Annotated in this window: 100 protein-coding genes; 59 read left to right on the forward strand and 41 right to left on the reverse strand. The window is 65.3% G+C overall.

The genetic code is table 11. From position 1 onward, the window contains the following. Positions 1–85 precede the first annotated feature (85 nt). The 6 genes from purN to DQ353_RS13780 all read right to left on the reverse strand — a co-directional run bounded on the left by purN (position 86) and on the right by DQ353_RS13780 (position 6,359). A complete protein-coding gene (gene purN, locus DQ353_RS13755; protein ID WP_113763314.1) occupies positions 86–691 on the reverse strand; it encodes a phosphoribosylglycinamide formyltransferase in 606 nt (201 codons plus the stop codon). 60 nt (positions 692–751) lie between these two features. Then, entirely contained in the window at positions 752–1,051 is a 300-nt protein-coding gene (locus DQ353_RS22335; protein ID WP_286166829.1) for a YbaK/EbsC family protein, read from the reverse strand. 251 nt (positions 1,052–1,302) lie between these two features. Continuing rightward, positions 1,303–3,042 (reverse strand): dipeptide ABC transporter ATP-binding protein, encoded by a 1,740-nt coding sequence (locus DQ353_RS13765; RefSeq protein WP_113763315.1) that lies wholly within the window; start codon positions 3,040–3,042, stop codon positions 1,303–1,305. Beyond that, positions 3,039–3,866: an ABC transporter permease gene (locus tag DQ353_RS13770; protein ID WP_113763316.1), complete on the reverse strand. Its 828-nt coding sequence runs from the start codon at positions 3,864–3,866 to the stop codon at positions 3,039–3,041. Before DQ353_RS13770 ends, DQ353_RS13765 begins: the two co-directional genes overlap by 4 nt. After that, positions 3,863–4,822, reverse strand: coding sequence for an ABC transporter permease (locus DQ353_RS13775; RefSeq protein ID WP_113763317.1), 960 nt, complete (start codon positions 4,820–4,822; stop codon positions 3,863–3,865). The genes DQ353_RS13770 and DQ353_RS13775 overlap by 4 nt, the downstream gene beginning before the upstream one ends. 10 nt (positions 4,823–4,832) lie before the next feature. Continuing rightward, entirely contained in the window at positions 4,833–6,359 is a 1,527-nt protein-coding gene (locus tag DQ353_RS13780; RefSeq protein WP_113763318.1) for an ABC transporter substrate-binding protein, read from the reverse strand. 156 nt (positions 6,360–6,515) lie between these two features. Here DQ353_RS13780 and DQ353_RS13785 point away from each other — a divergent pair, with 156 nt between their 5' ends. Next, positions 6,516–6,923 carry a hypothetical protein gene (locus DQ353_RS13785; RefSeq protein WP_113763319.1) on the forward strand — a complete coding sequence of 136 codons (408 nt, stop codon included), beginning with the start codon at positions 6,516–6,518 and terminating at the stop codon, positions 6,921–6,923. After that, a complete protein-coding gene (locus tag DQ353_RS13790) occupies positions 6,920–7,456 on the forward strand; it encodes a DinB family protein (RefSeq protein WP_113763320.1) in 537 nt (178 codons plus the stop codon). Before DQ353_RS13785 ends, DQ353_RS13790 begins: the two co-directional genes overlap by 4 nt. A 7-nt stretch (positions 7,457–7,463) precedes the next feature. Here the strand turns inward: DQ353_RS13790 and DQ353_RS13795 are convergent, their stop codons facing one another. The 6 genes from DQ353_RS13795 to DQ353_RS13820 all read right to left on the reverse strand — a co-directional run bounded on the left by DQ353_RS13795 (position 7,464) and on the right by DQ353_RS13820 (position 13,142). Further along, on the reverse strand, positions 7,464–8,792 hold the full coding sequence (locus DQ353_RS13795) for a cell division protein PerM (RefSeq protein WP_113763321.1): 1,329 nt from the start codon (positions 8,790–8,792) through the stop codon (positions 7,464–7,466). Positions 8,793–8,858: 66 nt separating this feature from the next. Next, on the reverse strand, positions 8,859–9,605 hold the full coding sequence (locus tag DQ353_RS13800) for a sulfite exporter TauE/SafE family protein (RefSeq protein WP_113763322.1): 747 nt from the start codon (positions 9,603–9,605) through the stop codon (positions 8,859–8,861). 326 nt (positions 9,606–9,931) lie between these two features. After that, the gene (locus tag DQ353_RS13805) at positions 9,932–10,747 is read right to left on the reverse strand and encodes an aldolase/citrate lyase family protein (protein ID WP_181578400.1); all 816 of its coding nucleotides are present in this window, start codon (positions 10,745–10,747) and stop codon (positions 9,932–9,934) included. Continuing rightward, complete coding sequence (gene hpaH, locus DQ353_RS13810) at positions 10,732–11,517, reverse strand: 2-oxo-hept-4-ene-1,7-dioate hydratase (protein ID WP_113763393.1); 786 nt, start codon at positions 11,515–11,517, stop codon at positions 10,732–10,734. The genes DQ353_RS13805 and hpaH overlap by 16 nt, the downstream gene beginning before the upstream one ends. A 190-nt stretch (positions 11,518–11,707) precedes the next feature. After that, positions 11,708–12,517 (reverse strand): copper homeostasis protein CutC, encoded by an 810-nt coding sequence (locus DQ353_RS13815; protein WP_286166820.1) that lies wholly within the window; start codon positions 12,515–12,517, stop codon positions 11,708–11,710. Between the two features lie 133 nt (positions 12,518–12,650). Next, positions 12,651–13,142, reverse strand: a complete 492-nt coding sequence (locus DQ353_RS13820; protein ID WP_113763323.1) for a DUF6328 family protein — start codon at positions 13,140–13,142, stop codon at positions 12,651–12,653. Positions 13,143–13,319: 177 nt separating this feature from the next. Here DQ353_RS13820 and DQ353_RS13825 point away from each other — a divergent pair, with 177 nt between their 5' ends. After that, positions 13,320–14,525, forward strand: a complete 1,206-nt coding sequence (locus DQ353_RS13825) for a MalY/PatB family protein (protein ID WP_113763324.1) — start codon at positions 13,320–13,322, stop codon at positions 14,523–14,525. Positions 14,526–14,541: 16 nt separating this feature from the next. Here the strand turns inward: DQ353_RS13825 and DQ353_RS13830 are convergent, their stop codons facing one another. The 7 genes from DQ353_RS13830 to DQ353_RS13855 form a co-directional block, all read right to left on the reverse strand. Next, complete coding sequence (locus DQ353_RS13830; protein WP_113763325.1) at positions 14,542–15,222, reverse strand: CE1759 family FMN reductase; 681 nt, start codon at positions 15,220–15,222, stop codon at positions 14,542–14,544. Positions 15,223–15,284: 62 nt separating this feature from the next. Then, positions 15,285–15,503 (reverse strand): hypothetical protein, encoded by a 219-nt coding sequence (locus DQ353_RS13835; protein ID WP_146755253.1) that lies wholly within the window; start codon positions 15,501–15,503, stop codon positions 15,285–15,287. 89 nt (positions 15,504–15,592) lie between these two features. Further along, positions 15,593–16,258, reverse strand: a complete 666-nt coding sequence (locus tag DQ353_RS13840) for a Pr6Pr family membrane protein (RefSeq protein WP_113763327.1) — start codon at positions 16,256–16,258, stop codon at positions 15,593–15,595. A 178-nt stretch (positions 16,259–16,436) separates the two neighbouring features. Continuing rightward, positions 16,437–16,724 carry a hypothetical protein gene (locus DQ353_RS13845; protein WP_146755254.1) on the reverse strand — a complete coding sequence of 96 codons (288 nt, stop codon included), beginning with the start codon at positions 16,722–16,724 and terminating at the stop codon, positions 16,437–16,439. Between the two features lie 86 nt (positions 16,725–16,810). Beyond that, positions 16,811–16,975 (reverse strand): hypothetical protein, encoded by a 165-nt coding sequence (locus DQ353_RS21715; protein ID WP_181578402.1) that lies wholly within the window; start codon positions 16,973–16,975, stop codon positions 16,811–16,813. Positions 16,976–17,348: 373 nt separating this feature from the next. Next, on the reverse strand, positions 17,349–18,086 hold the full coding sequence (locus DQ353_RS13850) for a cache domain-containing protein (protein WP_113763329.1): 738 nt from the start codon (positions 18,084–18,086) through the stop codon (positions 17,349–17,351). Further along, complete coding sequence (locus tag DQ353_RS13855) at positions 18,083–18,880, reverse strand: FadR/GntR family transcriptional regulator (protein ID WP_113763330.1); 798 nt, start codon at positions 18,878–18,880, stop codon at positions 18,083–18,085. The genes DQ353_RS13850 and DQ353_RS13855 overlap by 4 nt, the downstream gene beginning before the upstream one ends. A gap of 170 nt (positions 18,881–19,050) precedes the next feature. Between DQ353_RS13855 and DQ353_RS13860 the strand changes: the two genes are divergently transcribed. The 4 genes from DQ353_RS13860 to DQ353_RS13875 all read left to right on the forward strand — a co-directional run bounded on the left by DQ353_RS13860 (position 19,051) and on the right by DQ353_RS13875 (position 23,291). Further along, positions 19,051–20,115 carry an ABC transporter ATP-binding protein gene (locus tag DQ353_RS13860; RefSeq protein ID WP_113763331.1) on the forward strand — a complete coding sequence of 355 codons (1,065 nt, stop codon included), beginning with the start codon at positions 19,051–19,053 and terminating at the stop codon, positions 20,113–20,115. An 82-nt stretch (positions 20,116–20,197) separates the two neighbouring features. Continuing rightward, complete coding sequence (locus DQ353_RS13865) at positions 20,198–21,397, forward strand: extracellular solute-binding protein (RefSeq protein ID WP_113763332.1); 1,200 nt, start codon at positions 20,198–20,200, stop codon at positions 21,395–21,397. Positions 21,398–21,547: 150 nt separating this feature from the next. After that, complete coding sequence (locus tag DQ353_RS13870; protein ID WP_113763333.1) at positions 21,548–22,477, forward strand: ABC transporter permease; 930 nt, start codon at positions 21,548–21,550, stop codon at positions 22,475–22,477. A gap of 10 nt (positions 22,478–22,487) precedes the next feature. Beyond that, positions 22,488–23,291: an ABC transporter permease gene (locus DQ353_RS13875; protein WP_113763334.1), complete on the forward strand. Its 804-nt coding sequence runs from the start codon at positions 22,488–22,490 to the stop codon at positions 23,289–23,291. 412 nt (positions 23,292–23,703) lie between these two features. Here the strand turns inward: DQ353_RS13875 and DQ353_RS13880 are convergent, their stop codons facing one another. From DQ353_RS13880 to DQ353_RS21720, 5 genes are all read right to left on the reverse strand, one after another. Then, positions 23,704–25,263: a molybdopterin-dependent oxidoreductase gene (locus DQ353_RS13880; protein ID WP_113763335.1), complete on the reverse strand. Its 1,560-nt coding sequence runs from the start codon at positions 25,261–25,263 to the stop codon at positions 23,704–23,706. Positions 25,264–25,386: 123 nt separating this feature from the next. After that, positions 25,387–26,250: an anti-sigma factor gene (locus DQ353_RS13885; RefSeq protein ID WP_113763336.1), complete on the reverse strand. Its 864-nt coding sequence runs from the start codon at positions 26,248–26,250 to the stop codon at positions 25,387–25,389. Beyond that, positions 26,250–26,831 carry an ECF RNA polymerase sigma factor SigK gene (gene sigK, locus DQ353_RS13890; protein WP_113763337.1) on the reverse strand — a complete coding sequence of 194 codons (582 nt, stop codon included), beginning with the start codon at positions 26,829–26,831 and terminating at the stop codon, positions 26,250–26,252. Before sigK ends, DQ353_RS13885 begins: the two co-directional genes overlap by 1 nt. Positions 26,832–27,024: 193 nt before the next feature. Beyond that, a complete protein-coding gene (locus DQ353_RS13895; protein ID WP_113763338.1) occupies positions 27,025–27,702 on the reverse strand; it encodes a fasciclin domain-containing protein in 678 nt (225 codons plus the stop codon). A 233-nt stretch (positions 27,703–27,935) separates the two neighbouring features. Beyond that, the gene (locus DQ353_RS21720; RefSeq protein WP_181578403.1) at positions 27,936–28,073 is read right to left on the reverse strand and encodes a hypothetical protein; all 138 of its coding nucleotides are present in this window, start codon (positions 28,071–28,073) and stop codon (positions 27,936–27,938) included. Positions 28,074–28,269: 196 nt separating this feature from the next. Here DQ353_RS21720 and DQ353_RS13900 point away from each other — a divergent pair, with 196 nt between their 5' ends. The 5 genes from DQ353_RS13900 (at position 28,270) to DQ353_RS22745 (ending at position 32,785) form a co-directional block, all read left to right on the forward strand. After that, on the forward strand, positions 28,270–29,409 hold the full coding sequence (locus DQ353_RS13900; protein ID WP_113763339.1) for a type III polyketide synthase: 1,140 nt from the start codon (positions 28,270–28,272) through the stop codon (positions 29,407–29,409). 9 nt (positions 29,410–29,418) lie between these two features. After that, positions 29,419–30,129, forward strand: coding sequence for a class I SAM-dependent methyltransferase (locus DQ353_RS13905; protein WP_113763340.1), 711 nt, complete (start codon positions 29,419–29,421; stop codon positions 30,127–30,129). Continuing rightward, a complete protein-coding gene (locus DQ353_RS13910) occupies positions 30,126–31,280 on the forward strand; it encodes an FAD-dependent oxidoreductase (protein ID WP_113763341.1) in 1,155 nt (384 codons plus the stop codon). The genes DQ353_RS13905 and DQ353_RS13910 overlap by 4 nt, the downstream gene beginning before the upstream one ends. 208 nt (positions 31,281–31,488) lie before the next feature. Next, complete coding sequence (locus tag DQ353_RS13915) at positions 31,489–32,448, forward strand: RNase H family protein (RefSeq protein ID WP_181578404.1); 960 nt, start codon at positions 31,489–31,491, stop codon at positions 32,446–32,448. A 163-nt stretch (positions 32,449–32,611) separates the two neighbouring features. After that, positions 32,612–32,785 carry a DUF8730 family Cys-rich protein gene (locus DQ353_RS22745; protein WP_502696402.1) on the forward strand — a complete coding sequence of 58 codons (174 nt, stop codon included), beginning with the start codon at positions 32,612–32,614 and terminating at the stop codon, positions 32,783–32,785. A gap of 103 nt (positions 32,786–32,888) precedes the next feature. On the opposite strand, the gene DQ353_RS13920 is transcribed toward DQ353_RS22745, so the two are convergent. Together DQ353_RS13920 and DQ353_RS13925 are read right to left on the reverse strand one after the other, a co-directional pair. Then, complete coding sequence (locus DQ353_RS13920; RefSeq protein WP_113763343.1) at positions 32,889–33,869, reverse strand: HNH endonuclease family protein; 981 nt, start codon at positions 33,867–33,869, stop codon at positions 32,889–32,891. A gap of 111 nt (positions 33,870–33,980) precedes the next feature. Further along, a complete protein-coding gene (locus tag DQ353_RS13925) occupies positions 33,981–34,583 on the reverse strand; it encodes a sunset domain-containing protein (protein ID WP_113763344.1) in 603 nt (200 codons plus the stop codon). Between the two features lie 244 nt (positions 34,584–34,827). Here DQ353_RS13925 and kynA point away from each other — a divergent pair, with 244 nt between their 5' ends. From kynA to DQ353_RS13960, 7 genes are all read left to right on the forward strand, one after another. Then, the gene (gene kynA / locus DQ353_RS13930) at positions 34,828–35,697 is read left to right on the forward strand and encodes a tryptophan 2,3-dioxygenase (RefSeq protein WP_113763345.1); all 870 of its coding nucleotides are present in this window, start codon (positions 34,828–34,830) and stop codon (positions 35,695–35,697) included. A gap of 9 nt (positions 35,698–35,706) precedes the next feature. Beyond that, positions 35,707–36,531 (forward strand): PaaX family transcriptional regulator, encoded by an 825-nt coding sequence (locus tag DQ353_RS13935; RefSeq protein ID WP_286166821.1) that lies wholly within the window; start codon positions 35,707–35,709, stop codon positions 36,529–36,531. A 191-nt stretch (positions 36,532–36,722) separates the two neighbouring features. Beyond that, a complete protein-coding gene (locus tag DQ353_RS13940; RefSeq protein WP_113763346.1) occupies positions 36,723–37,058 on the forward strand; it encodes an ArsR/SmtB family transcription factor in 336 nt (111 codons plus the stop codon). Between the two features lie 18 nt (positions 37,059–37,076). Next, on the forward strand, positions 37,077–37,550 hold the full coding sequence (locus DQ353_RS13945; protein WP_113763347.1) for an SRPBCC family protein: 474 nt from the start codon (positions 37,077–37,079) through the stop codon (positions 37,548–37,550). Between the two features lie 736 nt (positions 37,551–38,286). Next, on the forward strand, positions 38,287–39,696 hold the full coding sequence (locus DQ353_RS13950; RefSeq protein ID WP_113763348.1) for a trimethylamine monooxygenase: 1,410 nt from the start codon (positions 38,287–38,289) through the stop codon (positions 39,694–39,696). Between the two features lie 156 nt (positions 39,697–39,852). Then, a complete protein-coding gene (locus DQ353_RS13955) occupies positions 39,853–40,218 on the forward strand; it encodes a PadR family transcriptional regulator (RefSeq protein ID WP_113763349.1) in 366 nt (121 codons plus the stop codon). Then, entirely contained in the window at positions 40,218–41,567 is a 1,350-nt protein-coding gene (locus tag DQ353_RS13960; protein ID WP_113763397.1) for a permease prefix domain 1-containing protein, read from the forward strand. Before DQ353_RS13955 ends, DQ353_RS13960 begins: the two co-directional genes overlap by 1 nt. Before the next feature lie 121 nt (positions 41,568–41,688). On the opposite strand, the gene DQ353_RS13965 is transcribed toward DQ353_RS13960, so the two are convergent. The 3 genes from DQ353_RS13965 to DQ353_RS13975 form a co-directional block, all read right to left on the reverse strand. Beyond that, on the reverse strand, positions 41,689–42,408 hold the full coding sequence (locus DQ353_RS13965) for a transglycosylase family protein (protein WP_181578405.1): 720 nt from the start codon (positions 42,406–42,408) through the stop codon (positions 41,689–41,691). A gap of 320 nt (positions 42,409–42,728) precedes the next feature. After that, positions 42,729–43,418 (reverse strand): phosphonatase-like hydrolase, encoded by a 690-nt coding sequence (locus tag DQ353_RS13970; RefSeq protein ID WP_113763351.1) that lies wholly within the window; start codon positions 43,416–43,418, stop codon positions 42,729–42,731. 31 nt (positions 43,419–43,449) lie between these two features. Continuing rightward, complete coding sequence (locus tag DQ353_RS13975) at positions 43,450–44,208, reverse strand: GntR family transcriptional regulator (protein ID WP_220094017.1); 759 nt, start codon at positions 44,206–44,208, stop codon at positions 43,450–43,452. Between the two features lie 172 nt (positions 44,209–44,380). Here DQ353_RS13975 and DQ353_RS13980 point away from each other — a divergent pair, with 172 nt between their 5' ends. The 5 genes from DQ353_RS13980 to DQ353_RS14000 all read left to right on the forward strand — a co-directional run bounded on the left by DQ353_RS13980 (position 44,381) and on the right by DQ353_RS14000 (position 50,285). Further along, positions 44,381–45,580: a TIGR03364 family FAD-dependent oxidoreductase gene (locus tag DQ353_RS13980; protein ID WP_113763398.1), complete on the forward strand. Its 1,200-nt coding sequence runs from the start codon at positions 44,381–44,383 to the stop codon at positions 45,578–45,580. Positions 45,581–45,594: 14 nt separating this feature from the next. Continuing rightward, on the forward strand, positions 45,595–46,509 hold the full coding sequence (locus tag DQ353_RS13985) for a phosphate/phosphite/phosphonate ABC transporter substrate-binding protein (RefSeq protein WP_113763353.1): 915 nt from the start codon (positions 45,595–45,597) through the stop codon (positions 46,507–46,509). Further along, the gene (locus tag DQ353_RS13990; RefSeq protein ID WP_113763354.1) at positions 46,509–47,318 is read left to right on the forward strand and encodes a phosphonate ABC transporter ATP-binding protein; all 810 of its coding nucleotides are present in this window, start codon (positions 46,509–46,511) and stop codon (positions 47,316–47,318) included. Before DQ353_RS13985 ends, DQ353_RS13990 begins: the two co-directional genes overlap by 1 nt. Further along, on the forward strand, positions 47,315–48,133 hold the full coding sequence (phnE, locus tag DQ353_RS13995) for a phosphonate ABC transporter, permease protein PhnE (protein WP_113763355.1): 819 nt from the start codon (positions 47,315–47,317) through the stop codon (positions 48,131–48,133). Before DQ353_RS13990 ends, phnE begins: the two co-directional genes overlap by 4 nt. Positions 48,134–49,136: 1,003 nt before the next feature. Continuing rightward, positions 49,137–50,285, forward strand: coding sequence for an acetate/propionate family kinase (locus DQ353_RS14000; protein WP_113763356.1), 1,149 nt, complete (start codon positions 49,137–49,139; stop codon positions 50,283–50,285). Here DQ353_RS14000 and mgtA read toward each other — a convergent pair. Both mgtA and DQ353_RS14010 read right to left on the reverse strand, forming a co-directional pair. Beyond that, on the reverse strand, positions 50,282–52,960 hold the full coding sequence (mgtA, locus tag DQ353_RS14005) for a magnesium-translocating P-type ATPase (RefSeq protein ID WP_113763399.1): 2,679 nt from the start codon (positions 52,958–52,960) through the stop codon (positions 50,282–50,284). The genes DQ353_RS14000 and mgtA overlap by 4 nt on opposite strands. A 32-nt stretch (positions 52,961–52,992) precedes the next feature. After that, positions 52,993–53,454, reverse strand: a complete 462-nt coding sequence (locus DQ353_RS14010) for a universal stress protein (RefSeq protein ID WP_286166822.1) — start codon at positions 53,452–53,454, stop codon at positions 52,993–52,995. 311 nt (positions 53,455–53,765) lie between these two features. Between DQ353_RS14010 and DQ353_RS14015 the strand changes: the two genes are divergently transcribed. Further along, the gene (locus tag DQ353_RS14015) at positions 53,766–56,201 is read left to right on the forward strand and encodes a phosphoketolase family protein (protein ID WP_113763400.1); all 2,436 of its coding nucleotides are present in this window, start codon (positions 53,766–53,768) and stop codon (positions 56,199–56,201) included. 109 nt (positions 56,202–56,310) lie between these two features. Here the strand turns inward: DQ353_RS14015 and ligD are convergent, their stop codons facing one another. Then, a complete protein-coding gene (gene ligD, locus DQ353_RS14020; RefSeq protein ID WP_113763358.1) occupies positions 56,311–57,180 on the reverse strand; it encodes a non-homologous end-joining DNA ligase in 870 nt (289 codons plus the stop codon). A 337-nt stretch (positions 57,181–57,517) separates the two neighbouring features. Between ligD and DQ353_RS14025 the strand changes: the two genes are divergently transcribed. After that, the gene (locus DQ353_RS14025; protein WP_113763359.1) at positions 57,518–59,164 is read left to right on the forward strand and encodes an ABC1 kinase family protein; all 1,647 of its coding nucleotides are present in this window, start codon (positions 57,518–57,520) and stop codon (positions 59,162–59,164) included. A 46-nt stretch (positions 59,165–59,210) separates the two neighbouring features. On the opposite strand, the gene DQ353_RS14030 is transcribed toward DQ353_RS14025, so the two are convergent. Beyond that, a complete protein-coding gene (locus DQ353_RS14030) occupies positions 59,211–60,893 on the reverse strand; it encodes a GAF domain-containing sensor histidine kinase (protein WP_113763360.1) in 1,683 nt (560 codons plus the stop codon). A gap of 596 nt (positions 60,894–61,489) precedes the next feature. Here DQ353_RS14030 and DQ353_RS14035 point away from each other — a divergent pair. From DQ353_RS14035 to DQ353_RS22345, 5 genes are all read left to right on the forward strand, one after another. Beyond that, on the forward strand, positions 61,490–62,560 hold the full coding sequence (locus tag DQ353_RS14035; protein WP_113763361.1) for a zinc-dependent alcohol dehydrogenase family protein: 1,071 nt from the start codon (positions 61,490–61,492) through the stop codon (positions 62,558–62,560). Positions 62,561–62,571: 11 nt separating this feature from the next. Continuing rightward, a complete protein-coding gene (locus tag DQ353_RS14040) occupies positions 62,572–63,213 on the forward strand; it encodes an NADPH-dependent F420 reductase (RefSeq protein WP_113763362.1) in 642 nt (213 codons plus the stop codon). A gap of 78 nt (positions 63,214–63,291) precedes the next feature. Then, on the forward strand, positions 63,292–63,696 hold the full coding sequence (locus DQ353_RS14045) for a universal stress protein (protein WP_502696403.1): 405 nt from the start codon (positions 63,292–63,294) through the stop codon (positions 63,694–63,696). Between the two features lie 435 nt (positions 63,697–64,131). Beyond that, entirely contained in the window at positions 64,132–64,635 is a 504-nt protein-coding gene (locus DQ353_RS22340; protein WP_286166823.1) for a P-type ATPase actuator domain-containing protein, read from the forward strand. Beyond that, on the forward strand, positions 64,532–65,611 hold the full coding sequence (locus DQ353_RS22345; protein WP_286166824.1) for an HAD-IC family P-type ATPase: 1,080 nt from the start codon (positions 64,532–64,534) through the stop codon (positions 65,609–65,611). The genes DQ353_RS22340 and DQ353_RS22345 overlap by 104 nt, the downstream gene beginning before the upstream one ends. Positions 65,612–65,804: 193 nt before the next feature. Here the strand turns inward: DQ353_RS22345 and DQ353_RS14055 are convergent, their stop codons facing one another. Together DQ353_RS14055 and DQ353_RS14060 are read right to left on the reverse strand one after the other, a co-directional pair. Further along, positions 65,805–66,320, reverse strand: coding sequence for a universal stress protein (locus tag DQ353_RS14055; protein WP_113763401.1), 516 nt, complete (start codon positions 66,318–66,320; stop codon positions 65,805–65,807). Positions 66,321–66,690: 370 nt separating this feature from the next. Then, complete coding sequence (locus DQ353_RS14060) at positions 66,691–69,447, reverse strand: cation-translocating P-type ATPase (RefSeq protein ID WP_113763364.1); 2,757 nt, start codon at positions 69,445–69,447, stop codon at positions 66,691–66,693. A gap of 225 nt (positions 69,448–69,672) precedes the next feature. Here DQ353_RS14060 and DQ353_RS14065 point away from each other — a divergent pair, with 225 nt between their 5' ends. The 3 genes from DQ353_RS14065 (at position 69,673) to DQ353_RS14075 (ending at position 73,809) form a co-directional block, all read left to right on the forward strand. Then, positions 69,673–70,140, forward strand: coding sequence for an Hsp20/alpha crystallin family protein (locus DQ353_RS14065; RefSeq protein ID WP_113763365.1), 468 nt, complete (start codon positions 69,673–69,675; stop codon positions 70,138–70,140). A 219-nt stretch (positions 70,141–70,359) separates the two neighbouring features. Then, positions 70,360–70,830, forward strand: coding sequence for a pyridoxamine 5'-phosphate oxidase family protein (locus tag DQ353_RS14070; RefSeq protein WP_113763366.1), 471 nt, complete (start codon positions 70,360–70,362; stop codon positions 70,828–70,830). 54 nt (positions 70,831–70,884) lie between these two features. Beyond that, the gene (locus DQ353_RS14075; RefSeq protein ID WP_220094018.1) at positions 70,885–73,809 is read left to right on the forward strand and encodes a glycosyl hydrolase family 65 domain-containing protein; all 2,925 of its coding nucleotides are present in this window, start codon (positions 70,885–70,887) and stop codon (positions 73,807–73,809) included. Between the two features lie 3 nt (positions 73,810–73,812). On the opposite strand, the gene ppsA is transcribed toward DQ353_RS14075, so the two are convergent. Further along, on the reverse strand, positions 73,813–76,224 hold the full coding sequence (gene ppsA / locus DQ353_RS14080; protein ID WP_286166825.1) for a phosphoenolpyruvate synthase: 2,412 nt from the start codon (positions 76,222–76,224) through the stop codon (positions 73,813–73,815). Positions 76,225–76,441: 217 nt separating this feature from the next. Between ppsA and DQ353_RS14085 the strand changes: the two genes are divergently transcribed. Continuing rightward, positions 76,442–77,467: a zinc-dependent alcohol dehydrogenase family protein gene (locus tag DQ353_RS14085; RefSeq protein ID WP_113763367.1), complete on the forward strand. Its 1,026-nt coding sequence runs from the start codon at positions 76,442–76,444 to the stop codon at positions 77,465–77,467. Between the two features lie 114 nt (positions 77,468–77,581). Beyond that, complete coding sequence (locus tag DQ353_RS14090) at positions 77,582–78,421, forward strand: hypothetical protein (protein WP_113763368.1); 840 nt, start codon at positions 77,582–77,584, stop codon at positions 78,419–78,421. A 309-nt stretch (positions 78,422–78,730) separates the two neighbouring features. Here DQ353_RS14090 and DQ353_RS14095 read toward each other — a convergent pair whose 3' ends face one another. Beyond that, positions 78,731–79,453, reverse strand: coding sequence for a VIT1/CCC1 transporter family protein (locus DQ353_RS14095; RefSeq protein WP_113763369.1), 723 nt, complete (start codon positions 79,451–79,453; stop codon positions 78,731–78,733). A 457-nt stretch (positions 79,454–79,910) separates the two neighbouring features. Here DQ353_RS14095 and DQ353_RS14100 point away from each other — a divergent pair, with 457 nt between their 5' ends. The 8 genes from DQ353_RS14100 to DQ353_RS14135 all read left to right on the forward strand — a co-directional run bounded on the left by DQ353_RS14100 (position 79,911) and on the right by DQ353_RS14135 (position 85,953). Further along, positions 79,911–80,579: a response regulator transcription factor gene (locus DQ353_RS14100; protein ID WP_113763370.1), complete on the forward strand. Its 669-nt coding sequence runs from the start codon at positions 79,911–79,913 to the stop codon at positions 80,577–80,579. Then, positions 80,576–81,799, forward strand: a complete 1,224-nt coding sequence (locus tag DQ353_RS14105; protein WP_146755255.1) for a sensor histidine kinase — start codon at positions 80,576–80,578, stop codon at positions 81,797–81,799. The genes DQ353_RS14100 and DQ353_RS14105 overlap by 4 nt, the downstream gene beginning before the upstream one ends. 94 nt (positions 81,800–81,893) lie before the next feature. Beyond that, positions 81,894–82,241: a hypothetical protein gene (locus DQ353_RS14110; RefSeq protein ID WP_113763372.1), complete on the forward strand. Its 348-nt coding sequence runs from the start codon at positions 81,894–81,896 to the stop codon at positions 82,239–82,241. Position 82,242: 1 nt separating this feature from the next. Further along, positions 82,243–83,184 carry an FAD:protein FMN transferase gene (locus DQ353_RS14115; protein WP_113763373.1) on the forward strand — a complete coding sequence of 314 codons (942 nt, stop codon included), beginning with the start codon at positions 82,243–82,245 and terminating at the stop codon, positions 83,182–83,184. Continuing rightward, positions 83,177–83,734: a ferric reductase-like transmembrane domain-containing protein gene (locus tag DQ353_RS14120; protein WP_113763374.1), complete on the forward strand. Its 558-nt coding sequence runs from the start codon at positions 83,177–83,179 to the stop codon at positions 83,732–83,734. The genes DQ353_RS14115 and DQ353_RS14120 overlap by 8 nt, the downstream gene beginning before the upstream one ends. Then, complete coding sequence (locus tag DQ353_RS14125) at positions 83,731–84,984, forward strand: NADH-ubiquinone oxidoreductase-F iron-sulfur binding region domain-containing protein (protein WP_286166826.1); 1,254 nt, start codon at positions 83,731–83,733, stop codon at positions 84,982–84,984. Before DQ353_RS14120 ends, DQ353_RS14125 begins: the two co-directional genes overlap by 4 nt. After that, the gene (locus DQ353_RS14130) at positions 84,981–85,217 is read left to right on the forward strand and encodes a ferredoxin (protein ID WP_113763375.1); all 237 of its coding nucleotides are present in this window, start codon (positions 84,981–84,983) and stop codon (positions 85,215–85,217) included. Before DQ353_RS14125 ends, DQ353_RS14130 begins: the two co-directional genes overlap by 4 nt. A 304-nt stretch (positions 85,218–85,521) precedes the next feature. Next, positions 85,522–85,953 carry a universal stress protein gene (locus DQ353_RS14135; RefSeq protein ID WP_286166827.1) on the forward strand — a complete coding sequence of 144 codons (432 nt, stop codon included), beginning with the start codon at positions 85,522–85,524 and terminating at the stop codon, positions 85,951–85,953. Between the two features lie 163 nt (positions 85,954–86,116). Here the strand turns inward: DQ353_RS14135 and pta are convergent, their stop codons facing one another. Next, positions 86,117–88,261 (reverse strand): phosphate acetyltransferase, encoded by a 2,145-nt coding sequence (pta, locus tag DQ353_RS14140; RefSeq protein ID WP_113763377.1) that lies wholly within the window; start codon positions 88,259–88,261, stop codon positions 86,117–86,119. Positions 88,262–88,635: 374 nt separating this feature from the next. On the opposite strand from pta, the gene DQ353_RS14145 reads away from it, so the two are divergent. The 7 genes from DQ353_RS14145 to DQ353_RS14175 all read left to right on the forward strand — a co-directional run bounded on the left by DQ353_RS14145 (position 88,636) and on the right by DQ353_RS14175 (position 95,302). Beyond that, a complete protein-coding gene (locus tag DQ353_RS14145) occupies positions 88,636–89,385 on the forward strand; it encodes a CPBP family intramembrane glutamic endopeptidase (protein WP_113763378.1) in 750 nt (249 codons plus the stop codon). A 619-nt stretch (positions 89,386–90,004) separates the two neighbouring features. Next, positions 90,005–91,429 (forward strand): DUF4389 domain-containing protein, encoded by a 1,425-nt coding sequence (locus DQ353_RS14150; RefSeq protein WP_286166828.1) that lies wholly within the window; start codon positions 90,005–90,007, stop codon positions 91,427–91,429. A 215-nt stretch (positions 91,430–91,644) separates the two neighbouring features. Beyond that, positions 91,645–92,040: a hypothetical protein gene (locus DQ353_RS14155; protein WP_181578406.1), complete on the forward strand. Its 396-nt coding sequence runs from the start codon at positions 91,645–91,647 to the stop codon at positions 92,038–92,040. A 37-nt stretch (positions 92,041–92,077) separates the two neighbouring features. Further along, on the forward strand, positions 92,078–92,620 hold the full coding sequence (locus tag DQ353_RS14160; protein ID WP_113763380.1) for a flavodoxin family protein: 543 nt from the start codon (positions 92,078–92,080) through the stop codon (positions 92,618–92,620). Positions 92,621–92,700: 80 nt separating this feature from the next. Continuing rightward, positions 92,701–93,081 (forward strand): hypothetical protein, encoded by a 381-nt coding sequence (locus DQ353_RS14165; RefSeq protein ID WP_113763381.1) that lies wholly within the window; start codon positions 92,701–92,703, stop codon positions 93,079–93,081. 181 nt (positions 93,082–93,262) lie between these two features. Further along, complete coding sequence (gene rarD / locus DQ353_RS14170; RefSeq protein ID WP_113763382.1) at positions 93,263–94,123, forward strand: EamA family transporter RarD; 861 nt, start codon at positions 93,263–93,265, stop codon at positions 94,121–94,123. 66 nt (positions 94,124–94,189) lie between these two features. Beyond that, a complete protein-coding gene (locus tag DQ353_RS14175; RefSeq protein WP_113763383.1) occupies positions 94,190–95,302 on the forward strand; it encodes a YihY/virulence factor BrkB family protein in 1,113 nt (370 codons plus the stop codon). A gap of 10 nt (positions 95,303–95,312) precedes the next feature. On the opposite strand, the gene DQ353_RS14180 is transcribed toward DQ353_RS14175, so the two are convergent. Continuing rightward, the gene (locus tag DQ353_RS14180; protein WP_113763405.1) at positions 95,313–96,803 is read right to left on the reverse strand and encodes a TIGR01777 family oxidoreductase; all 1,491 of its coding nucleotides are present in this window, start codon (positions 96,801–96,803) and stop codon (positions 95,313–95,315) included. 153 nt (positions 96,804–96,956) lie between these two features. On the opposite strand from DQ353_RS14180, the gene DQ353_RS21725 reads away from it, so the two are divergent. After that, positions 96,957–97,145, forward strand: a complete 189-nt coding sequence (locus tag DQ353_RS21725) for a hypothetical protein (protein WP_220094019.1) — start codon at positions 96,957–96,959, stop codon at positions 97,143–97,145. Positions 97,146–97,166: 21 nt separating this feature from the next. Here DQ353_RS21725 and DQ353_RS14185 read toward each other — a convergent pair whose 3' ends face one another. Then, positions 97,167–98,915, reverse strand: coding sequence for a hypothetical protein (locus tag DQ353_RS14185; protein WP_113763384.1), 1,749 nt, complete (start codon positions 98,913–98,915; stop codon positions 97,167–97,169). Positions 98,916–99,006: 91 nt separating this feature from the next. After that, complete coding sequence (locus tag DQ353_RS14190) at positions 99,007–99,738, reverse strand: M50 family metallopeptidase (protein WP_113763385.1); 732 nt, start codon at positions 99,736–99,738, stop codon at positions 99,007–99,009. A gap of 151 nt (positions 99,739–99,889) precedes the next feature. Here DQ353_RS14190 and DQ353_RS14195 point away from each other — a divergent pair, with 151 nt between their 5' ends. From DQ353_RS14195 to glsA, 7 genes are all read left to right on the forward strand, one after another. Beyond that, the gene (locus DQ353_RS14195; protein ID WP_113763386.1) at positions 99,890–100,231 is read left to right on the forward strand and encodes a hypothetical protein; all 342 of its coding nucleotides are present in this window, start codon (positions 99,890–99,892) and stop codon (positions 100,229–100,231) included. Positions 100,232–100,304: 73 nt separating this feature from the next. Beyond that, the gene (locus DQ353_RS14200; RefSeq protein WP_113763387.1) at positions 100,305–100,949 is read left to right on the forward strand and encodes a DUF305 domain-containing protein; all 645 of its coding nucleotides are present in this window, start codon (positions 100,305–100,307) and stop codon (positions 100,947–100,949) included. A gap of 14 nt (positions 100,950–100,963) precedes the next feature. After that, positions 100,964–101,566 carry a thioredoxin-like domain-containing protein gene (locus tag DQ353_RS14205; RefSeq protein ID WP_113763388.1) on the forward strand — a complete coding sequence of 201 codons (603 nt, stop codon included), beginning with the start codon at positions 100,964–100,966 and terminating at the stop codon, positions 101,564–101,566. 34 nt (positions 101,567–101,600) lie between these two features. Further along, positions 101,601–101,897: a hypothetical protein gene (locus DQ353_RS14210; protein WP_113763389.1), complete on the forward strand. Its 297-nt coding sequence runs from the start codon at positions 101,601–101,603 to the stop codon at positions 101,895–101,897. A 93-nt stretch (positions 101,898–101,990) separates the two neighbouring features. Then, complete coding sequence (locus DQ353_RS14215; RefSeq protein ID WP_113763390.1) at positions 101,991–103,562, forward strand: AMP-binding protein; 1,572 nt, start codon at positions 101,991–101,993, stop codon at positions 103,560–103,562. Positions 103,563–103,646: 84 nt separating this feature from the next. Next, on the forward strand, positions 103,647–104,348 hold the full coding sequence (locus tag DQ353_RS14220; protein WP_146755257.1) for an SGNH/GDSL hydrolase family protein: 702 nt from the start codon (positions 103,647–103,649) through the stop codon (positions 104,346–104,348). Between the two features lie 5 nt (positions 104,349–104,353). Next, positions 104,354–106,141 carry a glutaminase A gene (glsA, locus tag DQ353_RS14225; protein WP_113763392.1) on the forward strand — a complete coding sequence of 596 codons (1,788 nt, stop codon included), beginning with the start codon at positions 104,354–104,356 and terminating at the stop codon, positions 106,139–106,141. Positions 106,142–106,382: the final 241 nt, after the last annotated feature.

Consider the following 106,382-nt stretch of genomic DNA (forward strand, 5'->3'; position numbering starts at 1 on the left):
GCGCTCTTCATCGCTGAGTTGTGGGGTTCGCATAGCCCAAAATTAACACTGTCGCAGGATACAGGACAGGATTAACGCGCCGGGATCAATCTTTTTTCGGAACCGCTTTTGAACTATGACCGCCATACTTCGCGGCCAAATCGGCCAGCGTGGCGATGAGCAGGCGGCGTTCGACGACCTTGATGCGCTCGTGCAGCGACTCCTCGGTGTCGTCGTCCTCGATCGCCACGGCTTCCTGGCGCAGGATCGGGCCGGTGTCCACGCCGGCGTCGGCGATGTGCACGGTGCAGCCGGTGACCTTGACCCCGTACGCCATGGCGTCGCGGACGCCGTGGGCGCCGGGGAAGGACGGCAGCAGGGCCGGGTGCGTGTTGATGTAGGTGCCGTCGAAGGCGTTGATGAATTCCTCCCCGACAATGCGCATGAAGCCGGAGGAGACGACGTAGTCGGGCTCGTAGGACAGGCACTTTTCGGTCAGCGCATGGTTCCAGTCCGCGCGCTCGGCATAGTCCTTGAAGTTCACCACGAAGGTCTCGATGCCGGCGGCCGCGGAGCGTTCCACGCCACGGGTGCCGTGCTTGTCGGCACCGACGGCGGCGATTTCCACGTTTTTCAGCGACCCGTCGGCGACGGCGTCGATGACGGACTGGAGGTTGGACCCGGTGCCGGAGACAAGAACTACGATGCGCATGGGTACCAGTTTAGTGCGTCCAGACCTCCGTGGTTGTGTATACACAAGGCATGCAACGCATCACTGATCTTGTTCCTTGGCCGGAGGCAGGACCTCGGCGCCTGGCAGGGACGCCGGCGCGGCGCCGGAGGTGAGGATTTTCGAACCGCGGATACCGCTGCCGATGACCAGGTGCCCGGCCGCGGCCACCACGGAATCGATGAGCAGCGGCCGGGAGTCGGGCAGGCCGATCGGGGTGATGCCGCCGTATTCCATGCCGGTGAGTTCCACGGCAATGTCCATCGGCGCGAAGGAGACCTTCTTGGCCCCCAGCGCCTTGCGCACCGCGGAGTTCACATCCAGCCTGTCGCTGCCCAGCACCAAGGGCCGCGGCGAGCCAGGTCCGCTCCCCGCGCTGGGCCTGGACGATCACGCAGTTCGCCCCCTGTTCCGGGGCAATCTTGTAGTGCTCGCAGAACGCGGCGGTGTCGGCCAGTCCCGGATCGATGGCACTGGCCAGCACGGCACCAGGTTCCAGGTCGCCCAGCGCCCGCTGCACGGGTGCGGCAACCAGCCCGGACGCGGCAAGGGCGGGGGCGAATTCCAGGTCTCCAAGTTCCATGCCCGCCACCCTACGGGTTCGGCGCCAATTCCCGGGCCAAATCCAGCGAGCTGGCCACCAGCTGTGCCGTGTAGGGATGGACGGGGTCGTTGTAGATCTGCTCGGTGTCCCCGGACTCCACAATCCGCCCGTCCTTCATCACGATGACCCGCTCGCACAGGTGGCGCACCACCGAGAGGTCGTGGGAGACCATAAGCAGCGTCAGCGCGTACTCGTCCACCAGGTCCGCGATCAGGTTCAGCACCTGGGCGCGCACCGAGACATCCAGCGCGGAAACCGGCTCGTCGGCCACCAGGATGCTCGGGCGGTTCACCAGGGCCCTGGCGATGGAGATGCGCTGGCGCTGCCCGCCGGAGAACTGGTGCGGGTAGCGGGACGCGGACTCCGGTTCCAGGCCCACGAGCCCGAGCATCTGGTGCACCGCAGCCTCGCGCCCGCGGGCATCGAGCTTTTGGCCTGGCACCAGCAGCGGCTCGGCAATGATGTCGGAGACCTTCATCCGCGGGTCCAGCGAACCCATCGGGTCCTGGAAGACGATCTGCAGTTGGCGGCGCAACGGCGCCAGATCCGCCTCCCTGGCGCCGGCGACCTCGGTCCCGGCCACCACCGCGCTGCCGGTGCTCGGGGCATCCAGCCCGGCCAGGATGCGCAGCAGCGTGGACTTGCCCGAGCCGGACTCCCCCACGATGCCCACCCGTTCCCCGGCAGCAATGCTGAAGCTGACATCGTCCAAGGCCTTGACCACGGGGCGCGGGCCAAAGGCCCTGGTGCGGGCGCGGTGGTAGGTCCGGTCCAGGTTCGTGGCGGTGATCAGCGCTTCCCCGGCCGGCCGCACGGACCGCTCCGGCGCACCGGCGGCGGGGCCCTTGGCAACCTCGGTGCGCAGCGCCGGGGGCACGTAGCCGGCGGCGGTGTCCACGGTGAACAGCCGGCCGCGTGCATCGGTGGCCGAGATGTCGCTGGCGGCCAGCAGCGCCCGGGTGTACGGGTGGGCCGGGGCCGTGAAGATCTTCTCGATGTCCCCGGATTCCACCAGCCTGCCCTTGTTCAGCACCAGCACCCTGGTGCACATGTTGGCGACCACGGCCAGGTCGTGGGTGATGAACAGCAGCCCGGTGCCGCGCTCGCGCACCTGGGCGGAAATCAGCTCCAAGACCTGGGACTGCACCGTGACATCCAGCGCCGTGGTCGGCTCGTCGGCCAGCAGCAGCTGCGGGTCGTTGGCCAGGGCCATCGCGATCATGACGCGCTGGCGCTGCCCGCCCGAGAGCTGGTGCGGGTAGGCCCCGGCGGCCTGGGCCGGATCGGGGATCTTCACCGAGGCCAGCAGCTCGATCGCGCGCCGTTGGGCCGCGGCCCGGGTGGGCACGGTGCGGTGCACCAGCATCACCTCGGCGACCTGCGCGCCGATTTTCATCAGCGGGTTCAGTGCCGAGAGCGGCTCCTGGAAGACCATCGAGATCTCATCCCCGCGCAGCCCCCTCATGGCCTTGTCCCCGGCCGTGAACAGGTCCGGAGCGAAACCGCGCAGGTGCGCGCTGCCGCTGGGCGTCAGCTCGTCAGGGAGCAGGCCCAGCAGGGCCGTGGCGGTCAGGGACTTGCCGGACCCGGATTCGCCGATCAACCCGATACGCTCGCCGGAGGCCATGGAGAAGGACAGCTCGGTCACCAGCGGGGTGTCCCCGGCGGTGATGCCCAGGTTTTCGACGCGCAGCAGCGGCTCTTCTTGGATTTCGTTGCCTTGGCTCATGCCTTGCCCCTGCCCAGCTTCGGGTCCAGCCAGTCGCGCAATCCGTCCCCGAGCAGGTTGAAGCCCATCACGGCCGACGCGATCGCCAGGCCGGGCCACAGCGCCATGGCAGGGAAGGTGCCCCAGTATTGCTGGGATTCCTGCAGCATCCGCCCCCAGGAAGGCACCGGCGGGGGCGTGCCCAGGCCCAGGAAGGACAGTGCGGCCTCGGCCAGCACCGCCAGGGCGAAGGTCACCGAGCACTGGATCAGCAGCATCCCGGTGATGTTGGGCAGCACGTGGCGGGCGGCAATGCGCACCGGGCGCTGGGCCGCGGCCCGGGCCGCCAACACGTATTCGGCGTTCATGACCTGCAGCGTCCCGGCGCGGGCCACCCGGGCGAAGCCGGGCACCGAGGCAAGCCCGATCGCCGCCATCGCCGAGACGGTGGAGGCGCCGTAGATCGCGGCGAACATGATGGCCAGCAGCAGCGCGGGGAAGGCCAGCAGGATGTCGGCGCCGCGCATGGTGATCTCCTCCACCGCGCCGCGGCGCATCCCGGCCCAGATGCCCACCGGGGTGCCGATGAGCACCGCGATGCCGACCGAGACCACCCCGACCAGCAGCGTGATCCGTGCCCCGACCAGGATGCGTGAGAGCAGGTCGCGGCCCAGGTTGTCGGTGCCCAGCCAATGCTGCAGGCTCGGGCCCTGCAGCCGCGCCGGCGCATTGACCTGCAACGGGTCAAAGGGCGTAAAGAAGAAGGAGAGCAGGGCAGTGGCAGCAATCAGGGCCACGATCGCCGCGCCGACGAGAAACGCGGGGGTGGGTCGGGTGTTTCTCATCTCTCTCCCTGTGCGGCGGCGCGGATGCGCGGGTCAACGATGGTGTACAGCACGTCCACCAACAGGTTCACCACCAGGGTGATGGCCACCAGCACCATCACCACCGACTGGACGGTGAGCAGGTCCCGGTTTCCCACCGCGGAAAGCAGCATCGAGCCCAGACCCGGGATCACGAAGACCCGTTCGATGACCACGGCCCCGATGATCAGCGCGGAAAACTGCACGGAAGTCACCGTCAATACCGGGATCGCGGCATTGCGCAGCCCGTGCCGCACCAGCGCCCCCAGCGGGGACAGGCCCTTGGCCCGGGCGGTGCGCAGGTAGTCCTCGTGCATGACCTCCAGCACCGCGGAGCGCACGTAGCGCACCAGGATCGCGGACTGCACCCCGGCCAGCGCAATGACCGGCAACACCAGCCGGGCCAGGAACCCGGCGAAGTCGACCCCCGGGGCCACCCAGCCGTTGGCCGGCAGCCAGCCCAGGCGCAGCGCGAAGAAGGAGACCAGCACGATGCCCAGCAGGAAGCCGGGAACCGCGATGCCCAGCTGGCTGGCCGCGGCGATCACCGCACCGGAGGGCTTGTTGTGCCGCACCGCGGCAATGGTCCCGGCCGGGATCGCGATCGCCAGCGCGAGGGCCATGGCCAGGGTCACCAGGATCAGCGAGACCTGCACCTTGTCCGCCACCAGCGGCGAGATGTCGGTCCGGGTCACGTAGGAGACCCCGAAGTCCCCGCGCCAGAGCCCGGAAAACCAGTCCCAGTACTGCACCGGAAGCGGCCTGTCGGTGCCGAATTGCTTCGCCAGACCGGCAACCACCTCGGGGGTGGCGTTTTCCCCGGCGGCGATGGCCGCCGGGTCCCCGGGCAGCACGCGCATCAGCGCGAAGACCGCCAGGGTGGCCGCCAGCAGGGACAGCACGAAGCGTGCGAGGTTCCCCGCAATGCGCACCAGCATGTGCGCCGCCCTAGGACCAGGCGATGGGCGCGAGGTTCAGCGCCTCGGTGACCGAGTTGGCCCCCAGCCCGCTGATCCCCGCCTTGGCCACCGAGATGTTCGGGAAGATGAACAGCGTGTCCACCGGGGCATCGTCCACGATGGTGCGCACCACGTTCTTCATGCCCTCCACGTAGTTCGCCTCGTCGCTCGCGTCGGCGGCGGCGGCCTCGTCCTTGATCTTGGAGTTGTCGTAGCCGATGTAGTAGTTGGGGTCGTCGAACATGGTCAACAGGTCCCGGGCCTCCACGGCCAGGATCACCGACATCTGGTAGTCGTGGCTCGTGAAGACCTGGTCCAGCCACACGGCCGGGAACTCGGCGGAGGCGATCTTCGCGTCGATGCCCACGTCGCGCAGCTGCGACTGGACGATCTCCGAGACCGCGGTGGCATACGGGCGGGTGGGCACCGTGAAGGTGATCTTCAGGTCCTGGGCCCCGGCTTCCTGCAGCAGGGCTCGGGCCTTGGCCGGATCGAAGGGGTAGCGGTCGTTGAGGTCCTCGTAATACGGGTCGGTGGGCGGGACCGGCCCGCCGACCAAGGTTCCCAGCCCGTTCCAGGCGGTGTCGCGCACGGCCTTTCGGTCGATGGCGTAGAGCACCGCCTGGCGCACCCGCTTGTCGTTGAAGGGCTTGGCCTTGTTGTTCATCGAGAGGATGACCTCGCCGTTGGAGGTGCCCTCAAGCACCTGGTAGGCGGGGTTGGACTCGAAGGAGGAGAGCAGTTCGGGGGCCTGCATGTTGTAGATGACATCCACGTCCCCGGAGGACAGCGCGTTGGTGGTCGCGATGGCGTCGGCGAAGTAGCGCAGGGACACGTCCTTGATGCCCGGGGCGGTGCCCCAGTAGTCGGGGCGGGCGACCAGGTTGATCGATTCACCGCGCGCCCAGGAGGCAAGCTTGTAGGGTCCGGTGCCCACCGGGTTGTTGGCCAGATCGTCCACGCCCGAGGGGTCGAACATGGCCCCGACCAGCGTGGTCATCGAGTACAGCCAGGCCTGCGAGGGACGGGCAAGGTTCACCGTGACCGAGGTCGCCGAATTGACCACCACGTCTTGGACATCGTCCATCTTGGACTTCAGCCCGTTGAGCCACGCCGCGGACTTGACCCGTTCAATGGAGAACTTCACGTCTTCGGCCTCGAAGGCCGCCCCGTTGGAGAATGTCGCGCCCTCGACCAGGGTGAAGGTGTAGGACTTGTTCATGTTGCTGGTTTCCCACTTCGTGGCCAGCAGCGGGCGGATCGCGCCGGTCTGGTCCAGGGTCACCAGGCCCTCGTACACGTTGGCCATCATGGCCTGCGGGATCGCTGCCCCGGCCGTGGTGGTGAAGTCCAGGTTCACCGGCTCGCCGGTCAGCGCAACCACGAGCTTGTCCTTGTTCACCGGTGCCCCGCCGGTGGATCCGGCGCTGCAGGCCGCCAGCATCAGCAGGGCAGCAAGCACGGCGGCAAGCCGTGCACCCCGCCTGCCACGTCGGGCCGTCAAGATTGCCTGCATCGAACCATCATTCCTTCGAGGTGCCTGGGGGTGGGCCGGCGCCGGGCGCCGCCCGTGGTGCGAAAGCACCGCTGACAAACCATTATCGTACGCACAGGGGCCCGGTGCTAACCCATTCCCTGAAAGATCGGACCCATCGGGTCTAGTGTGGAAGATATGGGCAGCAACACGACCAATGGGGCATCCGATCCCGCGCGCCCGCTCCTTGGCTGGGTCGCGGCCACCATCGCGGCCATGGCCTGCGCCCTGTGCTTCTGGTACCTGCCGCTGCCGTGGCGGCTGGGCGGGCTGCCTTTCGCGGTGGCCGGAACCGTCGTCGGGGCCATCACCTGCGTGCTGGCGTGGCGGAACCCCGCCGCCGGCATGCTGCGGATCGCCGCTCCCGTCGCGACGCTGGCCTGCGGGCTCTTCGCGTTGCCGCTGGCCGGGCAGCTGGCCTTCTACGGGCCGTCCCTGCAATACCAGCAATGCCAGCGCGACGCCTTGACGCTGCGCTCGCAGGCGGCATGCAGCCAGGAATTCAAGAAACAACTGGACCCAAGTGAATTGAGGATCTTGAAATGAGCGAACAAATCATGCCCGACACCAAGGACTGGACCCTGGTGCTGAACGAAACCTGCGACGAGTGCGGGATCGATGTGCGGGCGCTGAGCACGGCGCAGGTCGCCGCCTTGGTGCGCGAGGCCTCCGGGCGCTTTGCCGAGGTGCTGGGCTCCCCCGGCGCGGGCACCCGGCCCTCGCCGATGGTGTGGAGCGCGCACGAATACGCGGCCCACGTGGCCCAGATGTATCAGGTGATGACCGAGCGCCTGGCGCTGATCGTCGAGAAGGACGCCCCGTTGTTCGCGAACTGGGACCAGGACGCGGCGGCCGTCGCGAACGACTACGCCTCGATCCCGGTCCTCGAGGTCGCCCGGATGCTCGAGGAAGCCTCGCTGGCCTTCGCCGGGGCGTTGGAGGCGCTGACCGATGCGCAGCTCCCGCGGATGGGCACCCGGTCCAACGGCGCGGTGTTCACCACCGCCACGCTGGCCCAGTACGCCTGGCACGACGCGGCCCACCACCTGCACCACGACCTGGGCGTGGCCCGCAGCTAGGACGGATCTAGCCGTCGAGCACCGGGTCGTGCTCCAGCAACGGGGAGATGAGGTATCCGATGGCTGTGCCCAGGGCGACCTCGGCAGCCAGCAGCAGCGCGGTCATCAGGACATCCGGCCCCACCTCGGTGAACCGCCCGATGCCCAGCGAGCCGCCGGACAGCCAGGAACCCACCAGCGACAGCGCCCCGGCGAAGGCACCGACGAACACGCCCAGGGCCACGGTTGACAGGCCCAGGGAGGCCCAGCGGGAACGGATGCGCTTGGAGACCCAGTCGTCCAGGTGGTTCTCCCCCACCCGCAGGAAGTACCAGCCGGCCAGCATCCCGGCCAGCACCGGCAGGCCCATGAACGCCCAGGCGTAGGCCAGGTCCCCGGAGGGCAGCGCCGCGAGCACCGGGACCGCCGGCAGCGGGCCCACGGTGGTTTCCAGCGTGGACAGCGTGCTGCCCACCCCCAGGGTGAAGCCGCCGCCGGTGATCCAGGCCAGTGTCCACAGGGCCAGGTTGGGCATGATGCCCAGCTGGCCCATGGTCAGCACGGCCGAGCCGATGGGCCCGGGGCGCAGCTGCTGGTAGACGTTGGAAACATCGACCCAGTGCACACCCAGGTTGATGGCCAGCAGGAGCGAGGACAGCGCAAAGGTGAGCATGTAGGCCAGGGTGCCGCCGCACAGCACCGCCCACACATAGGACCCGGCCCAGCGAGAATGCTGGGAGGTCTTGGCGATCCAGGCCGCGGCGTCGAAGCCGATCAGCCGGCCCCAGGATCCGGCCTCGCGGCGGGCACCGATGACCACCCCGGCACCTGCAGGGATGGCGGGGATGAGGGTGGCGGCCAGCAGCGAAACCGAGGCTTCCTCGTTGTTCACCAGGAATCCGGTGAACAGCCCGCAGAGCAGGTAGACGCCCAGCGCCCCGAGGATGCCCTGCCACAACGAGTCGGTGTAGGAGGCCCGCGCAATGCGCCGCCCGGCGCGCCAGCACAGGAAGAACGGGATCAGGGTGAGTCCCAGCGGGGTGAAATCCAGCAGCCCGGAGCCCTCGGAGGGGTCTGTGCCGGTGCCCACCTGCAGCAGGTGCAGCGGGACCGCATGGATCAGCAGCCAGATCTGTCCGCCCATCTTCAGCACCGATTCGATGCTGCGGTCCGCAAAGCCTCCGCTGAACCACACGGCGAACCACGGGATGACCACGAGGAAGGCCGAGAACAGGGCGGCCTGCAGGAATTCGAAGGCTCCCTGTAGGAACAACGGCATGGGCCAGCCGGTGCTCAGCCGTTGGCGTGCCGCGTTCAATGCCGCCGCGGCGGGCGGCTGCTTTTTCTTCTCACTCATTGCTTCCAATCGTGCCATCGATGCGTGCCTGCGGCCCTGATTGACGCGTTTACGCGCACCCTGGCGTTAGAGCGCGCGCAATCCGCTGACCAACGCCGTGACGGCACCGAAGAAGGCAAAGCAAAGCACGAAGAATCGTGCGTGCCGGTCGGTGACCACGCGTTGGACCTGCTCGCCGATGAGCACCCCGCCACCGATGAATACGGCAACCGCGATCCAGGCCCATCCGGGCAGCGGCGGCAACTGGTCCGGAGCGGTGATGAATTTCATGGCCACGGTGACCGCTCCGGTCACCACGAAGAAGGGCTGCAGGGTCGCGGCGAAGGGGCGCTGGGGCCAGCGGGCGAGCACCGCGTAGGCGCTCACCGCAGGTCCCCCGACCCCGGCCAGGGCATTGGTGAGCCCGGAGAGGAACCCGGCGCCGGCCTTGGGTACCTGCCCGGTGACGGTCACGTTCGCGCGCACCAGGATCAGGGAAAGCAGCAGCGCGGCGAGCACCGTGGAACCGACCACGATCGAAAGCGGGGCCTGGGGCAGGCCCCCGGCCAGCAGTGCCCCGGCCACCGAGCCGACAACGCTGAAGGAGCACAGCCAGCGGAACATCGACCAGTCGATGTCCTTCCAGACTCGCGGGACGATGATCGCCGAGGAGACCACGCCGCAGATGTTCACCAGGAACACCCCCTGGTGCGCGCCCAGGGCGAGGACCAGAAACGGGGAGACGAGCATCGCGAAACCGAGCCCCGCCACGCGCTGCGCGATGGCACCGAGCACAACCATGCCAAGCACGAGCAAGATGAGGGGAAGTTCCATTCGATCGAGCCTATCTCTTGTGGCCGCGCGTTTGTGACGGTCGGTCGGCTTCCAGCGGACCGGTCGGCGGCGCCGGATCTGAAATCCTGGGCAGGCCGATCTAATTCTTTCGATTTCAGGAACTGGCAGAAACCGCAAGGTTCCGGGAATGGATCGACCTCGATCTAAAATGTTGGTTTTGTGGATCTAGATTGTTGCCTACTTTCCACCTGCCCCGGGGAGCCTTCCAAGCGCCCTGGAGCGGACATGGAACAAGCGGCCCCGCACGAGGACCGAACCTCCCGCAGAACCGTTTGCCTGGTGCTCCGGGGCGCTGCCCGGTTTGGTCAGTAGCTGGCCGGGGCCCCGGCCTGGCTTCCGGCGCCGGGCAGGAACTTGGCCGCAAGTGACTCGGTGCCGCGGGCCAACAGCGCCACGTCGGCCCCGACACCCACATAGTGGGCCCCGAGTTCGATGTAGCGGTGGGCCGAGGCTTCCGCAAAGGCATTGACGCCAACGTACTTCCCGGCGGCCCGGCCCACGGCAATGGCCCGCTCCACCGCGGCGACGACGTCAGGGTGGTCCTGCTGCCCGATCACGCCCATCGAGGCGGCCAGGTCGGAGGGGCCGATGAAGATCCCGTCCACGCCTTCGGTTTCCACGATCTCCTTGACGTTGGCCACCGCCTCGGCCGATTCGATCTGCAGCATCAGGGTCAGCGTTTCCCCGGCGCGGGTCAGGTAGTCCGGGACGCGGTTCCAGCGGGCCGAGCGGGCCAGCGCCGAACCGACGCCGCGCACACCCATCGGCGGGTAGTGGCAGGCCGCCACCGCGGCGCGGGCCTCGGCGGCGTTGTTGACCATGGGGATGATCAGCGACTGCACGCCCAGATCGAGGTATTGCTTGATCATCACGGTGTCGTTGACCGGCGGACGAACCACCGGGATGACCGGGTATCCGCGCACCGACTGCAGCTGGCCCAGAATCGACTCGAGCCCGTTGGGCGAGTGCTCGGCATCGATGAAGATCCAGTCGAAGCCTGCACCGGCGCAGATCTCGGCGACCAGAGGGGAACCGGAGCATACCCAGATGCCGGCCAGCGCGCGATCGGCGTGGTGCAGCGCGTCCTTGAAGGACGGGTCGGGTTCTATGAGAAATGGCATGTCACGGTCCCCATTCGTCCGTAGTCGGCAAAGACCGTATCTCCCTTGTCCACCCACATCGGGCGGGTGAAGGAGCCGGCCAGGATGATTTCCCCGGCGTTGAGCTTGTCGCCGTGGACGGCGATCTTGTTGGCCAGCCAGTAGACACCGGCCGCCGGGTGGTTCAGCACGCCGGCGGCGACGCCGGTTTCCTCGACGACCTGGTTCTTGAACAGGATCCCGGCGACCCAGCGCAGGTCGATGTCGGCCGGCTTCATCGGGTTCCCGCCGATGACCATGGCGCCCATGGCCGCGTTGTCGGAGATGGTGTCCACGATGGTGCGGCCCTCCATCTCGATGCGCGAGTCAAGGATCTCGAGGGCCGGGATGACGTACTCGGTGGCGTTGAGCACGTCGAAGATATTGGCGTTTGGCCCCTCGATGTCCTTGTTGAGCTTGAACGCCAGCTCCATTTCCACGCGCGGGTGGGTGTACTTGTCCCATTCGATGCTGCAGCCCGAGTCCAGCACCATGTCATCGAAGATGATGCCGTAGTCGGGTTCGGTGATGCCCGTGGCCATCTGCATGGCACGGGAGGTCAAGCCGATCTTGCGTCCGGCCAGGGTGCGGCCGTTGGCCTCCGAGCGGCGGCGCCAGAGGTTTTGGACCTTGTAGGAATCATCGACGGTCATCTCGGGGAAGCGGGCGGTCAGTCGCTTGACCGGCACGCGGTCGTGGCCCGCCTGCACGAGTTCGTCGGCTATCTGGGTGATGGTCTCATCATTGAGCATGCTGGACTGGGCCCTTCCGGAGATCTTGTTTTGGTGCTGTGGCCGCTTCAAGATTCCCGGGCCACACGTGAACATGCTAGCCAATGCGTAGCCCAAGTCACATTCCGCGCGTCCTCGTGTCAAGGCCGGATGCAGCACCGCGGACGCCCCCGACAACTCGGGAACGTCCGCGGTCCGGTCGATCCAGGTGCTACCGGGCCTGGGATAGGGCGGCGGCGGCCGCGGCGACCAGCCCGGGGCTGGTCACGTCGAATGCCGATTCCCCGCCTCCGGGGCCCGAGGCGCCCCGGGTGTTCTGGGTGCGCGCCGAGAGGTGGACGCCATCCAGCGAAGCCAGGGCGGGGATGTCCTCGATCCGCACGCCGCCGCCTGCCTGGATCTGTGGGCTGCCCGCAGCCTCGGTGCGCAACCGGTGCAGCACTTCCGCGCCGGCGCCCGAGGCCGGGGCCCCGCCGGAGGTCAGGATCCGGTGTGCGCCCACGGTGCGCAGCTGCGCAACGAGCTCGGCAATCGGCATGCCGTTTTCCAACAGCACGTCCACGCAGCGGTGGACGGTGATTTCGATGTCCCGGTTCACCAGGTGGGCGGCGGCAACCAGGGTGGAGAGCACCGGCAGGTCCAGCGCGGTGTCGCCCTCGGCCAGTGCGCCGATCACGATCCCGGCGGCCCCGGCGTGTGCGGCGTGGGTGATGTCGGCGGCCATCAGCTCGATTTCGTCAGGGGTGTAGGTGTAGCCGCCGCCGCGCGGGCGGATCAGCACATGCACGCCGATTCCGACCGCAACCACCGCCTCGATGGTGCCCAGGGTGGGTGTCAGCCCGCCCATGCCCAATGCGGTGCACAGCTCGACTCGGTCCGCGCCGTTCTCCAGGGCGATCCTGGCTCCGGCCGCATCCTGGACCGCGATCTCAAGTTTCGCCCGAACAGCCAAATGGCCCGATTCGGGTTCCATGCCGTCAGCCGGACGGGGCAAGCCCCCGGCAGGGTCTTCGATGCTCATGGGCGCTGTCGCTCGATTCTCGTATCTGTGCTTGGCTCCGAGTGGTGGCATGGGCCAGGGGCATCAAACCGGTTACCCAGAACCTGGATGCTTCTGCCCCAAGCTCCATTTGCCATGCTATCGGGTCGCTGCGCTACCCGTCGCCGTCGGTCGGCAGGACCGGGACCGAGGACTTGGGCTTGATGATCCGCGGCAGGACGACCAGCAGGAAGACCGCCGCCAGCATCACCAGACCTCCCACCAGTGTCCCGGCCACCCAGCCGTAGAGGACCTGCACCACGAACCACACGCACCCGGCCACCAGGACGCCGACCCCGATGATCACGATCTTGGAAATCAGGTGGCCCATGCGCACCGTGGTGACCTTCACGCGCTGGCCGAAGAAATGCCGGTGCACCGCCACCGGGGTGACCAGCAGGACGATGAGCAGTGCGGAGAACACCAAGAGGACCAGGTAGAAGGCCCGTTCCGGGTGTCCCAGCGAGGCGAAGCCGGTCTGGAACGGCAGCACCACCAGGAACGCGGCAAGGATCTGGGCGCCGGTCTGCATGACCCGCAGCTCCTGCATGAGTTCGTTCCAGTTCCGGTCCAGACGCTCCTCGACACTTTCATTGCGCCCGTTCATTGTGCTCCCTCCCGGGCAACCAACCCATGGACCGGGGCCCGAAACGGGTCCGGGGGTTCTTGCCGGATTCGTCTTTTGCCCTCTTGACTTCCCAACCTACCGAAGAAGCCGCCCCGGGGGCAGAAGAAAAGAAAAACGGCAGGAGCATTCGCCGGCGAACGCGTCTAAGCTGGCTGAATGAGCGCCCACCCTTTCGACCTGCTGACCGTTGACCAACTGCGCCAGACCGGATCACTGAAGTGGTCCGAGTACCGCGGATCGCTGGGCGCCTGGGTGGCGGAAATGGATTTCGGGACCGCTCCGGGCGTCATCGCCGCGGCCCAGGAAACCCTGGCCAACGGCCTGATCGGCTATGCGCCGACCCGCTTGGTGCACGACATGCAGCAGGCCACGGCGGCCTGGTTGGACAACCGGTATGCCTGGGAGGTCGACCCCGAGCAGGTGCGCCCGCTGAACTCCGTGGCCTCGGCCCTGGATGCGGCGATCATGCACTTTTCCCCCAGGTACCGCCCGGATGCCCCGCTGGTGCTGCTCACCCCGGCCTACATGCCATTCATTTCCACTGCCTCGCGCTTCGGGCGCGACTCCATCCAGGTAGCCATGGTTCCCACGCCAACCGGCTGGGAGATCAACTGGAGCGCCCTGGAGCGTGCCTTGGCCGGCGGCGCACTGCTGGTGTTGGTCAATCCGCACAATCCCCTCGGCAAGGTCTACACGCGGGAGGAACTGTTGGCGATTTCCGAGCTGGTCGAGGCCACCGGTTCGCGGGTGTTTGCCGACGAGGTCCATGCGCCGCTGGTGTTCGACGGTGCCACGCACATTCCCTATGCCACGGTTTCGGATGCGGCCGCGGCGCATTCGATCACGGCGGTCGCCGCCACCAAGGCGTTCAATCTGCCGGGCCTCAAGTGCGCGCAGCTGGTGCTGACCAACGACGTGGACCGCACGGTGTGGGCACGTGTGGGAGATGTCCCCGAGCACGGTGCGGCAAACGTGGGCCTGGCGGCAACCACCGCCGCCTACCGCACGGGCACCGGTTGGCTCGATTCGGTGATCAGCTACCTGGACGAATCAAGGATGCTGCTGGCCGGGATCATCACCGAGCACCTGCCGCAGGTTCGCTACATTCCCCCGCAGGGCACCTACCTGGCCTGGCTGGATGTCTCCCGGCTGGTGCTCGAGCCCGGGCCGGCCCAGTTCTTCCTCAAGGAGGCGCAGGTCGCGTTGATCAACGGAAGCGCCTGCGGCAGCGGCGGGCGCGGATTCGTCCGGTTGAACTTCGCCACACCGCATCCGGTCCTGGGCGGGATGATCCACCGCATGGGGGCCGCGGTCGACGGCTGCGACAACAAGGACGCAACCGACCCGGAGTTCGCCCAGTAACCCGGGTATCTACCGTCTAACCCGCCGTGATGTTGGCCAGCAGCTGCTCGAACGGCAGCGAGGTCATGTTGTCCCGCGGGTTCGCGGTCTCGCTCACGCGCGGAGCGATCGAACGGGTGTCGCCCAGGTCCTGGGTCCGGGCGGCCGATCCGCCGGGCCCGGCAATGGCCTGGGCCAGCTCGGCCCCGGCCCGGCGCTCGCGTTCGGCAAGTGCCCCGTGTCCCTGGTCCGCTCCCCAGTCCTCGGGCGAGGCGAAGATGGAGGTGGGCATGATCCGGGCGCGCAGGTAGGCGAAGATCGGGCGCATTGCGTAGTCGACGACCAGGTTGTGCCGTGAACTTCCGCCGGTGGCGGCAAGGATCATCGGCTTGTCATCGAGCGAGGCCGGATCCAGGACGTCGATGAAGGACTTGAAGAGCCCGGAGACCGAAGCGGTGAATACCGGGGAGACCACGACCAACCCCGCTGCGCCGGAGACCGCCTCGATGGCCTCGGCCAGGCGCGGCGGTGCGTACCCGGTGAGCAGGTTGTTGGTGATGTCGTTGGCGTAGTCACGCAGCTCCAGGACCGTCAAATCGGCCTGGATGCCTTTGGCAGCCAGTTCCCGCACGGCGGATTCGCCGAGCTGTTTGCCCAGCAGGCCAGAGGTCGACGGCGTGCCCAGGCCGCCGGAGATGACTACGATGTTTTGGCTCACGGTGTGTGGCTCCCTTTCATGGAGTACATGTGTTTGCATGTAAAACCACGAGGGTGGCCATTTCATTCCCGGGCGGCTTCCTGGTCCTTGCCCGCCGGCTCCGGCTCCGCGGCCGGAAGTGCACACACGTCGCCGAAGCAGCGCCCGCGGATGGCTGCCAGCAGGGAATATGCGGCCGCGGCCCCGGCCCCCAGGGCCGCGACCCACGCATCGGACCACAGTGACGCCGCCATGGCCGCAAGGATCACGCCAACCACCAGCCAGATCAACCGATCCCGCATTCCACCACTTCCCTTGCCGTTGCCTTCCACGCTCTTCGGCGAGCCCAAAACCTATACCCCCAAGGGTATCCCAGGGCGCGGCGGCACGGCTACGCGGTGCGGCGCCTGACCCGGCTGATCCACAGCACCCCCGAGCCGACGACCCCGATGACCATCGCAATCAGCACCACATAGAAGCCGACCGAGTAGTACCCGTTCGGGCTCGTGTTCGGATCCAGGAATGGATAGGGGTACCAGGGGTTGTCGGTGCGCGGGTCGAGAACCATCACGCCGCGCGCCAGGGTGTACCCCGCCCACAGGACCGGGAAGGCGACGATCCCCCAGAGCGCCTTGGCGTGCAGCCGCCGGCGCCCGGGGGCAATGAGCCAATCGAGCACCACGATGGAGGGCCCCACGACGTGGAGAATTTCATTGGACCAGGGAACGGTGGCACCCTGGGGAAGCTCGATGTCGCGCAAGAGCAGGCTGTAGACCACCCCGGTGGTGGCCATGTACGCGGTCACTGCCGCCCGGAACATGCTCCAACCGCGGGGCTCGGGGCGCCCGGACAAGGTGAAGATGCCCACGAACAGGACGATCGCCGCCAAGACGTTGGATTCGATGGTGAAGAACGAGAAGAAGTTCTGGATGACAAAGCCGACTTCCCCCTGGCCCGACCCTTCATTGGTGATGCTTTGTTGCAATTGCACAACCACGGCGGCGCTGATGGCGATGCTTCCGCCAATTCGCAGCAGGTAGGCCAAGACGCGTCTCATATCAGGTGCAGGTCCCTTTCTAGGTACTGCTCCATAGCCTAAACCGCCACGGTGTTACACCATGGCCAAGACACTTTGGCTACCGCATGAACTTTCCCCTCGCCGGGCAGGGAAAGGCCGCCGTTCGGACCGGTGAGTGCCGAACGGCGGCCTTTCGCAATGGTGTGCCCGCACGGCGTTATGCCGTCGGGTGTTTGTGCTCCGTGTCGCCCAGGCCAAAGGCCTCGGTGCCGCCCACGAGGCGGAAGACTCCGAGGAGCGCGACCAGGACGCCGATGATGAACCCGATCCACAGCGGGCTGACCACATCGCCCATAGTGGCGCCGCCGGTGATGATGAACAGCAGGAAGAGCAGTGCGGTGAGTGACCCTCCCACGATGAATCCGCGGGCGGGGTGCCTCTTCGGAATCCTCGGCGTTGCTTCGGGTTCCTCACGTGGTGCCGGAATGTGTGCATCTTGAGTCATGACTTTTCACTCCCTTCATGTTTTCTAGGCCGGATGTTGCTGTCATTCGCACCCTTCGGGCGCGAGGCCTCCGCCATGATGCGGGGCTATCCCGCGTCAAAGCGGTCTTCGCCATCAGGTCCCGGGCGCTTGGGCGCGTCATTGCCCGAGCCGTCCGGCAGTTGGTCAGGCGACAGCCTTCTGGGCCGCGCCGCCGCCAAGTCGCCGGGCACGATGTCGGTGGCTGGCTGGACCTTGGTTTCTTTGCTCATCACGCGCTCCTTAGTCGCCAAAGCAAGGGCAATGATTTTCGGTGGTGGCTTCCGGGCCGTTCGGGGCCGGTGCCGGCATCGGGTCCCATCCATGGAACCACAGCAATCGGCCGGGGATTCGTTCGGGGCCAAGGCGCTTCGCCAAGGAAGGAAACCGCAAAAGCCCAAGCTCGAATGGGGATCCACAATGCGCACACCCCGAGCCTGGCTACGGCCGAATCGCCGTCGGCACCGAGCTCTTTGCGTCATCCATATGCATTCCCCACGTTCCCTTGGGCGGCCATTTGAGCGCATTTCCAACCCAACGACCTGCCTCCGAGACTACGCCGAAAACACCCGGGTATCTAGGCTTTCGGGTGCCGTACAACCGAGCTCAGGCGGGTACCGCGATGGCCAGCGGCAACGTCCCGCAGCGGCCGACGGCGACCTTGTCGAAACCAAGGTCCTTGTCGGCAACCGGCAGGCTGGCAGCGTCGGATCCCTGCCAGCCACGCACCAGCAGTGCCCCGGCGGCCAATTGCGGATCGGCCGAGACGATGACGCGGCCGCTGCCGTTGAGCAGCGTGGCCCTCGGGTCGATGTCCTTCAGCCGGTCCATGAGCAGCAGCTCGATGGTCTCGACGAGCACGTCCGCGCCGGCAACACCCACGATGGTCCCGTTGGCCGTCACCGGGACGGTGAGCGTCAAGGTGTACTCATCGGTGCACAGGAAGTCCACGTACGGCCCGGTGATGTGGCCTTCACCCGTTTCCAGGGGGACGGTGAACCATTCGCGTCGCGAATATGTCTCGCCGGCCGATTCCACGGTGAGCATGAGCAGGCGCTCCTTGGTCGACCCCTGCCACCAGGCCATGTGCCAGGGAGTGCCGGCCAACGCGTCTTTGGCGGCAACGAATCCCGCACCAACCAGCGGAAGCGCCTTCCGGTCCAGGAACTCGTCGACCAGCGGATGGATCTGCGCGTCGAGCTCCTGCGGGCCGGGGGCCCCCTCCCGGGATTCAAAGACCCGGCTCATCCTTCCGGCCCATTCGTGAAGGTCTTGAAGCAGGGATTCGAAGAAGTAGGAAACATCGGCACCGGCGCCGTTGCCGGTGGTCTTGCCTTGGTTCATGAGGTCCTCCGCACAGGGCGTTCGAGTTTGGTTTTCTCTGGCTTCACGGCCGGGATCCCGGCCCGGGCTTGGTCAGCGATGAGCCAGACGACGCCCTCCCTGACGTAGTCGCCGACCAGTTTTCGCGCCCTGGCCGGGTCCATGGCGGAAATCGCGTCAAGAATCGCACCGCAGAGCTCGATCATCCTGGAGTCGAATTCAGGGTCGGCGTGCGCCAGGGCCAGCAACGAACCAAAGTCCGTATGCAGCCTGACATGCTCGCGTGTGAGCCGCGCCGACTGGCTCAGCGCGGCCAGCTCAAGCAGGAAGTCACCCACCACCGACCCGCGTGCGCCATTGCCCTCGGGGCTGTTGTCCAGGATCTGGCGCAGGATCACCACGTCATGTTCGTCGGCGGCACCTGCCGCAAGCTCGGCCGCAGTGGAGGCGATTGCTGCGTAGTGGATCGCCAGGTCGCGCAACTCAACCCGGCTCATGGCCGACAGCCGGTCTCGCAGGATGCTGGTCCTGTCGCCCTGGGGCAGCGTGATGAAGGTGCCGCCGTCACGGCCCCGGGTGGTCTTCACCAGTCCCCGGGCGCGCAGGGAGACCAGCGCTTCACGTGCGGTCATGGTGGCAACCCCGAGGGAGGAAGCCAACTCGGACTCGCTGGGCAGCCTGTCGCCATCAAGCAGGATTCCTGCGGCAATGCCCGAAACAATGCGGTCCTCAACGCGCTTGGCACGACCTTCGTCACCCAATGACGCGAAGACGGAGGAGAGCTGGCGCTGGTACGGGGAAGAATCTCGAGGCATGCTCACCATCCTTTCGAATGTTGGGGGTTTGGGCATCGCCGACTCGCTCCCAAAGATCTTCTCACAGAATTTTTTGCGAAAGTGATGGCTATTACATCTAACATCTGGTTCTATAGGTAACAGACAGAAAGTAATCCACACCACAACCCCACCGAGAAAGGACGGACACCGTGCCCGCCACAGCTACCTCCCTCAAACTCCCGGTCCAGGCCGAGAGCTCCCGGACCACTCCCGCGATCTCCCTGCAGCAAGTCGGCAAGTCCTTCGGTGACTTCCACGCGGTCAAGGGCCTCGACCTGGACATCCGCACCGGCGAGTTCTTCTCGCTGCTCGGCCCCTCGGGCTCGGGCAAGACCACCGTCCTGCGCATGATCGCAGGATTCGAGTTGCCCACCAGCGGCCGCATCGAGCTTGGCGGCCTCGATGTCACGAACGCTGCGCCCTTTGAGCGCGACGTCAACACCGTCTTCCAGGACTACGCACTCTTCCCGCACCTCACCGTGGCGCAAAACGTCGAATACGGGCTCAAGTTGCGCAAGCTGCCCAAGGCCGAACGTGCCAGGCGCGTGGCCGAGGCCCTGGAAATGATCCAGCTTCCCCAGGTCGCCCGCCGGCTCCCCTCGCAGCTCTCCGGCGGCCAGCGCCAGCGCATCGCGCTGGCCCGGGCACTGGTACTGCGGCCGCAGGTCCTGCTGCTCGATGAGCCGCTCGGCGCGCTGGACAAGCAATTGCGCGAGCAGATGCAGATCGAGCTCAAGGCCATCCAACGCGATGTCGGCATCACCTTCGTCTTCGTCACCCACGACCAGGAGGAAGCGCTCACGCTCTCGGACCGGGTAGCGGTCTTCAACGAAGGCAAGATCGACCAGGTCGGCTCGCCCTCGGATCTGTATGAACGTCCCGCCACCCGATTTGTCGCCTCGTTCCTGGGCAACACCAACCTCATCGAAGGTGCCCTGGCCCAGGAACTCACCGGATCCCCCGCCCTGGTTTCCCTGCGTCCCGAACACATCGTGGTTCGTCCGCTGGAATCCGTCCAGGACTCCGGAACCTCAGCCGTCACCGCGGTCATCGAGGAAATCGTCTACACCGGGCCAACCACCCGGTACATGGCACGCACCGATCACGGAACCCAGTTGATCGTGCAGGAACAAAACGGCGCGTCCTCCGCCGCCGCCGCCCGCGGCACCAGGGTCCGCCTCGAATGGCCTTCCCGCTACAACTACACCGTCTGACCCCCTTTCCCAACCCAACGGCCGGGACCTTTTCCCTCTTGCAACCCGGCCGCAGCATCATTCGCCCAGAAAGGCCACGATCATGAAGATCTCCAAGGCACTTCCCCTCGCAGCACTCGCTTCACTCTCCCTCGTCCTGGCAGCCTGTGGTGGCGCCAGCTCCGGGGCCACCGCCGGCGGCGGCATCCAGGTCCCCGATCTCCCCGCCGCCACCGAAATCGGCGAGTCCGAAGGCCAAGTCAACATCATCGCGTGGGCCGGCTTCGTCGAGGACGGCTCCACCAACCCCGACGCCGACTGGGTCTCCGCGTTCGAGAAGGAAACCAGTTGCACGGTCAACCGCAAGGTCGGCGCCACGAGCGATGAAATGGTCCAGCTCATGCGCGGCGGCGAGTACGACCTCGTCTCTGCCTCGGGCGATGCCTCGCTGCGCCTGATCGCCGGCGGCGACGTGGCCCCGGTGAACACCGAGTTGATCCCCAACTTCGGGCACATCGTCGACGGGCTCAAGGGCCAGATCTACGACACCCTCAACGGCAAGAGCTACGGCGTCCCGATCGGCCGCGGCGCCAACGTGCTGATGTACAACACCGACAAGGTCGCCCAGGCCCCCACCTCCTGGGCAGATACCTGGGCAGCGGACTCCCCCTACAAGGGATCGGTCATGGCCTACGACTCACCCATCTTCATCGCCGACGCGGCCGTCTACCTGATGTCCACACAACCCGAGCTGGGCATCACCAACCCCTATGCACTGGACAAGGACCAGCTGGCCGCCGCCGTCGAACTGCTCAAGACCCAAAACGGCGTCGTGGGCGAATACTGGAACGACGCACTGAAGGCCGTCTCATCGATCTCCTCGGGCACCTCCTCGCTGGGCACCGGCTGGCAGGTCGTGGTGAACCTGGCACAGGGCGACGGAGGCAAGGTCGAATCCGTGCTCCCGAAGGAAGGGGCCACCGGATGGTCCGACACCTGGATGATTTCCGCGAAGTCCAAGAACCCGAACTGCGCCTACAAGTGGATGGACTGGGCCTCCAGCGCCGAGGTCAATGCCAAGATCGCCCAGAACTTCGGCATGGCCCCGGCCAACAAGCTCGCCTGCGAAGGCTCCAAGGAAAACGAAGCCCACTGCGAGACCTTCCACGCCACCGACGAGGACTACTACAAGCAGGTCTGGATGTGGACCACCCCTGTCGAGCAGTGCATCGACGGACGCACGGACGCCACCTGCACCAACTACCAGGAATGGACCAAGGCCTGGACCGAGGTCAAGGGATAGCACCGCCGCACCCCGCACCGACCAGGTCCCACTAGCTGCCGGTGCGGGAAGGCGACCCCCAAGCGCCATCCCGCATCGGCTTTCCCCCCTATCCCCGCATTCTTCACTCCCAGCAACGAGGAGGATCGACGAGATTCGTCGGCAACCGCCATGACCGCACTCCAAACCCCGCCGGACACGGCGGCAGCACCCACCCGTTCCACCGCCCCGGCACGCAACTCCCTGGGAGACAAGATCTCCCGCTACCTCTACATCCGCCCCAAGATGCGCGTCACCGGGTTGCTGCTGCTCCCGATGCTTTGGCTCGGGGTGCTCTACATCGGTTCACTCGCACTGCTGTTCATCACCGCGTTCTGGACCACCGATTCCTTCACCTCCAAGGTCATCCCGGCCTTCACGCTGGAGAACTTCACCGAGATCCTCACCCAGCCCGCCTACCAGGCCACCGCACTGCGGACCATCGGTATCGCCCTGTCGGTCACCATGCTCTGTGCGGCGCTCGCGCTGCCGCTGGGCCTGTACATGGCCAAGGTCGCCTCCCCGAAGATGCGCGCGGTGCTGGCCATCGGCATCACCCTGCCGCTCTGGGCCGGCTACCTGGTCAAGGTGTTCTCCTGGCGCATCACCTTCTCCACCGGTGGCCCGCTGGATTGGCTGCTCGCCCCCTTCGGCGCCACCGGCCCGGGGTACGGCACCGCCGCACTCGTGGCCACCCTCGCCTACCTCTGGTTCCCCTACATGGCGGTCCCGGTGTACTCGGCATTCCGGCAGATCCCGGACAACCTCTTTGACGCCTCCGCCGACCTGGGCGCCAAGTCCTGGGCGACGGTGCGCACCGTGGCCATTCCGCTGCTGAAGCCAGCCTTCATCGCCGGATCAATCTTCACCTTCTCGCTGTCCCTGGGCGACTACATCGCCGCACAGTTCGTCGGCGGCAAGACCCAGGTGATCGGCACCGTGATCGCTTCCAACATCAACCTCAACCCGCCCCTGGCCGCAGCGTTCGGCATCGTGCCGATCATCGTTGTGGTCATCTACCTCTTCCTGGCGCGCAAGACCGGCGCCCTGAAGGCCCTGTAAGGAGACCGGCATGAGACTCTCTGCCCCCGCCAAGATCACCCTGCGTGTATTTGCCGGCATTGTCATGGCGGCCATCTACCTGCCGCTGGCACTGGTCGTCACCAACTCGTTCAACGCCACCACCTCCGGGGCCTTCCCCATCAAGGACTTCACCACCAAGTGGTGGGTTGCCGCCTGGCACAACGAAGGCGTCCGCGAGGCGCTGTGGACCTCCATCAAGGTCGCTTCGGTGGCCACCGCCATTTCCCTGGTGCTCGGCTCGATGGTTGCCTTCGCCCTGGCCCGCTACGATTTCTTCGGCAAGAACACCGTCAACCTGCTGGTCGTCCTGCCGATCGCCCTGCCGGGCATCGTCACCGGTGTCGCCCTGAACAACACCTTCAAGACCGTGCTGGAACCGCTGGGCATCGGGCTCGGGCTGTTCTCGGTGATCGTCGGACACGCCACGTTCTCGATCGTGATGGTGTTCAACAACGTCCAGGCACGCATGGGACGGATGAACCGCGGCCTCGAGGAAGCGGCCATGGACATGGGGGCGAACATGTTCAAGACCTTCTTCCAGGTCACCTTCCCCGGATTCCGCTCGGCCTTCATCGCCGGCGGCCTGCTGGCCTTCGCGCTGAGCTTCGACGAGATCGTGGTCACCACGTTCACCGCGGCCCCCGGCACCGAAACCCTGCCGATCTGGATCTTCAACAACATGTCCCGTCCCAACCAGGCGCCGGTGGTCAACGTGATTGCCGCGGTGCTGGTGCTGGCCTCGATGATCCCGGTGTACCTGAGCCAGCGCCTGACGGGAGACGACAAGAAATAGTCGATTCCGCCCAACCCCGTCACCCGGCAATTCCCCGTGGAACACCAATGGTCCACGGGGAATTGCGGTTCCCGGCGCCGCCCTCCGAACCCCGCGGGGCCAACCCGTGCACTCGGAAAAGATCTGGGAATACCGTCTCAAGGCCACCCCGGAAAAACTCCGGGCGGCACCGACCGATCCGAAGCAACGCGCGGTGTGCTATTTCGGGAACGGGTTCGTCACCCATTGGGCGCCGGGTTCGGGTTTCACGGCCGAGAACACCAATGCAGACGGGCGGCGGAGCGAGGGAGCCAGCGACCAGCCCCACGGAGGCTGGTTGAAGATCCTTTTGGGCATGCAGACCTGGTGGCAGGCCGGCGGGTGCCTCGCCGCCCCGGTCCGGCCAAGGTACCCGCGCACGCAAGCGGGCCACCTACTCTACGGAGAATTGGACCCGCTGCCAGCCGCTGGCTCCATCGGGCACGGGGTCGGCCTTCTCGCTGGTTTGCATTGTCCCGTCTCCGTCAAAGGCACGGACGCTGACCACATGGTTTCCCGTGGAACCGCCGTCCCATTCGTAGCGCCACTGGCGCCAGGTGTCCACGGAGGCCTCGGCGCCCAGTTCCGTGTCCTGCCAATCGCCCTCGTCGATTTGCACCTGGACCTTGGAGATGCCCCGGGTCTGTGCCCAGGCGGTTCCGCCCATGACAACCTTTCCGGACGGAACGCTGGCGAAGGACCGGGGCACGTCGACCCGCGAGGAGAGCTTGATGGGCCCGCGATCGGACCAGCCACGCGTGGTCCAGTAGGCGGCCTTCTCCGCGAAGCGGGTGACCTCCAGGTCAACGACCCACTTGGTGGCCGAGACATAACCGTAGAGACCGGGAACCACCATGCGGACCGGGAATCCGTGCTCAAGCGGCAGCGGTTCCCCGTTCATGCCGACCGCCAGCAGCGCCATGCGGTCGTCGGTAAGGACCTCCAGCGGCGTGGAGGCGCTGAAGCCGTCAATCGAGGTCGAGAGCACCATGTCTGCGCCGTCCCGGGGCACCGCCCGCTCAAGCAGGAGGCGCAACGGGTAGCCGAGCCACTTGGCGTTGCCGACCAGCTGGCCGCCGACGGGGTTCGAAACGCAGGTCAGGGTCAGGTAGCTTTCCACCAGGTCCTCGGCCAGCAGCTCCTCAAAGCCCATGGTGAATTCCTTCTCCACCATGCCGTGGACCCGCAATGACCACTCGGACGGATTGATGCGCGGCACCGAGAGTGCCGTGTCGATCCGGTAGAAATCCTTGTTCGGCGTGATGAACTTCGGCATGCCGGCGAGTTCGATCTGGGCGTTGGCCGGCGGGGGCGGTGCCGTGACCGCGGCCGGCGGAAGTCCCAGGGCCGAACGGGCGGCGTCCGCGACATTGCGGGCGGTCGCCAGGGATTTTCCGACGCCGGTGGCCACCGCGGCACCCATCAGCGATACGGCCGTGCCGATCAGGAAGTTCCTGCGTGAGGCGCCGGGAACGGGGGTGCCGCCGGGCACCGGCGGACGGGCCTTGGAAGCAAGGGCGGTGAGCCAGCGCAACGCGGCCAACCCGGCAACGGACCCCAGGATGGTCGGCGTGAGGTCAACGACGCCGGTGGCCGGCCGGGACAGCACCGCCGTACCGATCGCCACGGAGAGGACGACGATGCAGGTCGCCGCCAGGGCATAGCTGCGCCTGGCCAGAATCCCGACCAGCACCGCGGCGATCGCTGCGATCACGCCGATGGAGATGAACAACGCGAGTTTGTCGTTCGTGCCGAAGGTGGCGATGGCGAAGTCCTTGAGCCATGGCGGTGTCAGGTCGATGAACACCGAGCCCATCGCCACCAAGGGCGCCGATGCCGTGGCGAAGAAGGCCGATACAAATTGAGCCACGGAAAAGAGCACGGCAGCCGCCGCGAAGCCCGCGAGCCCGAAGGCCCCCAGGTCCCGCATCCTCGATGCTGTTGACTTGTTCATGATTCCACCCACCCGTACGTTGTGATGCTTCCTCCCCGCGGTTGCGGGGAGGAACCTGTCCACTACGTATTCGGAACGCTACCATCGGCGGATTGGACGCAAAGCGCCTTTTCCCAAGAAATCCTAGAGCGCCTGGACCAGGATCGGTTCGGTGGTCGGTGCCGGGGAACCGGACGCCGGTTCCACCGTGATGCCAAAGTGCGTCACGCCCTCCATGGCACCGGAAACCATGACCATGCCATCGGACTGGGTCCCGGGGACCATGCCCGCCGGCACGGCACCCGTGCCGGAGATCAGCCAGAGTTCGTAGGCCTTGTCGCTGGGCAGGGCGGGCAGGCCGGCGGTGGTCACCGCCATCATGCCCTCCGAGGCCGAATAGGCCAGGGTGACGGTTGCCCCGTCCTCCAGCTTCTGGCTCTTGGACTGGGCATCGGCAGCGGTCAGGATGCGGGTCAGCTCGGACTGCTGGGTGCTCAGCGCGGCCAGCTGTTCCTCAAGTTTTTGCTGCTCGGCATTCTGGTTGACCACGACGCCGCTGAGCACTCCGGCGGCCACCAGCAGCACGCCTGCCGCCAGGGCAAACATCCTTTGGCTGGACTTCCCCTGGACCGGGTGCGATGCGGATCCACCGATCTGCGCCGTCCCGGACACGGGTTCCGCGGCGGCGTCGGTTGCCGCCTCGGGGGCAACCGGGGCGGGTTGTTCCGCGGACCCGGACGTGGCACCGGACGGAACGTCCTGCGGGGAGACCAGCGGCGGCAGCTGCGGGGTGTTTCGGATGGAGGCCATGATGTTGGCCTTGACCCGGGTCGGAGGGGCCACGGGTGCGGCGGAGAGCCCCAGGAGCGCAGCGGTTTCCTGCAGTGCCTCGATTTCCTGGCGGACATCGTCTGAGGTTTCGGCCTGACGGAGGAGTTCCTCGCGTTCCGCGTCACCCAGTGCGTTCAGGGCGAAGCTGCCGGTCAGCTCGTTCTGGTGCTTGTCCATCACGCCACTCCCATCAGGTCTCGAAGTTTGTTCATTCCGTCGCGTATTCGTGTCTTTGCCGTTCCCACCGGGATTTTGAGCAGCTCGGCGACTTCAAGGTGTGTATAGCCGCCGAAATAAGCCAGTTGGATCGCATCGCGTTGGTTTGCGCTGAGTTTTTCCAGCGCCCGGGTGACGCGCTGTCCCTCGTCGTGGGCGATGGCCGTTTCCTCAACGTCATCGTAGCTCGCCTGGAAGTCCTTGATGCCTTCGCGCAGGTCACGGTCCTTGCTGGCCTGGCTGGCGCGGACCCTGTCAACCGCCCGGCGGTGCGCCAAGGTCAGCAGCCAGGTGATTGCCGTGCCGCGGGCCGCGTCATAGCGCGCCGCCTGCTGCCAGGCTTCGACGAACACCTCCTGGGTGACTTCCTCGCTTTGCGCCTGGTCCTTCAGGATGCGCCGGATCAGGCCGAAGACCTGGGGCGAGAGCCGGTCGTAGAGTTCCTCAAAGGCGTTCTCGTCACCTGTGGCGATCCCGAGCATCAGTTCTTCGGTGGTGGGGGCGGAGGTTTGGTCCGTGCCACCGGGTAGGTGTGAGCTCATGCGATATAGCGTCTCATGCATTCCGGGCCCCGCCATTCATCCGTTCTGGTGCGGCGGGCAGGAATCCAGGTTTCCTGCCCGCCGAAATTGCCGACCGGGGCAAGTAGACCGCAGGGGGCCGGCAACCGATGGAGGGTTCCACCGGTTGCCAACCCCCTGGTCGGTTGACCTGCCGCAGTGCGAGGCGCTGCTGCTACTTCTTGGCCGGGGGCATCAGCACGGTGTCCACCAGGTAGACGGTTGCGTTGGCGGTCTGCACGCCTCCGCAGATCACCGAGGCGCCGTTGACCATGAGCTTGTCGCCGCTGCCGGTGACCTTCACGTCCTGTCCTTCGACGGTCTTGTGAGATCCGGCGATGTCGCTCGGGGCGATCTGGCCGGGGATCACGTGGTAGGTCAGGATGGTGCTCAGCGTATCGGCGTCGGCGACCACCGCGTTGAGATCTTTTTCCGGGATGGCGGCGAAGGCCTCGTCAACCGGTGCGAAGACGGTGAACTCGCCGCCGTTGAGGGTGTCAACCAGGTCGACCTTCGGGTTGAGCTTGCCGGACACCGCCGCGGTGAGGGTCTTGAGCAGCGGGTTGTTCGAGGCCGCAACGGCCACGGGATCCTTCGCCATTCCGGCAACCGAGCCATCGCCGCTCGGGACGGCCTCGGCGTAGGCGGCGCAACCGGAGCCCACGAGGTTGGCTGCCGGGTCCATGGCCGCGGCCGAGCTGCTCGGGGCCGCCGCGCTGCTGGACGGGGCGGCCGAGGAGGACGGTGCCATCGATTCGTTGGCCCCGGTGCCCGCCGAGCAAGCGGTCAGGCCCACGGTGGCAACTGCAATCAGTCCGAGTGCTGCGGCAAACTTGCTGTTCATGCGCTTCATGTCATGCTCCTTGCTTGGCGTCGGCCCCTGGGCCTCCGCGCCTTCCCGACCACTGTTGGTTCGGGCTGTCATGGAGCATTCGGTGCCGCGCGGCAAACGGATTGGAAACATGTCAAAAAACTTTTTCGCCGGCGCAGGGGGCGCGATCCCGCATGCCGGCGGACATGGAAGAAGCGGAGAAGATGTCTGTTCTTCTCCGCTTCCCTTGAAGATATCTCCAATCATCAAGTTGCTCAGTGTTTCTTGATGTGGGTTACCTGCTCGGTGTCCGACTCCGGTGCGTTCTTCGAGCGCTTCTCCGCGCGTCGCGCCTTGATCGACTTGCCTGCAGGCTTCTTGTGTTCGTGTCTATGTGGTGATTTGTCTGGCATCAATTACCTCTCACCCTGGGGCGGGGATCGCTTATGACCGATGCTGGTCTCCCAAAAATCACGATACTCCTGGGCCCGCGCGGAAGCCAGCATTTTTTGGAAATGCCCGGGTTCAGGGGCATCGGCCTTCCAATCCACAGGCCGCTGCCGGGCCGCGCCCTTTACCGCACCGGCATCCGGCCATAGGCTCAGCACTATGCCGGTGATGATGAGAACCATCCAAACAGCCGTTCCGCCCACCATCCTGTACCAAGACAAGGCCAGGGACGTTTTTGGCGCCCAACCCGGGCTGACCCGGTTGGGCCAACGCCTGATCAACACGTCGTTTGATTCCGCCCAGATATCCACCCGGCACACCGCAGTCACCGAGTTCACCACCGAGACGGTGGCCGAGAACCCGCTGTTCTTCAATGCGGATTCCGGGCTCCTGCTCAGCCCCAGCACCAAGGAACGCAACGAGGTCTTTGTGGCCACCGTCCCGGGGCTTTACATCGAGTCGGCGCAAAAGGCCCTCGAGGCCTGCCCCGACCTCGGCCCGGAGGATGTCACCCACGTGATCACGGTGTCCTGCACCGGCTTCTACAACCCCGGACCCGACTACCAACTGGTCAGGGCGCTGGGACTGAGTCCCTCCACGCAGCGCTACCACCTGGGATTCATGGGCTGCTACGCCGCGTTCCCGGCACTGCGTGCGGCCAAGAGCTTCTGCGAGGCGGACCCGGACTCCGTGGTGCTGGTGGTCTGCGCCGAGTTGTGCTCGATCCACGTGCGCAGTTCCAACGACCCGGACACCATCATGGGCTCGGCACTCTTCGCCGACGGGGCCGCCGCGGCCATCGTCACGGCCCGCCCACATGCCGGGCCGGGCCTGCGGCTGGATCACTTCGAGACCGTGTTGACCCCGGTGGGCGAGGAGGCCATGGCCTGGAACATCGGCGACGAGGGCTTTGAAATGGTCCTGGGGACCTACGTCCCGCACATCATCGACGACCACATAATTGGCGCCCTTCAGCCGTTGCTGGCCCTCGACGATTCGGTGGGCCCCGACTATGCGGACATCGAGCACTGGGGCATCCATCCCGGGGGCCGGGCAATCCTTGACCGCGTGCAAAAGCGCCTCGAGCTGGGCGACGAGCAGTTGATGCCGGCCCGACGGGTGCTGAACGACTACGGGAACATGTCCAGCGCCACGGTGATGTTCGTGCTCAAGGACATCATGGACGAGAACCTCTCCAAGGACTCGGCATCCGGCCAGCGCGTCTGCTCCATGGCCTTCGGCCCGGGGCTCACTGTCGAGACCGCGTTGATGACCCTTGACACCGGGCAGCGGGGCTAGGCCGCGCACATGCAACGGGACATCGCGGCCACCGAGGAAATGGAGCGCCCCGACGCCGATCCCGTCCTGCTCGAGCGCACCTATGCCCAGTTCCGGCTGGTGAACCGCGCCGTTTCCGGGTGGCGCGGCGTCTACGTGCGCCTGGTCCGCCCGCAGCTGCCACGCGGCAAGACAGGCACGATCCTGGACATCGGGTGCGGTGGCGGAGACGTTGCCCTGGCGCTGCTGCGCTGGGCCAGGGCCGACGGCTACGACGTCAAGGTGCTGGGCATCGACCCCGATGCCCGCGCCCACGATTTTTCCAGCCGAGCCGCGGCCTCCGCCGGGCTCGGGGAACCGGGGATCGAATTCAGGCGCGCCATGAGCGCGGAGTTGGTGGCCGAAGGCGCACGCTTCGACGTGGTTGTGTCCAACCATGTGCTGCACCATCTCGATCCCCCGCAGCTGGCCGGTGTCCTGGCCGACAGCCAGGGCCTCGCCCGGGGCCTGGCGATCCACAGCGACATCCGGCGCCGGCGCAGCGCTCTGTTCCTGTTCGGGCTGGCCACCGTGCCGCTGGCGGGTTCCTCCTACATCAGGCGCGACGGGCTGACCTCCATCCGGCGAAGCTACACCCCGAACGAGCTTTCGCGCGTGCTGCCGCCCGGTTGGCAGGCGCACTCCCAGGGCCCGTACCGGAATCTGGCAATCTGGCACGCCGAGGCACGGATGGCACCATGATCGATGTGGCCATCGTCGGCGGCGGGCCCAGCGGTCTGGCCCTGGCCATCCTGCTGCTGGAATCCGGACACCGGGTGAAGGTGCTCGAATCCCGGACGGCCATCGGCGAGCACTCCCGGGCCATCGGCATCCATCCCCCGGGCCTGGCGGTGCTTGACCGACTGGGGGTCGGTGCCGGTGCGGCGGCACGCGGGGTGGCGATCGGGCACGGGGTGGGCATCTCGCGCGGCCGGATCGTGGCCGAGCTGTCCTTCGGGTCCATCGGCGCGGAGCACCGCTTTGTGCTCTCGCTGCCGCAAAACGACACCGTTGCGCTGCTGCGGGCGCGGCTGCGCTCGCTGGATCCCGAGGCGCTGGCAACCGGAACAGAGTTCACTTCCCATGAGGCACACGACGGGCAGCTGCTCACGCACACGCGGGACACCGGCGGGAACCGGGGCACCGTGCGGTGCCGCTTCCTTGTCGGGGCAGACGGCACGCGCTCGGATGTGCGCAGGGTTTCCGGGGTGCCGTTTTCCGGCCGTCGGCTGCCGGACACCTACCTGATGGGCGATTTCCCCGAAAGCACGGGTTTCGGGTCGATTGCGGCGTTGTTCCTGCACGAGCACGGGATCACCGAGTCCTTTCCACTGCCCGGGAACAAGCGGCGCTGGGTGTGCTGGATCCGGGATTCCGAGACCGCATCGCTGCCCGAGCTCATCATTCGGCGGACCGGGCACACGGTGGATGGGGATCGGAACTCGATGCTCAGCCGGTTCAAGACCGCAAACCTGGCGGTTCACTCCATGAATCCCGGGAACGTTCTGCTCATCGGGGACGCCGCCCACGAGGTCAGCCCCATTGGGGGGCAGGGCATGACCCTTGGCCTGCTTGATGCCGCCGGGCTCGCAGGGATCCTGGATGCCGCGTTGGGCGGGCGGATATCCGGGACCGGCCTGCTGGAGGAATTGGATGCCTTCTCCCGGCTCCGGTTGGCCGCGGCCCGCCGCGCAGCGCTGCAGGCACACGTGAACATGGCGTTGGGCAGGCCGTTGTGGCGTCCGGCAACGGGTGTGCGCGATGCCCTGGCCCGGGCTTCGTTTGCCTCGGACAGGTTTTCCGCCGCGGTCGCGTCCACCTTCACGATGACCCGCGGCCGGGGCGGTCGGTAACCAGTGCTCCGGTACGCCGGCTGAAAAGATGGCAGGGAAGACGACGGTTTCCGCGGTCGGCCATGGCCAGGGGAAAGTCGGACGTTGTGGACAAGTCCCGTGGTCCGGGAGGCGTTTTCTATCCACACAGCGGAATATTTTGGGTAGCTTGGAGGGATGGGGGTTTCCGGATACGGAAAAGCCCGAGCGCCGAACCGAGGAGGGGTCCATGCAGGCACCACGCCCCAGGCCTCCTGCCACGCGGTTCATCCCTGCCGTCCAAGCGGTCACCGAACGTTCCGGGGTCACCGTCGAGGTGGTGCCCCACAACCAGAACCTCTTCTGGGCCGTCGTGCGGACCCAGGCCATCGAGGTGGTTGGCCAGCGGTGCGGGGTGCTTCCCGTCCACGAATCCGGGCACAAGCTCGGTGTGCTCATGGCGCACATCGACAAGGCCATTCGTGCGGTGCGTTGCAACGCGGCGGAGTCCGTCTTTTGCGACAATGTCCTGCTCGAGGGACACCTGAGGTTGCCCGAGGCGCTGGCCCGGATGGGCTTCGAGGTCTCCGAGCGATTCCGTCCACTGGTTGGAGCCCGCGCCGCCACCGCCCTGCTGCGCGAACGCATCGACGACTTCCATTCCGAACTGACGATCACCACCGACGCCTCGCGCAGTTGGCACAGCCCGTTGATGGGCCACGGCTGGATCCTTGACTACGGGAGGGGCTCGTCGCCAACGATCAATGCCTATGCGGCCACCGGCAAGGAAATACTGCAAGGCGAATTGAACTCGATCCACTATGCCCTGCTGGATGCCAGCAGGTACCGCGAGGATCTGTTCGCCGGACGGGTTCGTTTCCACATCCGCTCCGATTCCCTCATGGCCATCGACCTGCTCAACAATCCGGCCAGCCACGCCCGCAGCAGGTCGCAGGCGGCACGGTCCATCGTGCACAAGATCCATGAGCGGCTATCCCGGTCCGAGGTACGGTACAGCTGGGTCAAGGCGCACTCGGGCGATCCCATGAACGAGCTGGCCGACAGGTTGGCGCTGGTGGCCAGGCGTTGCTACGCGGCTGACATCACCTCCGGCGAACGCCAGCGCTTGATGCTGCAAATCGCTGCAGAGGGCGTGGACCTGGGCAAGGTGCTGCCCTTGCGCACCGGCCGCTACTTCCAGGTCCAATAGCCTTCATTCCATCCATGGTCCCCGGCGGCTTCACAGTGGCGGGGGCGGCGCGTTTGCGGGGGCCGCCACCCCATCCATTTTGATACCCCTAGGGGTATGTGGAATCCTTGGTTCGGGCGTCATCCAGTCGGCCTTCGCCTTGGACTTCCCCTGGAGAACGAATATGTGTCGAGCAGTCACCTGCCGCAAATGCTCAAAGACCACCTGGGCCGGCTGTGGACAACACGTCCAGCAGGTCATGAAACACGTGCCGCGCACCGAACGGTGCAGCTGCGACCCGAACGCACCCAAGGAGAAGACGGGCGGCTGGCTCCGCCGGCTTTTCTCGGCCAGGTAGTCCCGGCCCTACGGCGAGATGAAACGAATTTGCCGCCCCTGCAAGTGCACGGCGGCAAATTCACGTTCGTCCCGGATGCCCGAACGGCGATTGGGTAAGGGTGCTACCGCCAACGCAATCGGGTGTCGGAGCTGCTGGTCTTGCAGGTGTAGCTCTTGCCGTTCTTCTTGCCAATGCCCTTGGCGCCCTTGTCGGCCTTCGCGCAGTAGGCGCCGGGCGACACCTGCTTGGACTTGGCCACGCTGGTTGGCTGCTTTCTGGTCGGTGCCGCTGCGTGCTTCGGGGCGGCGGCCGGAGCCTTGGCCGCAACCACCTTGATCGGTGCCACCGTTGCGGCTTTTTGCTTCGGGCAGGAGTTGAGAACGCGCTTCATGGCGTCCTTCTCCGCAGCGGTCACCGAAAGCGCATACTTTTTCTTTACGCTGACCTGGGTGGCCACGTACTGGCAGCGGAAAGGCTTGTGGGTCGGCAACCATTCGGCGGCATTGGCATCGCCCTTGGACCGGTTCGCAGAAGCCTGCGAAGCCATCAGGTTCAACGGGTCGTTGGCGACAGCCAGCCGCTGGTCCTGGGACAGTTTCTGGCCCCCGGAAATCCAGACGTTCTTCAACGCAACCACGTGGTCGATGTCAACGGATCCGCTGTTCACCTTCCACTTGATCGTGGTTCCGGTGTAGGAGTCGGCCAGGACGCCCGAGGCCAGCTGACACTTCCTCGCGTCCTTGTATTTCACCTTCGACAGGTCTCGCTTGAGGGTGTCCTGGCGCTCGTCGCACTTGTTTTTGTTGAAGTCTTTCCAGCCGTTCCCGAACCTCTTGTTCCGGTCATACCCGGTGGCCGGCGCCTTGCCCTTGACCGGCAAGGCATTCAGGACGGTCATCGCGGCAGGGCCATCGAGCCTGGCCCCCGGGAGGACCTTCGCCACCCCGGCCGGTGCCTTGGGCGTGGCCTTCGCGGCGGGGACACGGACGGATGCCGAGGCACCGGCCTCCGGCGGTGCAGAACCGTCCATGGCGGCGGGGTCCACGACCAAGGATCCGGTCAGGATCAACACGGTGAGAATGAAGGAAATCAGGTGTTTCAAATCGCTCTTTCAAGATGACTCAACGAGGCACAACGCCAAAGGTACAGGTAAACACCCGTGGCCCACAGTTTGACTGCGGGCCACGGCCGTCATTCGATTGCTGGGACGGCTTTAGCGCTTGGAGGCGCGGTATCCGGCCTTGCTCGCATCGGAGGTGTTCTTGAAGCACTGCTCCGGAACCGTTCGGTCATAGTACTGGCCACCGCGAACGTGGTATTTCCATTCCTTGTTGCTGCCGGTCTTGTTGCCCTTGACCGGGAACGCGGCGGGGCAGCTCTTGCCCTTGGGCGCGGCCCACGACTTCTTCGCCGCGGCCTTCTTGACGACCAGGGTTTGCGTCTTGGAGATGGATTTCTTCTTCTTGCCGAGCTTGTAGTTCACCTTTGTCGTCACCTTGTAGGTGCCGGCCTTCAACTTGACCGAGGTCTTGTTCTTGGCAACGGTCTTCTTCCCCTGCTTGACGGTCAGCACCTTGGAGGTGATCTTCACGCCCTTGGCCGCCTTGGCCAGCGGCTTGATGGTGGCCTTCGCCGATCCCTTGACGGTCTTGGTGGGAATCTTCCCGATAGCAACGGCCGGCGCCTTCTTGGCGGCCACGACGCTGATGACACCCTGCGCGGGCGCCACCGGTGCGGCCGCTGCAACGGCGGCCCCGGAAAACGCGATCGACACCGCCGCGGCAAGGGCAGTGAGCGTGCGAGTGAAAGTCTTCATGAATCCCCCATGTTTTCGGGCGCATCTTCTCCGCGGCCCGCGATCGTAGTACGAGCTTCAATCAAACCATGATGACGCCTAAGAAAGGCGATCGACATGAGGCTGGCTGGTGGCGACCGCGAACAGGGACCGCATCTTCAGCGTCCCGCCAAAAGCAGGCATCCGTCCAGCAGTCGGCGCAGGGATCCAAAATGCGTAGATTTCACTATCTTGACGCACGTCGAGATACTGATACTCTGTTCCCATGGCCTGCCCACACGCACAGACACCCGAGGGTGCACGCGAAATCGAAGACACCGTCCGCACCGACTTCCACAACGCCATGTCCTATGGAAGCTACTTGGACCTCGAGCGCCTGCTCTCGGCCCAGCACCCGGTCAGCGTTCCCGAGCACCACGACGAAATGCTGTTCATCATCCAGCACCAGACCAGCGAACTCTGGCTCAAGCTGATGCTGCACGAACTCATGGAGTCGCGCCGGCTGATGGACAACGACGAAATCGGCAAGTCCCTTAAATGCCTGGCCCGCGTCAAGCACATCCAAAAGACCCTCACCGAGCAGTGGGCGGTGCTGGCCACACTGACCCCGCGCGAATACGCACAGTTCCGCGGCTTCCTCGGATCGTCCTCCGGCTTCCAGTCCTTCCAGTACCGGGCCGTCGAGTTCATCCTGGGCAACAAGCACGAGGGCATGCTCAAGGTCTTCGAATCCGATCCGGAGGCGCACCAGCTGCTCACCCAGGTCCTGCACGAACCGACCGTCTACGACGCGTTCCTGCATGCACTGGCACGCTCCGGATATGCGATTCCCGAGGAAATCCTGGATCGCGACGTCACCAAGCCATGGGTGTTCCACGAGGCCCTGGTGCCCATCTACAAGGACATCTACGAATCCGACGACACCACGTGGAGCCTCTACCAGGCCTGCGAGGACCTCGTCGACCTGGAGGACAACTTCCAGGCCTGGCGCTTCCGCCACATGCGCGTCGTGCAGCGCACCATCGGCTTCAAGAAGGGCACGGGCGGATCCTCCGGCGTCGATTTCCTCAAGCGCGCCCTGGATCTCACGTTCTTCCCGGAGCTGTACGCCGTGCGCACCGAGATCGGCAAGTAGCCCAGACACGTGCTTTCCGAACTCGATGACCTCGATGCCCGCCCGGGCAGCACCACTTCCCTGGTGCGCACCATCGTGGGTCTGTACCTGCGCGAATTGGGCGGCTGGATCTCCTCGGCGCACCTGATCGCGCTGATGGACGCCCTGGGCACCAAGGCGCAGGTGACCCGGACAGCGATCTCACGCCTGAAGAAGAAGGGGATACTGGAGCAACGGGAACGCGACGGGGTTTCGGGGCTCGAGCTCACGGCCACCGGCGAACGCATCCTGGCCCGCGGGGATCGGCGCATCTTCGAGCCGCGTTCCATGGGCGCGGACGACTCGTGGTGCCTGGCCTCCTACTCCATTCCGGAGTCCGAACGCGAACGCCGCCACCAACTGCGCAAGTACCTGCAGGGTATCGGTGGCGGGTTGATGGCCCCGGGGCTGTGGATCTTCCCCGACTACCTGCGCGCCGAGGTGTGGGAGATCCTGCGCGTGCTCGACCTGGAGGACCACGCGACCATCATTGTCTCCAACACCCTGGAGTTCACCGGCACGCCGCGGGCCCTGGCCGCAGCATGGTGGGACCTGGATGCGTTGGCCGCTCTGCACCAGATGTTCCTCGAACAGAACGGGGCGATGGCCGAGACCGGTTTCCCGAGCGCCGGCGACAGCTTCGCGGCCTACGTTCGCGCCATCGACTCCTGGCGTACCATCCCCTATCTCGACCCCGGCTTGCCCGAGGACTACCTGCCCGGCAATTGGCCCGGACACCGAAGCGCAGAGCTGTTCCTTGGAATCCAGGGGCGCCATGCCGCCGCTGCACGCGAATTCATGCGCTCTGTCGCATAAATGGAGCCGCGCCTGGTCGCGGGTGCTGCCCGGGAGATTCCCCATGGCAACACCCGCACAGGCTGCGTCTTGAATTGTGCCGGATCGGGAAATTTCCCAGATTTCCCTGGCCCACCCCTTGACTACGGAAGGGCATCGGAGCAATCTTGTAATCAACCGAAAGGTTGATAAAGAAATGAGTTGAATACGCGATGTTTGACGAGCAGGACCTCAACAGGGCGTTCCTCGCCCTCGCTGACCCGACACGGAGGCAAATCATCGTCCGGCTCTCGGCCGGACCGGCCACCGTCAACGAACTCGCCGAACCGTTCAAGATGTCCATCCAAGGCATCTCGAAGCACATTCAGGTCCTGGAACAGGCGCACTTGGTGACCCGCACACGCGAGGCTCAACGCCGCCCGGTCCACTTGAATCCTGCACTTCTCACGGAACTGACCGGCTGGATCGACAAGTACAGGATACTTGCCGAGGCAAAATACGACCGCTTGGATGCCGTGCTCCAAAAGCATTCCGCACGCCGCGGATAATTCCAGGAAAGTCTCATCATGAGCAACCCATTGAACCTCACCGTCCCCGAAGGCGCGCCCTTCATTGATTTCACCCGGGAGTTCGATTTCCCCGTTGACGCCGTGTTCGAGGCGCATCGCGATCCGGCCCTCGTCGCCCAATGGCTTGGGCCGAACAACATGAAGATGGAAGTCGACCACTACGACTTCCGCACCGGAGGCTCCTATAAGTACGCCCATTCCGATGAATCAGGAACCTACGGCTTCAGCGGAGTGTTCCACACCGTGCGCGAGAACGAGTTCGCCATCCAGACCTTCGAGTTCGACGGATACCCCGACGTCGTTGCCATGGATTACATGCGCTTCGAAGCATTGGAGGGCAACCGCTGCCGGCTGGTGGGCCACTCCGTCTACCCGACCCAAGAGGCTCGGGACGGCATGGCCGCCTCGGGAATGGAAGAGGGCATGTCGCAGGGCTACCAACGGCTGGAGGCCCTGCTCTCCGCCCGCTGACCACCACGTGTCCCGGGGTGGCCGCCCTGCCGCGGCATCCCCGGGACGCCACCAAACAAGACCCTGCCAAACCCAAAGTGGACAGTGAGGGGGAATCCGTCGGCCGGAGCGATACCGGCGGCAACATCCGGTGCAGAAGGAAGCTGCCCCAAGCTGCGCTCCGGGTCAGCATACGCGCTTGGGCCTGGTCCGAAATCCGCCACAACGCCTGCGGCAACCTATTCCGGCAGAACGATTTAACATTTCAGTATCTGTCAATTTACCCATGTCAATGTCTAAATTGTTACCTTTGCATGCGGACGCCCGGGAATGCCTTTCCAGCTGCTGCCCCGGCCCCGGATACCGGGCAATATGCCAACATATAAGTATTTGAAACTCTTGTTTTTGGCTGGGTTCCCGGCCTTGAATTAGGGCACAAGATTTGACTAATTGGCCCGCTACTGCTGTTATGGAGAGAGAACCAGTCCACCCACATCGGGCCGAACGCTGGTTCATTCGGAACCGCAATGACCGCTATCTGCCGGTCCTTTTCTGTTATTGCGGTGCCTCTCCCCCCTGCGGGGATCGAGGCCCGGGAGCATTTGACCTTGCGGCGCACGAAGCGCCGGGCCTCGTATTCGGAGGAGAGCTTTGCCTCTATCAAGGGTCGAACTTCCATTGTCGCCTTTCATTGGCGCGGTCCCGAATTGCCCTTTGCCACGGGTAATTGAATCGGCCCTGGAATGAGGAGAAAAGCATGAGCTTGCGAGTCGGAATCATTGGTGCAGGACCCAGCGGAATGGCACAGCTGCGGGCATTTGAGGCCGCGCGCGCCAAGGGTGCGGACATGCCCGAAATCGTTTGCTTCGAAAAGCAGTCCGACTGGGGCGGCCAGTGGAACTACAGCTGGCACACCGGCATCGACGGCTCGGGGGAATCGGCCCACTCGTCGATGTACCGGCACCTGTGGTCCAACGGCCCCAAGGAATGCCTGGAGTTCTCCGACTACACCTTCGATGAGCACTTCGGCCGGCCGATTTCCTCGTTCCCGCCGCGCGAGGTCCTCTTCGACTACATTGCAGGCCGCGTCGAAAAGTCCGACGTGCGCAAGTACATCCAGTTCAACACCGCCGTTCGCTGGGTCAACTACGACGAGGCAACCGAGGAGTTCACGCTCTTCAGCCAAGACGTGAAGACCGGGGAATCCAAGACCCATGTCTTCGACAAGCTGGTCGTCTCCACCGGGCACTTCTCCACCCCCAACATCCCGGAGTTCGACGGGATCAACACCTTCCCCGGCGAGGTGCTGCACGCCCACGACTTCCGCGGGGCCGAGCGCTTCGGCGGCAAGCGACTGCTGATGATCGGGTCCTCTTACTCCGCGGAGGACATCGGCATGCAGGCGCACAAGATGGGCGCCGCCTCGATCACCCTGAGCTACCGCAGCGGACCCATGGGATTCGACTGGCCTTCAACCACCGTCGAGCGTCCGCTGGTCACCCGCTTCGAGGGCACCACTGCGCACTTCGCCGACGGTACCAGCGGCGAGTTCGATGCTGTCATCATGTGCACCGGCTACCTGCACAAGTACCCGTTCCTGCCCTCGGACCTGGCGGTGAACTCCCCCAACGTCCTGTACCCGGGAAACCTCTACAAGGGCGTGGTGTGGCAGCAGAACACCAACCTGTTCTACCTGGGCGCACAGGACCAGTACTACACCTTCAACATGTTCGATGCGCAGGCATGGTTTGCCCGCGACGTCATGACCGGCAAGATCGCCATGCCCTCGGCCGAGGAACGCGCCGCTGACATCGAGTCCTGGCTCGATATGCAGGCCGCCCTGGCCGACCACGACGCCGAGGCCGATTTCCAGACCGACTACGTCCGCGAATTGATCAACGCGACCGATTACCCGGAATTCGACCTTGATGCCGTCAGCACCCTGTTCAAGGACTGGATGCGCCACAAGTCCGAGGACATCCTGGGCTACCGCGACAAGGCCCACCGTTCGGTGATCACCGGAACCATGGCCGAGATCCACCACACGCGCTGGATCAACGCCATGGACGACTCGCTGGAGCGTTTCCTCAACGGCCCGTCGCAGAACATGGACACCAATGCCATGGCGACCGTGGATGCCAACGCCATCCTGGCCAGGGGCAAGTAGGCAACCGGCGCCATCTCCGGGCAGCCTCGCGAAGGTCCCGTTGCCCCCCGCAAGGTGGGGCAACGGGACCTTTGTCGTTGAGCCGAAACCGCCTTCGCTTGCTTTCAGGGACACCCGGGCGTTCAATACATAGAAGATCTATGTATAGGAGGAAGTGTGCGCATCGACAAGGACCTGGTCGCCGCATCGGCGACCCCGCTCGTGCTGGGGATCCTCTCAGAGGGCGAGCTGCACGGCTATGCCATCATCAAGAAGGTCGGCGAGCTTTCCGGCGGAGACATGCAATGGACCGACGGGATGCTCTACCCCTTGCTGCACCGCCTCGAGCGGCTCGGCCACCTCGAGGCGAGGTGGGGCCACTCCCCCGAGACCGGGCGCCGGCGCAAGCACTACGCCATCACCCCGTCCGGACGCGAGGCCCTGGCCGAGCGGCGGGAACAGTGGAGCGTGGTGGCCAAGGCGCTGCGGCAGGTGTGGCACAACGCGCAGCTCCCGCCGGCGATGGAAACGGGGTGGGCGTGATGGAACCCCAAGAGGGGCTCGAAGCCCAGATCGATTACTGGCGCGGCTACGTCGCCCGGCGCCGGGCCATCTCGCCCGCTGACCTCGACGAGCTCGAGGACCATCTGCGTGAGCAAATCGCCGAACGGCGGGCCGGCGGGCTGGACGAGGACGAGTCCTTCCTGGTGGCCATCAAGCGCATGGGCAACCTGGACGCGGTTTCACGCGAGTTCGCCCGGGAACACTCCGAAAGGCTGTGGAAGCAGCTTGTGCTGCTCCCCGAGCACCCCGCGGCCGCAGGCGTTCCGCCATGGCGCGAGCTTGCCGTCGTGCTGTCACTGGCAGTGGGTGCGGGTCTGGCCCTGAAGGCCGGGCTTTCCTGGCTGGGTGGGGATGAGGTGCTGTTGCGCAACGCGGGCCTGCTGGTCTTCCCGTTCCTGGCCGCCTACTTCGCGTGGAAGCGGCAGCTCTCCGGGCGGCTTCTGCTCGCGCTGGTTGTTCCCTTCGCCGCGCTGGCCGTGGTGCTGAACGCCTACCCGTTCGCCCCGGAGGGTTCCACCGGGATGTTGGCGGCATTGCATGCCCCGGTGCTCCTGTGGCTGTTGGCCGGGGTGGCGTACGTCGGCGGGCGCTGGCGAAGCGACGGGCGGCGCATGGACTTCGTGAGGTTCACCGGCGAGTTGGCCATCTACTTCACGCTGCTGGGCCTGGGCGGAGGTGTGCTCATCGGGCTCACCGCCGCGGTGCTGCAACTGGTGGGCCTGGACCTGGAACCGGCCATGGAGGCCTGGATCCTGCCCTTCGCCGTGCCCGGCGCGCTGGTGGTCGCCGCTTGGCTGGTGGAGGCCAAACAGGATGTCATCGAGAACATCGCCCCGGTGCTCACGCGCATCTTCACGCCGCTGACCATCGCCATGCTGCTGGCCATGCTGGTCGTGCTCACCACCGCGGGCGGGCTCCTCGATGTGGACCGAGGCCTGCTGATCCTCATGAATGCGGTGCTGGTGCTGGTACTGTGCCTGCTGCTCTACGCATTGTCGGCGCGCGAGCCGCTGGCTCCGGCGGGCATCTTCGATGTCATGCAGCTGGTCCTGCTGGTGGCGGCGCTGGCCGTGGACGCGGTGATGCTCACCGCCATGCTGGCGAGGATCGCCGAGTTCGGATCCAGCCCCAACAAGATCGCCGCGCTGGGGCTGAACCTGCTGCTGCTTGTCCACCTGCTGTGGGCGGCCCGGCTTTCGGCCGGGTTCCTGCGCGGCCGGTGCCGGTTCGCGGTGCTTGAACGCTGGCAGACCAGGTACCTGCCCGTCTATGGCCTGTGGGCGGCCCTGGTGGTGTTCGTTTTCCCGCCGGTCTTCGCGTTCGCCTGAGCCGCTCCCGCGGCCCCGGCGTCGGGGAGCGGACACGCAAAAGGGCTGCTCCCTAGCCACTTGGGGGTTTGGCTAGGGAACAGCCCTCCTGGCCGTTCGTCCGCTCGTACGAGGGACCGGTTTACTTGGTTGGCAAGTCCAGCGACTGGCCAACAAGAATGAGGTCGGCGCTGGGAACGACGTCCTGGTTCAGCGAGTACAGGCCCTGCCAGCTGCTCAGGCCCTGGGCCTGGGCGATCTTGAACAGGGTGTCCCCGGTCTTGACGGTGTAGTTCTTGCCCGAGTCCTTGACGTTGACGCTGATGACCGGGGCCTTGGCCACCGGGGCTGCGGCGCGCTTGCCGGAAGAGGCGTAGCTCTTGGCCGGAACCGACTTGGTCTTGTAGGTCTTGGCCGAGGTCGACTTGTAGGTCGAAGCCTTGGCGGACTTCTTCACGGTGTCCTGCTTCGGGGTGGCCTTGTAGGTCTTGGCGACAGACCCCTTGCCCCCGGAGAGCCCCAGCTTGGCGGAGCATGCGGGCCATGCACCCCAGCCCTGGCCTGCCTTGACGTTCTCGGCAACACGGATCTGCTCGGCCTTGGAGGCGTTGGCGGCGCTGCCACTGCCGCCAAATGCCTTCCAGGTGGAGTCGGTGAACTGCAGTCCGCCCTTGAAGCCATTGCCGGTGTTGATGGACCAGTTGCCGCCGGACTCGCACTGGGCCAGTGCGTCCCAGGTGCCGGTGCTTGCTGCCGAGGCCGGTGCCACCGACATTGCCATGGCTCCCCCGGCCAAGGCGATTGCGGCGATGGTTGCTGCGCCACGGCGAATGTTTTTGGTTTTGGTGTTCTGCTGGATCATGTTTCTCCAGTGCCATCCTCCGCTTAAGTCGTCCAGGACCATCATGGCGGCGTTGTCCGGCGTCGCAATCGACGTTCGAGTGGCTACCGCCGTCATGGACAACGAGGGATACTCGGCGGTAGTTGTGACGCGTTCCGTAACCTGCTGTTATAGAAACGTTACTCAAAGACCGTACGACACCACCCCGGGGCCACGTCAAGCCGGGAGCCCCATCGACATGCATAACACCTAGTCAAAACGTGGAAAAAAGTTAATCACACGCCAAAAAGCGCCCCGGGAGCCGCGCTGGCCTCCGAGGCGCTGTTACCAAAACGATATTATTAGCGGCTGACTAGTGCAGACCCGAGAACGCTGGGAAGGTTCTTGACGCCCTCCAACACCCAGCTGTGCGGATGCTGCTCGAGTTCCTCGCGGCCCAGCGCCCCGGTGAGCACGCCCAGGCCTTGCACGCCTGCATGGTGTGCCGCCAGGAGGTCGACCACGGTGTCCCCGCCGGCCACGACCGCACGCACATCATGCACCCCGGTGGCCTCCATGACCCGGTGGATCATGTACGGCGCCGGCCGGCCGGCGGCCACCTCGTCGCTGGTGACCACGGCATCGAGCAGCTGGCCTTCGCCGATCCCCCAGCCCAGCGTCTCCAGGATCGGCGCGGCAACATCGCGCGAAAAACCGGTGGTCAGGCCTACCTTGATTCCGCGGGCCTTGAGTGCGCGCAGCGCGTCCTCGACCCCCGGCAGGGCCACCGGCGGCCTCGCCGCGTAACGCTCGGCCAGCAGGGCCCGGAAGTGGTCGAACTGCGCGGCAACGACGTCGGCGTCCGCCTTCACTCCGCCGAGTTCCATCAGTGCGGCAATGGCCTCGGTCTTGTCCGCCCCCATCCAGGTCTGCAGATCGGCTGCATCCACGGTGGCCCCCGTGGCCGTGACCGCGTCCTCTAGGGCGCGGTAGACGATCCCGTGCTCGTTCACGGTGGTGCCGGCCATGTCCAAAACGACAAGTTCAATCATGGTTTTCATCCTTATGTTGTTGGTTCAGGTTTCAGGCGACCAGCGGGACGCGCACCAACGCGGCCCTGGATGCCCTGGTGTTTTCGATGACGAAGTTCGCAAGGTGCGGCAGGTACCGGTCATCGGAGCATTCAAGGATGCGTCCGTCGGCCGCATAGGTCAGCCGGTGCTCGCGCAGCAGTGCCGAGCCCGGCTCCACGCCCAACAGCTCGGCGTCGGTCGCGTCCGCGCCGACCGCATCAATCACGTGCCTGCCCCGGGTCAGGTCCACGCCCCGGCTCGTCAGGTATCCGAAGATCGAGCCGCTGTCGGTGTCGAAGCCAAAAAGTGCGTTGCCGACCTCCACGATGAAGTTGCTGCGTTCGACCATGGTCGGATTCCCGTCAAGGGACCGCAGCCGCAGCACCTGGATGACCGGCTCCCCGGGCCGGAGCCCCATCTTTCCCGCCAGGTCCTCGTCGGCGGGGCGCCGGGCGATCTCCAGGGTCCGTTGGCCCGGTTCCCGGCCCAGCGAATGGGCCCACTCCGAAAAGGACATGAAGGTGGCAAACGACTGGGACGGCACCGGGCGGGCGACCACCGGGGGCTTTCCCCGGCCGCCGGTGACCATCCCCTCGCTGCGCAGGCTTGCCAACGCCTGGCGGACGGTTCCACGGGAAACGCCGTGCTGGGTGCAAAGCTCCGCTTCGCTGGGCAACGGCTTGCCCTCTTTCCAGTCGCCGGAAGAGATCTTCTCGCGGAAGAGGTCGCTGAGTCGCTGGTGGATGGGTTCATCGGATATTGACGGCACGTACTTGAGCATACAAGTGGAATCCGCGGCAATCCGGGGTCCTGGGTGAACTGTAAATGAACAGGTCATGAAGGGATTATCGACCAAATGAACCGTTGGTGAACTTGTTTGGACAAGTGCCGTTCTGGCTTGATCCCGGGTGCCCCGAGCGGCAACCATCAATGCCGTGAACATGATCAAAACGAATTCCGAGGCCACCGCAGAACCGGTGGCAAGCACCGACGTCCTGGTCGTCGGGGCAGGCATCATTGGCCTGGCCCACGCCGCGCTGGCCCTGCAAGCGGGCCTGAGCGTCACCGTCATCGAACGCGACCACCGTGCGGTGGGCGCCTCGGTGCGCAACTTCGGCCATGCCTGCATCACTGCCCAGCACGGCGAGCTCTACGAACTGGCCCAGGCCGGCCGGAAGCACTGGCTCGACTTCGCCGCCAAGGCAGGGTTCTGGGCCATCGAGTCCGGCGCCCTGGTGGTCGCCGCGACGGAGACCGAGCTGCAACTGCTGCGCGAATTCTCCGCCTCGCGCCCCGAGGGCCAGGTCACCGTCCTGGACCCGGATGCCGTGCGGGCCAGGCTCGGCCGCGAAAACACCGACGGCATCCGCGGCGGCGCCTTCCTGGCCGATGACCTGCGTGTCGACCCGCGCACCACCGTCGCCACCCTGGCCGGATGGCTCGACGCCCAGGACGACGCAGCGGTGCACTTCAACACCGCCGCCCTGGGCTTCGGCAGCGGCACCTCGCGCAGGGCCCGGGTGGACACCGGCCGCGGCGCCTTCGAGGCGGACCGGGTATTCATCTGCGTCGGCCACGACGTGGATTACCTGTTCCCGCAGATCGCCGCCGAGCACCGGATCACCCGCTGCGCCCTGCAGATGGCCGCGGCCCCCGCCCCGGAAAGCACCACCATCATCCCGGCAGTGCTCACCGCGACCTCCATGCTGCGCTACGACGCCTTCACGCAGCTGCCCTCGGCGAGCGCACTGCGCGCACAGGTCGCCGCCGCACGCCCGGACCTGCTGGAGATCGGCGCCAACGTGATGTTCACACAGCGTCCCGACGGCACCTTGCTGCTCGGGGACTCGCACTCCTACGGCCTGGCCCAGGACCCGTTCCTGAACGAATCCACGACCCAGACGCTCCTGCAGGCCGCGGCGAAGGTGCTCGATGTCCGGTCCTTCGACACTTCCGAACGCTGGCAGGGCATCTATGCCTCCTCCGAGGTCTCCCCGCTCCTGGTGCGCGACATCACCGAGGCCATCACCCTGGTCTCGGTGACCAGCGGCATCGGCATGACGCTCTCCTTCGGCCTGGCCGAGGCAAACCTCAACTCCCGTCCCGTCTCCCGGCCCACCGCCTCCACCACCACCCGCTAAGGACCAGGCTTTCCATGAAAACCACTCGCACCCTCGCCCTGTCCCTGGCAGCGCTCGCTGCCTTCACGCTGGCGGGTTGCTCCTCCACCGAGGCCCCGGCCAACGCCGATTCCAACGCCTTCTGCCCCACCGGGGAACTGAAATTCGGCATAGAACCGTTCGAAGACCCCACCAAGCTCGAACCCGCCTACCAGGTCCTGGCCTCCGCACTGGGCAAGGAACTGGACTGCAAGGTCGAAGTCCAGGTCGTGGAGGACTACGCCGCCGAAGTGCTCTCGATGCGCAACGGCAAGCTGGACATCGGCCAGTTCGGTCCCATGGGCTACGTCTTCGCCTCCACCAAGGCCAACGCCGAGCCGCTGGCGTCCTTCGGCACCTCCGATGGCTTGCTCTCCTCCTACACCGCCGGCATCTGGGTACCGGAGGACTCGGACATCCGGTCCATCGAGGACTTGCGAGGCAAGGACCTGGCCCTGGGCTCGGTCGGTTCCACCAGCGGGGACGTGCTTCCGCGCTTCGGCCTGAAAAAGGCCGGAATCGCCGAGGACGAACTGAACATGAACTACGCCGGCGGGCACCCCGAGGCCCTGCTGGCCCTGGCCAAGGGCACCGTGGACGCGGCCCAGATCAACTCGCAGACCCTGGCCAGCGCCACCGAATCGGGCAACTTCGACCCCGCCGGATTCCGCCAGGTCTGGGAAAGCGAAGCCATCCCCAACGACCCGATCACTGTCTCGGCGGACGCCGACCCGGCCTTCAAGGCCGCGGTGAAGGACGCGCTGCTGAACCTGGCCCCGGCCGACATCGAGGCCGTGGGCAAGTTCCTGGACGTCACCCCGGCCGGGCCCCTGATCGAGGTCACCAGGGAAACCTACAACCCGCTCTTCGACCTGGCCGAAACCATGGGCCTGACCGAGAAGGACATCTAATGACCACCCTGCACCTTCCAATCCCCCGGCTGGCCCAAGCCGCAGTGCCCGGCGAACCCATCCTTGAGGTGGAAAACCTCACCAAGTCCTTTGGCGGACGCACCGTGCTGGACGGGGTCGATTTCACCCTGTCCCGCGGCTCCGTTGTCGCCTTCCTGGGCGCCAACGGCTCGGGCAAGTCGACCACGCTCAAGTGCATCATGGGCCTGGAGACCCCCGAGGACGGCTCCATCAAGTTGGCCGGAACCGAGCTGTCCGCGCTGCGCGGAACCGAACTGGCCAAGGCCAGGTCCGCGGTGGCCATGGTCTTCCAGAAGATCCACCTGGTCCCGCGCCGCACCGCACTGGACAACGTATGCGCCGGCGCCCTGGGCAGGCTCGGCGGCCCGGCCTCCATCAGCCCGATGTTCTTCCCCCGCGAGCTGAAGGAGGAGGCCATGGCTGCCCTGGCCCGCGTCGGCATGGCCGACCGTGCCCATGAGAAGGCCGGCCGGCTTTCGGGCGGACAGGCCCAGCGTGTGGCGGTCGCCCGCGCCCTGTGCCAGCGCGCTTCCGTGGTGCTGGCCGACGAGCCGGTCTCCGCCCTTGACCCGCGCGCCGCCGAGGAAGTCATGGCACTGCTGGCCGAACTGGCCCACGAGGAAAACCTGGCCGTGGCCGCGGTGCTGCATCAGCCGGATTTGGCCCTGCGCCACGCCGACACCGTTATCGGCCTGATAGACGGCCGCATCGAATACTCCGGGGACATCTCCGGCCTGGATGCGTCCATGCAGGCCCGCCTCTACACCCCGCACCGGGCAGCGGCATGAGCGCACCGGTCGCACGGCTCTCGGTTCCCAAGCTCCCCAACGCCGGGTGGCGGATCACCTCGATCCTCACCGCCATCGCGGTGTTCGTCGTGCTGCACGTCTTCGCGCTGCGCGGCACCGACTTCGAGGTGGCGGCACTGGTCACCGGCGCCGAGGGCATGGCCTCCTTCCTGGCCGACGCCTTCCCGCCGGACCTGGACTGGGAAGGGGTGCTGGCCCCGGCCTTGAAGGCCACCACGGTGACGCTGTGGATCGGCCTGTTGGGCACCACGCTCTCGATTCCCAGTGCCCTGCTGCTGGCGGTGTTCGCTTCACGCACCACCACCCCGCACCGGGCCGTGTACCAGCTCTCCCGCGCGATCCTGTCCTTCTTCCGCGCGGTCCCCGACATCGTGTTCGCGCTGATCTTCGTCACCGCGGTGGGCCTTGGCCCCTTCGCCGGGGTGCTCGCGTTGATCTGCCACAACACCGGGGTCATGGGCAAGCTCTGGGCCGAGTCCATGGAGGAGACCGACAACGGTCCGCAACAGGCACTGTCCACCGCCGGTGCCTCGCGCCTGCAGCAGGTCACCCACGCGGCCCTGCCCATGGTGCTGGGCCAATTCGTCGGGTTGCTGCTCTACCGCTTCGACGTGAACGTGCGCTCCTCGCTGGTGCTGGGACTCGTCGGTGCCGGCGGCATCGGGCTGCTGATCAACCAGTCCATCAAGTCCTTCCGCTTCGATGCGATGGCCACGCAGATCATCGTGGTGCTGGTGCTGATCATCCTGGTCGACCAGCTCTCCTCGTTCATCAGGCGCAAGCTCGAGGTCTAGCAGGACTTTCCGGGCCTCGGGCTGCGTGGAGGAGCGGAGGAGCGCAAGCTTGTCCAAGGCCAGCGGGCCATATGAAGCAGGCTCCGCCGTCCACAGGGGCATGGCAGGCGCCAAGCGAACCTTGCTCCCGAACGGTATACGCGCCATGCACTGGTTGCCGCGCGTGGCTGGCCCGTTATGCCATGGCGGGCGGGGCTGCAGCACCCACCGGGGCTTCCGACGAAGAACGGATTTGGGTGCCCCGGTGCTGCCGAGGCTTGTTCTGGTGCCGGGAATTGCCGTGAACGGGCCCGCCGCTGAAATCTCGGTGCCGACACCACCCTGCACGTGGCAAGAAGCTTCGTCGTGACCCCTCCGGTGCTTAGCCTCCATTGTCCTCCGATGCAGATTGGTGGCGCTTGCCGAAGCTGGGCAGCCCTGCCGAGAAGGCACACCAGTGAGCCCACGCCTAGGCCTGCACACGATGATTCCGCAGCGCCAAAAACCCTTGGAACCATCGAACGACATACCTTCCACGCGTATGCCACTGCGTGAATCAGGACGCGCGGGCACCACCCCAGGGTGCGGACCGGATCCTCCAACCTTTGGCACCGGTAACAGGATCAACCACTTCAGCTTGCACCTGGGCTCCATCGATTGCGGCGGCACACCGTCGGTTGAGCCAGCACATTGTCATCGTTGGGCCACAGGATCCCCACCATCCGGTCCTTTGGCATGCAGAATCCTGGAAAGCCCGGCCTGGGTTTCCTCTATCCCGACAACAGGAACAACGCGTATACGCTTGCGAACGAGCTCGGCAGCAACATCGCCCTGGGTTTCTGGAAGGCAGCGCGGTTCGCGCTGCCTTCGTCTTGGGAATCGTGTCCGGCTCCATGCTGGCGGCCGATTCCGATCGGTGCCATGATCGAGGTATCGCCGAAAATGAAAATCTGGATAAGGGTAAGACGACCCTCCTGCGATTACCACCTGGGGTCGGGAAACCTCGTCATCGGAGGACAACAACGTGCTCATATTGGTGCTGAATTCCGGCTCATCGTCAATCAAGTTCCAGCTGCACCGGTTACAAGAACCGAGCACCGCGAACCGGTCCACGGTGCTGGTCGCCGGCCAGGTCGAGAGGCTTGCCGGGGTCGAAGCTCCGAGCGAGTATGGGCAGACCCTCAGCCAAGTCAACCAGCAGGTGATTCCGGTCTTGTCTGGGCAGAAAATCGATGTGATCGGACATCGGGTGGTCCATGGAGGCGAACTCTTCACGGAACCCACCGTGCTTACCGACGAGGTCATCGGTGCACTGGAACAGCTGACTCATTTGGCGCCGCTGCACATACCCCAGGACGTTGCCGGAATCCGTGCTGCTGCCACCATCTGGCCCGGAATCCCTCAGGTTGCCGTCTTCGACACTGCGTTCCACCGGACCCTGCCCGAATCTGCCTGGCGCTTTGCCATCCCGGACGACCTCTACCTCGACCACGGGATCCGACGCTATGGCTTTCACGGTATCTCCCTTGCCTTTGTAACCGACCAAGCGTCCAGCTTCCTCGGGATCCCTTCCGAAGCACTCGACGGCATCGTCGCCCATTTGGGCAATGGCGCCTCCGTAACCGCCATTCGCGGAGGACGGAGCATCGATACGTCCATGGGCTTCACTCCCGTGGACGGCCTGGTCATGGGAACCCGGTGCGGGGACCTCGATCCCTCGGTGATCTTGTTCCTGCAACGCCGGGGACTCGACGCCGATGCGATCGAGGAACTTCTCAACCGGAAGTCCGGCCTGCGGGCCCTTTGCGGCACCAGTGACATGCGATCGGTCGAGGAAGCGGCCCAAGCCGGCCAGGCCAGGGCCGTCCTCGCCATGGAGATCGCCGCCTACCGACTCGCGAAATACATTGGCGGCTACCATGTGGCTGTCGGCGGAGCCAAGGTGCTGGTCTTTACCGGTGGCATCGGGGAAAATTCGGCCGCTTTTCGTTCGTTGGTTCTTGGCAAGCTGGCCCCGCTGGGAATCGTGCCGGACGGCTCCGCCAACGAGGGAGGTGCCACGGGGACGCGGTTGATTAGCTCCGCATGTTCTTCGTTCCCGGTTCTCGTTGTTCCCACCGATGAAGCATCCGTCATTGCAGCAGCCGCTGCCTCGCTGTTGCCGATTCCCTAGGTCGCCCGGTGGTCCGCGCTGGACCGGACAACTTGCTTGCTGGCCACACGCGCACCTCCCGGCCCCAGGGGCCCGGCAACGCTGAACCGAGAAGCGCGCCGATGCACATGGTGGGGCCCTCCGCGTTTGCGGCTTGTCGGTGCCCTGCGCTCCGATCTTGAAAAGAACCAGCTCTTGGCAATTTCGACCAAGACGAGGTACACCACCGTCAGCCCAAGCAGCGACAGGAAGAACGGGGCAGGCAACGGATCAAAACCCAGCAGGCCAGCCACCGGTGACAAGGGGATAAAAATGCCCAGCGCGACCACTCCCAAGGCGGACCCAAGCAGTCCCATCGAGGGTCGGCTGCGAAGGAACGGCACACGGCGGGTCCTGATCGCAAAAATGATCAGAGTTTGCGTCGCGATGGATTCAATGAACCAACCGGCCCGAAACTCGCCTTGAGCCGCATGGAATGCGAAGATCATCAGGCTGAAGGTCGCAAAATCAAAGAGCGAACTGATCGGTCCGAACAGGAGCATGAAGCGCCGAATAAGGGAGATGTCCCAATGCGAGGGTGCGAACATCTGTTCCTTGTCCACGTTGTCCCCGGGGATGGCAAGCTGTCCGGTGTCATAGAGCAGGTTGTTGAGCAGGATTTGCCCCGGCAGCATGGGCAGGAAACTCAAGACAACGGAGGCTGTAGCCGCACTGAACATGTTCCCGAAATTGCTTGAGGTTCCCATCAACACATATTTCATGGTGTTGGCAAAGATCCTCCGTCCGTCTCGGACTCCTTCGGCCAGGACGCCCAGGTCCTTGTCCATCAGGACAATGTCGGCCGCGTCCTTCGCAACGTCCGTAGCGCTGTCAACAGAGATTCCTACGTCTGCCTTGTGAAGTCCGAGGGCGTCGTTGACGCCGTCCCCCAGGAATCCGACGGCGCTTCCGTCTTGCCGCAGAAGCCTGATAAGTCTTGCCTTCTGTTCGGGGGAAACCCTGGCAAAGATGTTTGCGTCCCGGGCAGCAACGATCAAATGCTCATCCGTCATCGCGTCCATCTGGATTCCGGTCAGGGTTCCGCCCAATACCAGGCCCAGCTCCCGACACACCTTCTCGGCCACCCTGGCGTTGTCCCCCGTGGCGATCTTCACCGTGATGCCCAACGCTGCCAGCTCCACGAGCGACTCCTTGGCATTCGGCTTCGGGTTGTCCTGGAAGGTAAGGAATCCGGCCAGGCGCAATCCCCGTTCGTCGGCGATTCCAAGTCCGGGCAGGTTGACGGTGGCACGGGTAGCCACAGCGACCACTCTCGCGCCCTGATCGTATAGTTCATCAAGTCGGGAATGCGCATCGGGAGGGACGTCGACACACAAGCGCATGAGATCTTCCGGGGCACCCTTGCTGATGATGCGTTGGTTCCCGGCCGGGTCCGACACCAGAACACTGGACATCCTGCGTTGGTGGTCAAAGGGAACAATGTCCACCCGCTTCCAGCTGCCCGGCACAAATTCACGGGCTGCCGGAGCATTCCATAACGCGGTGTCCAAGGGATTGTGTCCTTCCGTGGAGACCACTGCACCGGAAAAGTCCATTTCCGTGGAGACCAGTCCCAGGACGAACAGTTCCGCAACGGAGAGGTCCGGAAGCACCGGCAGTGCCTTCGAGAAGCCGATGCGACCCTCGGTCAGGGTCCCGGTCTTGTCGGTGACCAGCACGTCCATGTCTCCCAGGTCTTCGATGCAGACCAGACGTTTGACCAGGACATTCCGTCTGGCCAACATCCTGGTCCCGGTGGCTAGGCAGGTGCTTACCACTGCGGGCAACAGCTGGGGCGTTATGCCCACCGCAATCGCCAGGGAGAACAGCAATGACTCGATGAACGGACGGCCAAGTAGCAGGTTCGCGATGAAGATGAGCGTAGTCAGGACGACCGCCACCTGCAGAAGAAGGTACGAGAAACGCTTGAGGCCTTGCTGGAATTCGGTTTGCGGCTGTCCTTCCCCCAAACCCAAGGCGATTTGGCCAAACTCGGCGCGGCCGCCCGTGGCCACAACCACGCCGGTGCAACTGCCGAATTGGATGACGGTTCCCATGAAGGCGCACGAACTCATGTCCCCAACGGAAACCTCACCGCCAACGGGGGCAGGATCCTTTCGAACCGGCAGTGATTCCCCCGTGAGGATGCTTTCGTCGCACGACATCTCGTCACAAACCAAGAGCCTGATATCGGCAGGCACGATAGCGCCCAAGAATAGCCGGACGACATCGCCGGGAACCAACCTCACAACGTCGAGTTGGCGCTCCTTGCCATCCCGCAGGGCCACAACGGTGTGGGTCACGCGTTTGTGAAGTGCCTCCGCTGCGCGTTCAGCCCGGAATTCGCTGCTGAAACCCAATCCGATACTGACCGCCAAGATCACGGCAATAACCACCGAGTTGGTGATGTCCCCCAGAAAGACGGATAAACCGGCAGTGGCCAATAGGAGCATGAGGATCGGACTACGCAGTTGCCTCCACAGCACAGCCCAAGGCTGTGCCTTATGGGTTCGCAATGCGTTGGGGCCCACCACGGCTAGCCGTCGTGCCGCTTCCGGCTCGCCCAGCCCCACCTTGGTCGTGTCCAGGTCAAGCAGGACACGTTCCGTTGGCCGGCGGGCGGCGTCTTGGATCGAAAGTGCCGGGCTCGCCGCCATTCCCAGTCCGGCTACTTGGACCCCCGCCGGCTTCATGTTCCGATCGATTCTTCCGTTGGTGGTTGCGACGGTGAATGGACCACGAGCACCGGACACTTTGCATGCTCCGCACACGCCGAGCTGACGGATCCGAGCAACAAGCCGGCGAATCCTCCATGACCGCGCGAACCGACGACCAGCATGCAGGCTGAAGCGCTTCGCTCAATCAGGATGCGCGCGGGCATGCCCTGGCAGCACTGCGCAAACAGGCCCTCAGGCATATTGTTTCCGAAGGCCTCGGCCAGGGAATCGTCCATCACCTGTTGCGCGTCTGTCTCCGGATTCCAGGTCGGGGATGCATAGGCACCCCAGGCGTTTTCAAAATGCCACACGTTGACGGCAACGACTACCGCCCCGAGGGAAGGAGCCAGCTTGGCTGCCCATTTGAGGGCTTCCACGGAACCGGCAGATCCATCTACTCCCACCAGGATGTGTGCACGATCAATGCTGGCCATGTCTTCCATCGTTCTACCGTTCGTCGTCAACGCGGCACGGGGCAAACGACATGTCATGAGCCAGGGGCCACCGCCGAGACCATCCGTCCCCGGATATCAATCATTGGCCCTGTGCGACGCTGCCGAACAGGGTACAACGTCCCTAACCGTCCTGCCGGATCCGTGCAACAGTGGAAGCACCGCAGCATCCGCCACTCGATTCGAAGCACCGGTCGGGTGAATCCGGATCAGGCAACGGCCACTTGGAGCAGTCCTTGAAGAATCGGTTCAATCCCGTCGATCCCCCGGCAGTGCAGGCTCCGGTCCCGGCCATGGATGCAGGAGAGCTCGACCTCCTGAACCGGTACTGGAATGCGGCAAATTACCTGACCGTTGCCCAGATCTACCTCCAGGACAATGCGTTGCTGCGCGTTCCATTGGCCGCTGGACACATCAAGCCGCGGCTGCTGGGGCATTGGGGAACGAGTCCCGGATTGTCCATGATCTATGTGAATCTCAATCGGCTCATCCGCATGACCGGCGCCCAGGTCCTGTTCATGACCGGTCCCGGACACGGCGGACCCGCAGTGGTAGCCAACCTGTATCTGGAAGGAACCTATTCCGAGATCTACCCCGAGGTCGGCCGGGATCTTCCGGGGCTGCAACGGCTGGTCCGTCAGTTTTCCACTCCGGGCGGCATCCCCAGCCATGTAGGGCCGGCCACACCCGGTTCCATCCACGAAGGCGGGGAGTTGGGCTACTCGCTGGCACATGCAACCGGTGCCGCAATGGACAACCCCGACCTCATAGTCGCCTGCGTGGTCGGCGACGGGGAAGCCGAAACGGGCCCATTGGAAGGAGCATGGAAGGCTCCTTCGTTCCTGAACCCTGACCGGGATGGGGCCGTCCTGCCGGTTCTGCACCTCAACGGTCACAAGATTTCCGGTCCCACGATCCTGGGCCGGCGTTCCGACAGCCAAGTCATGGCGCTGTTGCGCGCTCACGGCTGGGAACCGGTCATGGTCACCGGTGACGACCCTGCCCTTGTACATACGAGCCTTGCCCGGGCCCTCGCCGACTCCCACACCCGGATCATCCAGATCCAGGAGCGGGCCCGCAGTCGTGGAAACACAGGGCCTGCCCCGTGGCCTGCCATCGTCATGCGCACCCCAAAGGGCTGGTCGGGCCCGGCTTTCGTGGATGGAGTCCCGATCGAGGGCACGTTCCGTGCCCACCAGGTTCCGTTGGGCTCGGTCCGGGAGAATCCCGCCCACTTGGCTCAGCTGGAATCCTGGTTGCGCTCCTACAAACCGGAAACGCTCTTTGATGAGGACGGACGGCTGGTTCCGGAACTTGCGGCACTCGCCCCCCAGGGGCACTTGCGCATGGGCGCCAATCACTGGGCCAACGGCGGTTCGTCGGCCCCGCTGCCGCTGCGGCCGCTGGAAGACTATGCCCTCAAGGTGGGTGCTCCGGGTTCCACCAAACACGAAACCACCAGGCCGTTGGGTGAGATGTTTCGCGACATCTATGCCGATACGGCCCAGGATCCCCGGTTCAGGCTGTTCAGCCCGGATGAGACCAACAGCAATCGACTTGGTGCCGTCTTCGAGGTCACCGACAGGTGCCTGATGACTCCGTCGTTGGACGGCGATGACCATTTGTCCCGGAACGGCCGCGTCATGGAGGTCCTTTCGGAGCACCTCTGTCAGGGCTGGCTCGAAGGCTACGTCCTCACCGGACGATATGGATTCTTTGCCACCTATGAAGCGTTTGCCATGGTGAGCGCCTCCATGACCGTCCAACACGCCAAATGGCTCCAGCACGCCCGTGAACTACCCTGGCGGCACCCCGTGCCCAGCCTGAACATCCTGCTCACATCGACGTGTTGGCGCAACGACCACAATGGCTTCAGCCACCAGGGACCGGGCCTGATCGACACCGTGCTGTCCCTGTCCGGCTCGGTGGTCCGGGTCTATCTTCCCCCGGACTCCAACACCTTGTTGGCCACGGCCGAACACGTCCTACACAGCAATGGCCACCTGAACCTGGTCGTCGTGGACAAGCAACCCCACCCCCAATACCTGAATCTGGAGGAGGCCCGCCGACACGCCGCAGCCGGTGCCTCGATCTGGCGGTGGGCGGGCAACGAGGATTCACCCGGAAACACGATCAGCGGCCGGAGCACAAGGACCGGCACCGAATCATCCGTCACGGCTGCCGACGGGCAGTTGCCGCAGGCCGAGCCGGACATCGTCCTGGCCTGCGCCGGCGATGTCCCTACCGAGGAGACGCTCGCCGCGGCATGGTTGTTGCAGCGCTATGTACCCGGGCTGCGGGTCCGGGTGGTCAATGTGATGGATGTGTTCGTGCTTCCGCCCCATGCCGTCCATCCCCATGGGCTCACCGACGCCGGTTTCGAAGGCCTGTTCACCGCTGAGCGCGATGTTGTCGTGGCATGGCATGGGTACGCCCGAGCCATACACCAACTGCTGCACGGACGCTCGAATCCGGGCCGTTTCCACGTCCGCGGCTACAACGAACAAGGAACTACGACGACGCCGTTCGACATGGTGGTCCTCAACCGCATGAGCCGCTACCACCTTGCCCTCGAGGCGTTGAACCGGGTCGACGGCCAGTTCGACGGCGCCCTCGAACTGGTGGAGCACTGCCGGGCCATGCTCGTGAAACACGAAGCCTACATTCGCCGGCATTTGGAGGACATGCCCGAAATCCGCGACTGGGTCTGGTCCCCGCCTCGGGGCTGAAACCCCTCGCAGGTAAAGGACCATCACTGTCCTGGTCCTGCGGCGTTCAAGACAGATTCCCGCTAGCGCCGAAGGGTTCGCCCCCGGGCGGGAAGCATCTGCGGCTGGTTCATAGTCCCGGCACGATTCCTGCTTCGATCCGTGCCAGCACCTCACGATAGTCCAGCTGGGCCAGATCCACCGCGTCGATCTCCTCCCAACGCCGCGGTGCAGCCACGGTCGGGAGCGCCGAGCCTCGCAAGGAGTATGGAACAACCGTCGTCTTTCCCGGCCAGTTTTGGCTCCAGTCGACCAGCACCTTTCCCCGACGCAATTCCTTGTCCATGCGGCTGACCACCATCTCCGGATATTCACTTTCCAAGGACATGGCCAGTTCATGTGCCAGGCGTGCGACCTCGTCCGACGTCCTCTTTCCGTCAAGCTCGGCATACACGTGCAAGCCCTTGCGTCCGCTGGTGACAGGGAGGGAGACGACGCCCATTTGGGCAAGCGATTCCTTGACAAGGAGGGCCACGGCGGCGCACTCGGGCAAGCCTGCACCTTCTCCCGGGTCCAGATCCAGCACCATGCGGTCGGGGTGCTGCGGAGTGCCATCCGGGGAAAATCGCCATTGCGGCGCGTGGATCTCGAGGGTCGCAGTCTGGGCAAGCCATACCAATGTCCGGGCATCGTTGACCATCGGATAGATATTCACATGATCCTTGTGCTGCATTCTTTGGCGCAGTACCCACTCGGGCGTGGAGGCATCAAGATTCTTCTGGAAGAAGCTCTTGCCGGGATCTGTGCCGGTTCCCACTCCGTCAACCCATCGTTTACGGGTTGCGGGCCGGTCCCTGGCCCATGGGATCATTACCGGGGCTACTTGCATGTAGTACATGGCCACATCCAGCTTGGTGGTACCGGTTTCCGGATAGAGAACCTTCCCGGGGTGCGTGAAACGGACAGCTCCACCGTCCACATGCAATTCCTGCGCGCTCATGGTGAGCCCCGGGTTCCACAACGGTTCGGGTTACCGACAGCTTGGCTTTGAGGCCGTCCGCATCCGGGTCCCTGGCCAACCACGGTCTCGAGCCCGGCACCGTCGTTCATTCGAGGATCACCTTTCCTCTGCGATCATTGACTCTCGATTCTGATGCCGGGATCGACAGATGTCCAGAGCTATCACGAGCCGAATAGCTTGTCCGGCCCCGCCGCCGCCCTATGCCCTGGGCCACCATCAGGGCTACGCTGTCGATCATGTTACTGGTCTGTTCTGGGGTTCCCGTCCTCGGTTGCTTCCTCCGTCCGGCCGAAGCATCCAAGCCCAGGAGTGAACCGTGACCTCGCACTTTGAACGCTATGCTGAAGTTGCGGAAATCCTCGTCAGGCATGGTTTCGAATCGTTGGTGAACGTTCTAGGACTGGAACGGCTGCAGTTGCGTTCGATACCACGCTCGTCCGGACCGTTGAGTAATCCGGATCGCCTGGTTCTGGCCTTGGAAGAGCTGGGGCCCGCCTTCATCAAACTTGGGCAAGTGCTTTCCACGCGGCCGGACCTACTTCCGCCAAACTACCTTGCGGCGCTTTCCAGGCTCCAAGACGGTACACTTCCCGTTCCGTCAAACATCATTCGTTCCTTGATCACACAGGAATTGGGCGCATCTCCCGAGGAAGTGTTTGCCGACTTCAGTGATGCTCCCTTGGCCAGCGCGTCCATCGGCCAAGCCCATGCCGCGACCCTGCACAACGGCACCGCTGTGGTCGTCAAGGTTCGGCGGCCCGGCGTTGTCTCACAGGTGCAGGAAGACCTGGAGATCCTGCAAAACCTGGCCCACCAGGCAAGCCGCAATTGGAGCGCCGTGGCGGACTACAACGTGGAGTCGATAGCGGCTGCCTTTGCGGCAACGCTTCGGGCCGAGTTGGACTACCTCAAGGAAGGCCAGAACGCAGAGAGGTTTGCCAACAACTTTGCCGGAGACGCAAGTATCCACATTCCAAAGGTCTTCTGGGAAACCACGACGTCCCGGGTCCTGACGATCGAAAGGATCCACGGACTGAAGATCGATGATGCAAAGATCCGCGCCATGCCCGTGGCCGCACGGGACCAATTGGCCGAGCAGGCCACACGAGCAATCGCGCAAATGATCTTCGATGATGGGTTCTTCCACGCAGACCCACACCCCGGAAATCTGTTCGTTGAATCCACCGGGTGTATTGGGTTGATCGATTTTGGAATGGTTGGCGAGCTGAGCGAGCGTCTCCGAGACCAACTCGGCAAGCTACTCCTTGCGTTCAGCAGGAATGACGCCGACCGGATTTCCCGCTGCCTGATTCAGCTCTCGATCAACACGAACACCACAAACCGGGAACGACTCGTGCAGGACATCGGACACTTCATGCGGCAATATCAGGGCAAGCTTCTTGGCGAAGTCCAGCTCTCGTCCCTCGTCACCGAGCTCCTCGCCATCCTGCGCACCCACCGGCTTCAATTGCCCAGCGAAATGGCGATGCTGGCAAAGATGATCCTGATGACCGAAGGCATGGGCGTTCGGCTCAATCCCGAGTTCAATCTCGGTGAGGTGCTCAAGCCCTATGCGGGCAGGCTGGCCCTCGAACGGCTCAATCCGCGCAGACTACCTGGCATGCTCAAGCAGTGGGGATTGGATGCTGCGGACCTCGGCGCCGACCTGCCCGAACTCCTGGAGCGCGTGCTTCGAAACCTCGACGACGGCCCCGAGGTGCGACTCCGTTCCGACGACCTCCTGCCGTTGCTTGCCCGGGCGGAACGCATCGGAAATCGGCTCGTGGCAGGCATGATTCTCGCAGCGTTCATCCGCGGAATCGGGGATCTAACAACTGCTGACCGTGATCGATTGAATTCGTGGCAAAACTGGTTGCTTGCCGGCGGTCTCGGCGCCATGGGGGCCATGGGCGGTTACCTGGCGTGGACTTCCAGACCGAAGGCACGACGCCCCGGGCCGTAGTGATGCGCTGCGCCTCTCAATCAAGATTGGGATGGCCTTCTGCCCGCTACACGATGTAATCTTCGGGAAAGGTCACTCGAACCCGAGCAGTGCCATCGCGGGACAATGGAACAGACCAAAACAATCGCGTGCCCTGGACTGCATCGCCTTCCACCTGAAATACGCCGTTAAGCTTCAGGGCCCGGGTTTCGAGGTTTTCCAATCCGCTCCGTCCGGCCGGATTGCCAATTCCGCGGCCGTTATCGCTCACCGTGACGTTCAATCTGGCTTCGTTTATGGCCACGGCGACTACGATTTCGTCCCCCTGAGAATGCCTGACGGCATTGCTGACGCCCTCGGTGACCACCGCGAGGAGGTTCTGCGCAACATTCGGCGAGACCTGTGAGTCAAGGGGCCCGGACAACACGATGCTCGGCGTAAACGAAAGGGACTTGGAGACTTCCCGCACGGCATTCAGGATTCGGCTGCTCAGCAGTTCCCTCTCACCAGTGGAGACCCTCAGCGAATAAATGGTTTCCCGCAGTTCTTTGATCGTTGCGTCCAGTTCATCGGTGATTGTCCGGATGCGCGAAAGTCCCTGTGGGTCGATGACGAAACGACCCAGACTTTGTACGTTCAGTCCTGCGGCAAACAGGCGTTGGATGACGACGTCGTGAAGATCTTGGGCGATTCGGTCTCTGTCCGTATACAAGATCAGCTGTTCACGGAGCTGGTGGGCCTTGGCCAATTCCAGTGACAACGCCGACTGAGCACAAAAAACGGCGACCATTTCGATAACCACCGTCGAGAACAACGCACCGCCGTTCCCCCGGAGGAGCACCAACAATCCCTGGGCAGCGCTCTTGGTACCAAGACGAGCCAAGAGGGCAGGACCATCTGCCGAGGAGAAGTCCGGTCCAAGCAAGCCAGATGCTTTTTCAAAGGCCACGGGCTGGCCCGAAGCCAGAACACTTCGAACAGCCCCCGGATCCAGTTTCAGCGGGAGCCGACTCACCCCGGGCAACAACCCCGCCGATTTTGCGACTACCTCAAATTCTTCTCCGTTGTCCGATGGGTTGCAGATCAGGACCATGGCCGATTCCGAAGCTTCAAGGGCCGCTTGCGCCACGAACTCCGGGCCCGACCCGATGTTCTTCGTTGCCGCGCCCATCATGTGGACGGCAACTTTTCTACCGGCTTCCAGCCATCGGGTTCGCAATTGGGCTTCATCAAATAGTTTCGCGTTCTCGATGGCAAACCCGGCTGCACCGGCAAGGGCCACTGCCAGCTCCTCGTCTTCAGCCGTAAAAAGCTTTCCATCCCTCTTTTCGGTCAGGTACAGGTTCCCGAACACCTCGTCATGGATCCGGATTGGGACGCCCAGAAACGTACGCATTGGTGGATGGTGCTTCGGAAACCCGTATGATGCGGGGTGCTCATGCAGATCGGGGAGCCTGATTGGCCGTGGATCACGGATCAAGAGCCCGAGAACGCCATGACCGGTGGGCAACGGCCCGATGAGGCGCCCCAGTTCCGCGTCGATGCCTTCGGTAATGAAGTGGCTCAATTCCTTACCGTCTCCAAGGACTCCAAGCGCGCCGTACTGGGCGTCCAACAGCTGGCAAGCGGACTGAACCACCCGCCGAAGCACTGCTTCGAGGCTCAGTTCTTCCGCAATGGACAGCACTGCCGAGAGCAGTCCCTGGAGTCTCGCGTCCGGATGCTGGGCACGCGAAACCGATTCTTCCATTGGTCGCCTCCATCGAATGTTGGCTACTGAAACCGTGACATGATCCGTTTGCCGACCCCTTGGCCCACGATACGCCCCAAGGGGCGTAGCCACCATGCCTGCGCGAGTTGCCACAAGGTCATCCACCGACCCCGGCGGCGCCCTTGGCTCCCCACGCTGTGAAGCAGCGAAGACCCACTGGCCGATCATGCCCAACCCTGCATGGATTCGAATCGGATTCTTGCGTGACAGCACGGAGCGTCCCGGGCTGCCTCGGGTCAGGGGACGGTGCGCGAACAACAGGAACGTTGGTTGAAGGCAGCCACAATCGCTTTCCAACCCCCTGGGGGCCATTTCCCACACCAGCGACCTCACTTCGCTGGGCACGGCTACACCATGCCTGGATCGAACTTGGAATTCCTTTTGCGAACAACCTGCATCGGATCCCTGAACCAAACGGTCGATGGCATTCGCCGATCCCGATCCAGCTTGCGCGTATTTGGAAACGGTACGGGCCCTAAGACCCTTGCCCACGTGACCGGCCCCCCGTAGCGTCAATTTCACCGGTACCAGGGCGGTCTTCCCTGCCGCCTATCCCTAGCTCCCAAGGATCCATCATGAAGGCATTGATCTACCATGGTCCGGGCGACAAGTCCTGGTCGGATGCTCCAGACCCGCAAATCCTCCATGCCGGCGACGCAATCGTCAGGGTGGATACCACAACGATCTGCGGAACCGACCTCCACATTCTCAAGGGTGACGTTCCGGCTGTCCTGCCCGGACGGATCTTGGGTCACGAAGGCGTTGGAACCGTGATGGAGACGGGGCCGGGCGTTCACGACCTGACCGCGGGCGACCGGGTCCTGATCTCCTGCATCAAGTCGTGCGGACACTGCCCCAATTGCCGTATCGGGCTGTACTCCCATTGCCTCGGCCAGGAGGGACAATCCGGCATCGGCTGGGTTTTTGGCCACCTCATCGATGGCACCCAAGCCGAATTCGTCCGGGTGCCCTACGCAGACAACTCGCTGTACAAGCTGCCCGAAAGCGTCAGCAATGTCGAGGGAGTCATGCTCTCGGACATCTTGCCCACGGGCTTCGAAATCGGGATCCTCGCCGGCGGGGTCAAGCCCGGGGATGTGGTCGCAGTCGTCGGCGCCGGACCGGTGGGGCTTGCCGCCATCGCCACCGCCGGGCTCTGCGGAGCCGGGACCGTCGTGGCCATCGACCGGGATGCCAGCAGACTCGAGCAGGCCCGGGAATTCGGGGCGACGGATACCGTTGACTCCACCGCTGTGGATTGGCGCAAGCAGGTCATGGCCCTCACCGATGGCGCAGGGGTGGATGTGTCCGTCGAGGCCGTTGGGCTGCCGGAAACCTTCACCATGGCGGTGGGGCTTGTCCGTCCGGGCGGCCGAATTGCCAATGTCGGGGTCCACGGCACCAGCGTTGAACTGGCCTTGCAGGAGCTGTGGATCCAGAACATCAGCATCACCATGGGACTGGTCAACACCAATACCACCCCGATGCTGCTGAAGCTCGTGGCGCAGCACAAGATCCCGGCCGCAAAGTTCGCCACCCACACGTTCACGTTCGATCAGATCATTGGCGCCTACGACACCTTCTCCCGGGCTGCCGAGACCAAGGCGCTGAAAGTCATCATCAATCGCGTCAACTCACAATCCTGAAAGGCAGAATCATGGAACAGGTCACCATCATCGGCAACGGGCACATGGCCCGGTCCATCGCCGTCCGAATGCTCCAGGCCAGGCGCTCCGTGCAAATCCTTGGCCGCAACGGCGAAAAGACCAGGGATCTGGTGGAGTTCCTCGGCGCCGGCGCCCGGGGCGGCGCCGAGGGCGCGCCCATCGACGGAGGTATCGTGTTCCTCGCAGTGCCCTACAACGAAGGAAAGGACGCCATGCTCGTCTATGGCGACGCCCTGGCCGGAAAAGTCGTCGTGGACATCAGCAATCCCGTGGACCTGGCAACCTTTGACAAGCTGCTGGTCCCGAGCGGAACGTCCGCGGCCGAAGAGATCGCCGTGCATGCCAGCCCGGAAGCCCATGTTGTCAAGGCGTTCAACACCTGCCTGGCCAAGCCCCTGGAGGCGGGGTCCGTGGCCGGGTTGCCGCTGGATGTCTTCATCGCGGGCGACTCCGAGCAGGCCAAGGTCGAGGTCAGCGCCGTCGTGGCGGCCTCGGGGCTGCGCCCGATTGACGTCGGGCCGTTGCGCCGGGCCCGCGAGCTGGAGGCCATGATGTTGCTGGTCATGGGCCTGCAGGTCAGCCCCGACCAGGACAACTTCAATTGGGATACGTCCCTGAAGCTCCTTCCTTAGGAAGACATGAAAGCACCGTCGGAAAGGCCGGACCGCATCGTCGCAGGAATCGACGGCTCCGGATGCTCCAGGTTGGTCTTGCAGACCGCAGCAGCGGTTGCGGCGGCCTTGAAACTGAACCTGCAGGTCATTAGTTGCTGGAGCCGCCAGGATTTCCTCTTTGCCTCGCAGTTTCCCGGTGGCCGGTTCCCAGACCCGGATCTGGTCGAAAGGGAAGCATCGCATCTGGTGAATGACACCATCAAGCGCGCGTTTGGCCCGAACCGACCACCCGGACTGACCGTCAGAATCAGGTACGGGCATCCGGCAGCGGTCCTGATCGAGGAGAGCGCCAATGCGCGAATGCTCGTAGTGGGCCGGCGCGGCCGCGGAGGATTCAACGGCTTGCCGATCGGATCCGTGGCTTCCGCATGCACCGCCTATGCCCATTGTCCGGTGGTCGTCGTCAATGACCCGGATCAGGACGGATTCAACCGGTCATAACCGGCAAACACGGAACGGTCCGATGCGGTCCATTCGCCAACACCTCATGATCACGGCCACCCTTCTGGTGGGGTGCCTCGTGCTCCTGCTGCTGCTGTTCGGCCACGGAGGCAACGCGCAATTGCTGGCCGGCGTCTTTGCCGCGGCCGCCGCCGTACAACGGGGTGCGGAAATGATCCGCGAGATGTCCCACGGCCGCTGGGGCGTGGACTTTCTTGCCGTCACGGCTATCGCCAGCACCATCGCCGTGGGTGAATACCTCGCGGCCTTGATCGTCGTGTTGATGCTTTACAGCGGGTCGGAGCCGGAAACCCATGCCTCAGGCAGGGCAAAGGCGGAACCGGGTGCGCTGTTGAGCCGCGTACCACAAACCGCCCACGGGGAAGAAGGGGGCTCCTCGAAGACGTGTCCGTCACGGAGACCAAGCCCGGGGACGTGCTGCTCATCCGCCCGGCAGAAGTGGTGCCGGTCGACGGGAGGCTGCTCTCCGCGGGCGGGTCCTTCGACGAGTCTGCGATCACCGGTGAAAGCCTCCCGGTCGAAGCGGCCAAGGGCGATGAGGTCCTGAGCGGTTCGGTCAATGGTGCCGCATCCGTGCGAATGAGGGCGATCGCTTCTGCGGCCGATTCCCAGTACAGCCGGATCATCGCCTTGGTCCGGGACGCTGCCGAAAGCCGTGCCCCCGTCGTGCGCCTCGCAGACCGCCATGCCATTCCCTTTACGCTGCTTGCCCTGGCGATTGGGGGGTGCCGCCGGGTTGTCCAGCGGCGAGGCGCTGCGCTTTGCCGAGGTGATGGTCGTTGCCACCCCTTGCCCGTTGCCTATCGCGGCCCCCGTGGCATTCCTCGGCGGCATGAGCAGGGCGGCCAGGAACGGGATCATCGTCAAGCACGGGGGAACCCACGAACAGCTGGCAAGGATCCGGACGGCCGTCTTTGACAAGACCGGGACGTTGACGCATGGCCGGCCCACGCTCGTGGAGGTCAGGTTGGCGGGCGGAGCGGGCACGCGCGCTGGCGAGTCGGAGCTGCTTGCGTTGGCGGCAGCGGCGGAGCTCCACTCCTCCCACGTCCTCGCGGCCTCGGTGGTCGAATCAGCCCGAAACCACGCCCTGGAGATATCCGCCCCCGACGACGCGGTCGAACACGCCACCGACGGCGTTGCCGCCAGCGTTCGCGGGCACCGGGTACTCGTGGGAAAGCGGGAACTTGTCGAGACGAGCGCCGGCGCCATTGGCGAAGAACCGCTGGCAAGCGGCGAGCTTGCCGTGTATGTCGGGTGCAACAACGTCTATGCCGGGGCACTGATCATGAGCGACCCGCTGCGGGGAAACGTCGTGCCGATGCTGGCCAGGCTGTCCGGCCTGGACATCCGCCGGACCCTGATGGTGACGGGCGATGCCCAGGCAACGGCAAAACACATCGCGGCATTGGCGGGCATGCCCGAAGTCCTCGCCGGCTGCCGTCCGGAGCAAAAGGTCACCGTGGTTCGGTCCTTGGAACCCCGGCCGGTCATGATGGTCGGAGACGGCATCAACGACGCGCCCGTCCTGGCGGTGGCCGACGTGGGCGTGGCCATGGGCGCCCGGGGATCCGCTGCCGCCAGCGAGTCCGCCGATGTGGTGATCATGGTCGATGACCTGTCCAAGGTGGCCGATGCCGTCCGCATCGGCAGGGACACGGTCCGCATCGCGGTGCAAAGCATCTGGATCGGCATCGGTCTGAGCTTGGTGTTGATGGTGCTTGCCGCGGTGGGTCAGGTCCCCGCCGTGGTCGGCGCCCTGAGCCGGGAATTGGTCGATCGGGCAACCAGTCCCAACGCGCTCAGGGCCTTGAAGTTCAATGAACGAGCCATCGGCGGCCAACCGGCAGCCCCTCGAGCGGCCACCGCGCTGAACATGCCGGAATCAAGTTAGTTGTTCCCGGACGGAGCAAGGGCATGATCCGGGGTCCGAAGCATTGCCCGAGATCCGGTGCAGGATCCGCTGCACGCAGGGAATCCGCCGGCATGCGTTCGAGCGGGGCAAGCCCCTGGCCGGCGCAAGGCAACGCTTCGCTCGGGTCCGTCTCCCGGACGACTGCTGCTCCTCCAAGGGCCCGACCGACGGCTCAGGATCCGTCCGCCGGTTCGCCGCTCGATCTCTTCGCTGCATCAGTGTTGTCTTCTCCCGGGGATTCAAGGGCCTTCGCCGCCGGGCGAACGACAAGCACCGGACATGATGCATGCGCCGCACACGACGAGCTGACCGATCCGAGCAGGAGGCCGGCGAACCCTCCATGGCCCCGTGAACCGACTATGAGCATTTGCGCGGATTCGCTCTCCTCCAGCAGGATCTCCGAGGGACGGCCCGTGCGGCATTCCTCAACGAGACCTTCGGGTGGATCATCGCCGAAGGCTTCCGCCAGGGCATCTTTCAGGACCTCCCGCATGATTGTCTCGCCATCGTGTGCGGAGATGGAAAAGGGGCCGAAGAACATGTCGAGATGCCACACCGATACGGCCTTGATGCCCACTCCCAACCGGCCCGCCAGCTTCTTCGCCCAGCGCAGGGCCAATACCGATTCGGGCGAACCATCCACACCAACCAAGATGGGCAAGTTTCCACCTGCCGTTGTCTCGTCCATCGAAACCACCATTCCTCGATTGTCTTTGGCCGGTCTTCGCCACAAGGGCGACTGCCGGGGCACCGCAGACCGCGGGAGAAGCCATGCGATCCGGCGATTGCCCGGTTCCAATGCTGGACATCCTGCCATGGCGGTGCATGGGGCACAAGGTCCACGGGCATCCGGGCGTCTCGGCGAGACCACCGGCCACCAGATCCCGCCGTGTTTCCGGTCAAGGGCCCAAATGGCAGCGAAGATGCGCCGCGCCGTCCCCCGCCAACCGGATTGACCTGATCATCGGCATCACACCGATGTCGAACTTGCAGGGCCGGACCCCGTGGATTAGGGGCCTTCCCGCGCAGGGCCTTCCGCGGGGATCTTGCCCCTGCAATCACTCGGCTTGTCGTGAGGTGTGTGTTGCATCGACGCGTCGACGCACGGACTTGAATAGTTCATCGCTGCCCCAGACCAGAAGCGGGAAAGGAAGCAACATCAGAAGTTGCCACCATTCCGGCATCACCGTGCCGAACACCAGGCGCAAGGGGGCAATGACCACCACCGCGGCGCTGAAAGCCAACTCAAAGAAGATTCCTGCCAGCAGCAGGCGGTTGCCGGAGAACCCGATCTTGAAGAGGGAGACGGTCTGAGTGCGTGCCGCCATGGCCGTGCCAACCTGGCAGGCAACAATTCCCAGAAAGGTCATGGTCGTGGCCTGCTGCCAGAGGGTATGCATTTGGCCGCTACCAACGTCTGCGCCGAACGTCCATCCACCGGCGCGGAGCGTCACCAGGAATCCCGCCGTGACCAGGATGGCCGACGTTCCCCCCAGTACCGCCCAGGCCCGTACCAGCATGGGCCCGGTAATGACCTTTTCCGTCCTCGGCCGGGGCGAGCGTTGCATCAGGCCCGGTTCGGGAGCTTCTCGCCCGAGCGCCAAGGCCGGCAACGTTTCGGTGAAGAGGTCGATGGCGAGGATCTGCATAACGGTCAGGGGCAGCGGAATGCTCCCGCCGGAGGTGGCATAGATGAGAAATGGGATCACTTCCGGGGTGGCGTGGGCGAAAATGTACACGATGAACTTGCGCACGTTGTCATACACCCGGCGTCCGGCTTCGACGGCGCTGACGATGGAGGCGAAATCATCGTCCGTGAGAACCATCGTCGCTGCCTCGCGGGCAACATCGGTCCCGGAGCATCCCATGGCAACACCGATGTCGGCCCGGCGCAGCGCCGGCGCGTCATTCACACCGTCCCCGGTCATGGCAACCACATGGCCGAGGTCCTGGAGCGCGTCGGTGATTCGAAGTTTCGCCTCGGGCGAGCTTCGGGCGAAGACCAGTTCGCCACCGGTTTCCAGCAGCTGGTCCAGCTCGGCCTCACTCAATTCGTCCAACTCGGCGCCGCTGATGGTGTCGAGCCCGGCGCCTCCGATCCCGACGTTGCGGGCGATCCCGGCCGCCGTCAGCCCATTGTCCCCGGTGATGACAATCAACCGGATCCCGGCCGAGTGGCACCTCGCCACGGCGTCGAAGACCTGTGGACGAGGCGGGTCCAGCATGGCGGCAAGCCCCAGGAATGTCATGTTCTTTTCCGCCTGCTGCCGCGACATGCCGGAAGCTTCCATCGACGCCAACGGCTTGTCGGCCAGCGCCAGGATTCGCAGCCCCTCGGCCGCCCAGGTGTCGACTACGCTGCCGATCAGCTCGCGGTCTTCGTCGGTCATGGCACGCTCGTGTCCTTCGACGGCAAGGTGCGAGCATAGCGGGAGGATGTCTTCGGGGGCGCCCTTCGAATGCACTTCGGTTGCAGGGCCGATTCGGTCGATCGTGGACATGCGCCGCAGTGCGGGGTCGAAATGGAATTGCCTCAGCTGCACAGCGCCGAGGCTTTCAGCGGTTGTTCCCAGTTCGTCCGCCAGGTGGAGAAGCGCCAGCTCCGTGGGATCGCCCGCTTCCCCGTGCCCGTCGGGGCCCGCAAGCTGCGCGCTGGTACACGTCGCGGCCGAAGCCGCGAACCGTGGCACGGGGGCGCGTTGGGCCCGAACGTTTCCGGCGGCCAGTTCCTGCTCGCCTCCGGTGGTCCAGAACTTGAGGACTTGCATGCGGTTCATGGTCAAGGTGCCCGTCTTGTCCGTACAAATCACGCTCGTTGACCCCAGCGTCTCCACGGCGGAGATCCGTTTTACCAGGGCTCCGCGCCGGGCCAGCGACCGCACACCCACGGCGAGCGCCAAGGTGATGGTCGGCAGCAGTCCTTCCGGAACATTGGCAACCAGAAGACCAATCGAGAAATTGAGTGCGTCTCCAAACGACAGTCCACCCAGAAGCGTTCCCAGCGGAATGAAGGCGAGACCCATCGCCACGGCAACAATTGCAATCAGCCGCGCCATGTGTGCAACCTGCTTTTCCAACGGGCTTGGTTCGTGCCCCATGCTCTGGGTGAGGGCAGCGATTCGCCCCATTTCGGTGCGCATTCCCGTCGCATAGACCACCGCGGTTGCTTCGCCACCGGTGCAGGAACTGCCGCTGAAGACTACATCCTGTGCCTGGAGCAGGGGCACGCCCTGCACCCCCACCGGGTCGGCGCTCCTGACCACCGGCAGTGATTCGCCGGTCAGTGTGGACACATCCATTTCCAGGGACCCGGAAAGCAGGCGGCAATCCGCCGAGACCTGGTCGCCTTCCCTGATGACGATGACATCTCCTGGAACGAGACTGGTTGCGTCAACCAACACTTCGCTTCCTTCACGCCTGACCCTGGCCTGGGCGGGCAGGTATGCGGACAATGCTTCAACCGCATGCTCCGCATGCCGTTCCTGGAAGAAGGCGAAGAGCGCATTCAAAACGATTACCGCAACAATCGCCACGGACAAGGCGGCGCTTCCTGCTGCAAACGCCAGCCCCGCGGCGACCCACAACAACAGGGCCAAAGGATGAATGAATTGTCTGCCCAACTCGCGCGGCCACTGGCTCCGGCCCCGCTTGGTCAGCTCGTTGCGGCCGAAAACGATCAGGCGCCGTTCGGATTCCCTCGCCGAAAGGCCTTCCGGACGCCCGCGCAGATCGCGCAACAGCCGCTCAAGGGGCTCTTGGGGGTTGAGGCCCTCCGAGGTTGCGCTCGAGATTGCGTCCGGGCTATAGAAGTCCATGTCATCTTGTCCATCGCTGGAGGTCGCGAACCATCTCGGGGCCGGCACATCGCGCTGTCAGGCAAGCGAGGCGGATTGTTCCCAAGCCTCTTCATGATTGCAGCGCCGCCGAACGGAGGGAAGGGGCTTTCGGCTCTATTCCCCTCAGCCGGTGCAGGATCTACTGGAACTGCCCCGCCCCGCCTTAGCATGCGGAGCCACACCCCCCCCCACAGGAGAAATGACATGACTGAGATCTTGAGCTGGTCCCCACTGGATGCAGCACGCTGGGCAGCTCCCTTCGACCTGTTCACGAAGTCGCCTTTCGGTGTCCTGGACACCTTTCAGCGGCTGTTCGACGGTGGCACCGAGAACGCCGCCATCCGCGTCGAAGAAACCATCAAGGACAACACGTTGGTGGTCCGTGCCGAACTCCCTGGCGTGGATCCGGACCGCGACATCGATGTGTCCATTGCCGACGGGGTCCTGAACATCAGCGCCAGGCGCGAGCAGAAGACCGAATCCAAGACGGAGAACAGCTATCGTTCCGAGTTCCACTATGGTTCGTTGCAGAGGAGGATTGCTCTCCCCGGGGGAGTCACCGAGGACGACATCAAGGCCAGCTACAAGGACGGCATCCTGGAAATCCAGGCAACGCTTCCTGAAGAGCAAGCACCTGCCGCCCCTGCAAAGGTGGCGATCACCCGGGAGTAGCCATCCCCGTCCCGCCCATAACATCCTTGAGTGGATCCCCAACCGTTCTTGATTGGGGATCCACCCTTGCATCGGCCAAGATGCTGGTTTCTGGTGCTTCGGCCCCGGGCCGAGGGCGCGCTCCGGGGTCGGTGCCTCCAACACGATATCCCGGGAGCGGCAGATGTCCGGGCCTTCGTGCCCTGTTCCCCCGGCAGGCATCCCCGTACGATCATTCCCATGAGAGAGAACTCCTTGGTTCCAAAGACAGAAATCCTCACCGCAGGGCAGTGCTGGAAGCTCCTTTCCGAGACGTCAGTCGGGCGGCTGGCCGTGTCCACGGACGGCGCTCCCGACGTCTTTCCCGTGAACTACAAGGTCGATGGGGAATCGCTCCTGTTCAGGACCGGTGGCGGCAGCAAGTTCACCGACATCAAGAACGACGCGCGCGTCGCCCTTGAAGCCGATTCCGTCAGCGGTGAATCCGGACGGGCCTGGAGCGTGGTCATCAGGGGCCGGGTGGAAATCTCCACCTCGCCGGATCCCATTCTGGAGACCGTCGGCCGTGGACTGTTTCCGTGGCAAGGCATCGGCAAGGACCACCTCGTGCGGATCCTTCCGGAGAAAGTGACCGGAAGGCGCTTCACCCTGGAACCGTCCACGACGTGGAAAGTTCCCTTGGACGAGGCGACACGCGCGGGGCTTGAATAAGGGCATCTGGATCCGCCGGGCCCTGCAGCGAACAACGCCCGGGACAAGGACGCAATGAAACTCGAGAATCTCCCCACGGCGCGTGGCAGAACCGGTCCGGGAGGAATGTTCGACGCAGTGCTCCTCGACCTGGATGGCCTGCGCATGGCTTCTCCCCTGCGTCCCCTGCTGCGGCAACTGCATGCGGACGGTGTACACACTGCGGCGGTCACCACAAGCCGGAACGGCCGCCTCTGGTTGCGGGTCGCGGGAATCGAACCACTGGTCACGGTGGTGGTGGACGGAGCGGATGGCGCACGGATCTCGTTGCCCGCGGCACCTGACCCCGCCATGTTCCTGGAGGCCGCTCGCCGGATGCGAACCCACCCGGCGGCCATCGTGGTCTTGGGCAGTTCACCTGCCGGAATCAGGGCAGCAACGGCAGGAGGGTTCGGCTTGGTCATCGGCATCGAGGTCCCGGGCAACGGCGAGCCCCCGCGCGCCATCGATGCCGATATCGAGCTCGCTACGCTTTCCGGCCTCGACTTGGCTGGCATCGGCGCCCCCGAAACCGCAATTGCCCAGCCTCGCCTCCTGACCGGCCCCGATGCCTGGACCCTGGCCAGCCACGGATTCGACCCGGCGCATGAAGGATTAAGGGAGTCCTTGTTCACACTCGGAAACGGATACTGGGCCACACGTGGTTCTCAGCCAGGGGCCACGAACGACGGGGTCCACTATCCCGGAACCTACTTTGCAGGGATCTACAACAGGCTTGTGACCGTGGTGGATTCCGTTCCGAGGGAGGACGAACACCTGGTCAATGCCCCCGACTGGACGTACCTGACGGTTGCGCGAACGGGAGCACCCGCCTACAGCGCGCGTTCTGCCTTCTTGCAGGAGCACTCCCAGCGGTTGGACCTTCGTCGCGGACTTTTCGAAGTGGACGACAACTACGCCGATGGCGAGGGCAGGACCACGGCCGTTTCGTCGCGGCGTCTCCAGTCACAAGCCGACCCTCGGCTCGCCGCCATGGAAACCAGAATCGTGGCGGGGAACTGGTCCGGAAGCATCAGCATCCTTTCGGCCATCAACACATCCGTCACCAACGGCAACGCAACCGTCGACTCCATGCTCGCCAAGACGCATCTGCAGCCGGCCAGAGCAGTCCCGGCGGGCCCGGACACCGTCATCGTGGACGTCCAAACGAATCAATCCGGGCTTGCGATCGCCATGGCCGCACGCACCCGGGTTTTCGACCAGAACGGAGGACCCGTCGTCCACAGCTCGCGGTTCGTGTCCGTCGATGGATTGTCCGGCATCGAAATAACCTGCATGCTTACGGCCGGTGAACCGATCATCATCGAGAAGACGGTGGCGGCATCGACGTCGCGCGACAGCGCCATCTCCAGGCCGTCATTGGACGCCGCCGCGCGACTGGAGCGGGCTCCGGATTTTGCAGCCCTGTTGGCCAGGCACACGCACGCCTGGGGTGCCCTGTGGTCCCGCTTTGGCGTGAAGCTTCCTGCCGAGACACCTGCGGCCCTTGCCATGAACCTGAACACCTTCCATGTTCTCCAGTCCGTGCCGGTCAATGCCGAAATCGATGCCGGGATTCCCGCCCGCGGATTGCATGGCGAGGGATACCGGGGCCATATCTTCTGGGATGAAATGTTCGTCTATCCCATGCTCACCCTTCGGCGTCCGGAGCTCACCCGCCAATTGCTGATGTACCGCTACCGGAGGCTGGACCAGGCTCGGGCAGCGGCCACGGCAGCAGGCTACGGGGGTGCCATGTTTCCGTGGCAGAGCGGCAGCAGCGGCAGGGAGGAGACCCCCAACCAGCTGTTCAATATCCTCGACGGCAGGTGGATGCCCGACCATTCCCACCTTCAGGTCCATGTGGGGCTCGCCGTCGCATACAGCGTCTGGCAGTATTACCAGGTGACGGCCGACGACGGTTTCCTGGCCAGGTACGGGGCGGAGATCCTGGCGGAGGTCTCCCGGTACTTTGTCTCGCGCGCAAGCTACGACCAGAGCTCGGACCGGTTCGACATAGCCGGTGTCATGGGCCCCGACGAATTCCATGACGCCTACCCGGACAGCGTGGAGTTGGGCATCAGGAACAACACCTACACAAACGTCCTGGCTTCGTGGGTTCTTGCCCGGACCGCGGACGCACTGAAGATCGTCAAATCGCTGGACCTCCAAGATGCGGCGGCACCCTGGCTACCCGGCCAGGAAGAAATGCGGCACTGGTGCCACGTGGGCCAACGCTTGCGCCTGCATTTCCATGCCGACGGCATCATCAGCCAGTTCGACGGTTATGAGGATCTCTCCGAATTCGACTGGGAAACCTATCGGGCCAAGTACGGCAACATCGGGCGTCTGGACCTGATTCTGCAAGCCGAGGCGGACACCACCAACCGCTACCAGATCTCCAAGCAGGCGGATGTCCTGATGCTGTTCTACCTGTTTTCGGCCGAGGAGCTACGCTCGCTGTTCGAACATCTCGGCTACGCGCTGCCTCCCGAGTTGGTCCGTCGCACCGTGGGCTACTTCCTGGCACGCACCAGCCACGGATCAACGCTCAGCAGGCTGGCACACAGTTGGGTCCTGGCCCGCAGCGACAGGGAGAAGTCGTGGTCGCTCTTCAGCCAGGCGCTGGAATGCGACATGTCCGACGCCCAGGGAGGCACGACACGCGAGGGGGTGCATCTGGGTGCGATGGCCGGAACCGTGGACATGGCGATCCGCTGCTACGGGGGCGTGGAAACACGCCAAGACGAACTGCGGATTCACCCCAGGCTGCCCGCGGAGTTGCCACGCATCGCGTTCCAGATCAGTTACCGCGGACAGCCCATCGACATCGAGCTGGACCATGACCGCGCGGTCCTGCGCCTGCATCCAGGCTCGGCGCGGCCCATCCACGTCCACGTGGAGGGGATCCGCAAGACTCTCCATCCCGGTGCGGTGTTCGAGACCCCGCTTCGCAAGTAGGCCTCAGGGCGAGACCTCTGGCCGAACACCGCCAGCGGCCTCGGCCGCCGCAATGACGGGCACCGTGCGCAAGAAGCTGTCCGGGTTCAGCGAGATGGAGTCGATCCCTTCATTCACCAGGAACTGCGCAAAGTCCGGGTGGTTGCTCGGACCCTGGCCGCAAATCCCTATCCGGATTCCGGCGGCGTGTGCCTTGTCGATGGCCTCGCCGATCATCGATTCGACCGCGGCGTCACGTTCGTCGAACAAGGTCGAAAGTTCCGCCGAATCCCGGTCAACGCCAAGCACCAGCTGGGTCAGGTCGTTGGACCCGATCGAGAATCCGTCGAACCTGGAGGCGAATTGCCCGGCAAGAACGACATTCGATGGAACCTCGCACATCATGTAGACCTTGAGTCCGTCCGTGCCCCGGACCAGCCCGTTCTCACCCATGACGGCCAGCACCCGATCGGCCTCGTCCAGCGTCCGGCAAAAGGGGACCATGACGATGACGTTCGAGAATCCGCAATGCCCCCGCAACCGGACGATGGCCTTGCATTCAAGCTCAAACCCGGCGCGATAGCGTTCATCGTAGTAGCGCGATGCCCCGCGGAAACCAAGCATGGGGTTGGCTTCTTCTTTCTCAAACCATGCACCTCCGACCAAGTTGGCGTATTCATTGGTCTTGAAATCGCTGAAGCGCACGATGGCCGGTGCCGGGTGGAATGGTGCGGCGAGCTTGGCCAATCCACGCGCGAGCGTCTGCACGAAGTAGTCGGCCGGGTCGGCATAGCCCTTGGCCATGTCCTCGATCTCGTCCCGAGCCGCGGCGTCGGCCACCCGCTCGGGGAAGGCCACCGCCATCGGGTGGACACGGACCATGTCGTTGATGACGAATTCCATCCGTGCCAGCCCCACTCCCCGGGCGGGCAGGCGCCACCACTTGAAGGCCGTCGACGGGTTTGCCATGTTCACCATGAGGGCGGTGCGTGTGGTTGGCAATTCGCCGAGATCGGTGTCTTCCGCAGTGCTTGCAAGCAGGCCTTCGTAGACGTTGCCCTTGTCCCCCTCCGCGCAGGAAACGGTCACCTCCTCCCCCTCCGTGATCACGCGCGTGCCGTTGGAGGTTCCCACCACAGCCACGATTCCCAGCTCCCGTCCCACAATGGCTGCGTGGCTGGTGGCCCCTCCCTTGTCCGTCACGATGGCGCTGGCCCGCTTCATCACGGGCACCCAGTCCGGGTCGGTTTGCTCAGTGACCAGCACCGCCCCGTTGATGAAGTCCCCGATGTCCGCCGCGTCCTTGATGATGCAAGCCCGTCCCGAGGCAATGGCTTCGCCCACCGCGGCCCCCGTCGCCAGCAGGGGTCCCTGCTCGGTCAACCGGTGCACCCGCATGAGAGTGCCGCTCTTGCGCGCCTGCACCGTCTCCGGCCGGGCCTGGACAATGAACAGTTCCCCGGTGATCCCGTCCTTGGCCCACTCCATGTCCATGGGCCCTCCATAGTGCTTCTCGATCCGCACGGCCCACCGACCCAGTTGAACGATGTCCGCGTCGTCCAAGACAAAGGAGCCCCTTTCGGCTTCCGTGGTGTCCGCCATCAGCGTTCCGCTGCCGCCGCCGGGGGCATAAACCAGCTTGCGCAGCTTGGAGCCACGGGTCTTTTCGATGATCGGCGAACATTGGAGATCGGCAAGCAACGGCTTGAAAACGCAGTACCTGTCGGGGTTCACGGTGCCCTGCACCACCGTTTCACCCAGCCCCCAATTGGCGCTGATGACCGCGGCCCGGGGAAACCCCGTTTCGGTATCCAGCGAGAACATGACGCCGGAAGCCCCCACATCGGACCTGACCATGAGCTGGACTCCGACGGACAAGGCAACGTCCAGCTGCCCAAAGCCCATGATGTCCCGATAGCTGATCGCCCGGTCGGTGAACAGGGAGGCATAGGCCCGTCGGCAGGCGTCAAGCAGAGCCGGTTCGCCCCTGACGTTGAGAAAGCTTTCCTGCTGGCCGGCGAAGCTTGCCTCCGGGAGGTCTTCGGCCGTTGCACTGCTGCGGACCGCCACGGCCGGGTCTGCTTCGCCGGTGCGCGCGGCAAGGTCCCGGTAGAAACGACGGATCCGGTCTGTGATTTCAGCGGGGAATTCACCGGCAAGCACCAACTCCCGGATCGCGGACCCCGCCCGGCGCCAGGTGAGGTTTCCGGATTCCCGCTCCGCCAGGATCCCGGCGATCCTCGGTTCCAGGCCGTTGGCTGCAACGTACTTCCGGTAGGCGGACGCCGTCAGCGCAAAACCGTCCGGAACTCCCACACCCTCGGTGAGAAGCGAGCCGATCAACTCCCCCAACGACGCGTTCTTTCCGCCCACGACGGGCACATCCGCCCGGCCCACATCCCCCAGCCACAGCACGTTCTCGTTCATCGCTTCCATCATTTCTTCCTTGTTGGCTCCCGAGTCCACATTCCTCTATGAAGTCAACTCCGCGGACGCGGGGTCGGCTAGGGGATTAAGGCACTGGACCGCCTGCCGAGCGCGGCAATCCGGCACTCACCGCTTTCCCGGGCCCCGCGTAGGACCTTGTGCCCTAGCCCCGCGGACCCCGGACCGCCAAGATCGTTGGTATCCCGGGGGCGGAAAGGATGAACTCGTGCTTGCTTGGTGGGTCAATGAGCCTGGAGCTGCGGCCTCGCGCCCGATGGTCATGGGTGAACGACCAGAGCCGATACCCGGCCCGGGGGAATTGCTGCTGGAGGTCAGCGTGTGCGGCGTCTGCCGCACCGACCTGCACCTTGCGGAGGGGGATCTGGCCCCGCGGCATCGGCAGGTGGTGCCCGGGCACGAAGTGGTGGGCTTGGTCCGGGAACTGGGGCCCGGGTGCACGTTGTTCAGCCCTGGCGACCGGGTCGGCATTCCATGGCTGGGGAAGACCTGCGGCTCCTGCCGGTTCTGTCGCAGCGGGAGGGAGAACCTCTGTCTTTTCCCGACATTCACCGGTTGGGACAGGGATGGGGGCTATGCAGAGCTTGTCACCGTTTCGGAGGCATTTGCCTACCGGATCCCGGAGATCTTCACCGACGAGCAGGCAGCTCCCCTCTTGTGTTCGGGAATCATCGGGTATCGCGCGCTCAAGCGCGCTGAGCTTCCACCCGGGGGCCGCTTGGGGATCTACGGGTTTGGCGGTTCCGCACATTTGACCGCCCAGATGGCACGCCATGCCGGTGCATCCGTATACGTCATGACGCGGTCGGAGGCCGCCCGCTCACTCGCGCGAAGCCTCGGCGCGGACTTTGTCGGGGGACCGTCCGATATCCCTCCGGAGCCACTGGATTCAGCCATCCTGTTTGCCCAGGCCGGGGACCTGGTCCCGGTGGCCCTGCGCGCCCTGGACCGCGGGGGGACCCTCGCGGTGGCCGGCATCCATCTTTCCGACATCCCGCCGCTGGATTACCAATCCGACCTTTTCCAGGAACGCCAGCTGCGCAGCGTCACGGCCAATACCAGGGCGGACGGCCAGGAGTTCCTGTCCCTGGCCGCCCAAATACCGTTGCAGCCGACCACCGCCATGTATCCGTTCTCGGCCGCCGACGTGGCCTTGGAGGACTTGGCCGCGGACCGGGTCAACGGGGCGGCGGTACTGCGCATCGGTGGGGACGCCGCCACGCCCGCCACCTGATGCACCAGCCGCCGAAGGCGGCTCGTGGCCCGAATTCCCACACGCACGGCGTAACTCGATCCAGTTCCCGCCGCCTCTTCCCCGCGAATCTGCGGGCCTTTCAAAGGAACCTTCATGATGGAGCACTCGAAACATGTCGAATCCGGCAATACTGTCCCGGGCAGGGAACGGCCGGGGGCTTCGGCCGAAGAAACCGACGTTGACTACGCGCGGCAGATGGACACCCGCCTGGGATTCTGGGCAGCGGTGATGACGGCTGCCTTCTCGGCGGTGGCCCTCGCTGTGGCCGTCACGACCCCGCCCCGTTCGGGTCCGTACTGCAGGTCAGGGTGCATTTCATACCCTTTTACCGACGTCGCCGAATACGTCCCGCGTGATTACCTGTGGATGTACCCCGCCATTTTGGGTGCCATCGCGTTTGTCGTGTTGGCCGCATCCGTCCACTCCTCGGCGCCGGACCGGTGGAAAGGATGGACTCTTGCCGGAACATCCCTGGCGGTGGTCGCGGCCGGTGCGCTGGTGATCGACTACGGCTTGCAGCTGTCGGTGGTGCAACCCAGCCTGCTCGCCGGTGAAACCTCCGATCTGTCGCTGTTGTCCCAATACAACCCGCACGGGATCTTCATCGGTCTCGAGAACCTCGGATATGCGATGCTGGCCCTGGCCGCGGTGTTCCTTGGCGTGCCTTTGGCCAACACCGCGCTGAAGGCGGCGCCGGCCGCCGGCCGGGTCCTTTTCCTTGGCGGGGTCTTGGCCTTGGGCCTACTGGCGTTTCTTGGATTCCTCTACCAAGAACAGCTGGAGTATCGCTTTGAGGTGTTGGGCCTTCTGGTTATGGACTTGGTGCTTGTTGTTTCCGGGGCGTTGCTGGCTGTCGCGTTCTTCAGACCGAGGCCAATGCCTTACGAACGCCGCGACTGGCGAGGGCACCACGGCAAGGTGGTGCCCTCGTAGTGAGGTTGCGAGGAGCCGCGCCCGAGAGGAGCCTCCGGGGAACGAACAGGCATCTGGCAGTCCGTGATGGATTTCGGGGCGCCGGCGGCGCTTGGCCGCCACTGCCGCCGAAACACCCACACATCGAGATGTGGGAACCAGGACCCTCGGATTTTCCTCCGCAATCCCAGACACGGCTGCTTTGGAGGGCTGGAAGCCGGGAGGTTTCACGGAAGCACCACCTTGCATGGGTGACTGGTGAAGAAGTGCTTCCGAAGGCAGCCCGCACGCCTCGTCCCGGAGCAGGCGCCTGGGAATCCGGTGGGTCCGCTAGACGATTCCACTGGCTCCGAGCAAGGTACCGACCAGATATGTGGCCGCAAGGGCGAGTGCTCCACCCACGACCAGGCGAACGGCAGCAACACGCTTGGAGCTTCCTCCGATGTAGGCGCTGAGCATTCCCGCCAGGCCCAGGGCGACCAAGACGGCAACAAACGTCACCGGCACGCGCAACCCCGCAGGAGGCAACAAGATGGCGAGCATCGGCAGCACGGCACCCACCACAAAGGCGGCCGCCGAGGCATACGCCGCATGCCACGGATTGACGACTTCGGTTTCGTCGATGTTCAGCTCCGCCGAGAGATGGGCGGCCAGGGCATCATGTTCGGTCAGTTCCTCGGCCACCAGTGCGGCGGTGCCCCGGCTCAGGCCCTTGGCTTCGTATATTCCCGCCAGTTCAACCAGTTCGGCTTCGGGGTCTTCGGCCAGTTCCCGACGTTCCTTCTCGATCAACGCGTGTTGGCTATCGCGCTGGCTGCTCACGGAAACATATTCGCCCAGGGCCATGGAAATCGCGCCGCCGACGACAGCGGCCATGCCCGCCACCAGGATCGGGGCCGGATCGTTGGTGACTCCGGCGACGCCGACAACCGTCGCGGCCACGGAAACTATTCCGTCGTTGGCACCGAGAACCCCGGCTCGAAGCCAATTCAGGCGCTCAGCGAAATTCGCGTCGTGTGGCTCATTGGGGTGGGTACTGGTCTTGTCGATCATGCCATCAGCTAACCACACGGGGACCCGCGCAACCACCACCGCCGGAACAGCCGTAACGCGGCAGGACCGGCCAACGCGTCCAGCCATGTCGATGGGCCGGCGATGCATCGGTGGTTCTGTGCCCCGCGCGGGTTCGGAGTGCCTGGAACACCGGTATGGTGCATCGCACCGCATCGCGATCACTGCCATGTCCAAACGCGAAGTGCCGAGATGGTGCTGCGGGGCGGTGTGTTCCTTGCACAACGAGGGAATCCACCCGCGGAAGTTCGCACATGGTCCGCCCAAGGGCGCGGGAAGGACGGATCTCCTCCGGCGCGGCGGCGACATTGCGCTTCGCCGGCATGACAGCGGTTGTGCCTGGGCAGGAATGGCAGCATGGCATGTTTGGCCACATCGAGGGGCCACGAAGTAACGCGGTCCGGTAGCCAGGGCGGCCCCGGACCATATACTTCAGAACATGGCCGAAGAACACAGTGTACTGGTGGTGGAGGACGACTCCGCGCTTGCCTCCATGCTGAAGGAACTCCTCGAGGGGGAAGGCTACGACGTCGTGGTGGCAGCCGACGGACAACGTGCCCTCCACCAGGGACTCACCCGGGACTTCGATGTGATGGTCATGGATCGAGGCCTTCCGGGGCTCGAGGGGCTTGAGGTGTTGGAGCGATTGCGCCGGAAGGGGATCTCCACTCCTGCGCTGGTTCTCTCCGCGCTGGGCAACCCCGCGGACAGGGTCGAGGGCTTGGACCGAGGAGCCGAAGACTACATGGGCAAGCCGTTCGACCTCGACGAGTTGCTGGCCCGCATTCGATCCCTCATCAGACGCCATGCAGACACCTCGGCCATGCTTCGCATACCCGGCGGGGTCCTTGACGTCGGCAGCAGGACCGCGACGGTCGACGGCACCGGACGGGTGGTCCTCTCCGAAAGGGAGTGCGATTTCCTGGAGCACCTGGCCCGCCGGCCCCAGCAGGTGTTCACCAGGGCAGGGCTCTTGGAATCGATCTTCTCCGATGCGGACGAGGGCGGCGTGGTCGACACCTATGTGCACTATCTGCGCAAGAAACTGGGCCGTTCCTGCATTCGGACGGTACGCGGGCTGGGATATGTGTTGGGACCCCCGGGGTGAATACGCGCGATGTGGCCGAACTTCGTCGCGCAGCTATCCGCTTGTCCGTGCAATTCACGGCCCTGACGGTGGTCTTGTTGGTCGTCATGGGGGCTCTGCTGTATTCCATCGTTGCGGCAGGCACCGTCGAATCCACGACCAGGGCCCTGGAGGATGCGAGCCGGATCGATTCACCCCGCGATGCCCCCTTGGGAGTATTCGTTTCGTTCCTGGACAACCAGGGGGTTGTCAGCCCACGTGTCATGCCGCGGGGTCTGCCCGACAACGCTGCGATGGCCCGGGTGGCAGAAACCGGGGTCGAGGAACGTGAGGGCTTTTCCGCCGGGGGGCGGACGTACGAGGTTCTTACGACCTTGCACGGGGACCGGGTTGTCCAGGCGGCGGTGGACACCCACGAGGGCCGGGAGTCGCTGGACCGCTTGGCGTGGGCAATGGCGGTTGCCATTGCCGCGGCGACGGTGCTGGCCGTCGCCGCATCGGCGTGGATGGCCAGGCGTGCCATGCTCCCCTTGTCCGAAAGCCTGGCCCTGCAGCGACGCTTTGTAGCCGATGCCAGCCATGAACTTCGGACTCCACTGACATTGCTGAGCACCCGGGCGCAACTGCTGCGCAGGAAGCTTTCAGGGCCTGAATCGGATTTGTCCCGTGACGCCGTATCCGCCGAGGTGTCCCGTCTTGTCGAGGACTCGAAGCTGCTCACCGCCATCCTGGACGACTTGCTCATTTCGACCGATCCCCGGGAGAACACCGCGCAAACGGCAGTCGATCTGGTCGCGCTCGCGGCCAATGCCGTGGAATTGGCGGCACCGCAGGCATCGCAACGCAATATCGGTCTTCACATGGATGATTTCGACGGTTCCGTGACCGTGGAGGGTTCGCCCGTGGCGCTCCAGCGCATTCTGACCTCGCTGATTTCAAACGCGTTGGACCATGCCCGGACGGTTGTCGGTGTCGCTGTCGAAATCAGGGGCAATGACGCCCGCATCGTCGTTTCCGACGACGGACCCGGATTCGCCCCGGGAACCGAGAAACGCGCCTTTGAGCGGTTCTCCTCGGCACGCCCCGGCTCCTCCGATGCGGATGCCACTCGCCACTACGGACTCGGGCTGGCCTTGGCGGCCGAGATCGCAGCCCACCACCACGGCAAGATCCTGATCGAACCGGCACAGCGCGGCCGGGGCGCGGCAGTTGTCGCGGTCCTGCCCTTGGCAAGGACCTGACGGGAAATTCCCATCCCGTCTAAGAAACCGCAAAGAATCCGTGTGGATGATGGTGAGAAGAACTTCACCAACAGCCAAGGGACAGGAGCAGGCCATGGCCACTCGAATCGGCGGAAAACAGACGGCAGCACGCATCACCGCGGTCGTTGCAGCAGGTGGGATTGCGGCGGCGGGGCTCGGGTTTGTGGCCTTGCAGAAGGCTCCGACGAGTGCCGCCGCCACCCCGGTTTCCAGTCTCAGCCAGGATTCCGAGACGCCGCAAGTCCGTGGTTCAAGCCAGGACGACGACGCTTCGCAGACTCCAGACGCCGCCAGGAACGATGAACCGTCGGCGACCACCCGCGTCAAGAAGACCATCGTTCGCCAACAGACCAATTCGGCCGCGAGCCCCGTCAGCCCGGGCAACGGCGGTTCCACCAGCGGCAAATCCTCGGGGTCCTGACATGGGCGTCACCGCTTCCTGGCCGGTCTGGGGGCTTGAAGCCTCCATCGCGGTCGAGGATCCCGGCGTGGCTTCCGACGCCGAGCGCCTGGTGCGCGGGGTAGTCGCGCAAATCGACGACGCCTGCAGCCGCTTCCGGCCGGACTCGGAGTTGATGCGCCTGCAGCCTGAGCTGGACTCCGGGGCGGAAGCCAGCCCCCTGCTGGCCGCATTGGTTCGAAGCGCCCTGGATGCCGCCCGCTGGACCGACGGCGATGTGGATCCCACGCTCGGCAAGGACATGGAATCACTGGGTTACGACCGTGACATTGCCCGGGTGCGGCTCGGTTCCTCCGGCGCCGTTGCCACCCTGTCCCTGCCACAACGTCGGACACCGGGCTGGCAGCAGGTGGACCTGGAGGGACGGAAACTGACTGTTCCCCGGAATCTGCGGCTCGACCTTGGCGCCACGGCCAAGGCCGTCGCCGCCGACCGCGCCGCGTCCCTGGTCTTCGACGAGATGGGCTGCGGGATCCTGGTTTCCCTGGGCGGGGACATCGCCACGGCCGGGCCCGAACCGGAGGGCCGGTGGCAGGTCCTGGTGCAGGATCTGCCCACGGACCCGTGTCAACAAGTGACCCTGGGTGCCGGGCGGGCCATGGCGACCTCGAGCACCCAGAAGCGCCGTTGGAAGCACGACGGCCACGACATGCACCACATCCTGGACCCCCGGTTCGGGCTTCCGGCCGAACCCGTCTGGCGCTCAGTCACCGTGGCCGCATCCACCTGCCTGCTGGCCAACGCGTACAGCACCGCGGGCATCGTGCGCGGCTTCGGGGCCGTTGCATGGTTTGAGCGCGAGGGAATCGCCGGGCGCCTTGTCGACCGGCAGGGCAGGATCGTTGCCACCGGCGGCTGGCCCGGGGACGAGGACATGTTGACCGGAGTGGATTCACGTGGATAGCGCGCTCTGGGCCCTGGGCCGGGCCAGCGGAATCGTCTCGCTGGCGATGTTCACCGTTACCGTGTTGTTGGGCATCGTGAACCGCTCGGGCAGGCCGTTGCCGGCCGTCCCGAGGTTCTCCGTGGCGTTGATCCACCGCAACATCTCCCTGCTGGCCACGCTGTTCCTGCTGATGCACATTGGATCGCTGATGCTGGACTCGTACGCGAAGCTCAACCTGGTCGACGTGTTCGTTCCCTTCCTCGGATCCTTCAAGCCGTTCTGGCAGGGGCTCGGGACGGTGGCGTTCGACCTGCTGGTGGCCATGGTGCTCACCGGGCTGCTGCGCCACCGGCTGGGCCAGCGGACGTTTCGCGCCGTCCACTGGTTCGCCTACGCGATGTGGCCGATCGCCCTGGCGCACTCCATCGGCAACGGCACCAACGGAACCGAAAGGTGGTTCCTGGCCCTTGCCGCTGGCTCCTTCGTCGCGGTGGGCGGCGCATTGGCCTGGCGCCTGTCCTTGAACTTCCTGGAAAATGCCAAAACCCGACAAAGGAGCCTGTCATGACGCACATGACTTCGCAGATGCCCGTGCCGGCCCAGCACCTCGTCCCCTCGGGGAACAACCGGCTTTTCGCCGCCGGATCCCGTGCAACGTTGGCCTGCCACGAGCAGGCCTACGGCCCGCTGCCGTTGCACGGCATCGATGGGAACTTCGTCGGCGTACTGGAACAATCCGGGCTGACCGGCCGGGGCGGTGCCGCATTCGCTTCGTGGCGCAAGTTCTCCGCAACGGGGCAGGGGCGCCGCGGGGCGTTGCTGCAAGGCAGGCCGGTGGTCATCGCCAACGGCGCCGAGGGGGAACCGCTGAGCTTCAAGGACAAGACGCTCCTGATCCATGCGCCGCACCTGGTGCTCGACGGGCTTCTGGTGGCGGCCCGGTCCGTGTCCGCTTCGTCGCTCTACGTCTACACCACGGCCGTGGCCATGCCCGCCGTGGAGGCAGCCATCGCCGAGCGCCTCGACGCCCGTCGCATCCAGGTCATCGAAGCGCCTGAAACCTTTGTCTCCGGTCAGGCCAGCGCGGTGGTCAACGCGATTGGCGGCGGAAACGCGCTGCCGCTGGACAACCGCCGCCGGCTCAGCGAGTCGGGGCTCAAGGGGCGGCCGACGCTTGTGCTGAATGTGGAGACCCTCGCCCACGTGGCGCTCATCGCCCGCTACGGTGCCCACTGGTTCCGTTCTGCAGGATCGGACCGGGACCCCGGCACGCGGCTGGTTTCCGTGTCCGGCCGGGGTGCCGACCAGATCCTGGAAGTCGCAGGCGATGAGGGACTCGGCTCCGTCCTGGCCCATGCCGGCATCGACCTCCCGGGTGTGCAGGCGGTGTTGGTCGGCGGCTACCACGGGCGCTGGGTGAAACCTCTGGACTACCGGTTGACGCCGTCGGGCCAGGCAGGCCAAAGCGTCCGCCCCGGGGCCGGTGTGCTGCATGTGCTTTCCACCGGGCAGTGCGGATTGGAGGCAACCGCCTGGATCGTCGAGTACCTGGCCGGGCAATCCGCCAAGCAATGCGGACCGTGCATGTTCGGCCTGCCGGCCATGTCCAAGGTCCTGGCTGCGATTGCCGGCGGTGACCGCGATCCGCAGCTTGTCGGCGAACTGGAACGGCTGGGCAATCTCGTTGCCCGCAGGGGTGCCTGCCACCATCCGGACGGGACCCTGCAACTGATCCACAGTGCCTTGGAAATATTCGCCGAGGATGTCAGGGCACATCTCACCGGGAACTGCACACGAATGAGCGGAAGGCCGTCATGAGCGAAACACTCCACATCAACTGGACAAGGTGTGACGGCCGGGGGCTTTGCACCGAGCTATTGCCCGCGGTGCTGGGGCGAGACGACTGGGGATACCCCGTGATCAGGCACCCCGGGAACGGCGACGGTACGAACGCGGCCATCGGGCCAGACGATGCACGGGCCGCACGGGATGCGGTCAAGCTGTGTCCGAAGCTTGCCCTGTCGTTGCAGGCCTGGGCGGAAATCCAATAGTCCCACCACGAGGGTGCTGCCATGCAGCAGAACCGCGGCCGGAATCGGTCGGGCACCTCGCACCGGTTCCATCCAGCGCACGGCGCCGACTCGACCGATTCCGGCCGCGAATCCCGGTGGGATGCCCGGAGGCACGGCAGGAGTCCCTGATACCGGCGGTGCCCTGGCTTGCCTCGTCACGGACCCAGGCCCTTGCCGAAGGCCAAATCCGTTGCATGCATCCATAGTGTTCCAACGGCGCGGGGAGTAACTTGGAATGCACATCTCGTTAGCATTGGAGACTCTCATGGGACATGGATCCAACATGAACAAGATCATTGTGGGCGTCGACGGCTCGGAGGCATCCCTCGAAGCATTGAGGCGGGCCAACGATTTGGCCGGGGCCTTGAACGCCCAGGTCGAGGCGATCGGTTGCTGGGACTACCCGCGCATGTACGACGGCTACATGATAGCGGGGCTCGAGGGCTTCCAGGAGGGCGCCGAGAAGGTACTCAACGACGCGGTCAAGAACGTCTTCGGATCCGATGCCCCCGGCAATCTCAAGGTCAGCTTGCTGCGGGGTGATCCCCGGTCCCTGCTCATCAAGGCCAGCGAGAATGCCGACCTGCTCGTAGTCGGACGGCGGGGCCACGGAAGCTTCACCGGCATGCTGATCGGCTCGGTCAGTTCCTCGTGCATTGCGCACGCCAAGTGCCCCGTCTTGGTCGCCCATGCGCCGGAAGATGTTGGCGTTTGACCACGGCCTGGGGAAATCCGGTTGACGCACGCCACGGCAACCCCGAGGTCCCATGGGTCGGTCCAATCTCCTGTGGCGCCGCTGCCCCTCCCCCACACGGGTCGGCTCGGGAACGCACCGTGGGCATCGGGCGCGGCACCACCTTTGAACAGGATTCGGACGTTCACCGGGGAGGTGGCTGCCGGTGTTGGTTTCCGTGGGTATCCGCTCCGCTGCCGCGCACCGCGCCCTCTTTGGCCGTGGACTGGGCCTGTACCGCCGTGATGGCAACGGTGTTGACGATGTCCTCGACCGTTGAGCCCCGGGACAGGTCGTTGATGGGCCGGCGCAAGCCCTGCAGGATCGGGCCCACCGCAACGGCGCCCGAGGACTGCTCAACGGCCTTGTAGGTGTTGTTGCCCGTGTTGAGGTCGGGGAAGACAAAAACGGTGGCCTGGCCGGCCACCGCCGACGCGGGCAGCTTGAGCGCCGCAATGGAGGCATCCACGGCGGCGTCGTACTGGATCGGCCCCTCGACGGCCAGATCCGGGCGGGCGGCCCTGACCAGCTCGGTGGCCCGGCGCACCTTGTCCACGGCGCTTCCCGTGCTTGAAACCCCGGTGGCATAGGAGAGCATCGCGACCCGGGGCTCCACGCCGAATGCTGCTGCGGTGTCGGCCGAGGCCAAGGCGATGTCGGCCAGCTGCCGGGCATCGGGTTCGGGGTTCACCGCGCAGTCCCCGTAGACCCGGACGCGGTCGGGAAAGAGCATGAAGAACACCGATGACACCGTTCCTGCGCCCTCCCGCGCCTTGACGAATTCCAAGGCAGGACGGATGGTGTCCGCGGTGGTGTGGGCGGCGCCGGAGACCATGCCGTCCGCGAGACCCAGCTGGACCATCATGGTGCCGAAGTAGGCCCCCTCCAACATGATCTCCCGGGCGCGGGCCAGCACCATCCCCCGGTGCGCGCGCAAACGCTGGTATTCACGGGCGAACCGTTCCCTCAGTTCCGAGGTCGCCGGATCAACCAGGGCCAGTCCGTCCAGGCCAATGCCGGCGCTGGCGGCCAGCACCCGGATGTCGGCCTCGTTGCCCAGGATCGTCAGGTCGCAGACGTCCCTGCGGTGCAGGATCTCGGCGGCGCGAAGCACCCGAAGGTCTTGCCCCTCCGGGAGGACGATCCGTCGTCGCGGACTTCTGGCGCGTTCGACGAGTTCATGCAGGAAGCGCAGCGGTGTGGTGGTGGCGGGGCGCGGGAGGGCCAGGCGTGCCAACATCTCGGTCTCGTCGACGTTGCGGGCCCAGGCGCCGAGTGCGGCGGCCACCTTGCGCTTTTGGCCGGCATGGATTTCGCTTCTGACCCCCGCCACCAGGTGGGCAGCGGAATACGTGTCCTGCTCGCTGGCAAGGACGGGAAACGGCGCCCGGGCGAGGAACTTGAGTACCTCGGGCCCCGGAACAAGCCCGTCGGTCAGGATCATCCCGCTGGGGACGGGGAACTCGAGGGAGAACGCCGAGGCCAAGCTGGCGACCATCACATCGACCCGGTCCCCCGGCACGATCACCAGATCGCCCGCGCCCAGGACCTGCAGGAAGGTCCCCACCGTCATGGCGGCCACCTTCACCGCGTGGACATCGCGGTCCAGCTCGGTGCTGCCTGCCACCTGCCGCAACGCCAAGGCGGCGGCAACGTCGCCCATCGTCGGCCGGGATATCTCCGGGATCTCGGGGATCACATATACGGGCCAGCCGCTTTTTCCTGGCCGGATGGCAGCCTTCGTCCGGGCCGCCTCGTCGGATTCGGCCCGATTGACCAGCACGGCCAGGAGCGAACAATGCGCCGCCGCAAGCTCCTTGCGCGCCATGTCGACGGCGTCCGCGGTGTCTTCCGGGCCAAGGCCCGCGGCACCGACAACAGCCAGGACCGGCAGCCCCAGGCTGTTGGCCAGACGTGCATTGAGGCCGAACTCAACCGCGGCATCGCGGCCGCGGAGATCCGAACCCTCGACCACCAGGACATCGCATTGCTTGGCCATTTCGCTGTAGAGGGCTATGGTTTCGGCTTCGATTTCCTCGCTGCGCCCCGCAGCCAGCAGTCCCCTGGCCTTGCCGAGAGTCATGCCGCCCCGGCACAGAGACGGATCAACGTTGTATAGTTCCCGCAGCGTCAGGAGCATCGGGTCCAACTCCGGATCCGTGCCGCCAACGATCGGCCTGAAAAAGCCGATCGTGTCGGCATTACGGTGCAGGGCATCAACCAGGCCCAGTGACACCAGGTTCTTGCCTGATCCCGGGGCCGAAGCACAGACGTAGATTCCCCTGCCCAATATGAACACCCTTGCCTTCAGGACTTGGTTTCGCGCGGCAGGGGGCCTCTGCCATAGGCAGGGACACTCTCCGCCGCCCGTCACCCCACGGCAGTCACGGCATGGCCGAAACTGTCTTCTCAGGATGCCCGCAAACCTGTCCATCGACCAGTGGCCTAAGTCCCTGGTCAACGGCATGGCGAAACAAGCCTCCGGCGAGAATTGTCATCGGGGCCGGGGCAACGCTTTCTTCCCGATCAACGGTGGATCGTTGGTGGTTCCATATTTGCTATCCAGTTCTTTGCCGCTGGCCCGAACAGTGAAAACCCTCAAGTCCGTGAATCCGACGTAGTCTGGCCGACACCCGCACCCGCGGTTACCCTCGGAGGATTCGCATGAGCAAGCTGCAGGACACCAAACCCCTCGGGCACGCGCTGATCTGGGTTGCGGTCTACATCGTCGTGGTCAACATCGGCGATTTCCTCGGAGAAGAAATCGGCTTCCCCGGGCTCACCAGCCTCGCGCTCCTGGCCTTGTCGATTGTGCTGGTCTTCTACCTACGGATTGGCGGGCGGCTCGCGTTCTACGGCATTCGTCCCCCGTTACCCGGCACACCGCCGTCGGCCCTTTTCTATGTTCCCCTCTTCGCGATCACCTTCCTGCAGTATGCCAAGGGATTTGCTTCCGACCTTGACCTGCGAAGCATCGTTTACGCGCTGGTTCTGGTAGCAGGAGTCGGATTCATCGAGGAACTATTGTTCCGGGGCTTCTTGCTCCAGGCGCTGCGCGCACGCGCCAGCGTCACGCGCGCGATCGTCATCTCCGGTGTGACCTTCGGTATCGGACACATCGTCAATCTCATGCGCGGGTATTCGCTCACCGAGCAGGTCCTGCAGCTGGTCGCTGCGGTGCTCATCGGCATCGCGCTGGCCTATGGTGCGGTGCTCACCGGTAGCATCCTGCCCGGTGTCGCCTTCCACGCACTGTTCAACCTGAGCGGCACGCTCACCAAACACTCCGTGCTGTGGGATTCCGTGACCGTGGGAATCATCGCCGCCGCAATGGTTCCCTACATCCTGTTCCTCCGGAACCGCCTGGCCAAGGTAGGGCCTGCGGTCGGCATCCCAGCCTCCCCTATGGCGTGAGCCAGGGAAACGCCAGATGCCCGGGCCGCGCCCGGTTCCCAAAGCCTCAGCATTCCGCATGCCCGACAACCGGTGGCCATGACTTGTTTCCGGCACAGGCGACGAGGGCAGATCAGGGCAATGAGGAAATCCCCGAAATCGCAGTCCTCCGGAGAAGAAGGCATCGGGCCACCTGCGGCCTGAGATGGTGGTTGCACCGGTCACAACCAACGGTACAGCTGAAGGACGATGGACCCGGCCGTGCTCCGAATTCGCTGCGGCTCAAAGTCTCCAAGCCGCAGCAGCCCACAGCGGGCCCAAGTCCTCGTGCGGCCGGAGTGCGAGCAAGGCGCTAAAGTCCACCTCGGCTTGAAGCACTTCCATGATGTCGCAGGCATCCGGACATGTTCCAAGACCAAGGCCGCAACCTCCTGAAGAATCCCACCGTGGCATTTGGGACCTTGGCCCCTTCTGCCCAAGGCTGCCACCCGGCACGCTGGGACCCATGACACAGGAACCAGGAACCCCACCTGCAGGAAATCCGGGGCCTGCGTCCAGGCAGCCGTCGCCCCGGGGCAACGGAACGCTGGGTGCGTTGCTTCTTGCATTCGGAATCCTCCTTACCCTTGTTGGCGGCGCGGTGCTGACCGGGGGCATCTTCGCCGCCAGCGCCAACCAGTTCCGTGACGGCGAAGGGTTCTTCTCGGTGCCGACGGAGACCTTCAGCACCCCGGGCTACGCCTTGACGTCCCCACCCGCGGAGGTGTCAGGCACTGCTCCGGCAGCACGGAGCTTGCCCTTCGACCTTGCAACCCTGCGATTGGGCGCCAAATCGACCGATTCCGATATCTTCATCGGTATTGCCCCCATGGCCGACATCGACCGCTACCTCGCGGGGGTCAAGCACGCCGAAATAAGCAGCGTCAGCTACCACCCCTTCGCCGTCCAGTACCTGGATTCCGCCGGCACCCGGACTCCCGCGCCACCGGTGAAACAGCAATTCTGGACGGCGTCGGCCACTGGCCCGGGTTTGCAGGAGATCCAGTGGAACCTTGCTCCGGGGCAATGGGGCGTTGTGGTGATGAATGCTGATGGCACGCCCGGCGTCACAACAGATCTTGCGGTCGGAGTGCGCAGCGATCTACTCGCTCCGATCGCCTCAACCCTGCTCATCGTGGGCGCGGTGCTGCTGGCCATTGGTGTTCCGATGCTCGTCATCGGTGCCGTCATCCTGGGGCGCCGCAACCCGGCCGCCAGCAACACGGCGCGTCCGGGGTCCTTCCCTGCGGTACCTTCGCCCGCGACCGCACAAGGGGTCCAGATGCAGGCGCCAAGCGGGGTCTACCCCGCGCACCTTTACGGCCGGCTTGACGGGAACCCCTCACGGGGGTTGTGGCTGGTGAAGTGGCTACTCGCCATCCCGCATTACGTGGTGCTGGCATTCCTCTGGCTCGCATTCGCCGTCACGACATTGATTGCGGGGTTCGCGATTCTCTTCACCGGAAGGTACCCACATGCGCTGTTTGGCTTCAATGTCGGGGTGTTGCGCTGGACCTGGCGCGTGGGTTTCTATTCGTATTCGGCCCTCGGCACCGACCAGTACCCGCCGTTCACCTTGGCCAGGGCCGACTACCCGGCCGACTTCGACATCGATTATCCGGAACGGCTCAATCGAGGGCTGGTCCTCGTCAAATGGTGGTTGTTGGCGATTCCGCACTACCTGATTCTTGGTGCGATCAGCGCCCCGGTCGCGGGCTGGAATTACGGCCGGAAGCACGGCTGGAATTACGGCTGGGATTACGGCTGGGACACCGAAACCGGCCGAAACGGCATTTCACTCATGGCCGCGTTGGTCGTCATTGCCGGCCTCGCATTGCTGTTCACCGCACGGTATCCCGTGGGGCTCTTCAACCTTGTGGTTGGCATCAACCGGTGGATCTTCCGCGTCATGACCTACGCCGCGCTGTTCCGCGACGAGTACCCGCCGTTCCGGCTCGACCAGGGACCTGACGAACCGGCCCTTGCCCTGCCCCACCCGCCCGGGGCGGAGAACCCGGCATCTTGAGGCCTTTTGCCGGGGCAACCGGGGTCTGCAGCCAGCCCGGGATTGCACCGCCGGCAGCCGCGGCGAGTGGGCCCCGATATGACCTTCGACCCTATCCCCGTTCGCAATTCGCAAGCACCATGGTGTACATGGCCAGGGACTTGGGGAAACAACCGGAATGGGGGCCGAAGGATCGAAATCGCGGTGGAGCCCGAAGGGGCGGTTACCTCGTCGCCGTGCTGGTTAATATCGTGTTGGTCCTGCTTGCCACCGGTTCGCCGGGCTGGCGGGCGCTGCCCTTCCTCACCGAGGAAACCCAACAGGTCATCGGTTTGGTGGTGGCCGCACTGATCGCCGGTGCGGTGGTGAACTTCATCAATTTGGCTCTTGACATCGTCTGGGTCAAGGCCGTGGGAGACATCGTCACCAGTGTCTTCGCGTTGGCCGTGCTGACCCGGCTGTGGAGGCTCTTTCCATTCGATTTCGGCAGCTCCGGCATCGACTGGGGCCTGGTGACACGTGTGTTGATCGTCGCGGCCATCGCCGGATGTGTCCTCGGTGTGCTCGCGGAAATCATTGTCCTCCTGCGCACCGCGGCGACCTCCGCTCCACAGCCTCGGCGCCAAAGATAGCCCCCCGTCCCCCATCCATCGATCAGGAGACGCAAAGATGCGCACAATCGTTGTTTACGAGTCCATGTACGGCAACACACGGCAAGTCGCCGAAGCCATTGCGCGGGGCATCGACCCGTCGGGAGGCGTGCGCGCCCTGCCGGTATCCAAGACCGGAGAGATCAACCCCGGGGAACTCGATCTGCTCGTCGTGGGTGGCCCCACACATGCGCATGGCATGAGCCGGGAATCGACGCGCAACGCGGCCCGGACTGCGGCAACCGGCCTCGCGGGTGATTTGCCGCTGGATCCGGACGCAACGGGGGAAGGAATCCGGGAATGGCTGGCTTCCTTTTCCGGTGTGGGAGGCAAGGCCGCGGCCTTTGACACGCGCTTCGACGCGACTGCCCTGCTGACCGGCCGGGCGTCCAAAGGCATATCGAGGTGGTTGCGGAAAGCGGGCTTCGAATTGGCGGCCGCGCCCGAGAGCTTCCTCGTTGACAAGGCTACCCATCTACTCGCGGGTGAAGAGCAACGGGCGCAGGCGTGGGGCGCGAGCTTGGGTGTGACACCTCCAGATGCATGGGGAGACAGCGCATGAACGGCGGTGTTGCCCGGACTGCACTCCTGGCGCTTCTGTCTTTTGGCTCATAGTCCGCCCTCGCGGGTGCCGTCCTGGCCATGGCATTCAATGGGGCCGGCGTGCCCCTGGAATATCTTCAGGGCAGTCCTTTCGGCTCTTTTCCGATTCCCGGGATCATCCTGGGAGGGATTGTCGGCGGCACCCAGATCATTGCGGCCGCGTCGCTGCTGGCACACCGTCCCGCATCCATGCTGTTGTCCGCCATTGCAGGATTCGGGATGCTCATCTGGGTGTTCGTCGAGCTGGCGATCATCTTGGCCTATTCGTTCCTGCAGACGCTCTATTTCGGACTCGGCGTACTCGAACTGGCTCTTGTATTGGTCCTGCTCGGAATAACACCAAGCTCAAGCTCCCCCTTGCATCGCTTGCTGGCAGAAGCTGGCTGCCATCCCCTGGAGGGTCGGCGAATTGCTCTTTGAGTCCTGCACCCTGAAGAGACAATGGAACGACGCTGACAACCCGACCCATGACACGTCAGATGTGAGCGGCCAGGTGCTCCACGGCCCGCAGCACCTGATACGTGTGCAAGCTCGAGGTCTAGCCAACGCCGGTGAATTATGATGGAGGAACAGTCAAAACCTCAAAGACGGAGCGTCGTCAGTGAATCGTGGCGTTCTTGCCTCCCTTGTTGCCTCGGCGTTGTTCGCCGCCATCTTCCTGATCTCCGGGTCGCTGAAGAACATCGGGCACACCGAGGTCTACGGCTGGCGGATCGTGCTGACCCTGGCGATCATCGCCCCGGTCTACGCGCTGGTCCCCTCCCGCCGCGCCCAGATGCTGACCCTGCTCGGGCGCATCAGGGCCCGACCCTCGCTGCTGTTCTTCGGGGTCCTCGCCAGCGCCTTGGTGGGCGTCCAGCTCTGGCTGTTCATGTATGCACCCATGAACGGGTACGCCCTGGCGACCTCGCTGGGCTATTTCCTGCTCCCGCTGGTCATGGTCGTGGTCGGGCGGGCGGCCTTCGCCGAGCGGCTCTCCCAAGGCCAGAAGATCGCGGTGGTGCTGGCGGCTCTCGGGGTGGCGCACCAGCTGGTCTTCGCCGGAGGGCTGGCCTGGCCCACGTTGCTGATCTGCCTGGGCTACCCCATCTACTTCGCCGCCAGGCGGCGGGCACGCTTCGAATCCAATGCCGCCTTCACCCTGGAAATCCTGCTGCTTACCCCGTTGGCGCTCTGGTTCATCCTTACCGGGGCGCGCGGGCCGGGGGCCGAACTGCTGCCGGTGCTCTCCATCGGCGTGCTGGGGGCAGTGGCCATGTTCCTCTATCTGGGCGCCGCCTCGCTGCTGTCCCTGTCGGTCTTCGGGCTGCTGAGCTACGTCGAACCGGTGCTGTTGCTGGTCGCCGCGGTGCTCATGGGCGAACAGCTCGTTGCCCGGGACGCCTTCACCTACGCACCGATCCTCCTCGCCCTGGTCCTGATGGCCGCCGACGGATTTCGCGCCTCGCGTTCCCTGCGCTGAGACGTCCAAGGCCGTAGGGTGGGAAAAAGACCAAGCCAAGCCTCCCGAAAGCCGGTGATTTCCCCAGTGGAGAAACCACAACACCACGATCTGACGTTACGCCGGGATTCCTGGCTCTATGCCGTGAAACGAACCGTGCGCGAGTTTTCCCGCGACGGGGCCACCGACCTGGCCGCCGCACTGACCTACTACGCGGTCCTGTCACTGGTGCCCGGGCTGCTGGCCATGCTCTCGCTGCTCTCCCTGGTCAGCGGCGGGGCCGAGGCCCGGGACTGGATGGTGAAGGCCATCGGCACGGTCAGCACACCCGAGATGGGAACGAGCGCCAAGGAGCTGCTGACGCAACTCGGCGAGCAGACCGGGGCCGGATGGACCTTGCTGCTCGGTTTGCTCGGTGCCCTGTGGTCGGCCTCCGCATATGTGGGGGCCTTCGGACGGGCGCTGAACCGCACCTACTCCACCGCCGAAGGGCGCCCAATGTGGAAGCTGCGGCCGCAGATGTACCTGCTGACCCTGGTGATCGTGGTCCTGGCGGTGCTCGCCCTGGCCCTGTTGGTGCTCTCCGGGCCGGTGGCCCGGGGCATCGGGGACGTGCTGGGCCTGGGCGAGGCGACGTTGCTGGCCTGGAACATCGCCAAGTGGCCGGTGCTGGTGTTGATCGCCGTGTTCATGGTTGCCCTGCTCTACCACTTCACCCCGAACATCCGGAAGCCAAGGTTCCGCTGGATCAGCGCCGGGTCCCTGGGTGCGCTTCTTGTGCTGGCCCTGACCACCGCGGGGTTCTTCTTCTACGTGTCGTGGTTCGGCACATACCAAAGCGCCTACGGTGCGCTGGCCGGGGTGATCATCCTGCTGCTGTGGATCTGGCTGGCGAACATCTCCTTGCTGCTGGGCTCGGAACTGGACGCCGAGCTGGAGCGCGCCCGGGAACTGCGCCAGGGCCTGGCCGTGGAAGACGAACTGGCGTTGCCGGCCCGCGACGACACCGGGATCGCCAAGGCGCGCCTGGCCATGCTCGATGACCAGCAGGATGCCCGGGCGCTGCGGATCAGGGCCGGCGGGGAGGCCCACCCCGACGTGGATCTTCCCGGGCCGCGCATCCCCTGGGGACTGCTGGCCGGGACCCTGGGCGCCGTGGGCGCGTACCTTGCCGGTCGGCGGCACGGCGCGGGCCGTTGAGGACCCCGTCTCAGGACCGGCCCAGCACGTGGCGCAGCGCCGATTCCAGGTCCGGCTGCCGGAACCGGTAGCCACTGGCCTCGATCTTTCCGCTGTCCACCAGCTGGTTGGCAAAGGCCAGCTCGGAGGCGCCCTCACGGCCCAGCAGCAGACGGGGCCCGAAGGCCGGGACCGGGACCCGGGCCGGGCGGCGCACCACCTTGCCCAGGACCCTGGCGTACTCGCCCCCCTGCACCGGGTTCGGTGCCACGGCATTGACCGGCCCGGACAAGGATTCGGTCAGCAGCGCGTGCGCGTAGATGCCCACCACGTCATCGAGCCCGATCCAGGACTGCCAGGCGTCCGCGCCCAGGGGCCCGCCCAGGCCCAGGGCGTAGAGCGGCAGCATTTGCGCCAGGATGCCTCCAGCCGGGGATTGCACCAGCCCGGTGCGCACATTGACCACCCGGATTCCGGCCGCTGCGGCCGGCGCGCAGGCTTCCTCCCAGTCCGTGCAGACCCCGGCGAGGAAGTCGGTGCCCGGTTTCGCGTCCTCGGCCAGCGGCACGGCCGGGGACGTGCCGTGCGGGTTCGCCCCGTAGATGCCGATGGCGGAAGCCACGATGAGGCTGCGCGGCCTCCCGTCGCCTGCCAGCGACGCCAGGGCACGGGCAAGCAGCCCGGTGCCCAGCACGCGCGAGGAGCGGATCGATTCCTTGGTTCCCCGCGTGAACCGGCCGCCAATACTGTGCCCGGCCAGGTTCACCACCGCGTCGACCCCGCGCAAATCCTCCGGGTCCAACACACCGTGCTTGGGATCCCAGAAGATCCCCTCCGTCCCGTCGGCGGCGCCCCGGTCGCCGACCAGCCGGATGACGCGGTGCCCTCCCCCGCCGAGCAGGGCGCAGAGCTGGGTGCCGATCATTCCGGAGGCCCCGGCCACGGCAATCACCAGGGGCCGGGCCTGGTGGCTGGCGTGGAAGGCCAAATCGGCCCGGAGCATCCGTTCGCGGTAGCGGAAGACCTGGATCAGCTCGTGCCTGAAGGCCTTCTCGGTGAGCCGGTGCGCCTGCCGCCACGGCAGCCGGTTGAGCACCGGCAGCTCGTACTCCACCACGTCGCGCATCACCGTGCCGCCGGTTGCCGAGGAGCCGTCGTCGGCAAAGAGATGCTGGTGTTCCCAGCGGGCCAACGGGCCCGATTCCATGATGTCGGTGAAGTCGTGCCCGGGATTCAGGGCGATGTGCTTGGCGTGCCACGGGATTTGTGCGCGCACCCAACCGGGAAGTCCCATGGTCCGGGCCCCGGTTGCGACGGCCGCGGCCAACGAGGTGCCCAGTGTTCCGGGAACCGAAATATCCATGACGGCGCGCGAGCCCACGGCCAGTCCCTTGTCGGGTTCCTGCCTGATGCTTCCGGTGAAGGGTGCCGCCAGCCGGGGCAGTGCCCCTGGGCGGGCGAACCAGTCGAACACCGTCTGGCGCGGGTAGGGCAGCTGCGTGGTGTATTCAAAGATTGCCATGGCCGTGCCCATCCTCTGTGTCGTGTTCCTTGCCCCTTCCACCCACACTAGGCGAAATCCCCCTCTTCGGTCAGGCCCCGCTCCGCGGCGGGGTTCCGGCGGCATCAAATTGTCGGAGCTGCGTGGTTTGCTGGTGGCATCGATCCATCGTCAATGGAGGTGAGCGAAGTGGACATTGGCATGCCGGCCTATCCAACCCTCATGGAGCTGCGCACCGCCGGGTGGACGCTGGAACAAATAGCGAGCACCTACGGGGTCGAGGAACCGGCGATCCAGGCCGTGCTCACCTGGCACTTCCTCCACGGGGCCCCGGCCGGCCGGAAACCGCCCGCCGGGACTTAGCGAGGCTTCCGGGCACCGGAATCAGATGTCGAAGGTGTCATGGGAGACGAGCTCGTGGAGTTCGATGCGCCCGTCGGGCAGCTTCCAGTAATGCACGCGCCGGGCCGCGGCCACCCCGATCTCCACGCTCATCCGCCAACAAGTCGCCCCGTCCGACTCCCGGATCTCCTGCGGGTCGTCCCCTCCGGGACCTGTCCGCTTGGGGTGCACTTCGCGCGCGGCCATCCTCTCCGCCCTCCCTGTCAGTAGCTGGGTCAAGGCCTTGAGGGTCTTGCCGCGCAGTGCGGCGCCGTGCGCGTAGAACGAGGCGGCGAACTTCGGGCCGACGATGAAGCCCGGGTCCCACGGATAGGCGGCCTTCTCGTTCGCCGGGACGCGTTGGGCCCATTCCAGGTACAGCTCGTGGCGCAATGCCTCCTCCGCGGTGGTGAACAGGTCCCGGGCGTCGACCGGTGCCGGCTCCACGGTGGTGCGCGCCTTTCGCCGGGCCATGCGGTGGTTCTGGTTCAGCGCCTCGGATTTGTTGTGCAGCAGGGTCCGCAGCTTGAGCGCCTCGGCACGGCACCGGCCCAGCTGTTCCAGGGCGGAGGCCAGCGCAGGTTCCGCGTTGCCGGCTTGCTGCTGGCGCAACGCCTTCACCTCGGACTTGAGCGCATCGATCTGCAGCAACGCCTGGCGCAGGGCCTCGCGCTGCCTTTCCGGCGTCGGAACCACCGGCGGGCCCGCCGTGGATTCGGCGGCCGGCGCTTCCCCGGGTTCCGGGACGTGGTCCCTGTCAACCACCAGCCACGGGGTTCCGCCGCGCACCAGTGCCGGGGCAACGGCCACCGGTTCGTTGTCATCGACATCCACCAGCACGAGCTTGCGCACCCCGGCGGCGTTGACCAGCCGCGCCGCAACGACCTGCCCCGGTGCCAGCAGCGAGTCGACGTCGTCCAGATCGTTGGAGGAGACATCGGCACGATGCACCGTGATGTTCTCCCCCGGCACTGGCACCAGCACCGCTGCCTCGTTCCCGGCCTCGAGCACCAGGCACGGGACGACCTGGTTCCAGGAGTAGTGCTGCAGCAGGCGCGGGTGCAGCAGGGATTCGCGGATCAACAGGTGCCCGGTGCCCGGTTCATGGGCGCCGGCGAGCCGGCTGCCGGTTTCCAGCATCCAGGCCAGCGGGGCATGCGGATAGATGTCCTCGCTGTGGATCTCGGTGCTCCCGCCGTTGTCCAGGGCAATGACGGCGGTGAAGCCATGGTTCCGGAATCCGGTGACCGTTCCGGCCACCAGCACCGCGTGGCTTCCGGTTCCGGTCGGAACGGGCCCCGGGGAACCCACGATGCGCACCGGGTCCGCGGCGTGCGTCCCGGGGCCGGGGGTCGGGGACGCGGAGATCACCAGGGTGCGGGGATCGGGCAGGAAGAGGACCTCGTCAATGAGCTCGTTGCTGATCCGCTCGATCGAGTCCCCGGCGCGCACCACGTGTGGCCGTCCGGGTGCAATGCCTTGGTTGCCGGGACCGGTGGGATAGACACGGGCCGCGGTGCCGAACACCTCCCACCCGTAGGGCAGGTGGTCGCGCAGCTCATAGGTCAGCCGGCCCGTGGGAACCACGATGACTTCGGCCCAGTCCTTGACTTCCTCGTAGACCGCCTGGGCATCGAAACCGGCCGCTTCCGCCCGTGCGCTGTGGGTGATGACAACCGAATGAAGTCGTCGCGGTTGCATGAGGTGAAGGGCGAGGTCTTCCCCGGAGCGCGTCCAGCGGTGGACTCCCATCTGGATTCCCCTCCCTGGCGTGGCCCGGCATCGTTCCCGTGTGCATCCAAACCTACCGGAGCCGCGCGCCGGGTGGATGGGCCGGTTTGTCTTAGGCCAGCATCGCCGCGATCATCCATCCGGAGAGCGCGACCGCGCCACCCACCACCACCGTGAAGCACATCAGCCAGAACCAGGCCGGCAGCCAGCTGCGCGTGGCCAGGATGTATGCGTCGGAGGAGGAAACCAGCTCGCGCCGGTGGGTATGGACGCCGATCACCTTGAACAGGTCGCGCACCGACCCGACCAGCAGCATCAGCCCCAGGCCAAGTACCACCCAGCCCATGGCCTTGGACGGGGTGTAGAGCACCAGCAGCTGGGCAGCCAGCGCGGAACACAACGCCACCGCAATGCCGGCCCAGTTGCGCAGGAACACCAGCGACCCCAGCAGCACCAGCGCCCCGATGGACAGTGCCGCGGAGGCATGGCCGAAGTACGTCGAGGCAACCAGGACCAGGCCGACCACGGCGGGTGCCGGGTAGCCCCAGAATCCGCTGAAGACCGCGGAGAACCCGGGCTTCCCGCTGCTGACCAGTTCCCCTGAATGGTCCAGCCGAATCTTCAGTCCATGGACAAACCGTCCGGTCAACAGCGCAGCAAAGGCGTGGCCCAATTCGTGCACGAAGGTCACATACAACCCGAAGATCCGCCAGGTGGCCCGCGGCACGGTCAGCAGCACGCACAACGCCAGCAGGCCGAGCACCGGCCAGGGCGCCAGCACCAACGGTTCGGTGCCGCCGAACCCGGCCAGCACCGCTTGCCACCACCGGTCAATAATTTCCATCCCCCAACACTATGTCGCGGTTCCCGTGCCGCTTGCATCCGGGCCGCCCGCGCCCGGGTCTCCGCACCGGGTTCACAGCCAATGCACATCTGGCATTTATATCGTTGATTCCTCAATCAACATCTGGTCCGCGATCCGAAGGGCGGCACACGTGAAGCGACTGCTGGGGCTGCTGATTGCCCTCTGCGTCCTGCTTCCGCTGTGCCACACCCTGGCACCGGCATCGGTGGCCCATTCGGCCGCGCACGCCGGAATCTCCGTGAGCGCCTCCCCCGCGGCCGGGGCCACCCATTGCCCGACGGATGCGCCGACCAAGCAGCACTGCGCACCGAGCGCGGATCCGCAGTTGAACATCGCCCAGATCGCCCCGCGCCCGGATGCCTCCGGGGCCTTCGGCGCGCTTCCGGCGGCCCTTGCGCCATCCTCCGTGGCTTCGCGGGCGCTGCAGGCACGCGCCCCGGATTTGCACGCGCTGTCCATTTCACGCACGTAGAACGCGGCCTTCTTCCTCCTGCCGTCAGCGCGCCGCCCTGCGGTGCACCGCATCTTTTCCCCTAGGACCATTCATGTCCGAACCCAAAACGTCCCGTGCCCTGGTCATTGCCGTGGTGGTGCTCATGCTCGCCATGGCCACCGGCGGCTGGATCCTGGGCTCCGCCAACCCACGCAGCGCCTTCCCCTCCGAAGCCTCCCCCGAGGCCGGCTTTGCCCGTGACATGCAGACGCACCACCACCAGGCCGTGCAACTGTCCATGATCATCCGGGAGCACTCCACCGATAAGGCGCTGCGCTCGATGGCCTACGACATCGCCTTGACCCAGCAACAGCAGTCCGGGCAGATGTACGCCTGGCTCGAGACCTGGGGGCTGCCGCAGACCGGCGAATCGATGACCTGGATGAGTGGCTTGCTTACCCGGGACGGCACCCATGCCGGGCACGGAACCGTTGCCCCCGGCCCGGCCCACACCATGGCCTCGATGGGCATGGCCAGTGCGGCCGACATCGACAAGCTCACCGCCGCGCGCGGCACCGAGGCCGACCGCCGGTTCCTGACCCTGATGATCGCCCACCACAAGGGCGGGGTCGAGATGGCGCAGGCCTACCTGCAACGCGGAAACGATCCGATGGTCACCGCGTTCGCCAACAAAATCGTCATGACCCAACAGGCCGAGATCTCGGCCCTGACCCAGCTGCTCGCGCAGCTGAGCTAAAGGATTCCTCTCCCATGAACAAGCGCCAAGAAGCCCAAGAAGTCCTTGCCAAGGCCCAGGCCAGCGAAAAACGCACCAAGGTCCTCACCGTTGCGTTGGTCGCCGCCGCCGCCCTGGCCATCATCGTTCCCACCGCAGTGGTGCTCACCAGCGCCGCCCACGAGAAATCGGCCGTCGCCGCGGCCGCCCCGATCGACGGTGTGAAGGACTACAAGGTCCCCTCGGCCAACCACGTCGACGCCAAGGTGGCCTACGCGCAGAAGCCCGGCGTCGGCGGGGACCACAACCCCGTCTGGCTCAACTGCGGCATCTATGAACAGCCGGTGCCGGAAAACAACGCCGTGCATTCCCTGGAGCACGGTGCGGTGTGGATCAGCTACGACGGGATTTCCGCCGCCGAGCTGGCCACGCTGAAGCAGGACGTGGGCGAAAAGACCTATATGCTCCTGTCCCCGTACCCGGACCAGGGCGCCAAGATCAAGCTCACCGCCTGGGGCGAGCAGCTCAGCGTGGATTCCGCCGACGACCCGCGCATCGCCGCGTTCGTCAAGAAGTTCCGCCAAGGTCCCCAGACCCCGGAGCCCGGCGCACCGTGCACCGGCGGCGTCGGCCTCTAAGCTTGAAGGAAAAGGAAAAGGAGAACACCGCACCATGTCACTGCTTCCCTCCGCACTTGCCGGAACCGGACTCATCGGCGGCTTCGCCACCGCCCGCACCACCAAGAACCGCCCCGCCGGCGGAGCCGTGCTCGCCATCGCGGGAACCGGCGCATTCCTGGCCTGGAAGGCCAACGTCGGGGCGCCCAGGGCCGCAGCGCTGACCGGGCTCTACCTGGCCGCCTTCGGCGCCTCGCACCCTCTGGCCAAGAAGATCGGTGCGTGGCCGGCGGTCAACGCCGTCACCACCGCGGTCGTGCTCGCTTCCCTGGTCGCGGGGCGCCGCAAGTAGTTTCACAATCAGTGGTTTTGCCTCCCCGCGCTGGTAGCTTTGGCGACGGGGAAGCAATCCCCGCCTCACCATCCAAGGCAGGTAACAGGTCCCATGCAGTCGTTCAATATCCCGGTACTCTCCACGCTGCCGTGGGATGTGCAACCGGCGGTGCTCCTGTGCGACAGGCACCCCGGCGACGCGGTCGCCTTCACCGTCATCGATGCGGACCTGGGTTCGGTGGACCTTGATTACGCGACGCTGAAGCTGCGCTCCGAGCAGGCCGCGGCGCTCCTTGCTTCCCGCGGCATCAATCCCGGGGACCGCGTGGCCACGCTGATGGGCAAGAGCGCCGAACTGCTCTACACGCTGCTGGGGCTGTGGCGGCTGGGCGCCGTGCACGTTCCGCTGTTCACCGCGTTCGCCACGCCCGCCATCGAGGTCCGGGTTGCCGGGGCCGATGCCAAGCTCATCGTCGCCGACGCCGCCCAGGCGCCCAAGCTCGCATCCTTGTCCTACCCGGTGCTGGGCACCGAGGAGCTGGTGGAGCTGCTCGAGGCGCAGCCATCCGGTTTCGCACCGGCGACCCGGTCGCTGGACGACCCGCTGGTGGAGATCTTCACCTCCGGCACCACCGGAACCCCCAAGGGGGTTGCCGTTCCGGTGCGCGCGCTGGAGGCCTTCGACATCTACTTCCGCTACGGCCTGGACGTCACGGCCGACGACGTCTTCTGGAACGTGGCCGATCCCGGCTGGGCCTACGGGCTGTACTACGGGATCCTCGCCCCGCTCTACGCCGGGAAGCGAAACCTGCTGCTGTCCACCGGGTTCAGCGCCGAGGCCTGCTGGGCAGTGCTGGAAAAATTCAACGTCACCAACTTCGCCGCCGCCCCCACCATCGTGCGCTCCCTGCGCGCCGCCAAGCCCGAGGGGGTTCCCGGGCTCACGCTCGCCAAGGCCTCCTCGGCCGGCGAACCGCTGGATGCCACCACCATCGCCTGGTCCCAGGCCGTGCTCGGGGTCACGGTGCGCGACCACTACGGGCAGACCGAGATGGGCATGTGCATCGTCAACGGCTGGGCCCCGGAGGTCATCGATACGGTCAAGGCCGGATCCATGGGTCGGCCCATGCCCGGGTACTCGGCCTGCGTGCTGCACCCGGACACCGACGAATGCGCGCCGGCCGGAACCCGCGGACGGGTCGCGCTGAACGTCGCCGGGTCCCCGATGCTCTGGTTCAACGGATACACCGGGGACCCGGCACGCACCGCCGAACGCTACTCCGCCGACGGACGCTGGTACCTCACCGGGGACGCCGGGACCATGGACGAAAACGGCTACATCTTCTTCTCCTCGCGCGACGACGACGTGATCATCATGGCCGGCTACCGGATCGGCCCGTTCGAGGTCGAGTCGGTGCTCGCCGAACACCCGCTGGTGCTTGAATCCGCTGTCATCGGCATCCCCGACGAGCTGCGCGGCGAGGTCCTGGTGGCCCACGTGGTGCTCAAGGACGGGGCCACCGGCAGCGAGCAGCTCACCGCCGAGCTGCAGTCCCTGGTCAAGACCCGCTACGCGGCCCACGCCTACCCGCGGAAGATCACCTACGTCGCCGAGCTGCCCAAGACCCCCTCGGGGAAGCTGCAGCGCTTCATCCTGCGCGAACGCGAATCGTTGCAGGATTGAGTCCGTCCCGCCCGTTCCCGTGCACGGTGCGCCCTTAGGCTTGAAGGTCAGGAAGGGGGCAATACCTTGGGAACCCGCAAACCCTTGCTCACACTCGCAATCGTGTCCGTCATTGCCGGCCTGCTCGGCTTCTCCGGCGGCCCGCGCGCCGATGAACCGGTGCCGCAGGCCTTCGCCCTGCCCGCCGGCGGGATCCAGGTGAGGTTCATGGTCGCCGGGGACTCGATCACCGCCGCCGGCAGCCACACGGTTGCCGACGGGCACGTCGGGGCGGCCTCCTGGATCAACTACGTGAACACGCCCGGGGCACCCCCGTCCCTGGCCTGGACCGGCGGGTGGGCCCTGGGCGGGGCCCAGACCGGGGACATGGCCGCGGCACTGCGCCACGGCAGCGCCGATGCCCTGGTGATCCTGGCCGGAACCAACGACCTGGCCCGCCACACCACACGCGAGCGGACCGCGGCGAACCTCATCCGGATCTCGCAAATCGTCCAGGCCCCCGTGGTCCTGCTCTCCAGCGTCCCGCCGCGCGACGACGCGGTGGACGCCACCGTGGACTACAACGGCTTCCTGCAATCCCTGGCCGCCGAGCGCGGGTGGATCTTCGTGGACGCCGCCGCCGGGCTGCGCAGCGACGCCAACACCTTCGCCGCCGGGCTCAGCGACGACGGGGTGCACCCCAACGTGGAAGGCGCCCGGATCCTGGGCGCGGCCATCGGCCAGTCGCTGGGCACGAAACCCGTCGTCGCAATCGCCGACACCTCGGGGGCCGAGCCCCTAGGCTAGGAGCCATGCGCTCCCCCATCGACAGCTACCTCGCCGACCTGCACGCCGACCTCCTTGGCCTTTCCTCCGGTGCCCCGTACCAGGGCATCCCGGCGATGAAGGATGCGGACAACACGAAGTTCGCCATCGCCATGGCCACCGTCGACGGGCACGTCTACCAGGTCGGGGACGCCGAGCTGGAATTCTCCATCCAGTCCATCTCCAAGCCCTTCTCCTACGCGCTGGCGCTGGATGACATCGGGCTGGACGCGGTGGATGAGAAGATCGACGTGGAACCCAGCGGCGACGCGTTCAACGAGATCTCCCTGTCCCGGGACACCGGGCGCCCGGCCAACGCCATGATCAATGCCGGGGCCATCGCCACGATCTCGCTCATCCGCGACGCCGACGCCCCGCGCTTCGAGCGCATCCTGGCGCACTTCTCCGCGGCGGCCGGGCGGCAGCTGGAACTGAGCGATTCGATCTACGCCTCCGAGGCACTGACCGGGCACCGCAACCGCGCCCTGGCCTATCTCTTGCGGTCCTTCGACATCATCGAGACCGACCCGACCTCGGTGCTGGAGGACTATTTCCGTGCCTGCTCGGTCATGGTCAACACCCGGGACCTGGCGCTGATGGCCGCGACCCTGGCCAACGGCGGCACCCATCCTTCCACCGGGGTGCAGGTCATGGGCAAGGAAGCCGTCCAGCGCACGCTCTCGGTCATGACCACCTGCGGGATGTACGACGATGCCGGGGCCTGGATCTCCGCGGTGGGGCTGCCGGCGAAATCCGGGGTCGGCGGCGGGCTGATCGCGGTGCTTCCGGGCCAGGTGGGCCTGGCCATCTACTCCCCGGCACTGGACCCGCATGGTTCCTCGGTGCGCGGGGTCGCGGCCAGCGAGCGCATCAGCGCCGACATGGGGCTGCACTTCGTGCGTGCCGCCCGCCTGGGCCGCTCGACGATCCGTGAGAACTACGACATCACCGAGGCCCCGTCCTACACCCGCCACAGCGATGCCGCAGCCCGGCTGCTGGCCGAGTACGGCAAGCGCGCACACGTGGTGGAGCTGGCCGGGGACCTGCTATTCGCCGGCACCGAGTCCATGGTGCGCGAGGTCAGCGGGCTTCAGCCTTCCGTGGAGCTGGTGATCCTGGACCTGCGCCGGGTCGACGAGATCGACAGGATCGCGGTGCAGATGATCCACCGGTTGGGCCGGGAGCTGGAGGCCGAGGGGCGCACCCTGGCACTGGTGCAGGAAAAAACCTTCGAGCCGCTGGCGTCCCTGCGCTGCTTTCCCAGCCGCAACGACGCGGTGGAGTGGGCCGAGACCACGTTGCTCCAACGCCACGGCAGCGAGGACCTGGTGCCCAGCGAGGTTGCGGTCTGCGACTTCGCGGCGCTGGACCCGCTGGACACCGCAGACATCGACCTGCTCGAATCCCTGATGGAAGAGAGCCGGATCGAAAACGGGCGGATCATCCGCCGCCCCGGCCAGGAGTTCGGCGGCGTGTACTTCATTCTCAGCGGCAAGGTCGTCACCTCGACCCTGCAAAACGGCAAGCCGGTGCGGCATGCCACGCTCTCGGCCGGCATGACCTTCGGGGAGATCGCGCTGGGCGGTGAAGGCGAGCAGACCACCCGGGTCACCGCGGTGGGCAGGCTGCACCTGAAGGTGCTCTCGGCCGCGTCCATCGCCCGGTTGGAGACCGACAACCCGGGTGCGGCGCTGCGCTTCTGGAAGGCCATTGCGCGCGATGCCTACACGCGGGTCGAAGCAAACATCAAGGACTCCAGCTATCCCCTGCACTGATCGCCTCGGCCTCCAGGACCGCGTCGCCCGCGCGGGCGGGTTCATGGCGTTCGGCGTGGAGCAGGGCAGATCGATCGGTGCGAGCCAACCCGCCGGCACGATCTAGGCTAGAGGCAATACCGTTTACTTAGACTTTTTAGGAACGCGTTTGAGGGGCCAACCAGACATCTTGCGTTTCACGACGCGGGGGTTGCTGCGCTGCCTTCGGGGCGGCAACAGTTCATGCAGGATTTCCCGACAG

Source organism: Arthrobacter sp. AQ5-05 (assembly GCF_003287975.1).
GTDB lineage: Bacteria > Actinomycetota > Actinomycetes > Actinomycetales > Micrococcaceae > Paeniglutamicibacter.

Bases quoted from the DNA above. Each gene is read 5' to 3' on its own strand.
- DQ353_RS14145 (WP_113763378.1), top strand. From the start codon at position 88,636: ATGAGCAAGCTGCAGGACACCAAACCCCTCGGGCACGCGCTGATCTGG.
- DQ353_RS13805 (WP_181578400.1), bottom strand. From the start codon at position 10,747: ATGCCATTTCTCATAGAACCCGACCCGTCCTTCAAGGACGCGCTGCAC.
- DQ353_RS14190 (WP_113763385.1), bottom strand. From the start codon at position 99,738: ATGGAAATTATTGACCGGTGGTGGCAAGCGGTGCTGGCCGGGTTCGGC.
- DQ353_RS21715 (WP_181578402.1), bottom strand. From the start codon at position 16,975: ATGAGCAAAGAAACCAAGGTCCAGCCAGCCACCGACATCGTGCCCGGC.
- DQ353_RS14015 (WP_113763400.1), top strand. From the start codon at position 53,766: ATGGATGCAGGAGAGCTCGACCTCCTGAACCGGTACTGGAATGCGGCA.
- DQ353_RS13835 (WP_146755253.1), bottom strand. From the start codon at position 15,503: ATGCGGGATCGGTTGATCTGGCTGGTGGTTGGCGTGATCCTTGCGGCC.
- DQ353_RS14185 (WP_113763384.1), bottom strand. From the start codon at position 98,915: ATGGGAGTCCACCGCTGGACGCGCTCCGGGGAAGACCTCGCCCTTCAC.
- DQ353_RS14075 (WP_220094018.1), top strand. From the start codon at position 70,885: ATGAAACTCGAGAATCTCCCCACGGCGCGTGGCAGAACCGGTCCGGGA.
- DQ353_RS13900 (WP_113763339.1), top strand. From the start codon at position 28,270: ATGCCGGTGATGATGAGAACCATCCAAACAGCCGTTCCGCCCACCATC.
- DQ353_RS13850 (WP_113763329.1), bottom strand. From the start codon at position 18,086: ATGAACCAAGGCAAGACCACCGGCAACGGCGCCGGTGCCGATGTTTCC.
- DQ353_RS14065 (WP_113763365.1), top strand. From the start codon at position 69,673: ATGACTGAGATCTTGAGCTGGTCCCCACTGGATGCAGCACGCTGGGCA.
- DQ353_RS22745 (WP_502696402.1), top strand. From the start codon at position 32,612: ATGTGTCGAGCAGTCACCTGCCGCAAATGCTCAAAGACCACCTGGGCC.
- DQ353_RS13770 (WP_113763316.1), bottom strand. From the start codon at position 3,866: ATGAGAAACACCCGACCCACCCCCGCGTTTCTCGTCGGCGCGGCGATC.
- DQ353_RS13865 (WP_113763332.1), top strand. From the start codon at position 20,198: ATGAAGATCTCCAAGGCACTTCCCCTCGCAGCACTCGCTTCACTCTCC.
- DQ353_RS13825 (WP_113763324.1), top strand. From the start codon at position 13,320: ATGAGCGCCCACCCTTTCGACCTGCTGACCGTTGACCAACTGCGCCAG.
- phnE (WP_113763355.1), top strand. From the start codon at position 47,315: ATGAGCGCACCGGTCGCACGGCTCTCGGTTCCCAAGCTCCCCAACGCC.
- DQ353_RS14030 (WP_113763360.1), bottom strand. From the start codon at position 60,893: ATGGAAGAATCGGTTTCGCGTGCCCAGCATCCGGACGCGAGACTCCAG.
- mgtA (WP_113763399.1), bottom strand. From the start codon at position 52,960: ATGGCGGCGAGCCCGGCACTTTCGATCCAAGACGCCGCCCGCCGGCCA.
- DQ353_RS13785 (WP_113763319.1), top strand. From the start codon at position 6,516: ATGGGCAGCAACACGACCAATGGGGCATCCGATCCCGCGCGCCCGCTC.
- DQ353_RS14125 (WP_286166826.1), top strand. From the start codon at position 83,731: ATGACGCACATGACTTCGCAGATGCCCGTGCCGGCCCAGCACCTCGTC.
- DQ353_RS14095 (WP_113763369.1), bottom strand. From the start codon at position 79,453: ATGATCGACAAGACCAGTACCCACCCCAATGAGCCACACGACGCGAAT.
- DQ353_RS13905 (WP_113763340.1), top strand. From the start codon at position 29,419: ATGCAACGGGACATCGCGGCCACCGAGGAAATGGAGCGCCCCGACGCC.
- DQ353_RS13815 (WP_286166820.1), bottom strand. From the start codon at position 12,517: ATGAGCATCGAAGACCCTGCCGGGGGCTTGCCCCGTCCGGCTGACGGC.
- DQ353_RS13985 (WP_113763353.1), top strand. From the start codon at position 45,595: ATGAAAACCACTCGCACCCTCGCCCTGTCCCTGGCAGCGCTCGCTGCC.
- kynA (WP_113763345.1), top strand. From the start codon at position 34,828: ATGGCCTGCCCACACGCACAGACACCCGAGGGTGCACGCGAAATCGAA.
- DQ353_RS13965 (WP_181578405.1), bottom strand. From the start codon at position 42,408: ATGATCCAGCAGAACACCAAAACCAAAAACATTCGCCGTGGCGCAGCA.
- DQ353_RS14160 (WP_113763380.1), top strand. From the start codon at position 92,078: ATGCGCACAATCGTTGTTTACGAGTCCATGTACGGCAACACACGGCAA.
- DQ353_RS13780 (WP_113763318.1), bottom strand. From the start codon at position 6,359: ATGCAGGCAATCTTGACGGCCCGACGTGGCAGGCGGGGTGCACGGCTT.
- DQ353_RS21725 (WP_220094019.1), top strand. From the start codon at position 96,957: ATGGAGGTGAGCGAAGTGGACATTGGCATGCCGGCCTATCCAACCCTC.
- DQ353_RS14070 (WP_113763366.1), top strand. From the start codon at position 70,360: ATGAGAGAGAACTCCTTGGTTCCAAAGACAGAAATCCTCACCGCAGGG.
- DQ353_RS13840 (WP_113763327.1), bottom strand. From the start codon at position 16,258: ATGAGACGCGTCTTGGCCTACCTGCTGCGAATTGGCGGAAGCATCGCC.
- DQ353_RS13960 (WP_113763397.1), top strand. From the start codon at position 40,218: ATGGAACCCCAAGAGGGGCTCGAAGCCCAGATCGATTACTGGCGCGGC.
- DQ353_RS14165 (WP_113763381.1), top strand. From the start codon at position 92,701: ATGGCATTCAATGGGGCCGGCGTGCCCCTGGAATATCTTCAGGGCAGT.
- DQ353_RS13795 (WP_113763321.1), bottom strand. From the start codon at position 8,792: ATGAGTGAGAAGAAAAAGCAGCCGCCCGCCGCGGCGGCATTGAACGCG.
- DQ353_RS14200 (WP_113763387.1), top strand. From the start codon at position 100,305: ATGTCCGAACCCAAAACGTCCCGTGCCCTGGTCATTGCCGTGGTGGTG.
- DQ353_RS14110 (WP_113763372.1), top strand. From the start codon at position 81,894: ATGGCCACTCGAATCGGCGGAAAACAGACGGCAGCACGCATCACCGCG.
- DQ353_RS13885 (WP_113763336.1), bottom strand. From the start codon at position 26,250: ATGGACAAGCACCAGAACGAGCTGACCGGCAGCTTCGCCCTGAACGCA.
- DQ353_RS13870 (WP_113763333.1), top strand. From the start codon at position 21,548: ATGACCGCACTCCAAACCCCGCCGGACACGGCGGCAGCACCCACCCGT.
- DQ353_RS13915 (WP_181578404.1), top strand. From the start codon at position 31,489: ATGCAGGCACCACGCCCCAGGCCTCCTGCCACGCGGTTCATCCCTGCC.
- DQ353_RS13895 (WP_113763338.1), bottom strand. From the start codon at position 27,702: ATGAAGCGCATGAACAGCAAGTTTGCCGCAGCACTCGGACTGATTGCA.
- DQ353_RS13820 (WP_113763323.1), bottom strand. From the start codon at position 13,142: ATGAACGGGCGCAATGAAAGTGTCGAGGAGCGTCTGGACCGGAACTGG.
- DQ353_RS13950 (WP_113763348.1), top strand. From the start codon at position 38,287: ATGAGCTTGCGAGTCGGAATCATTGGTGCAGGACCCAGCGGAATGGCA.
- DQ353_RS14055 (WP_113763401.1), bottom strand. From the start codon at position 66,320: ATGGACGAGACAACGGCAGGTGGAAACTTGCCCATCTTGGTTGGTGTG.
- DQ353_RS14205 (WP_113763388.1), top strand. From the start codon at position 100,964: ATGAACAAGCGCCAAGAAGCCCAAGAAGTCCTTGCCAAGGCCCAGGCC.
- DQ353_RS14210 (WP_113763389.1), top strand. From the start codon at position 101,601: ATGTCACTGCTTCCCTCCGCACTTGCCGGAACCGGACTCATCGGCGGC.
- DQ353_RS13990 (WP_113763354.1), top strand. From the start codon at position 46,509: ATGACCACCCTGCACCTTCCAATCCCCCGGCTGGCCCAAGCCGCAGTG.
- DQ353_RS14090 (WP_113763368.1), top strand. From the start codon at position 77,582: ATGATGGAGCACTCGAAACATGTCGAATCCGGCAATACTGTCCCGGGC.
- DQ353_RS13845 (WP_146755254.1), bottom strand. From the start codon at position 16,724: ATGACTCAAGATGCACACATTCCGGCACCACGTGAGGAACCCGAAGCA.
- DQ353_RS14115 (WP_113763373.1), top strand. From the start codon at position 82,243: ATGGGCGTCACCGCTTCCTGGCCGGTCTGGGGGCTTGAAGCCTCCATC.
- DQ353_RS14100 (WP_113763370.1), top strand. From the start codon at position 79,911: ATGGCCGAAGAACACAGTGTACTGGTGGTGGAGGACGACTCCGCGCTT.
- DQ353_RS14060 (WP_113763364.1), bottom strand. From the start codon at position 69,447: ATGGACTTCTATAGCCCGGACGCAATCTCGAGCGCAACCTCGGAGGGC.
- DQ353_RS14180 (WP_113763405.1), bottom strand. From the start codon at position 96,803: ATGGCAATCTTTGAATACACCACGCAGCTGCCCTACCCGCGCCAGACG.
- DQ353_RS13775 (WP_113763317.1), bottom strand. From the start codon at position 4,822: ATGCTGGTGCGCATTGCGGGGAACCTCGCACGCTTCGTGCTGTCCCTG.
- DQ353_RS13970 (WP_113763351.1), bottom strand. From the start codon at position 43,418: ATGATTGAACTTGTCGTTTTGGACATGGCCGGCACCACCGTGAACGAG.
- DQ353_RS13980 (WP_113763398.1), top strand. From the start codon at position 44,381: ATGATCAAAACGAATTCCGAGGCCACCGCAGAACCGGTGGCAAGCACC.
- glsA (WP_113763392.1), top strand. From the start codon at position 104,354: ATGCGCTCCCCCATCGACAGCTACCTCGCCGACCTGCACGCCGACCTC.
- DQ353_RS13910 (WP_113763341.1), top strand. From the start codon at position 30,126: ATGATCGATGTGGCCATCGTCGGCGGCGGGCCCAGCGGTCTGGCCCTG.
- DQ353_RS13765 (WP_113763315.1), bottom strand. From the start codon at position 3,042: ATGAGCCAAGGCAACGAAATCCAAGAAGAGCCGCTGCTGCGCGTCGAA.
- DQ353_RS14010 (WP_286166822.1), bottom strand. From the start codon at position 53,454: ATGGCCAGCATTGATCGTGCACACATCCTGGTGGGAGTAGATGGATCT.
- DQ353_RS13790 (WP_113763320.1), top strand. From the start codon at position 6,920: ATGAGCGAACAAATCATGCCCGACACCAAGGACTGGACCCTGGTGCTG.
- DQ353_RS14040 (WP_113763362.1), top strand. From the start codon at position 62,572: ATGGAACAGGTCACCATCATCGGCAACGGGCACATGGCCCGGTCCATC.
- hpaH (WP_113763393.1), bottom strand. From the start codon at position 11,517: ATGCTCAATGATGAGACCATCACCCAGATAGCCGACGAACTCGTGCAG.
- purN (WP_113763314.1), bottom strand. From the start codon at position 691: ATGCGCATCGTAGTTCTTGTCTCCGGCACCGGGTCCAACCTCCAGTCC.
- DQ353_RS13800 (WP_113763322.1), bottom strand. From the start codon at position 9,605: ATGGAACTTCCCCTCATCTTGCTCGTGCTTGGCATGGTTGTGCTCGGT.
- DQ353_RS14130 (WP_113763375.1), top strand. From the start codon at position 84,981: ATGAGCGAAACACTCCACATCAACTGGACAAGGTGTGACGGCCGGGGG.
- DQ353_RS13875 (WP_113763334.1), top strand. From the start codon at position 22,488: ATGAGACTCTCTGCCCCCGCCAAGATCACCCTGCGTGTATTTGCCGGC.
- DQ353_RS14035 (WP_113763361.1), top strand. From the start codon at position 61,490: ATGAAGGCATTGATCTACCATGGTCCGGGCGACAAGTCCTGGTCGGAT.
- DQ353_RS13855 (WP_113763330.1), bottom strand. From the start codon at position 18,880: ATGCCTCGAGATTCTTCCCCGTACCAGCGCCAGCTCTCCTCCGTCTTC.
- DQ353_RS14215 (WP_113763390.1), top strand. From the start codon at position 101,991: ATGCAGTCGTTCAATATCCCGGTACTCTCCACGCTGCCGTGGGATGTG.
- sigK (WP_113763337.1), bottom strand. From the start codon at position 26,831: ATGAGCTCACACCTACCCGGTGGCACGGACCAAACCTCCGCCCCCACC.
- DQ353_RS13945 (WP_113763347.1), top strand. From the start codon at position 37,077: ATGAGCAACCCATTGAACCTCACCGTCCCCGAAGGCGCGCCCTTCATT.
- DQ353_RS14135 (WP_286166827.1), top strand. From the start codon at position 85,522: ATGAACAAGATCATTGTGGGCGTCGACGGCTCGGAGGCATCCCTCGAA.
- DQ353_RS13940 (WP_113763346.1), top strand. From the start codon at position 36,723: ATGTTTGACGAGCAGGACCTCAACAGGGCGTTCCTCGCCCTCGCTGAC.
- DQ353_RS21720 (WP_181578403.1), bottom strand. From the start codon at position 28,073: ATGCCAGACAAATCACCACATAGACACGAACACAAGAAGCCTGCAGGC.
- DQ353_RS13925 (WP_113763344.1), bottom strand. From the start codon at position 34,583: ATGAAGACTTTCACTCGCACGCTCACTGCCCTTGCCGCGGCGGTGTCG.
- DQ353_RS13880 (WP_113763335.1), bottom strand. From the start codon at position 25,263: ATGAACAAGTCAACAGCATCGAGGATGCGGGACCTGGGGGCCTTCGGG.
- ligD (WP_113763358.1), bottom strand. From the start codon at position 57,180: ATGAGCGCGCAGGAATTGCATGTGGACGGTGGAGCTGTCCGTTTCACG.
- ppsA (WP_286166825.1), bottom strand. From the start codon at position 76,224: ATGGAAGCGATGAACGAGAACGTGCTGTGGCTGGGGGATGTGGGCCGG.